At 70.6% G+C, this 109,956-nt stretch carries 113 protein-coding genes, 1 tRNA gene and 1 pseudogene (2 of these 115 cut by a window edge); 67 read left to right on the forward strand and 48 right to left on the reverse strand.

Going from position 1 to position 109,956, the window contains the following annotated elements:
* A protein-coding gene (locus ASF44_RS04080; protein WP_056897846.1) for an L-threonylcarbamoyladenylate synthase crosses the window boundary here: on the forward strand, positions 1–102 show its final stretch. The gene continues 924 nt to the left of window position 1, outside the view; only the last 102 of its 1,026 coding nucleotides appear in the window; its start codon lies beyond the left edge, outside the window; the stop codon is at positions 100–102.
* Between the two features lie 109 nt (positions 103–211).
* Positions 212–1,114 carry an SGNH/GDSL hydrolase family protein gene (locus ASF44_RS04085; RefSeq protein ID WP_235579116.1) on the forward strand — a complete coding sequence of 301 codons (903 nt, stop codon included), beginning with the start codon at positions 212–214 and terminating at the stop codon, positions 1,112–1,114.
* A 67-nt stretch (positions 1,115–1,181) separates the two neighbouring features.
* Here the strand turns inward: ASF44_RS04085 and ASF44_RS04090 are convergent, their stop codons facing one another.
* Together ASF44_RS04090 and dacB are read right to left on the reverse strand one after the other, a co-directional pair.
* Positions 1,182–2,291 carry an SGNH/GDSL hydrolase family protein gene (locus ASF44_RS04090; protein ID WP_056897848.1) on the reverse strand — a complete coding sequence of 370 codons (1,110 nt, stop codon included), beginning with the start codon at positions 2,289–2,291 and terminating at the stop codon, positions 1,182–1,184.
* A 200-nt stretch (positions 2,292–2,491) separates the two neighbouring features.
* The gene (dacB, locus tag ASF44_RS04095; protein ID WP_156374339.1) at positions 2,492–3,934 is read right to left on the reverse strand and encodes a D-alanyl-D-alanine carboxypeptidase/D-alanyl-D-alanine-endopeptidase; all 1,443 of its coding nucleotides are present in this window, start codon (positions 3,932–3,934) and stop codon (positions 2,492–2,494) included.
* A 41-nt stretch (positions 3,935–3,975) separates the two neighbouring features.
* Between dacB and tsaB the strand changes: the two genes are divergently transcribed.
* The 3 genes from tsaB to ASF44_RS04110 are packed head-to-tail and all read left to right on the forward strand — an operon-like array spanning position 3,976 to position 6,081.
* Complete coding sequence (tsaB, locus tag ASF44_RS04100) at positions 3,976–4,695, forward strand: tRNA (adenosine(37)-N6)-threonylcarbamoyltransferase complex dimerization subunit type 1 TsaB (RefSeq protein ID WP_056897850.1); 720 nt, start codon at positions 3,976–3,978, stop codon at positions 4,693–4,695.
* Positions 4,692–5,162 (forward strand): ribosomal protein S18-alanine N-acetyltransferase, encoded by a 471-nt coding sequence (rimI, locus tag ASF44_RS04105; protein ID WP_056897851.1) that lies wholly within the window; start codon positions 4,692–4,694, stop codon positions 5,160–5,162. Before tsaB ends, rimI begins: the two co-directional genes overlap by 4 nt.
* Before the next feature lie 13 nt (positions 5,163–5,175).
* Positions 5,176–6,081: a uracil-DNA glycosylase family protein gene (locus tag ASF44_RS04110; protein ID WP_056897852.1), complete on the forward strand. Its 906-nt coding sequence runs from the start codon at positions 5,176–5,178 to the stop codon at positions 6,079–6,081.
* On the opposite strand, the gene ASF44_RS04115 is transcribed toward ASF44_RS04110, so the two are convergent.
* Positions 6,059–6,961: a DMT family transporter gene (locus tag ASF44_RS04115; RefSeq protein WP_056897853.1), complete on the reverse strand. Its 903-nt coding sequence runs from the start codon at positions 6,959–6,961 to the stop codon at positions 6,059–6,061. The two genes, ASF44_RS04110 and ASF44_RS04115, sit on opposite strands and share 23 nt — an antisense overlap.
* 51 nt (positions 6,962–7,012) lie before the next feature.
* On the opposite strand from ASF44_RS04115, the gene pyrF reads away from it, so the two are divergent.
* Entirely contained in the window at positions 7,013–7,855 is an 843-nt protein-coding gene (gene pyrF / locus ASF44_RS04120) for an orotidine-5'-phosphate decarboxylase (RefSeq protein ID WP_082524500.1), read from the forward strand.
* A gap of 24 nt (positions 7,856–7,879) precedes the next feature.
* On the opposite strand, the gene ASF44_RS04125 is transcribed toward pyrF, so the two are convergent.
* From ASF44_RS04125 to ASF44_RS04140, 4 genes are all read right to left on the reverse strand, one after another.
* On the reverse strand, positions 7,880–8,605 hold the full coding sequence (locus tag ASF44_RS04125; protein ID WP_056897855.1) for an LrgB family protein: 726 nt from the start codon (positions 8,603–8,605) through the stop codon (positions 7,880–7,882).
* Positions 8,606–8,612: 7 nt separating this feature from the next.
* Positions 8,613–8,960: a CidA/LrgA family protein gene (locus ASF44_RS04130; RefSeq protein WP_056897856.1), complete on the reverse strand. Its 348-nt coding sequence runs from the start codon at positions 8,958–8,960 to the stop codon at positions 8,613–8,615.
* A 182-nt stretch (positions 8,961–9,142) separates the two neighbouring features.
* Positions 9,143–10,624: an FAD-linked oxidase C-terminal domain-containing protein gene (locus ASF44_RS04135; RefSeq protein WP_056897857.1), complete on the reverse strand. Its 1,482-nt coding sequence runs from the start codon at positions 10,622–10,624 to the stop codon at positions 9,143–9,145.
* Positions 10,625–10,707: 83 nt separating this feature from the next.
* The gene (locus ASF44_RS04140) at positions 10,708–11,601 is read right to left on the reverse strand and encodes a LysR substrate-binding domain-containing protein (RefSeq protein WP_056897858.1); all 894 of its coding nucleotides are present in this window, start codon (positions 11,599–11,601) and stop codon (positions 10,708–10,710) included.
* Positions 11,602–11,688: 87 nt separating this feature from the next.
* On the opposite strand from ASF44_RS04140, the gene asd reads away from it, so the two are divergent.
* Positions 11,689–12,561, forward strand: a complete 873-nt coding sequence (gene asd / locus ASF44_RS04145) for an archaetidylserine decarboxylase (protein WP_056897859.1) — start codon at positions 11,689–11,691, stop codon at positions 12,559–12,561.
* Here asd and purU read toward each other — a convergent pair.
* The 4 genes from purU to ASF44_RS04165 form a co-directional block, all read right to left on the reverse strand.
* Entirely contained in the window at positions 12,554–13,408 is an 855-nt protein-coding gene (gene purU / locus ASF44_RS04150) for a formyltetrahydrofolate deformylase (RefSeq protein ID WP_056897860.1), read from the reverse strand. The genes asd and purU overlap by 8 nt on opposite strands.
* Before the next feature lie 28 nt (positions 13,409–13,436).
* The gene (locus ASF44_RS04155; protein WP_056897861.1) at positions 13,437–14,240 is read right to left on the reverse strand and encodes a ChaN family lipoprotein; all 804 of its coding nucleotides are present in this window, start codon (positions 14,238–14,240) and stop codon (positions 13,437–13,439) included.
* Between the two features lie 47 nt (positions 14,241–14,287).
* Positions 14,288–14,614: a DUF3567 domain-containing protein gene (locus ASF44_RS04160; RefSeq protein WP_056897862.1), complete on the reverse strand. Its 327-nt coding sequence runs from the start codon at positions 14,612–14,614 to the stop codon at positions 14,288–14,290.
* Positions 14,615–14,723: 109 nt separating this feature from the next.
* A complete protein-coding gene (locus ASF44_RS04165; protein ID WP_235579117.1) occupies positions 14,724–15,860 on the reverse strand; it encodes a DUF3108 domain-containing protein in 1,137 nt (378 codons plus the stop codon).
* A gap of 55 nt (positions 15,861–15,915) precedes the next feature.
* Between ASF44_RS04165 and ASF44_RS04170 the strand changes: the two genes are divergently transcribed.
* The 5 genes and pseudogenes from ASF44_RS04170 to ASF44_RS33225 all read left to right on the forward strand — a co-directional run bounded on the left by ASF44_RS04170 (position 15,916) and on the right by ASF44_RS33225 (position 20,944).
* Positions 15,916–16,911, forward strand: coding sequence for a fumarylacetoacetate hydrolase family protein (locus ASF44_RS04170; RefSeq protein WP_056897864.1), 996 nt, complete (start codon positions 15,916–15,918; stop codon positions 16,909–16,911).
* Positions 16,912–16,953: 42 nt separating this feature from the next.
* Complete coding sequence (locus ASF44_RS04175) at positions 16,954–17,628, forward strand: PhaM family polyhydroxyalkanoate granule multifunctional regulatory protein (protein WP_056897865.1); 675 nt, start codon at positions 16,954–16,956, stop codon at positions 17,626–17,628.
* A 63-nt stretch (positions 17,629–17,691) separates the two neighbouring features.
* Complete coding sequence (locus ASF44_RS04180; protein WP_056897866.1) at positions 17,692–18,960, forward strand: FIST N-terminal domain-containing protein; 1,269 nt, start codon at positions 17,692–17,694, stop codon at positions 18,958–18,960.
* Between the two features lie 52 nt (positions 18,961–19,012).
* A pseudogene (locus tag ASF44_RS33220) lies at positions 19,013–20,026 on the forward strand (MFS transporter); the annotation flags it as partial.
* Positions 20,027–20,185: 159 nt separating this feature from the next.
* Positions 20,186–20,944, forward strand: a complete 759-nt coding sequence (locus ASF44_RS33225; protein WP_369820901.1) for a 1-acyl-sn-glycerol-3-phosphate acyltransferase — start codon at positions 20,186–20,188, stop codon at positions 20,942–20,944.
* Between the two features lie 61 nt (positions 20,945–21,005).
* Here ASF44_RS33225 and ASF44_RS04190 read toward each other — a convergent pair whose 3' ends face one another.
* The 3 genes from ASF44_RS04190 to ASF44_RS04200 all read right to left on the reverse strand — a co-directional run bounded on the left by ASF44_RS04190 (position 21,006) and on the right by ASF44_RS04200 (position 24,392).
* Positions 21,006–22,133 carry an AI-2E family transporter gene (locus ASF44_RS04190; RefSeq protein ID WP_056897868.1) on the reverse strand — a complete coding sequence of 376 codons (1,128 nt, stop codon included), beginning with the start codon at positions 22,131–22,133 and terminating at the stop codon, positions 21,006–21,008.
* Positions 22,134–22,260: 127 nt separating this feature from the next.
* Positions 22,261–23,250, reverse strand: coding sequence for a tripartite tricarboxylate transporter substrate binding protein (locus ASF44_RS04195; RefSeq protein ID WP_056897869.1), 990 nt, complete (start codon positions 23,248–23,250; stop codon positions 22,261–22,263).
* A gap of 26 nt (positions 23,251–23,276) precedes the next feature.
* Positions 23,277–24,392, reverse strand: coding sequence for an aryl-sulfate sulfotransferase (locus ASF44_RS04200; protein ID WP_056897870.1), 1,116 nt, complete (start codon positions 24,390–24,392; stop codon positions 23,277–23,279).
* Positions 24,393–24,510: 118 nt separating this feature from the next.
* Here ASF44_RS04200 and ASF44_RS04205 point away from each other — a divergent pair, with 118 nt between their 5' ends.
* Entirely contained in the window at positions 24,511–25,461 is a 951-nt protein-coding gene (locus ASF44_RS04205) for a LysR family transcriptional regulator (RefSeq protein ID WP_056897871.1), read from the forward strand.
* Between the two features lie 3 nt (positions 25,462–25,464).
* On the opposite strand, the gene tgt is transcribed toward ASF44_RS04205, so the two are convergent.
* From tgt to queA, 5 genes are all read right to left on the reverse strand, one after another.
* Complete coding sequence (gene tgt / locus ASF44_RS04210) at positions 25,465–26,637, reverse strand: tRNA guanosine(34) transglycosylase Tgt (RefSeq protein ID WP_056897872.1); 1,173 nt, start codon at positions 26,635–26,637, stop codon at positions 25,465–25,467.
* Between the two features lie 64 nt (positions 26,638–26,701).
* On the reverse strand, positions 26,702–28,729 hold the full coding sequence (locus ASF44_RS04215; RefSeq protein WP_056897873.1) for an acetoacetate--CoA ligase: 2,028 nt from the start codon (positions 28,727–28,729) through the stop codon (positions 26,702–26,704).
* Between the two features lie 7 nt (positions 28,730–28,736).
* Positions 28,737–29,723, reverse strand: coding sequence for a Bug family tripartite tricarboxylate transporter substrate binding protein (locus tag ASF44_RS04220; RefSeq protein WP_056897874.1), 987 nt, complete (start codon positions 29,721–29,723; stop codon positions 28,737–28,739).
* 152 nt (positions 29,724–29,875) lie between these two features.
* The gene (locus ASF44_RS04225; protein WP_056897875.1) at positions 29,876–30,796 is read right to left on the reverse strand and encodes a helix-turn-helix domain-containing protein; all 921 of its coding nucleotides are present in this window, start codon (positions 30,794–30,796) and stop codon (positions 29,876–29,878) included.
* A 57-nt stretch (positions 30,797–30,853) separates the two neighbouring features.
* Complete coding sequence (queA, locus tag ASF44_RS04230) at positions 30,854–31,978, reverse strand: tRNA preQ1(34) S-adenosylmethionine ribosyltransferase-isomerase QueA (protein ID WP_082524501.1); 1,125 nt, start codon at positions 31,976–31,978, stop codon at positions 30,854–30,856.
* A gap of 82 nt (positions 31,979–32,060) precedes the next feature.
* On the opposite strand from queA, the gene ASF44_RS32740 reads away from it, so the two are divergent.
* The 5 genes from ASF44_RS32740 (at position 32,061) to ubiA (ending at position 37,587) form a co-directional block, all read left to right on the forward strand.
* A complete protein-coding gene (locus ASF44_RS32740) occupies positions 32,061–33,002 on the forward strand; it encodes a TIGR01777 family oxidoreductase (protein WP_162243780.1) in 942 nt (313 codons plus the stop codon).
* Between the two features lie 2 nt (positions 33,003–33,004).
* Positions 33,005–35,059, forward strand: a complete 2,055-nt coding sequence (recG, locus tag ASF44_RS04240) for an ATP-dependent DNA helicase RecG (RefSeq protein ID WP_369820890.1) — start codon at positions 33,005–33,007, stop codon at positions 35,057–35,059.
* Between the two features lie 22 nt (positions 35,060–35,081).
* On the forward strand, positions 35,082–36,038 hold the full coding sequence (locus ASF44_RS04245; protein WP_056897876.1) for a hydrogen peroxide-inducible genes activator: 957 nt from the start codon (positions 35,082–35,084) through the stop codon (positions 36,036–36,038).
* A 73-nt stretch (positions 36,039–36,111) separates the two neighbouring features.
* Positions 36,112–36,642, forward strand: coding sequence for a Dps family protein (locus ASF44_RS04250; RefSeq protein WP_056897877.1), 531 nt, complete (start codon positions 36,112–36,114; stop codon positions 36,640–36,642).
* Positions 36,643–37,587, forward strand: coding sequence for a 4-hydroxybenzoate octaprenyltransferase (gene ubiA, locus ASF44_RS04255; protein ID WP_235579118.1), 945 nt, complete (start codon positions 36,643–36,645; stop codon positions 37,585–37,587).
* On the opposite strand, the gene proC is transcribed toward ubiA, so the two are convergent.
* A complete protein-coding gene (gene proC / locus ASF44_RS04260; RefSeq protein ID WP_056897878.1) occupies positions 37,588–38,415 on the reverse strand; it encodes a pyrroline-5-carboxylate reductase in 828 nt (275 codons plus the stop codon).
* On the reverse strand, positions 38,415–39,560 hold the full coding sequence (locus ASF44_RS04265; protein WP_056897879.1) for an esterase-like activity of phytase family protein: 1,146 nt from the start codon (positions 39,558–39,560) through the stop codon (positions 38,415–38,417). Before ASF44_RS04265 ends, proC begins: the two co-directional genes overlap by 1 nt.
* A 132-nt stretch (positions 39,561–39,692) precedes the next feature.
* Here ASF44_RS04265 and ASF44_RS04270 point away from each other — a divergent pair, with 132 nt between their 5' ends.
* Positions 39,693–40,307 (forward strand): DUF2239 family protein, encoded by a 615-nt coding sequence (locus ASF44_RS04270; RefSeq protein ID WP_056897880.1) that lies wholly within the window; start codon positions 39,693–39,695, stop codon positions 40,305–40,307.
* Positions 40,304–41,671: an MATE family efflux transporter gene (locus tag ASF44_RS04275; RefSeq protein WP_235579119.1), complete on the forward strand. Its 1,368-nt coding sequence runs from the start codon at positions 40,304–40,306 to the stop codon at positions 41,669–41,671. Before ASF44_RS04270 ends, ASF44_RS04275 begins: the two co-directional genes overlap by 4 nt.
* A gap of 42 nt (positions 41,672–41,713) precedes the next feature.
* Here the strand turns inward: ASF44_RS04275 and glpK are convergent, their stop codons facing one another.
* Both glpK and ASF44_RS04285 read right to left on the reverse strand, forming a co-directional pair.
* Complete coding sequence (glpK, locus tag ASF44_RS04280; RefSeq protein ID WP_056897881.1) at positions 41,714–43,207, reverse strand: glycerol kinase GlpK; 1,494 nt, start codon at positions 43,205–43,207, stop codon at positions 41,714–41,716.
* 13 nt (positions 43,208–43,220) lie between these two features.
* Positions 43,221–43,985 carry a DeoR/GlpR family DNA-binding transcription regulator gene (locus ASF44_RS04285; RefSeq protein ID WP_056897882.1) on the reverse strand — a complete coding sequence of 255 codons (765 nt, stop codon included), beginning with the start codon at positions 43,983–43,985 and terminating at the stop codon, positions 43,221–43,223.
* A gap of 123 nt (positions 43,986–44,108) precedes the next feature.
* Here ASF44_RS04285 and ASF44_RS04290 point away from each other — a divergent pair, with 123 nt between their 5' ends.
* The 25 genes from ASF44_RS04290 (at position 44,109) to ASF44_RS04405 (ending at position 61,021) form a co-directional block, all read left to right on the forward strand.
* Positions 44,109–45,191, forward strand: coding sequence for an ABC transporter ATP-binding protein (locus ASF44_RS04290; protein ID WP_056897883.1), 1,083 nt, complete (start codon positions 44,109–44,111; stop codon positions 45,189–45,191).
* 10 nt (positions 45,192–45,201) lie between these two features.
* Positions 45,202–46,275 (forward strand): ABC transporter ATP-binding protein, encoded by a 1,074-nt coding sequence (locus ASF44_RS04295; RefSeq protein ID WP_056897884.1) that lies wholly within the window; start codon positions 45,202–45,204, stop codon positions 46,273–46,275.
* Positions 46,272–47,165 (forward strand): carbohydrate ABC transporter permease, encoded by an 894-nt coding sequence (locus ASF44_RS04300; protein ID WP_056897885.1) that lies wholly within the window; start codon positions 46,272–46,274, stop codon positions 47,163–47,165. Before ASF44_RS04295 ends, ASF44_RS04300 begins: the two co-directional genes overlap by 4 nt.
* The gene (locus tag ASF44_RS04305) at positions 47,158–47,967 is read left to right on the forward strand and encodes a carbohydrate ABC transporter permease (protein WP_056897886.1); all 810 of its coding nucleotides are present in this window, start codon (positions 47,158–47,160) and stop codon (positions 47,965–47,967) included. Before ASF44_RS04300 ends, ASF44_RS04305 begins: the two co-directional genes overlap by 8 nt.
* 127 nt (positions 47,968–48,094) lie before the next feature.
* The gene (locus ASF44_RS04310) at positions 48,095–48,403 is read left to right on the forward strand and encodes a DUF2160 domain-containing protein (RefSeq protein ID WP_056897887.1); all 309 of its coding nucleotides are present in this window, start codon (positions 48,095–48,097) and stop codon (positions 48,401–48,403) included.
* Positions 48,404–48,496: 93 nt separating this feature from the next.
* Positions 48,497–50,230 (forward strand): ABC transporter substrate-binding protein, encoded by a 1,734-nt coding sequence (locus ASF44_RS04315; RefSeq protein WP_056897888.1) that lies wholly within the window; start codon positions 48,497–48,499, stop codon positions 50,228–50,230.
* Positions 50,231–50,306: 76 nt separating this feature from the next.
* Positions 50,307–51,911, forward strand: a complete 1,605-nt coding sequence (locus ASF44_RS04320) for a glycerol-3-phosphate dehydrogenase/oxidase (protein WP_056897889.1) — start codon at positions 50,307–50,309, stop codon at positions 51,909–51,911.
* A gap of 203 nt (positions 51,912–52,114) precedes the next feature.
* Positions 52,115–52,483: a 50S ribosomal protein L14 gene (gene rplN, locus ASF44_RS04325; RefSeq protein WP_056897890.1), complete on the forward strand. Its 369-nt coding sequence runs from the start codon at positions 52,115–52,117 to the stop codon at positions 52,481–52,483.
* A gap of 9 nt (positions 52,484–52,492) precedes the next feature.
* Complete coding sequence (gene rplX / locus ASF44_RS04330) at positions 52,493–52,816, forward strand: 50S ribosomal protein L24 (protein ID WP_056671735.1); 324 nt, start codon at positions 52,493–52,495, stop codon at positions 52,814–52,816.
* Between the two features lie 2 nt (positions 52,817–52,818).
* Positions 52,819–53,358 carry a 50S ribosomal protein L5 gene (rplE, locus tag ASF44_RS04335; protein ID WP_056898209.1) on the forward strand — a complete coding sequence of 180 codons (540 nt, stop codon included), beginning with the start codon at positions 52,819–52,821 and terminating at the stop codon, positions 53,356–53,358.
* A 10-nt stretch (positions 53,359–53,368) separates the two neighbouring features.
* Positions 53,369–53,674, forward strand: a complete 306-nt coding sequence (gene rpsN, locus ASF44_RS04340) for a 30S ribosomal protein S14 (protein WP_056897891.1) — start codon at positions 53,369–53,371, stop codon at positions 53,672–53,674.
* An 18-nt stretch (positions 53,675–53,692) separates the two neighbouring features.
* Complete coding sequence (gene rpsH, locus ASF44_RS04345) at positions 53,693–54,088, forward strand: 30S ribosomal protein S8 (RefSeq protein WP_056897892.1); 396 nt, start codon at positions 53,693–53,695, stop codon at positions 54,086–54,088.
* A 24-nt stretch (positions 54,089–54,112) separates the two neighbouring features.
* A complete protein-coding gene (gene rplF / locus ASF44_RS04350; RefSeq protein ID WP_056671746.1) occupies positions 54,113–54,646 on the forward strand; it encodes a 50S ribosomal protein L6 in 534 nt (177 codons plus the stop codon).
* 11 nt (positions 54,647–54,657) lie between these two features.
* Positions 54,658–55,023: a 50S ribosomal protein L18 gene (rplR, locus tag ASF44_RS04355; RefSeq protein WP_056897893.1), complete on the forward strand. Its 366-nt coding sequence runs from the start codon at positions 54,658–54,660 to the stop codon at positions 55,021–55,023.
* A gap of 17 nt (positions 55,024–55,040) precedes the next feature.
* Positions 55,041–55,565, forward strand: coding sequence for a 30S ribosomal protein S5 (gene rpsE / locus ASF44_RS04360; protein ID WP_056897894.1), 525 nt, complete (start codon positions 55,041–55,043; stop codon positions 55,563–55,565).
* 14 nt (positions 55,566–55,579) lie between these two features.
* On the forward strand, positions 55,580–55,762 hold the full coding sequence (gene rpmD, locus ASF44_RS04365; RefSeq protein ID WP_056671752.1) for a 50S ribosomal protein L30: 183 nt from the start codon (positions 55,580–55,582) through the stop codon (positions 55,760–55,762).
* Between the two features lie 11 nt (positions 55,763–55,773).
* Positions 55,774–56,205 carry a 50S ribosomal protein L15 gene (rplO, locus tag ASF44_RS04370; RefSeq protein ID WP_056897895.1) on the forward strand — a complete coding sequence of 144 codons (432 nt, stop codon included), beginning with the start codon at positions 55,774–55,776 and terminating at the stop codon, positions 56,203–56,205.
* A gap of 29 nt (positions 56,206–56,234) precedes the next feature.
* Positions 56,235–57,554 (forward strand): preprotein translocase subunit SecY, encoded by a 1,320-nt coding sequence (secY, locus tag ASF44_RS04375; RefSeq protein WP_056897896.1) that lies wholly within the window; start codon positions 56,235–56,237, stop codon positions 57,552–57,554.
* Between the two features lie 154 nt (positions 57,555–57,708).
* Positions 57,709–57,822: a 50S ribosomal protein L36 gene (gene rpmJ, locus ASF44_RS30810; protein WP_006297867.1), complete on the forward strand. Its 114-nt coding sequence runs from the start codon at positions 57,709–57,711 to the stop codon at positions 57,820–57,822.
* Between the two features lie 20 nt (positions 57,823–57,842).
* Entirely contained in the window at positions 57,843–58,208 is a 366-nt protein-coding gene (gene rpsM / locus ASF44_RS04380) for a 30S ribosomal protein S13 (protein WP_056897897.1), read from the forward strand.
* Between the two features lie 18 nt (positions 58,209–58,226).
* Positions 58,227–58,631, forward strand: coding sequence for a 30S ribosomal protein S11 (gene rpsK / locus ASF44_RS04385; protein WP_056671764.1), 405 nt, complete (start codon positions 58,227–58,229; stop codon positions 58,629–58,631).
* Positions 58,632–58,728: 97 nt separating this feature from the next.
* A complete protein-coding gene (rpsD, locus tag ASF44_RS04390) occupies positions 58,729–59,352 on the forward strand; it encodes a 30S ribosomal protein S4 (RefSeq protein ID WP_056897898.1) in 624 nt (207 codons plus the stop codon).
* Between the two features lie 108 nt (positions 59,353–59,460).
* Positions 59,461–60,450, forward strand: coding sequence for a DNA-directed RNA polymerase subunit alpha (rpoA, locus tag ASF44_RS04395; protein ID WP_056897899.1), 990 nt, complete (start codon positions 59,461–59,463; stop codon positions 60,448–60,450).
* A gap of 66 nt (positions 60,451–60,516) precedes the next feature.
* Complete coding sequence (gene rplQ / locus ASF44_RS04400; RefSeq protein WP_056897900.1) at positions 60,517–60,918, forward strand: 50S ribosomal protein L17; 402 nt, start codon at positions 60,517–60,519, stop codon at positions 60,916–60,918.
* A 26-nt stretch (positions 60,919–60,944) separates the two neighbouring features.
* Positions 60,945–61,021, forward strand: a tRNA-Met gene (locus tag ASF44_RS04405).
* A 179-nt stretch (positions 61,022–61,200) separates the two neighbouring features.
* Here the strand turns inward: ASF44_RS04405 and ASF44_RS04410 are convergent.
* The 7 genes from ASF44_RS04410 to ASF44_RS32750 all read right to left on the reverse strand — a co-directional run bounded on the left by ASF44_RS04410 (position 61,201) and on the right by ASF44_RS32750 (position 68,124).
* Positions 61,201–61,902 carry an ABC transporter ATP-binding protein gene (locus ASF44_RS04410; protein WP_056897901.1) on the reverse strand — a complete coding sequence of 234 codons (702 nt, stop codon included), beginning with the start codon at positions 61,900–61,902 and terminating at the stop codon, positions 61,201–61,203.
* Positions 61,899–62,651, reverse strand: coding sequence for an ABC transporter ATP-binding protein (locus tag ASF44_RS04415; RefSeq protein WP_056897902.1), 753 nt, complete (start codon positions 62,649–62,651; stop codon positions 61,899–61,901). The genes ASF44_RS04410 and ASF44_RS04415 overlap by 4 nt, the downstream gene beginning before the upstream one ends.
* On the reverse strand, positions 62,648–63,613 hold the full coding sequence (locus ASF44_RS04420; protein ID WP_056898210.1) for a branched-chain amino acid ABC transporter permease: 966 nt from the start codon (positions 63,611–63,613) through the stop codon (positions 62,648–62,650). Before ASF44_RS04420 ends, ASF44_RS04415 begins: the two co-directional genes overlap by 4 nt.
* 17 nt (positions 63,614–63,630) lie before the next feature.
* On the reverse strand, positions 63,631–64,503 hold the full coding sequence (locus tag ASF44_RS04425; protein ID WP_056898211.1) for a branched-chain amino acid ABC transporter permease: 873 nt from the start codon (positions 64,501–64,503) through the stop codon (positions 63,631–63,633).
* A 65-nt stretch (positions 64,504–64,568) separates the two neighbouring features.
* Complete coding sequence (locus ASF44_RS04430) at positions 64,569–65,762, reverse strand: ABC transporter substrate-binding protein (protein ID WP_056897903.1); 1,194 nt, start codon at positions 65,760–65,762, stop codon at positions 64,569–64,571.
* Positions 65,759–66,559 (reverse strand): alpha/beta fold hydrolase, encoded by an 801-nt coding sequence (locus ASF44_RS32745; RefSeq protein ID WP_056897904.1) that lies wholly within the window; start codon positions 66,557–66,559, stop codon positions 65,759–65,761. The genes ASF44_RS04430 and ASF44_RS32745 overlap by 4 nt, the downstream gene beginning before the upstream one ends.
* Positions 66,556–68,124 carry a benzoate-CoA ligase family protein gene (locus tag ASF44_RS32750; protein ID WP_056897905.1) on the reverse strand — a complete coding sequence of 523 codons (1,569 nt, stop codon included), beginning with the start codon at positions 68,122–68,124 and terminating at the stop codon, positions 66,556–66,558. The genes ASF44_RS32745 and ASF44_RS32750 overlap by 4 nt, the downstream gene beginning before the upstream one ends.
* A 231-nt stretch (positions 68,125–68,355) precedes the next feature.
* On the opposite strand from ASF44_RS32750, the gene ASF44_RS04445 reads away from it, so the two are divergent.
* The 7 genes from ASF44_RS04445 (at position 68,356) to ASF44_RS04475 (ending at position 75,367) form a co-directional block, all read left to right on the forward strand.
* A complete protein-coding gene (locus ASF44_RS04445; RefSeq protein WP_056897906.1) occupies positions 68,356–69,282 on the forward strand; it encodes a helix-turn-helix transcriptional regulator in 927 nt (308 codons plus the stop codon).
* A gap of 144 nt (positions 69,283–69,426) precedes the next feature.
* Entirely contained in the window at positions 69,427–71,103 is a 1,677-nt protein-coding gene (gene boxC, locus ASF44_RS04450) for a 2,3-epoxybenzoyl-CoA dihydrolase (protein ID WP_056897907.1), read from the forward strand.
* 28 nt (positions 71,104–71,131) lie between these two features.
* Positions 71,132–72,559, forward strand: a complete 1,428-nt coding sequence (gene boxB / locus ASF44_RS04455) for a benzoyl-CoA 2,3-epoxidase subunit BoxB (RefSeq protein WP_056897908.1) — start codon at positions 71,132–71,134, stop codon at positions 72,557–72,559.
* A 4-nt stretch (positions 72,560–72,563) separates the two neighbouring features.
* Positions 72,564–73,841: a benzoyl-CoA 2,3-epoxidase subunit BoxA gene (gene boxA / locus ASF44_RS04460; protein ID WP_056897909.1), complete on the forward strand. Its 1,278-nt coding sequence runs from the start codon at positions 72,564–72,566 to the stop codon at positions 73,839–73,841.
* 265 nt (positions 73,842–74,106) lie between these two features.
* Positions 74,107–74,859 carry a Crp/Fnr family transcriptional regulator gene (locus ASF44_RS04465; RefSeq protein ID WP_056897910.1) on the forward strand — a complete coding sequence of 251 codons (753 nt, stop codon included), beginning with the start codon at positions 74,107–74,109 and terminating at the stop codon, positions 74,857–74,859.
* Entirely contained in the window at positions 74,852–75,079 is a 228-nt protein-coding gene (locus ASF44_RS04470) for a hypothetical protein (RefSeq protein ID WP_056897911.1), read from the forward strand. The genes ASF44_RS04465 and ASF44_RS04470 overlap by 8 nt, the downstream gene beginning before the upstream one ends.
* Before the next feature lie 18 nt (positions 75,080–75,097).
* A complete protein-coding gene (locus tag ASF44_RS04475) occupies positions 75,098–75,367 on the forward strand; it encodes a hypothetical protein (protein ID WP_056897912.1) in 270 nt (89 codons plus the stop codon).
* Positions 75,368–75,378: 11 nt separating this feature from the next.
* Here the strand turns inward: ASF44_RS04475 and glgX are convergent, their stop codons facing one another.
* Together glgX and ASF44_RS04485 are read right to left on the reverse strand one after the other, a co-directional pair.
* Positions 75,379–77,493: a glycogen debranching protein GlgX gene (gene glgX / locus ASF44_RS04480; RefSeq protein ID WP_056897913.1), complete on the reverse strand. Its 2,115-nt coding sequence runs from the start codon at positions 77,491–77,493 to the stop codon at positions 75,379–75,381.
* Between the two features lie 177 nt (positions 77,494–77,670).
* On the reverse strand, positions 77,671–78,072 hold the full coding sequence (locus tag ASF44_RS04485) for a hypothetical protein (RefSeq protein ID WP_056897914.1): 402 nt from the start codon (positions 78,070–78,072) through the stop codon (positions 77,671–77,673).
* Between the two features lie 259 nt (positions 78,073–78,331).
* Here ASF44_RS04485 and ASF44_RS04490 point away from each other — a divergent pair, with 259 nt between their 5' ends.
* Positions 78,332–78,892, forward strand: a complete 561-nt coding sequence (locus ASF44_RS04490) for a PA2169 family four-helix-bundle protein (RefSeq protein WP_082524504.1) — start codon at positions 78,332–78,334, stop codon at positions 78,890–78,892.
* A 98-nt stretch (positions 78,893–78,990) separates the two neighbouring features.
* On the opposite strand, the gene ASF44_RS04495 is transcribed toward ASF44_RS04490, so the two are convergent.
* The 3 genes from ASF44_RS04495 to msuE form a co-directional block, all read right to left on the reverse strand.
* Positions 78,991–79,440: a GAF domain-containing protein gene (locus ASF44_RS04495; RefSeq protein ID WP_156374340.1), complete on the reverse strand. Its 450-nt coding sequence runs from the start codon at positions 79,438–79,440 to the stop codon at positions 78,991–78,993.
* 53 nt (positions 79,441–79,493) lie between these two features.
* Positions 79,494–79,859, reverse strand: coding sequence for a response regulator (locus ASF44_RS04500; protein ID WP_056897916.1), 366 nt, complete (start codon positions 79,857–79,859; stop codon positions 79,494–79,496).
* Positions 79,860–80,141: 282 nt separating this feature from the next.
* Entirely contained in the window at positions 80,142–80,708 is a 567-nt protein-coding gene (msuE, locus tag ASF44_RS04505) for an FMN reductase (RefSeq protein ID WP_056897917.1), read from the reverse strand.
* Between the two features lie 275 nt (positions 80,709–80,983).
* Here msuE and ASF44_RS04510 point away from each other — a divergent pair, with 275 nt between their 5' ends.
* Genes ASF44_RS04510 through ASF44_RS04520 form a run of 3 tightly spaced genes read left to right on the forward strand, consistent with a single transcriptional unit; the run spans position 80,984 to position 83,129 of the window.
* The gene (locus tag ASF44_RS04510) at positions 80,984–81,835 is read left to right on the forward strand and encodes a methionine ABC transporter ATP-binding protein (protein WP_056898213.1); all 852 of its coding nucleotides are present in this window, start codon (positions 80,984–80,986) and stop codon (positions 81,833–81,835) included.
* Positions 81,828–82,490, forward strand: a complete 663-nt coding sequence (locus ASF44_RS04515) for a methionine ABC transporter permease (RefSeq protein ID WP_056897918.1) — start codon at positions 81,828–81,830, stop codon at positions 82,488–82,490. Before ASF44_RS04510 ends, ASF44_RS04515 begins: the two co-directional genes overlap by 8 nt.
* A 36-nt stretch (positions 82,491–82,526) precedes the next feature.
* Complete coding sequence (locus ASF44_RS04520) at positions 82,527–83,129, forward strand: hypothetical protein (protein ID WP_056897919.1); 603 nt, start codon at positions 82,527–82,529, stop codon at positions 83,127–83,129.
* A 51-nt stretch (positions 83,130–83,180) separates the two neighbouring features.
* Here ASF44_RS04520 and ASF44_RS32755 read toward each other — a convergent pair whose 3' ends face one another.
* A complete protein-coding gene (locus ASF44_RS32755) occupies positions 83,181–83,888 on the reverse strand; it encodes a CsbD family protein (protein WP_235579120.1) in 708 nt (235 codons plus the stop codon).
* 95 nt (positions 83,889–83,983) lie between these two features.
* On the opposite strand from ASF44_RS32755, the gene ASF44_RS31505 reads away from it, so the two are divergent.
* Both ASF44_RS31505 and ASF44_RS04530 read left to right on the forward strand, forming a co-directional pair.
* The gene (locus ASF44_RS31505) at positions 83,984–84,202 is read left to right on the forward strand and encodes a hypothetical protein (RefSeq protein WP_156374341.1); all 219 of its coding nucleotides are present in this window, start codon (positions 83,984–83,986) and stop codon (positions 84,200–84,202) included.
* Positions 84,187–84,555, forward strand: a complete 369-nt coding sequence (locus ASF44_RS04530) for a c-type cytochrome (RefSeq protein WP_369820891.1) — start codon at positions 84,187–84,189, stop codon at positions 84,553–84,555. Before ASF44_RS31505 ends, ASF44_RS04530 begins: the two co-directional genes overlap by 16 nt.
* A gap of 32 nt (positions 84,556–84,587) precedes the next feature.
* Here ASF44_RS04530 and ASF44_RS04535 read toward each other — a convergent pair whose 3' ends face one another.
* From ASF44_RS04535 to ASF44_RS04580, 10 genes are all read right to left on the reverse strand, one after another.
* Positions 84,588–86,702, reverse strand: coding sequence for a PAS domain-containing protein (locus ASF44_RS04535; RefSeq protein ID WP_156374342.1), 2,115 nt, complete (start codon positions 86,700–86,702; stop codon positions 84,588–84,590).
* 180 nt (positions 86,703–86,882) lie between these two features.
* Positions 86,883–88,226, reverse strand: coding sequence for an LLM class flavin-dependent oxidoreductase (locus ASF44_RS04540; RefSeq protein ID WP_056897921.1), 1,344 nt, complete (start codon positions 88,224–88,226; stop codon positions 86,883–86,885).
* A gap of 1 nt (position 88,227) precedes the next feature.
* Positions 88,228–89,052, reverse strand: a complete 825-nt coding sequence (locus ASF44_RS04545; protein ID WP_056897922.1) for a MetQ/NlpA family ABC transporter substrate-binding protein — start codon at positions 89,050–89,052, stop codon at positions 88,228–88,230.
* A 165-nt stretch (positions 89,053–89,217) separates the two neighbouring features.
* The gene (locus tag ASF44_RS04550; protein ID WP_056897923.1) at positions 89,218–90,447 is read right to left on the reverse strand and encodes an HD-GYP domain-containing protein; all 1,230 of its coding nucleotides are present in this window, start codon (positions 90,445–90,447) and stop codon (positions 89,218–89,220) included.
* A gap of 131 nt (positions 90,448–90,578) precedes the next feature.
* Positions 90,579–91,832, reverse strand: a complete 1,254-nt coding sequence (locus ASF44_RS04555; RefSeq protein ID WP_082524505.1) for an acyl-CoA dehydrogenase family protein — start codon at positions 91,830–91,832, stop codon at positions 90,579–90,581.
* A gap of 44 nt (positions 91,833–91,876) precedes the next feature.
* Positions 91,877–93,100, reverse strand: a complete 1,224-nt coding sequence (locus ASF44_RS04560) for an acyl-CoA dehydrogenase family protein (protein ID WP_056897924.1) — start codon at positions 93,098–93,100, stop codon at positions 91,877–91,879.
* Positions 93,101–93,206: 106 nt separating this feature from the next.
* Positions 93,207–94,427, reverse strand: a complete 1,221-nt coding sequence (locus ASF44_RS04565; RefSeq protein WP_056897925.1) for an acyl-CoA dehydrogenase family protein — start codon at positions 94,425–94,427, stop codon at positions 93,207–93,209.
* A complete protein-coding gene (locus ASF44_RS04570; RefSeq protein WP_056897926.1) occupies positions 94,424–95,287 on the reverse strand; it encodes a nitroreductase family protein in 864 nt (287 codons plus the stop codon). Before ASF44_RS04570 ends, ASF44_RS04565 begins: the two co-directional genes overlap by 4 nt.
* 99 nt (positions 95,288–95,386) lie before the next feature.
* Complete coding sequence (locus tag ASF44_RS04575) at positions 95,387–96,466, reverse strand: sigma-54-dependent Fis family transcriptional regulator (protein ID WP_056897927.1); 1,080 nt, start codon at positions 96,464–96,466, stop codon at positions 95,387–95,389.
* A complete protein-coding gene (locus tag ASF44_RS04580) occupies positions 96,463–97,686 on the reverse strand; it encodes an acyl-CoA dehydrogenase family protein (protein WP_056897928.1) in 1,224 nt (407 codons plus the stop codon). Before ASF44_RS04580 ends, ASF44_RS04575 begins: the two co-directional genes overlap by 4 nt.
* A gap of 292 nt (positions 97,687–97,978) precedes the next feature.
* On the opposite strand from ASF44_RS04580, the gene ASF44_RS04585 reads away from it, so the two are divergent.
* From ASF44_RS04585 to ASF44_RS33060, 9 genes are all read left to right on the forward strand, one after another.
* Positions 97,979–99,742: an ABC transporter ATP-binding protein gene (locus tag ASF44_RS04585; protein ID WP_082524506.1), complete on the forward strand. Its 1,764-nt coding sequence runs from the start codon at positions 97,979–97,981 to the stop codon at positions 99,740–99,742.
* A gap of 10 nt (positions 99,743–99,752) precedes the next feature.
* Positions 99,753–101,411, forward strand: coding sequence for an ABC transporter substrate-binding protein (locus tag ASF44_RS04590; protein ID WP_056897929.1), 1,659 nt, complete (start codon positions 99,753–99,755; stop codon positions 101,409–101,411).
* Positions 101,408–102,403: an ABC transporter permease gene (locus ASF44_RS04595; RefSeq protein ID WP_056897930.1), complete on the forward strand. Its 996-nt coding sequence runs from the start codon at positions 101,408–101,410 to the stop codon at positions 102,401–102,403. The genes ASF44_RS04590 and ASF44_RS04595 overlap by 4 nt, the downstream gene beginning before the upstream one ends.
* Positions 102,400–103,236, forward strand: coding sequence for an ABC transporter permease (locus ASF44_RS04600; RefSeq protein WP_056897931.1), 837 nt, complete (start codon positions 102,400–102,402; stop codon positions 103,234–103,236). The genes ASF44_RS04595 and ASF44_RS04600 overlap by 4 nt, the downstream gene beginning before the upstream one ends.
* Positions 103,237–103,249: 13 nt before the next feature.
* Entirely contained in the window at positions 103,250–104,398 is a 1,149-nt protein-coding gene (locus ASF44_RS04605; RefSeq protein WP_056897932.1) for an acyl-CoA dehydrogenase family protein, read from the forward strand.
* A gap of 2 nt (positions 104,399–104,400) precedes the next feature.
* Entirely contained in the window at positions 104,401–105,618 is a 1,218-nt protein-coding gene (locus ASF44_RS04610) for an SfnB family sulfur acquisition oxidoreductase (RefSeq protein WP_082524508.1), read from the forward strand.
* 36 nt (positions 105,619–105,654) lie between these two features.
* Entirely contained in the window at positions 105,655–106,506 is an 852-nt protein-coding gene (locus ASF44_RS04615) for a MetQ/NlpA family ABC transporter substrate-binding protein (protein ID WP_056897933.1), read from the forward strand.
* On the forward strand, positions 106,506–107,879 hold the full coding sequence (locus ASF44_RS04620; protein WP_056897934.1) for an LLM class flavin-dependent oxidoreductase: 1,374 nt from the start codon (positions 106,506–106,508) through the stop codon (positions 107,877–107,879). Before ASF44_RS04615 ends, ASF44_RS04620 begins: the two co-directional genes overlap by 1 nt.
* A 225-nt stretch (positions 107,880–108,104) precedes the next feature.
* Entirely contained in the window at positions 108,105–108,230 is a 126-nt protein-coding gene (locus ASF44_RS33060; RefSeq protein WP_255358187.1) for a hypothetical protein, read from the forward strand.
* A gap of 10 nt (positions 108,231–108,240) precedes the next feature.
* Here ASF44_RS33060 and ASF44_RS04625 read toward each other — a convergent pair whose 3' ends face one another.
* A complete protein-coding gene (locus ASF44_RS04625) occupies positions 108,241–109,350 on the reverse strand; it encodes a cytochrome-c peroxidase (RefSeq protein ID WP_056897935.1) in 1,110 nt (369 codons plus the stop codon).
* 16 nt (positions 109,351–109,366) lie between these two features.
* On the reverse strand, positions 109,367–109,956 hold the 3' portion of the coding sequence (locus tag ASF44_RS04630; protein ID WP_162243781.1) for a transporter substrate-binding domain-containing protein. Its footprint extends 241 nt past the window's final position; the window shows 590 of its 831 coding nt (coding positions 242–831); its start codon lies beyond the right edge, outside the window; its stop codon occupies positions 109,367–109,369.

Raw genomic sequence — 109,956 nt, forward strand, 5'->3', positions numbered from 1 at the left:
CTCGACACGGTGGGCGTGCGCCTGATCTGGGTGGAAACACCGCCGCACGGTGACGCGTGGGCGGGTATACGTGACCGTTTGCAACGCGCCGCCGCCGCATGAGCCCGGGGCTGCCTGCGCCGTACACTCCCCGCAACTTTTTCTGGAGAGACCGATGAGTCGAATTTCCTGGCGGCGTGCTTTGGCCGCCGTGGCCCTTGGTGCTTCGGCTGTGTTGCTGACGGCCTGCGGGTCGAGCACCACCGAGTCGGCGCTGAAGCCTGCGCGCCTGATCGTCTTCGGCGATGCCTTCTCCGACGTGGGGCAGGCGGGCGTGCGCTACACCGTCAATGACGGAACCACCAACAACTGGCTGCAGCAGGTGGCGGCGGAGTATGGGGTCCCCATCACTGCGTCGGACAGCGGCGGCTTCGGCTATGCCAGGAACGGCGCCCGCATCAAGGAGAAGCCGAACCTGCTCGGCAGTGCGGATGCGCAGACCGTCACCGAACAGGCCGCCGCCTTCCTGTCCGCCGGCAATGTGTATGGGAGCAACGACCTGGTCTTCGTCAACGGCGGCATGTCCGACGTGATCGTGCAGGCTAAGGCGTTCCTGGCGGGCAGCCAGACCCAGGACCAGATGGTGGCCAACGCGCGGCAGGCCGGTACCGATCTCGGCGCGGTGGTCCGCAGCGTGGTGGCTTCGGGTGCGAAGTACGTGGCCGTCGCTGGCACGATCAACGTGGGCATCACCCCGTGGGCCCAGGCGACGGGGCAGGCCTCGGCGATCGAGGAAGCCAGCCTGGCCTTCGTCACCGCGCTGAAGATCTCGGTGGTCGACCTCGGCAGCAACGTGCTGATCCTGGAGGCGGACTACTACTTCAACCAGGCGCAAAGAGAGCCGAGAAACTTCTCCATGAACAATTCGGCCCAGGTGGCCTGCACCTCGACCGATGCCGGCGTCGGCATCGGCATCGGTGCCGGCGAGGTCAATTCGGCGCTCTGCACGACCAGCACCATCGCATCCGGTGTCACCTACAACAGCTACATGTTCGCGGACAAGCTGTACACCACGCCCAACCTGCAGCGCTTGTTCGGCACCTACATCTACGGCAAGCTGACCAACCGGTGGTGAGCACCGCACTGGCTGCCAACGACGAAGAGCCCCGCGGGGCTCTTTGTTTTTGGAGGCGCTGAAACGGTCAGAGCCAGTTCTTGGCTTTCAACGCATCGAGCGCCATGTCGCGCATCAGGCTGTGGCCGTAGGGCGTGGGATGCACGGAGTCGGCGAACAGGAAGCGCGAGGAGTTCGGCAGCGTCGTTGCGGTGGTGCAGGTCAGCGAAGGGGCCAGGAAGTCGTCCGCGCCATTGAACTTGTTGGTGCACGCTGGAGTGCTCGTGTCCGTGAGTCCGAACGCGGCGGGCGTGACCGAGTGCTGGGAGTTCTGCGCATAGAAGTCGACCTGCAGCACCTCCGCCGTTCCGTCGAGCCCCGCCTTGAGCGCGGCATTGAACGTCGTTGTCATCAGATCGACCAGTTGCTGCGAGCCCGGCAGCGCTTTTTCCGCTTCCAACGTCGCAGGCGTCTTGCTGATGTTGGGCAGGTTCATGACCACGACGCGCTTGGCACCGTTGGCGACGATCTGCGTCTTGACCAGTGCCGCGAGCTCGGCACCTGCCAGGCCCAGTGTCGGGATGATCGTGGCGGCCGCGTTCTGTACGGCGGCCTGGGTGGCCGCCGCGATCTGTCCGGGTGTCGCACCGCCCGCCGCGGCGGCTTGCGCAGCTGCCATTCCAATGGCCGCGAGTTCGTCTGTCTTGACGAAGACATCGTTGGCGCCTGCCAGCACGGTCACGAGTTCGCGGTCCGTGAAGCGGCCTCCCGACACCTTCAGATGCTTGTCGATCTGCTGTTGGACGGGCACGGTCAGCTGGCCGAGTTGTGCCTGTTCCTCGATGGGCGAGTTCTTGTTCCACGGTCCGACCGGATCGCTCACACGCGATCCACCCTGGCCATAGGCCGTGCAGTCTGGATGGTCGGTGGGTGTCGCCGCGAGGGCGGCAAAGGCGCCGCTGGCTTCCAGCCCGGTCTGCGCCGCGCAGGGCGCCGCCAGCCCCAGCTGGACCGACAACTGCTCGATCCAGATCTCGTTGCCCCCGCCGTTGACCGTGTACTTCCCGCCGCCCAGGGCCGCGATGCCCGGCGTCTTGTAGCTGCCGACGTCCGACAGGCTGTCGCCGAACGACACCAGCCGGCTGTAGGTCGGGTCGTCACCGCCGCCGCAGGCGGCCAGCGCCACGGCCGCGAGCACGGCGAGACAAGTTTTCTTCAGTTGCATGGAGTACCTTTCATCGGCTCGAATCACAAGAGAACGGGTCTGGCAAGGTGCTTGCTCACAAAATTTACAGCCAGACACGCGCAAGCGGCCGATTTTTGAACGAAACCCTGCGCTATTCGACGAAAGAAGGTGTGCAAATTCCCTTGTCATCGGGCGTTTGCATGCAGTAGTCCTCAGCGATCGTCGTCTGCCGCCCAATCGAGCAGCGCGTCCAGCGCCGGCCGCGCTGCCGGCGCATTGGCGTGGTTGAGGATGCCGACCACCACGTACCGCTGCCCGCTGCGGCCGCGCACGTAGCCGGCCACCGAGGCCACGTCGCGCAGCGAGCCGGTCTTGAGCCAGGCGTTGCCGACCACGTTGGCCAGCCCGCGTTCGCGCATGCGCTCGGTCGTGCCATCGACGCCGGCCAGCGACAGCGACTGCAGGTAGGTCGCAGCATCGGCATGGCGGCTGGCGCGCACCAGCATGCGCGCCAGCGCGCTGGCGGTGATGCGCTCGTCGCGGCTCAGGCCGGCGCCGTTCTCCAGCACCGGGGCCGGCGTGGCGCTGCCGACGAAGCGGCGCCACCAGGCGGCGATGGCTTCGCGCCCGTCCTCCATGCGCGCCGGCAGCCGACGCTGGGCCGCCAGCGTCAGCAGCAGCTGCTGGGCCATCACGTTGTTGCTGCGCTTGTTGACGTCGGCGATCACCTCGGCCAGCGGCAGCGAGGGCGCCTCCAGCAGCAGCCGCGCCTGGCTTGGCCGGCGGCCCTGCCGGGCGCTGCCGTCCACCTGGCCACCGGTGGCGCGGAACAAGGCCAGCAGCGCACGCTGCGCATAGCTGGCCGGCTCCACGTAGGCCACGGCCCAGTCGCGCTCGCCGCAGCGGGCGGGGTACTGGCCGAGCAGGCGCACGGCGTTGGGGTCGGAGAAGTCGGCCTGCAGCGTGGTGCGCCAGTCGCCGCAGGCCTGGCCGCGGGCCAGCGGCACCTGGTCCGGCACGGCCACGCCGGTCAGCGGCGGTTCGCTCGTCACCAGCGCCGTGCCGTCGGCCTGCGGCGCGAAGCGCAGGATCAGCGCCTTGAAGTTGACCAGCAGCCCGTCGGGTGCGACGTTGTAGGGCCGCAGGGGCTCGTTGTCGAAGGCGGCCGGGTCGTGCGCGGGCACCTCGAAGATGCTGTTGTCCAGCACCATGTCGCCCCGCACCTGGCGCACGCCGGCGGCCTGCAGCGCACGGAAGGCGCCGTCCACGCGTTCGAGCACGAGCTTGGGGTCGCCGCCGCCTTCGATGTACAGGTTGCCGTGCAGCACGCCATCGGCGACCGGGCCGTCGGCGTAGAAGCGTGTCTTCCAGGTGAAATTCGGGCCGAGCTGGTCCAGCGCGGCCAGCGTGGTCACCATCTTCATGACCGAGGCCGGGTTCATGGCTGCGTCCACGCGGTGGGCCAGCCGCGGCGCGGTGTCGTCCAGCGGCTGCACCAGGAAGGCGGCGGCATCGCGCGGCACCTTGGCCTGGGCCAGCGCCGTCGCCACGGCGGGCGGCAGCGGGCGTTCGGTGCCGGGCGGGGCGGCCCCGCTGGACAGGCTCAACATCCACCCCGCCAGCAGCGGGACCAGCCGGGAGAAGGGCGACCACATGGCGCGCGAGTCTACCGGCGGCCCATCGGATAATCCCGGCCATGCAACCCGTTTCCTCCCCAGCGCGCCTGCTGGCGTTCGACACCAGCACCGAAAGCCTGTCGGTGGCGGTGTGCATCGGTGCGCGCGTGTGGGAGTGCAGCGGCCCTGGCGGCGCGCAGGCGTCCACCACGCTGCTGCCCATGGTGCTGGACCTGCTGCACCAGGCCGGGCTGGCGCTGGCGCAGCTCGATGCCATCGCTTTCGGCTGTGGGCCGGGCTCGTTCACGGGCCTGCGCACGGCGTGCTCGGTGGCCCAGGGGCTGGCGTTCGGCACCCGTGCGCAGCACCCCGAAGGCGTGCCGCTGCTGCCGGTCGACACGCTGCTGGCCGTGGCCGAGCAGGCACGGCACGTGGCCGGGGCCACCGAGGTCGTGGCCGCGCTGGATGCGCGCATGGACGAGGTGTATGCGGGCCGCTACCGTTTCGAGCACGGCCGCTGGCTGCAGGACGGCGACTTCGACCTGCTGGCGCCCGAGGCGCTGGCCGTGCCGCAAGGCTGGACGCTGGCCGGCAATGCGGCTGCGGCCTACGGCCCGCGGCTGGCCGGCGCACCGGGCGTGGCCGTGCTGCCGCTGGCCACCGCCATGCTGCGGCTGGCCCCGCAGTTGCTGGACGCCGGCCTTGCCGTGCCTGCCGAGCAGGCGCTGCCCCGCTATGTGCGCAACAAGGTCGCCAAGACCACGGCAGAGCGCATGGCAGAGAAGGCAGCGGCCCCGTGAGCGCGCTGCCGGAACTGACGGGCGAGGCCCGTTTCGAGCCCATGACCGAGGCGTGGCTGTCGGCGGTCGTCGCCATCGAGCAGCAGGCCTACACCCATCCGTGGACGCGCCGCAATTTCCAGGACGCACTGGCGTCCGGCTACCAGGCGCAGGTGCTGCTGGGCGACACCGAGGTGCTGGGCTACTTCATCGCGATGAAGGGGGTGGACGAGGTGCACCTGCTCAACATCACGGTGGCCCCCAGCCACCAGCGCCGCGGCTGGGCCCGCGTGATGCTCGACGCGCTGTGCCTGTGGTCGCGCGGCCAGCGCGCCCAATGGCTGTGGCTGGAGGTGCGCGTGAGCAACCTGCGCGCGTTCCAGATCTACGCGGCCTATGGCTTTCGGCGCGTGGGCCAGCGCAAGGGCTACTACCCCGAGTCGGCCTTCAAGCGCGAAGATGCCATCGTCATGAGTCTGCAACTGTGAGCGCGCGCTGCTGATGGCCCTGGAACTCGATGCGCGCCAGCGCGCGATGCTGGAGGAGATGCATGTGCGCGTGTGGTGGCCGCAGGCACCGGCCGCGGTGGAGCAGCCCACGCCCCAGGCCGTGCCTGCCGCTGCAGCGATCTCGGAGCCCATCTCTGCGCCGATCCCCGCTCCGGTCCCTGCGCCGGCCGTCGTGGCGCGGGCCACCCCCGCCGTGGCGCCACCCGCACCTGCGCCCCAGCCCGCCCGGCCCGCCGTGGCGCCGGCCGACGATGGCCGTGCCGCCGCCATTGCCGCCATGGACTGGCCTGCACTGCAGCAGTCGGTGGCCGGGTGCGAGGCCTGCAAGCTCTGCGGTACGCGCAAGAACACCGTGTTCGGCGTGGGCCCCACCGCGCCGCAGGCCGATGCGCCGCCGCGCGTGGACTGGCTCATCGTCGGCGAGGCGCCCGGCGAGCAGGAAGACCTGCGCGGCGAGCCCTTCGTCGGCCAGGCCGGCAAGCTGCTGGACAACATGCTGCGCGCCGTCGGCGTCAGCCGGCATGGCGAGGTGCGCGGCGCGCAGGCCGCCTTCATCGTGAACGTGCTCAAGTGCCGCCCGCCCGGCAACCGCAACCCCGCGCTCGACGAGGTCGCGCAGTGCGAGCCCTTCCTCAAGCGCCAGATCGCGCTGCTGCAGCCCAGGATCATCCTGGCCGTGGGCCGTTTCGCCGTGCAGTCGCTGCTGGCCGGCAGCGTGCCCGACGTGCAGACCCAGCCGCTGGGCCGGCTGCGCGGCAAGGTCTACCGCTACGAGGGCGTGCCCGTGGTCGTGAGCTACCACCCGGCCTATCTGCTGCGCAGCCTGCCCGAGAAGGCCAAGGCCTGGGCCGACCTGTGCCTGGCCATGGAAACGGTCAAGGCGGTCGAGTCGCCGTGACGGCACGCCGCTCGGGCCACAGCACCGAGGCGATCGCCAGCACCATGAGGCCCATCGCGGCCCAGTCCTGCCAGTGCAGCGATTCGCCCAGCCACCAGGCGCCGCTGAACACGCCGAGGATGGGGATCAGCATCACGCCCAGCGTGGAGGCCACCGGCGGCAGCGCCCGCGCCAGCGAGAACCAGACCACCTGCGCCAGCGCGAAGATCAGCACGCCGTTGTAGAGCACGGCGCCCCAGACGGCCGGCGTCGGTGCCGTCCATCGTTCGCGCTCGAACAGCCAGGACAGCACGGTCATGATGACCATGCTCATGGCCGTCATCCAGAACACCAGCGCGGGCGTGGACACGGGGATGGTGTGGCGCCGCATCTTCTGCGTGCCGACGGCCCAGGTGGCCGCGCCCACCAGGGCCAGCAGCACGCCCAGCGGCCGGCCGGCCATGTTCGACAACTCGTGCCACAGCAGCAGCAACACGCCCAGCGCGGCCGCGGCCACGCCGGCCCAGGCGCGTGCACGCAGCCGCTCGCCGAAGAACAGCGCGCCGAACACGGCAGAGAAGATCGGCATCGAATAGCCCAGGATGGCCGCGCGCCCGCTGGACAGCGCCTGCACCGCCAGCACCATCAGCGCGTGCCAGATGAACATGTTGGTCACGCCCAGCCAGAACAGTTCGCCCCAGTGGCGGCGCGGCACGGCCAGCGGCTGGCGCAGCACCAGCAGGCCCAGGCCCAGCAGCGGCGCGCCGATCCACAGCGAGAGGACGCGGAAGGTGATCGCCGGGTAGCCCGTCACGCCGATCTTCATGACCGGCCAGTTCAGTCCCCAGACGAGGGTGAGCGCCACCAGCATGGCGGCTTGTCTCGTGCTCAGTGCCTGCATAGGCGGGCGATGGTAGCGGGGCCGGTGGTTGGCGGTTCGTAAAATCGGGGCATGACCTTTCTCGACATGCTGCGCGGTGCCGAGCAGCGCAATGCCTCGCTGCTCTGCGTGGGCCTGGACCCCGACCCGGCCCGCTTTCCTGCCGCGCTGCGTGGCGACGCCAGCCGCATCCACGACTTCTGTGCCGCCATCGTGGACGCCACGGCCGACCTGGCCATTGCCTTCAAGCCGCAGATCGCCTACTTCGCCGCGCACCGCGCCGAGCACCAGCTCGAACGCCTGATCGCCCACATCCGCCGCGCCGCCCCGCACGTGCCCGTGATCCTGGACGCCAAGCGCGGCGACATCGGCTCCACCGCCGAGCAGTACGCGATCGAGGCCTTCGAGCGCTACGGCGCCGATGCGGTCACGCTGTCGCCGTTCATGGGCTTCGATTCGGTCGAGCCCTATCTGCGCTACCAGGGCAAGGGCGCATTCCTGCTGTGCCGCACCTCCAACCCTGGTGGCGACGACCTGCAGAACCAGCGCCTGGCCGGCGTCGATGGCCAGCCCCTGCTGTACGAGCACATCGCACGGCTGGCGCAGGGGCCATGGAACCGCAATGGGCAGCTGGGCCTGGTGGTGGGCGCGACCTACCCGTCCGAACTGGAGCGCGTGCGCGCGTTGGCGCCCACGGTGCCGCTGCTGATTCCAGGCGTCGGGGCGCAGGGCGGCGACGCCGCGGCCACGGTGCGTGCGGCCTGGCGCGGCGACAACGCGCAGACCACGGGGCCGGTGGTGGTCAGTTCTTCGCGGGCGATCCTGTACGCGTCGTCGGGCGATGACTTCGCCGCCGCGGCGCGGCAGGAAGCGCTGCGCACGCGCGACGTGCTGCACGCGGCCCGCGCGGCCTGAACCTCTGAACGAGCGGCCCGGGCCTCAGATCCAGCGGAACACCAGCGGGATCAGCAGCGAGGCCAGCACCACCTGCAGGCCCAGCGCCAGCCCGGCGTAGGCGCCCGCGTCGGCATCGACCTGCAGCGCACGGGCCGCGCCGATGCCATGGGCCGCGGTGCCGAGCGCAAAGCCGCGCGCACGCCAGCCGGCCGGGTCGCGCGCGATGCGCAGCCCGTCGAACAAGTACTTGCCGCTCAGCGCGCCGACCAGCCCGGTCAGCACCGCGAACACCGCCGCCAGCGCCGGGATGCCGCCGATGGCCTGCGCCACACCCATGGCCACGGGCGCGGTGACCGACTTGGGCGCCATCGACAGCACCACATCGGCCGGCAGGTCGAGCGCGCGGCCCAGCACCACGGCCGTGGCACTGGCAGCGCCGCCGCCGGCCAGCGCGGCCAGCAGCAGCCGGCCCCAGCGCTGGCGCAGTTCGGCGCGCCGCTGCCACAAAGGCCAGCCCAGCGCCACCACGGCAGGCCCCAGCAGGAAGTGGATGAACTGCGCGCCCGCAAAGTAGGTGGGATAGGGCAGGCGGGTGGCCAGCAGCACGGCACCGATGCTGAGCACGCTCCACAGCACCGGGTTGGCCCACGGCGCGTGGCCCAGCCGGGCGTACGCAGCCTGCGCCAGCACGTAGACGGCCAGCGTCGCCGTCAGCCCGAACAGCGGCGTGGCGGAAAGGTAGACCCAGAGTTCGACGAATTGCGCCATGGCCTGTTCACTGCGGCGGAGGGCGCCGGCCCACGTACAGCACCAGCGCCGTGACGGCCAGGCCCACCCAGGTGGACACCACCAGCACCACCAGCATGCGGCCACCGTACTGCGCCAGCAGCGGCAGGTGCACGATCACGCCCACGCCGACGGGCACGAACAGCAGCGACAGGTGCGCCAGCAGGAAGTCGGCACAGGCCGCGACCGGCGTGCGCACCGGTTCCCAGCGCAAGGCCACGAGCAGCAGCACCATGCCGATCACAGGGCCGGGAAAGGGCAGGTGCAGCCCGCGTGCGAGCAGCTCGCCCAGCGATTGCAGGGCCAGCAGCCAGGCGAGGCCGCGCAGTGGGATCATGGTGTGGTGAACCAGTGGTGGAGGTCGAGGGCGCCGGTGCCGCCGATCGGCGGCCCGGCCTTGGGAAGCCCGCGCAAAATGCGTCGGGACCGACACGTTGCCGCGCTGCCGGCCGCTCTCGGCCTGGTCATCTGGAAATCACGCAAGGGGCTGGGTCCGTTTGCTCAGCGCATCGGGCAACGTCAGAAACGCGGCAGGTCCGGGTGTGCGATCTTGCCGCCGCGCACCAGCATCTTTCCGTACTCGGCGCAGCGGTTCAGCGTGGGGATCACCTTGCCCGGGTTCAGCAGGCCCTTGGTGTCGAACGCGTGCTTGATGCCCAGCATCTGGGCGTTCTCCTCGGCCGAGAACTGCACGCACATGCTGTTGAGCTTCTCCACGCCCACGCCGTGCTCGCCGGTCACGGTGCCGCCCATGGCCACGCTGGTCTCCAGGATGTCGGCACCGAACAGCTCGCAGCGGTGCAGCTGGTCGGGGTCGTTGGCATCGAACAGGATCAGCGGGTGCAGGTTGCCGTCGCCCGCGTGGAACACGTTGGCGCAGCGCAGGCCGTACTTCTTCTCCATCGCGGCGATCGCCAGCAGGATGTCGGCCAGGCGCTTGCGCGGAATGGTCGAGTCCATGCACATGTAGTCGGGGCTGATGCGGCCCGAGGCCGGGAAGGCGTTCTTGCGGCCGCTCCAGAAGCGCAGTCGCTCGGCCTCGTTCTGGCTCACGGTGATGGCGGTGGCGCCGCACCCGCGCAGCACGGCGCTCATGCGGCCGATCTCTTCCTCGACCTCCTCGGGCGTGCCATCGCTCTCGCACAGCAGGATGGCTTCGGCCGTGAGGTCGTAGCCCGCGCGCACGAAGTCCTCCACCGCGGCGGTCATGGGCTTGTCCATCATCTCCAGGCCGGCCGGGATGATGCCGGCGGCGATCACGGCGGCCACTGCATCGCCGGCTTTGCGCATGTCGTCGAAGCTGGCCATGATGCAGCGCGCCAGCAGCGGCTTGGGCACCAGCTTGACGGTGACCTCGGTGGCCACGGCGAGCATGCCCTCGGAGCCGATGGCCAGCGCCAGCAGGTCCAGGCCCGGCGTGTCCAGCGCCGCGCTGCCGAAGGTGACGGGCTCGCCCTCGGCCGTGAAGCCGGTGATCTGCAGCACGTTGTGCACGGTCAGGCCGTACTTGAGGCAGTGCACGCCGCCCGAGTTTTCGGCCACGTTGCCGCCGATGGTGCAGGCGATCTGGCTGGAGGGGTCGGGGGCGTAGTACAGGCCATGCGGGGCCGCGGCCTCGCTGATGGCGAGGTTGCGCACGCCGCACTGCACGACGGCCGTGCGGCCCACCGGGTCCATGTGGAGGATCTTGTTGAACTTGGCCATGGACAGTGTCACGCCCTGCGCGTGCGGCATGGCCCCGCCCGACAGGCCGGTGCCGGCGCCGCGCGCGACCACCGGCACGCCCAGCGCATGGCAGGTCTTGAGCACGGCCTGCACTTGCGCGTAGGTCTCGGGCAGCGCCACGGCCATGGGGCGCTGGCGGTAGGCCGTGAGCCCGTCGCATTCGTAGGGCGTGGTGTCTTCGGGCTGCGACAGCAGCGCGTGCGCTGGCAGCACGCGGCGCAGCGCGGCCAGGGTCTCGGCAGGGGGCGGAGCAGTCGGTGCGGCAAGTGCGGCCATGGTCTCTTTCGTGGGGCCGGCAGACTTTAAGCCAGCCGCCCGCAGCGCGGCTGAGGAATGTTCAAGCGCCGCATGAAGCGGCTTCAGGCCAGCGCCTGGCGCAGCCAGTCGGAAAAGGCCGCGCACTCCCAGCGGTCCATGGTGCCGGTGCGCCAGCACAGATAGTGCGCGTGCGGGCTGGGCACGCTCTGGGTGAAGGCCGGCGTGGTGCCGACACGCACGAGCGCGCCGCTGTCCAGCCAGGGGGCCGCCAGCTTCAAGCGCACCAGCGCGATGCCCATGCCGGCCGCCGCGGCGTCGCACATCAGGCCGACGTCGTTGAACTGCGAGCCGTCGCCGGGCTCGGGCCAGTCCAGCTTGTGGGCGGCGAACCAGGTGCGCCAGGGGTCCAGCGCCGAGCGCAGCAGCCGCTGGCCTTCCAGGTCCTCGGCCTGCGTGAAGGGGCCGCCGGCTTCGCGCAGGTAGCTGGGCGCGGCCAGCGGCGTGACCTCGTCGCGCGCCAGCAGCAGGTGCTCCACGTCGGCGTAGCGGCCGGCGCCGAAGCGCACCATGAGGTCGGCGTCCTCGGCCACCACGTCCAGCAGCGGGATGCTGACCTGCAGCAGCAGGTCGATCTCGGGGTAGGCCTCGGTGAACTGGCGCAGCCGCGGGATCAGGATGGCGCGCGCGAAGGTCGGCGTCACGGCCAGCCGCAGCTTGCGCTTGCCCGGCGTTGGCTGGGCGCCCGGAAAGCGGCCCAGCATCGCCAGGCCCTCGCGCACATGGGCCAGGTACTCGCTGCCCTCGGTGGTCAGCGAGAAATCGGCGCGGCCGAACAGCTTGGTGCCGATGCTCTGCTCCAGCTGGCGCACGCGGTGGCTCACGGCGCTGGGCGTGACGCACAACTCGTCGGCGGCCAGCGTCACGCTGCGCAGCCGCGCCAGCGCCTCGAAGGTCAGCAGGCACTGGATCGGCGGGATGCGGGCGGTGGCGGCCATCGTCCGATTGTCGTTGCAGCCGCCGGCCTACGTACCGTCCAGGGGCGACGGCTACACTTCGAGACCCTTCCAGAAGAGAGTGCCCACTTGTCCGATCGCCTTGCCGTCCTGCCGCAGTACCTGCTGCCCAAGCACCGTCTGACGCGGTTCGCAGGAAGGGTGGCCTCCGCCCGACGCGGCGCGCGCACCACGGCGCTGATCCGCTGGTTCGTCAACAAGTACGGGGTGGACATGGCCGAGGCGGCCGATCCCGACATCGCCGCCTACCCGAGCTTCAACGAGTTCTTCACGCGTGCTCTCAAGGAAGGCGCACGGCCACTGGCGCAGGCCGACCTGGTGTGCCCGGTGGACGGCGCCATCAGCCAGTTCGGCCGCATCGAGGACGACCAGATCTTCCAGGCCAAAGGCCACGCCTATTCCACGCGCGCGCTGGTCGGCGGCGACGCGGCACTGGCCGCGCATTTCCGCCACGGCAGCTTTGCCACGCTGTACCTGAGCCCGCGCGACTACCACCGCATCCACATGCCCTGCGACGGGCGGCTGACACGCATGGTCTATGTGCCGGGCGAGCTGTTCTCGGTCAACCCGACCACGGCACGCGGCGTGCCGGGCCTGTTCGCACGCAACGAGCGCGTGGTCTGCGTGTTCGAGACCGCGCACGGCCCGCTCGTGCTGACGCTGGTGGGTGCCACCATCGTCGGCAGCATGGCGACCGTGTGGCATGGCGTGGTGAACCCGCCGCGCCTGGGCGAGCTGCGCGAATGGCGCTACGGAGATGGGCAGGCGGGTGACGCGGTGACGCTGCGCCGCGGCGAGGAGATGGGCCGCTTCCTGCTCGGCTCCACCGTGGTGATGCTGTTCCCCCAGGGCCCGCTGGCCTTCAACCCCGACTGGGCGCCGGCCCGCGCGATCCGCCTGGGCGAGCGCATGGCCGACTGGGGTTCCTCCCCGGCTACTTGAAGATCACGGTCTTGTGGCCGTTCAGCAGCACGCGGTGCTCGCTGTGCCACTTGACCGCACGCGCCAGCACCTGGCTCTCGGTGTCGCGGCCCATGGCGGTCAGGTCTTCCACGGTCTTGCTGTGGTCGGCGCGGGCCACGTCCTGCTCGATGATGGGGCCTTCGTCCAGGTCGGCCGTCACGTAGTGCGCCGTGGCGCCGATCAGCTTCACGCCGCGGTCGTGCGCCTGGTAGTAGGGCTTGGCGCCCTTGAAGCTCGGCAGGAACGAGTGGTGGATGTTGATCGCCCGGCCGGCCAGCTTGCGGCACAGGTCGTCCGACAGGATCTGCATGTAGCGCGCCAGCACGACCAGCTCGGCGTTCTCGCCTTCGATGACCTCGTGGGCCCGCGCCTCGGCCTGGGCCTTGCTGGCGCCCGTCACCGGGATGTGGTGGAACGGCACGTTGTAGCTGGCCGCCAGCTGGTAGAAGTCGCGGTGGTTGGAGACGATGGCGCGGATGTCCACCGGCAGCAGCCCGCTCTTCCAGCGGAACAGCAGGTCGTTCAGGCAATGGCCTTCCTTGCTGACCATGATGACGGTGCGCATGGGTTCGGCCGTGGCGTGCAGGCTCCAGCGCATCTGGAAGCCCTCGGCGAACGGGGTCAGCTGGGCCTGCAGCGCGGCGTGGTTGTCGCCGCTGGCAAAGCGCACGCGCATGAAGAACAGGCCGGTGGCGTGGTCGTTGTACTGGGCCGCTTCTTCGATGTTGGCGCCGCGCTCGAACAGGAAGCCGGAGACGGCGTGGACGATGCCGGTGCGGTCGGGGCAGGACAGGGTCAGGATGTAGGAGGCGCTGGTCGTCGTCATAGGGGCGCGATTGTCGCAGCCGCACGCATCAGCCGCCCATGCGCTGGCGCAGCGCCGCGCAGTGGTCGTTGGCCGGCACCGCGGGTGTGCTCCACACGGCGTCGAACGCGGGCGAAGGCGCGACCGGGCCGCCGGCCTGCAGGCGCACGGCGCGCACCTGGAAGCCAGGCGGCAGATGCCGTGGCACGCCGAGTTCCCGGTCGACATGCGCGCTGCCGGCCAGCAGCACCGCCACTTGGCCCGGCCGGGCGGCGGCCTGCACGGTGCGGGCCATGGACTGGTCGCGCGCGATCTGGATGCGGGCCATGGGGGCCAGCTGCGTCGCCGGCAGCAGGTCGCAGTGGCCCAGCCGGATGGCTTCCTGCTGCGCGGCCAGGGCCGGCGGTGGCAGCAGCGCGTCGAGCCCGGTGTCCTGCATGACTGGCCCGAAGCGTGCGCGCGGCAGGTTGCCGCCCAGCACCGGAACACCCGCGCGCACGGCGGCCATCACCGCCGGGCCGTAGGCGGCCCAGGGCCAGGCCTTGTCGTTCCACTGCAGCGCTTGGCGCACGGCGGCCTCATCCGCCTGGGGCGGCAGGCCGGCGGTGGTCTGGCCGGCGTCGGCCATCTCGACGACCAGGGCGGACAACTGGCCGCGGCTGGCAAGCGTGCGTACGACGCGCGCGTGGGCCTGCTGGTGTTCGGTGGCATCGTGCTGTTCGCCCAGCAGCACGGCATCGGCGGGCAACAGCGCCGATACCTCGTCCGCGGGATGCAGGCCGGCGCAGCCGCCCAGCAAAAAGGCCACCAGGACGGTGGCCACGACGGTGGAAAAGCGCGGGGCCAGGTGCATGCCCCGATGATGCACCGGGCCTGCCAATGGCCGGCCCGGCGGCAGGGTCAATGCATCACGACAGGGTTCTGCGCCAGTTCGGCGTAGCGGTCCAGCGTGTCCTCGACCTCTTCCTGGGTGGGAGTGTGGGCGCGCCAGGCGGCGATCTGCTGCTGGAACAGCTCGGCCCAGGAGCCGTCGAGGTAGACCTCCTTGCCGGAACGCTTGTCCACGATCTCGAAGCCGTGGCGCTCCAGGGCCGGATGGGGGGCGGGTGCGGTGTCCTTGGCGCGCGCGACCAGGCCCACGCCGTCCTGCATCTGCACATCGATGTCGCCAGCGTGCGGCTCCATGTGGACCACCACAAAGGAGTCGGAGTCGTACAGCATGTTCATGTCGGTGCCCTTTCCGTTACCGCTATCTTGCGCTTCAGATTGCAACTTTCGGGCCGGTTTCAAGGCCGGACCGTGGTAGTCCTGCGACTACTTGGCAGAAAAAAAGCGTTCAGGGGCTGTCCACGCTGCGCAACAGTTGGTCGACGAAGTCGCCGTTGGGCTGGGTGATCCGCACGCGCACGGGCATGTAGGCCAGGCTGGGCGCCAGCCAGGCCTCGACCTTCTGGTCGAATTCCTTGCGCGGGTTGCGCGTGAGCTTCACGGCCTGCAGGTTGTCGTAGGGCAGGTAGGCCAGTTCCTCGCCCTGGATGGTGAAGGTCCAGACATCGGCGTCGCGCGGGCCGACCACGGGCAGCGTGACGCTGCTGCCGGCGCCGTAGCGGGCCGGATCGCCCGCCACCATGGCGGAGAGCTGCAGCAGCACGCTGAGCTGGTCCTGCGCGTCGGGCAGCAGCGGGGCGCTGGGCGTGTTGGCACTGAAGCTGACGATGCCCTTGTCGCGCTCGAAGTGCGCCGCCAGGTCGCGCTTGCGCCATTTGTCGGAGAAGCGTGCCGGCTCCAGCCCGCGTTCGCTGAGCTTGCCGCTGCTGGTGCGCACGCGCGAGCCGATCAGGAAGGCGCTGTACTCCAGCTGCGCGTCGTAGGTCTTGCCATCCTGCAGCCACAGCAGTTCGCCCATCGCGTGGTAGGTCTGCTGCTTGGCCTCGCCCGTCAGCGTGTACTTGAGCCGCACCGAGCCTGGAATACCCAATGCCAGCGCGTTGGCCGACGCTGTCGCCGAGGCGGGGGGCGCGGCCGGTGCAGCTTCCGGTGCAGAGGCCGCCTGCGCCGCCGGAGCGGGCTGGGAAGCGGCCTCTTGCGGGGCAGCAGCCACGGCAGGCTCTGGCGATGGCTCGGCCGCGGGCGGCTCCGGCGCCGCCATGGCAACTGGCGCCTCGGCGGCCGGCGCGGGTGGGGCGTCCGCCATTGGTGCAGGGCGCGGTTTTCTGCGGGGCGGCGGGGGTGGCGGCGGCGGTGCGGGTTCCGGCGCCACGGCGACAGGCGCGGGTGGCGGCTGCACGACGATGCTGCGCGTGGTGAAGGTGCGCGTCTGCGCCAGGTCGGGCGGCGCCAGCACGGCTGGCAGCTGCTGCAAGGCCACCAGGTGGGCCAGGACCACGCCCAGCCCCAGCACCAGCAGCGGGCGGCTGCTGTGCGAATTGCTTGTATCCTGCGCCCCACCGGCCGCCACGCGATCTGCTTGCACACCCGGATTGTCTGCCGGGCGCCTGCCCGCCGCCAATGAGCTCCACCATCACCCCATGAAACTTGCCACCTACAAGGACGGCTCGCGCGACGGCCAGCTGGTCGTCGTCTCGCGCGACCTGGCCAGTGCGCACTACGCCACCCACGCCGCCCACCGCCTGCAGCAGGCCCTGGACGACTGGAACTTCATCGCCCCGCAACTGCAGGACCTCTACGACGCGCTGAACGCCGAGCGTGCGCGGCACGCCTTTCCCTTCGATCCGCGCCAGTGCATGGCGCCGCTGCCACGCGCCAGCCACTGGGCCGTGGCCCAGGCCTGGGAACACGGGCTGGAACCCGCCGAGGCGGCCGATCCGGGCTTTCGCCAGGCGGCCGGCGACAGCCTTTCAGGCCCCTGCGATCCCCTGGTGCTGGCCGCCGAACCGCTGCAGATGGACTTCGGCGCCGGCCTGGCCGTGGTCACCGGCGACCTGCCGCAACGGGCCAGCCCGGCACAGGCGCTCGATGGCGTGCGGCTGCTGTTGTTGGCCAATGCCGTGCAGCTGCAGGCGAGCGGCCTGTCCGCGGTGCAGCGCCTGGCCGCCACGGCCTTCGGCCCGGTGGCCGTGACGCCGGACGAACTCGGCGAGGCCTGGGCGCAGGGCCGCGTGGGCCTGGCGCTGCAGACCAGCTGGAACGGCCGGCGCGTGGGCATCGCCGATGCCGACCAAGACATGCGCTGGCCCTTCGGCGAACTCATCGCCCACCTGTGCGCCACGCGCGGGCTGCACTCCGGCAGCATCGTCGGCGCCGGCACCGTGCGGCAGCGCGGCGTGGAGGCCGGCAAGCGGCGCGACTGGCCCAAGGGCTACCACGCCATCGCCGACAAGCGCGCCTTCGAGCAGGCGCAGGACGGCGAGGCCCGCACCGCCTTCCTGCGGCTGGGCGACACGGTGCGCATCGAGATGAAGGGCAGTGACGGGCACAGCCTGTTCGGCGCGATCGAGCAGGAAGTGGTGGCGCCAGGCGGCGCAGACGCGAAACCTTCCGGCGGCTTTGCGCCGGTGCAGTAAGCTGCACGCGCACCCAGCACCCCCACCCCAGGAGGAGACCCCATGAGCAACGACACACCCGGCGGCGGCTTCGGCAAGTTCGTCCCCGGCTTCGATTTCCTGCAGAGCCTGGCCAAGGGCGCGGCGCAGAGCATGCCGCAGATGCCTGGGCTGGGCGGCTGGGTCGCTCCCACGCTGAGCGTGGAAGACCTGGACAAGCGCATCACCGAACTCAAGGCCGTGCAGTTCTGGCTGGACCAGAACGCCATGGCACTGAAAGCCACGATCCAGGCGCTGGAGGTGCAGAAGATGACACTGGCCACGCTCAAGGGCATGAACGTGAGCATGGCCGAGGTGGCCAAGGCGTTCACCGCCCAGCCGACGGAGTCTGCGCAGGCACGGTCGCCTGCGCCGCCGCCCGCCCCCAGGCCCGCACCCGAACCCGCGCCGCAGGCGGCAGCCGCCCCGGATGCCGCCGCCGATGCCGAAGAGGCCGCCGACGGCGAAGCCGCACGGCCCGGCGTGATCGACGCCATGCAGTGGTGGGGTGCGCTGACGCAGCAGTTCCAGCAGATCGCCGCGACGGCCATGCAGGAAGCCGCTGCCCGCGCCACGCCCGAGCCGGCCGCGGCGCCCGCACCGGCGCGCGCGCGCGCCGCCACCGGCAAGGCCGCGGCACCCGCCAAAAAAGCCGCCACCCCCGCCAGGAAGGCTGCGCCGCGCAAGCGTGCCGGCTGACGCGCCCATGCGTGCGCTGGGGCCAAGCGCGGCGGCCCGCGCGCGCCGTGGCAGGATGGGTCTATGAAACTTTTCCCCTACGCCCACGCCACCCATCCGCAGTGGCGCATGGCGGCCGGCCTGGTGCTGGCACAGCTGCGCGCGCAACTGGCCCTGCCGGACTACGCCAGCGCGCCCACGCTGGCGCTGCTCTACATCACCGACCACTACGCCAGCGCGGCCGAAGACATCCTGGACCACCTGGGCGCGGAGCTGCCCGAGGTGACGGACTGGTCCGGCACGGTGGGCGTGGGCATCGCCGCCAACAACGTCGAGTACTTCGACGAACCCGCCATGGCCGTGATGCTGCTGGGCCTGCCCGCGCACCAGTACCGCGTGTTCTCCGGCGTGGCGCCGTTGGGCATGGCCTTCGAGGCGCACACGGCCCTGGTCCATGCCGACGGCAGCACCCAGGACCTGTCCGAACTCGTGGCCGAGATGGCCGGCCGCACGGACACGGGCTACCTGTTCGGCGGCCTGGCTTCCAGCCGTGCCACCACGGTGCAGTTCGCCACCGGCGGCAACGGCAACATCAAGGGCCACGGCGGTGCGCGCGGCGTGTTCCATGGCGGCCTGTCGGGCGTGGCCTTCACGCAGGACGTGGCGCTGAGCTCGCGCGTCACCCAGGGTTGCCAGCCCGTGGCGCCCGAGCGCAGCGTGACGGCCTGCGAAGGCAACGTGGTCACGGCGCTGGACGGCGAGCCCGCGCTGCAGGTGCTGCTCGGCGACCTCGGCGTCTCGCTGGACGAACCGCGCGAGGCGCTGGGGCGCGTGCGTGCCACGCTGGCCGGCCTGCGTTCGGCGCCCGGCGCCGAAGGCCGCGACGACGTGCGCCGCCCCGGCAGCTTCGGGCCCGACGTGCGCGTGCGCCACATCATCGGGCTGGACCCGGCGCGCCACGGCGTGGCCATCGCCGAGCCGCTGGAAGTCGGCATGCGGTTGACGTTCTGCCAGCGCAACGCGCAGGCTGCGCGCGCCGACCTCGTGCGCGTCTGCGCCGAGATCCGCGAGGAGCTGGAGCCCGAGGAAATGCCGGCCGAAGCCGCCCTGGCGTTGGCGGGCAACCCGGCGGCCTCCGCGCCGCACCCGGCCCGGCGCATGGCCGGCGCCATCTACGTGAGCTGCGCGAGCCGCGGCGGCGCGCATTTCGGCGGCCCGAGCGCGGAACTGCAGATCGTGCGCCATGCCTTGGGCGACGTGCCGCTGGTCGGCTTCTTCGCCGGCGGCGAGATCGCACGCCACCACCTGTACGGCTACACCGGCGTGTTGACGGTGTTCACCGCAACCACCTGAAGCGCCCCGGCGCGGCGGCGCCCTGGCGGCGGCATCGACAATCGCCGCTGCCATGACCGACGACAACGCCCACCCCAACCAGTTCGCCCTGCTGCGCCAGCGCCGCTTCGCCCCGTTCTTCTGGACGCAGTTCTCCGGCGCGGCCAACGACAACCTGTTCAAGTTCGCCTTCACGGTGATGGTGACCTACCAGCTCAGCGTGTCGTGGCTGCCGCCGACCAGGGCGGGACTGGTGATCGGGGCGCTGTTCATCCTGCCGTTCCTGCTGTTCTCGGCCACCAGCGGGCAGCTGACCGACAAGCTGCCCAAGACCCAGGTGATCCGCTTCGTCAAGAACCTGGAGATCGCCATCATGGCGCTGGCGGCGCTGGGCTTCCTCTCGGGCAACGTGGCCCTGCAGGTGCCGCTGCTGCTGGCCTGCACCTTCCTGATGGGCCTGCACTCCACGCTGTTCGGGCCGGTCAAGTTCGCCTACCTGCCGCAGGTGCTGCACGAGCGCGAGCTGACGGGCGGCAACGGCATGGTGGAGATGGGCACCTTCGTGGCCATCCTGCTGGGCAACGTCGTGGGCGGGCTGCTGATCGCGGTGCCGGGCGTGGGCCGCACCTATGTCGCCATCGGCTGCGTGGCACTGGCGCTGCTGGGCCGGCTCGCGGCGCAGGGCATTCCGCGGCTGCCGGCCACCGACCCGCAGTTGCGCATCAACTGGAACCCGGTCAGCGAGACCTGGCGCAACCTCAAGCTCGCGCACGGCAACACCGTGGTGTTCCGCTCGCTGCTGGGCATCAGCTGGATGTGGTTCTTCGGCGCGGTGTTCCTGAGCCAGTTTCCCAGCCTGGCCAAGGAGGTGCTGCATGGCGACGAGCATGTGGCCTCGCTGCTGCTGGTGGTGTTCTCCATCGGCATCGCCATCGGCTCGCTGCTCTGCGAGGTGCTGAGCCGGCGGCAGGTGGAAATCGGCCTGGTGCCGCTGGGCGCGATCGGCATGAGCGTGTTTGGCGTGGACCTGTATTTCGCCCTGCGCGGCCTGCCCGCCTCCAGCCTCATGGGCTTCTCGGAGTTCCTGGCCCGCCCCGCGCACTGGCGCGTGATGGCCGACCTGGGGCTGCTGGCGCTGTCGGCCGGCCTGTACAGCGTGCCGATGTACGCGCTGATCCAGCTGCGCAGCCCGGCCACGCACCGCGCGCGCGTCATCGCGGCCAACAACATCCTCAACGCGCTGTTCATGATCGCCAGCAGCCTGATCGCAGGCAGCCTGCTGGGCGCAGGCTTCACGGTGCCGCAGGTGTTCCTGTTCACGGCGCTGGCCAATGCCGTCGTGGGCCTGTACATCTTCCTGCTGGTGCCGGAGTACCTGCTGCGCTTCATCGCCTGGGTGCTCTCGCACTTCATCTACCGCTTCCGCGTGCGCGGCGATGCCCACATCCCGCTGGCCGGGCCGGCCGTGCTGGCCTGCAACCATGTGAGCTTCGTCGACGCCATCCTGCTCATGGCCGCGAGCCCGCGGCCGATCCGCTTCGTGATGGACCACCGCATCTTCCGCGTGCCGGTGCTGGGCTGGCTGTTCCGGCTGGCCAAGGCGATCCCGATCGCGCCGCAGAAGGAAGATCCGGCCGCCTACGCGGCGGCCATGGCGGCGGCGGCCCAGGTGCTGCGCGAGGGTGACCTGCTGGGCATCTTCCCCGAAGGCGCCATCACGCGCGATGGCCAGCTGCAGCCGTTCAAGGGCGGCGTGGCCAAGATCCTGGCCCAGGCCCGCGCCGACGGGCTGGCCGTGCCCGTGGTGCCGATGGCGCTGACCAACCTGTGGGGTTCGTACTTCAGCCGCATCGAGGCCGGCGGCGCCATGGTGCGGCCGTTCCGGCGCGGTGCCTTCAGCCGCGTGGGCCTGAACGTGGGGCCGGCGCTGGCGGCCGATGCCGCGACACCCGAGGCGCTGCACGAGGCGGTGGCCGCCTTGCTCGCGCTGCCACCGGCAGAGTGAGCGCCGTGGCCGATGCGCTGCGGCTGTCGGAAAAGTGCGGCTGGACGGCGTGCCAGGCGCGTCAGTGCGCGTCCTCGAGGTTCTGCGATGCGTGCGGCACGTCGGCCGCGCGCGCGGCCGCTGGCGGCTGAGCCTGCTCGGCCCGGATGCTGAGCACCCATTCGCGCCAGATGGCCACCAGCAGCGCCATCAGCACCGGGCCGACGAACAGGCCGACGAAGCCCATGGTCTTGACGCCGCCCACCAGGCCGAAGAAGGTTGGCAGGAAGGGCAGCTTGACGGGCCCGCCCACGAGGTGCGGGCGCAGCGTCTTGTCGACGATGAACAGCTCGATCGAGCCCCACAGGAACAGGCCGACACCCGCTGCGAGGTGCCCGGCCCCCACCAGGTACAGCGAGACCAGCGTGAACGACAGCGGCGCGCCGCCCGGGATCAGCGCCATGAAGCCCGTGACCACGCCCAGCAGCACGGGCGAGGGCACGCCCGCGACCCAGTAGGCCACGCCCAGCACCAGGCCTTCGCCCAGCGCGATCAGGCCCATGCCCGTGACGGTGGAGCTGACCGTGGCCGGCACCACGCGCGAGAAGCGCTGCCAGCGCCGCGGCAGCGTGCGCTCGCCCACCACGTCGAGCTGGGCCGCGAAGCGCGTGCCGTCCTTGTAGAGGAAGAACAGCGTGATCAGCATGAACAGCAGCGTCAGCGCCAGCTGCAGCAGGTTGCCGGTGGTGGCCAGCGCCAGCCGGTAGATGTTGCCCAGGTGCTGGCCGCTCAGCAGCTCCACCCATTCGCCGAGCGCGCCCGGCGCGCCCAGGTGCTCCGCCCACCACTGCGCCATGCGCTCGCCGACCATCGGGAAGTCCTGCACCCAGCGCGGCACCGCGGCACCCAGGCGGTTGGCCTTGAGCAGCCATTGGACGAAGGTGGCGGCCTCCTGCAGGGCGTAGTGCAGCGCCAGCGAGAGCGGCACTACCAGCCCGATGACGACCACCAGGGTCGCCAGGCTGGCCGCCAGTGCCGTGCGGCCGCCGCAGCGCTGCACCAGCCGTGCGTACAGCGGCCAGCTGGCGAAGCCGATGATCAGCGCCGCGAGCACCGGCACCAGGAACCCGCGGAAGAAGTAGACGCCGGCGGCCAGCACCAGCAGCAGCAGCACGCGGGCGATCAGGGTGGCTTGCAGGACCGGGGGCATGGGCGGGTGTCTCGTGGCGAGCGGCGCGCCCGGTCAGCGCACGCGGTCTCGGAATACGGAGAAGCCGAAAAGTATAGACACCGACCGTGGCACAACGCGGGTGCCCTTGCGCCACCGACGGCCATGCTCAATCCACGCTGATGTGCGCGGCCGCGATGGTGGCCGCCAGGTCCTTCTTCTCGCGCGCCAGGTAGTCGGTGAACTGGGCCTGCGTCATCTGCATCGGCGCGAAGCCCGCCTCCAGCAGGCGGCGCTGCGTCTCGGGCTCGGCCAGCACGGCGGCGGTCTCGCGCGCCAGCCGGGCGGCGATGGCGGCGTCGGTGCCCGCGGGCAGCAGCAGGCCTTGCCAGGCCAGCACGTCCAGGCCGGCGAACTCGGCCGTCTCCGACAGGCTGGGCGTGTCCGGCAGCGTGGCGGCGCGCTGGCGCGAGGTCACGCCGAAGCCCTTGACCTTGCCCTCGCGCACCATGCCCTGGGCCAGCGCCACGGGCAGCACGGCCAGGTCGATCTGGCCGCCGGCCAGTTCGGTCAGCACCTGCGGGCCGGACTTGTAGGGCACGTGCACCATGTCCAGGCCGGCCTTCTGCTTGAGCATCTCGGCCGTCACGTGCAGGCTGGTGCCCACGCCGTCGGTGCCGAAGTTCAGCTTGCCGGGCTGGCTGCGCACGAGCTTGACGAGTTCGGCCGCGCTGGCCGCCGGCAGGTCGGGCCGGCCGACCAGCACGAAGGCCGAGGCCGCGACCGGCACCACGGGCAGCAGCTCCTTGAGCCCGTCGTACTTGAAGCGGCCGGGCGAGACCAGCGGCGCCACCGTGACCGGGCTGGCCACGCCGAACAGCAGCGTGTGGCCGTCGGCCCGGGCCTTGATCACGCGCTGCACGGCGATGGTGCCGGAGGCGCCCACGGTGTTCTCGACCACCACGGGCTGGCCGAGGCGTTCGGCCAGCCTGGGCATGAGCAGCCGGGCGGCCACGTCCACGCTGCCGCCGGCCGAGAACGGCACGACGGCGGTGATGGGCTGGCTGGGCCAGGCGCCGGGTTGGGCCTGCGCCAGGAGCGGAGACGACAAGGGCAGGACGAGCATCAGGGCCGATGCGAGGCGGCGGGTGACGGGCATGGTGTTGAACCTCTTGGAAGCAGAAATCAGGCCTTGAGCCAGGGCAGGGCGCTGGCCGGATAGCGGAAGGTCTGGAACACGCTGTTGAGCCGGCCCGGGCCGGTCTTGCGCGCGGCCGCGTCGGGGTACTCGGCGAACCAGGGCAGGATGAATTCCCAGACCACCTCGCCTTGCGGATTGACCTCGAACAGCCGGCCCGTGGCCGATTCGGTGATGTGGGTGTTGCCGTTCCACAGCCGCTGGGCGTTGCCCATGAAGGCCGTGAAGAAGGCGTTGACCATCTCGTCCTGGTAGGCCCAGACGACTTCGTTGGTCTTCGGATCCACCTCGACCACGCGGGAGAAGGCCACGTGCGCGCCATGCCGGAAGTTGCCGTTGTCGAAGGCCAGCACGTTGCCGTTGGCCAGCGGCACCGGCGCGTGCTGGTGCGACACCACCGACGGCGGGATGTGCAGCTGCACGGCGCCGGTGGCCTTGTCCACGCCGATGATGCCGGCCGTGGTGCGCAGGCTCATGAGCACGGTGCCGTCGGCCATGACGCCCAGGCCGTTGACCAGCGGCCAGTGGTAGCGGCCGAAGCCGGGGTGGATCGGGAAGTCCTCGGGCTTCAGGTGCTCCCAGGCCTTCCACTCCCAGACGAGCTTGCCGGATCGGTCCACCTCGCGGATCACGTCGCCGTACATGGCCTCGTTCTCGCCATGGGCCGTGCCGCCCGGCACGCGCGCGGCGAAGCCCTCGGGCACGGGCGCGCAGGCCGCATAGAGCAGGTTGCCGTTGGGCAGCCACTGCGCGTCGTGGTGGTGGGCCGGGTCCTGGTAGCGCCAGACGGTCTCGCCCTCGGGCGTGACCTCGTAGAAATCGCCGCCGTGCCACATCGACCAGGGTGCGTAGCGGTCGGGCGAATCGGCGTGGCTGCCGTTGTAGCCCAGGTTGCCGTTCGCGAGGATCACCGCATGGCGGCCCGCGCGCACCGGCATCTGCCATGCGTGCGCCACCCGGCCTTCCATGTCGATCAGGTAGACCTTGCCGCCGGCCGTCTGCGGCGCGATCAGCGTGTAGCCGCCCGCGCTGGCCGCCGGGTCGTGGGCGATGAGGCCGACGCCGCGGCGTCGCTGGGTGATCTGGTCGACGGTGGTGGCCATGGGTTGCTCCTGCAAGGTGTTGAAAAGCTGCGATGGCGCGAACTCTAGGGACCGGCGAGCGTCTGGAATAGCGGAACGTTTTTGCAGGGGTGTAAAGAAATTTCTTACACTGCGCCGCATGCCCGCCATCTCACAGGCCTTCCGCTGCTTCGACGAGGTGGCGCGCCGCGGCTCGGTGCGCAAGGCGGCCGAGACGCTGCACCTGACCGCCGCCGCCGTGAACCAGCAGGTGCTGAACCTGGAGGCCCAGGTGGGCGTGCCGCTGTTCGACCGGCTGCCGCGCGGCATGCAGCTGACCACCGCCGGCGAAATCATGATCGCGGCCGTGCGCCGCAGCCAGCGCGACTTCGACAACGCGCTGTCGCAGGTGGAAGACCTGCGCCAGGTGCGGCGCGGCCATGTCAACGTGGGCGTGCCCTACGCCACGGCCGAGCACCTGTTGCCGCAGGTGATCGAGAACGTGCAGCAGAGCCACCCCGACATCACGTTCAGTGTGCGCTCGGGCCATGGCGAGGCGCTGCAGCGCTGGGTCGCCAACGGTGAGATCGACGTGGCCTTCTGCCTGCGCCGCAAGCCGCCGCCGGGCGTGGAGGAGGTGCGCGCCTACGCCCAGCCGCTGGGCGTGGTCACGGCGCCCGGCCACCCGTTGACGGCCGCGCCGCGCCTGCTGCGGCTGCGCGACTGCCTGGACCATCCGCTGATCCTGCTGTCACCCGAGATGGAGCTGCGCAGCCTGCTGGAGCGCGTGGACCCGCGGCTCACGCGGCTGGGGCGGCCGCTGGTGGAGACGAGTTCGGTGCCGATGGTCCGCCGCCTCGTGTCCGGCAGCCAGGCGGTGAGCTTCCTGGTGCCCGACAACGTGGCCGAGGACGTGGAGGCCGGCCGGCTGGTCTGGGTGGCGCTGGAAGACCAGGGCGCCGCGTTGTACAGCTGCATCTACCAGCGCTCGGGCTACTCCACAGCCGTGGCGATGGGCCTGTTCCTGGAAGCGCTGGACGTGGAGATCAACACGATCCGCGGACGCTTCGACACGCGGCACGCGCTGCGCTTGCAGGCGTTCGCGACCTGAGGCTCACACGCCGCGCGCCCGGTCCTGCGCGAACTGCGCGCGGAACTGCGTGAACCTGCCCGCGTCCAGCGCAGCGCGGATCTCGGTCATCAGGTTCAGGTAGTAGTGCAGGTTGTGGATGGTGGTCAGCATCGGCCCCAGCATCTCGCCGCAGCGGTCCAGGTGGTGCAGGTAGGCGCGCGAGAAGCCGCCGGTGCCGCCCGCACCGCTGGCCACGCCGCTGGTGCCGGCGCAGGCGTGGCAGGTGCAGGTTTCGTCCAGCGGGCGCTCGTCGCTGCGGTGCTTGGCGTTGCGGATCTTGAGGTCGCCGTAGCGCGTGAAGATCGTGCCGTTGCGCGCATTGCGCGTGGGCATCACGCAGTCGAACATGTCCACGCCCTGGGCCACGCCCTCGACCAGGTCTTCCGGCGTGCCCACGCCCATCAGGTAGCGCGGCTTGTGCGCCGGCAGGCGGTGCGGCGTGTGCGCCATGATGCGCAGCATCTCGGGCTTGGGCTCGCCCACGCTGACGCCGCCGATGGCGTAGCCCGGGAAGTCCATCTCCACCAGTGCGTTCAGCGACTCCTCGCGCAGGTGCTCGAACATGCCGCCCTGCACGATGCCGAACAGCGCATTCGGGTTCTGCAGCCGCGCGAATTCGGCCTGGCAGCGTTTGGCCCAGCGCACGCTGAGCTCCATCGACGTGCGCGCCTCGGCCTCGGTCGTGATGTGGCCCTTGGTGTCGTAGGGCGTGCACTCGTCGAACTGCATCACGATGTCGCTGTTCAGCACGGTCTGCACCTGCATGCTGACCTCGGGCGTGAGGAACAGCTTGTCGCCATTGACGGGCGAGGCGAACTTGACGCCCTCCTCGCTGATCTTGCGCATGGCGCCCAGGCTCCAGACCTGGAAGCCACCCGAGTCCGTCAGGATGGGCTTGTTCCAGGCCTCGAAGCGGTGCAGGCCGCCGAACTGGCGCACCACGTCCAGGCCGGGCCGCATCCACAGGTGGAAGGTGTTGCCCAGGATGATCTGCGCGCCCATCTCTTCGAGCGATCGCGGCATCACGCCCTTGACGGTGCCGTAGGTGCCCACGGGCATGAAGATCGGTGTCTGCACCACGCCGTGGTTGAGCGTGAGCGTGCCGCGGCGGGCGTGGCTGGCGGGGTCGGTGGCGAGCAGTTGGAAGTCGAGCATGGCAGCGATTGTCTCAGCGCCTATCTTCGCACTCGTTCCCGCGCCGCCCGGCCCCGCCCGGGGCTCAGGCCGGCTGCGGCCGTGCCAGGTAGTCGCGTGCGAACTGCACGAACCAGTCGATGCTTTCAGGTTGGGCCAGGCCGTCGCGCTTGACCACCTGCTCGGGCGCGTGGCCCAGCAGCAGCTTCTTGACCGGCAGCTCCAGCTTCTTGCCGGTGATGGTCTTGGGGACCAGCGCGACCTGGTGGATCTCGTCGGGCACATGGCGCACCGACAGGCCGCTGCGCAGCGCCTGCCGGATGCGCTGGCGCAGCGGCTCGTCCAGCGTGGCACCGGGGCGCAGCTGCACGAACAGCGCCATGCAGGACGGGCGTCCCAGGTACTCCAGGTCCACCACCAGGCTGTCCTGCACCGCGTCCAGCCCCTCGACCACGCGGTACAGCTCGGCCGTGCCCATGCGCACGCCCTGGCGGTTGATGGTGGCGTCCGAGCGGCCGTAGATGATGCCGCCCACCGCGTCGGGCCGCGGCACCAGGCGCAGCCAGTCGCCCTGGCGCCAGACCGGGTGGCCGTCCGCGTCCTGGAAGGTGTCGAAGTAGCTCTCGCGCAGCCGCGTGCCGTCGGCATCGCCCCACAGGTACAGCGGCATGGAGGGGATGGGCTGCGTGCACACCAGTTCGCCCACGGCGTCCAGCACCGGCTGGCCGGCATCGTTCCAGGCCTGCACGCGCGCGCCCAGCGTGCGGCACTGCATCTCGCCCACGTGCACGGGCAGCGTGGGCAGGCCGACCAGGAAGCCGCCGGTGATGTCCGTGCCGCCGGCCACCACGTTCAGCCACAGGTCGTCCCGGGCCTGGGTGTAGAGCCACTGGTAGGCCTCGGGCGAGAGCGGCGAGCCGGTGGAGCACACGGTGTGCAGCGCCGACAGGTCGGCCACCGCACGCGGCACGACGCCGGCCTTCATGCACGCATGGTGGATGGCCGCGCCCACGCCGAAGGTGTTCACGCCCAGGCGCCCCACCAGCCGCCACAGGTGCGCCCAGTCCGGCTCCGGCCCCGCGCCGGTGACGCTGCCGTCCACCAGCACGATGCAGGCGCCGCCCAGCAGGCCCATCACGTGGGCGTTCCAGACCATCCAGGAGGTGTTGACGGCCCACAGGATGCGGTCGCCCGGGTGCACGTCGTTGTGCAGCACCATGTTCACGAGGCAGTTGGCCACCACGCCGCCGTGGCCGTGCACGATGGCCTTGGGCAGACCCGTGGTGCCGGAGGAGTACAGCGTCCACAGCGGGTGGTCCGGCGGCAGGGCCAGCGGCTGCAGCGGCGCGTCGCCGGCCGTGGCGTCGGCCCAGTGCACGAGGTGGCGGCGCATGGCCTGGGCCGGCGGCGCGGCGTCCGCGTCCAGGTGCGGCACCCAGACCACGTGGCGCACCGAGGGCAGGGCGGCCAGCATGTCGTCCAGCGCGGCGCGCCGGTCGAAGGGCTTGCCCGCGAAGCGGTAGCCGTCCACCGCCACCAGCACCGTGGGCGCCGTCTGCTGCCAGCGGTCTGTCACGCTGACCGGGCCCATGTCGGGCGCGCACAGGGCCCACACGGCGCCCAGGCTGGCCGCGGCCAGGAAAGCCACCACCGCCTGCGGGATGTTGGGCAGGTAGCCGGCGACGCGGTCGCCCGGCCGCACGCCCAGGCCGCGCAGCGTGTGGGCCAGCGCACCGACCTGGCGGCGCAGCGCGGGCCAGCCGATCTCGCCCTGGCCGGCGGCCTCGCTGTCGTAGACGATGGCTGGCGTGGCCAGCCCTTCGTGGCGGAACATCTGGTCCACCAGGTTCAGCCGCGCGCCCTCGAACCAGCGGGTGGCGGGCATGGGGTCGGCCGAGCGCATGCGCTGCGGCGGGGTGGCCATGGGCACGTCGAAGAAGTCCAGCACTGCGCGCCAGAAGGCCTCGGGCTCGTCCACCGACCAGCGCCACAGCGCCTCGTAGCCGTCGAAGTGCAGGCCGTGCTCCCGGGCCAGGCGGGCCTGGAAGGCGGTGATGAGGGCGCGTTCGCGGCGCGCGGCGCCGGGGCGCCAGATGGGCGAAGCCGAATCCAAGGGCGGCTCAGGAGTCGGCCGTGAAGCCGATGCTCTTCACGTGCATGCGCCACTGCGCGTTCTCGGTGCGCAGGCGCTCGGCTAGCTCTTGGGCGGTCGAGGTCCGGGCGGTCATGCCGAAATCGGCCAGGCCGCGCGCAAAGTCGGGCTGGGCCACGGCCGCGCGCACCGCATCGCCGGCCCGCTGCACGATGGCGGCGGGCGTGCGGGCGGGCACGAACACGCCGAACCACTCGGTCATGTCCAGCGCCGGGTAGCCCTGCTCGCGGTAGGTGGGCAGCTGGGGCGCGAAGCTGCTGCGCTCGGTGCCCGAGACGGCCAGCAGCCGCAGCCGGCCCGACTGCAGGTGCGGCAGGTAGCTGCCCAGCACGGTGGAGTACGCGGCGATCTGGCCGCCCATCAGGTCCTGCAGGCCGGGCGCGTCGCCCTTGTAGGGCACGTGCGTGAACTCGAAGCCGGCGACCTTGCCCAGCAGGCTGCCCACCAGGTGGGGCGTGGAGCCCGCGGCCGGCGAGCCGAAGGCGGCCTTGCCCGGGTTGGCCTTGGCCCAGGCCACGAAATCCGGCAGGTTGTGCACGCTGTCGGGCACGGCCGGCCCGACGGCCAGCGCGAAGGGGAAGGTGCAGACCATGCCCACGGGCGCCACGTCCTCGTTGGCATAGGGCAGCTTGCGGTAGGTGTAGGGGTAGACGGTGAACGGTGCCGGCGGCGAGAGCAGCAGCGTGGCACCGTCGGGCGCGGCGTCCTTGAGCGCGTTGACGGCGATCTGCGTGCCCGCGCCGGGCTTGTTCTCGACGATCACGTTGGGCGCATAGACGCCGCGGAGCTTGTCGGCCAGGCGCCGCGCCACGTTGTCGGTGCTGCCTCCTGGCGGGAAACCCACCAGCAGGCGGGCCAGGTCGGCGGGCTGGGCCTGGGCGCCCCGGCCCCAGGCGGTGGCGCCCAGGGCGGCCAGGCTGCCCAGCTGGATGGTGAACTGGCGGCGTGTGCGCATGTCTGCTGTCTCCTCGGGTCGTGGCGCCGGCCGTGCCAGGCCGGTGGGTGGGCCGCCACTGTGCCGCAGCGCGCGCGCAGGCCGTTGCGGTTTCCTGCTGCCGCTGTCGCGAAGCTGCGCGATCGAGGGAAAACCTGGGGCGCCGGCGCGGGTCAGCCCGTGCGCCGGTAGGCCGAGGGCGTCATCCCCCAATGCCGGCGGAAGGCGTGGCTGAAGTGCGCGGCCGACGGATGGCCCGTCTGCACGGCGATCTCCTCCAGCGGCTGGCGCGAGCCGCGCACCAGCCGGGCCGCCAGCTCCATGCGCTGCAGCTGCACCCAGGCGTGCGGCGTGGTGCCGAAGGAGGCCTTGAAGGCGCGCGCGAAGTGGAAGGGGCTCAACGCGGCCAGGGCCGCCAGGCGCGCCACCGGCCAGCGTTCGTGCAGGCTGCCTTGCACGGCCTCGGTCAGCTGCCGCATCTGGCGCATCGACAGGCTGCCTTGCGCGCGCGGCAGGCCGTGCGGTTGGGCGTAGCGCTCGACCAGGTGGATGGCGATGCCCATGGCGATGTGCTCGCCGAAGGCCGGGTTCAGCGACGCGCCGTTGTCCAGCGAGGCCAGCAGCAGCTCGGCGAAGGCGGCCAGCACCGGATCGCTGCGGCCGAAGCAGTTGCCCAGCACGACGTCGGTTCCGGCCGCCCGCTGCAGCCAGGCCGGCGACAGGTCGATATGGATGTTGTCGCGTGCCGTGGTGCTGCGCCAGAAGCTGGGCGTGTCGGTGGGCAGGACCACGGCGTCGCCGCGCTGCCAGTGGGCCTGGCCCACCTGGTTGCCGTGGCGCTGCAGCAGGCGCGTCGGCGGGCCGTTGCGCAGCAGGATGGCGTGGTTGCCCTGCGGGGGCACGTACAGGTCGCCGAGCGGCCCCACCTGGTGCCAGACGGCCAACCCCTGCCAGGGGCGGCCCGCGCTGGAGCGGCGCACGTGGTCGGGCAGGCTCTGCCAGGGCTGCTCCATCCGCACGCCGTCGAGCGCATGCCAGCGCGAGGCATCGAAGCCGTCGATGGGCAGGTCGTGGGCGGTGGCGCGGGGCGGCATGGGGGCGGTCGGGTGCGGGTCTCCGGCGCGCACTATGGTCCGCCGGCCGGCGCCGCGTCAAGCCGCGGGCAGGCGCTCCAGCAGCATCGCATCCCCATAGCTGAAGAAGCGGTAGCCCTGGTCGATGGCGTGGCGGTACAGGCCCATGATGTGTTCGTAGCCCGCGAAGGCCGAGACCAGCATCATCAACGTGGACTTGGGCAGGTGGAAGTTGGTCAGCAGCAGGTCGACCACCTGGAAGCGGTGGCCGGGGCGGATGAAGATGTTCGTCTCGCCCTCGGTCCGGCCGGTCTGCGCCCACGACTCCAGCGTGCGCACGGTCGTCGTGCCCACGGCGAGGATGCGGCCCCCCTGGGCGCGCGTGCGCTCGAGCGCGGCCAGCGTGGCGGGCGGGATCGCATACCACTCGCTGTGCATGCGGTGCGCGTCCAGGTCCTCGGTCTTGACGGGCTGGAAGGTGCCGGCGCCCACGTGCAGCGTGACGCTGGCGCGGCCCACGCCGCGCGCCTCCAGGGCCGCCAGCACGCCTTCGTCGAAGTGCAGCGCGGCCGTGGGCGCGGCCACGGCGCCGGGCGCGCGCGCGAACACGGTCTGGTAGCGCTGGGCGTCCTCGGCCGAGTCGCTGTGCGTGATGTAGGGCGGCAGCGGCACGTGGCCGTGCGCGGCCATGAGCGCGTGTGGCGTCTCGCCGGCCGGGCCCGTGAAGGCCAGGCGGAACAGCGCGCCATCCTCGTCCGGCCAGCGGCCCAGCAGCCGGGCCGTGAAGCCGCCGGCCATGCGCAGCAGCGTGCCCACAGGCGGCTTCTTGCTGACCTTCATGTGGGCCACGACCTCACCATGCCCCCAGGTCCGTCCTGCGGCCGGCCCGCCCCCCGAGGGGGGCAACAAAGCTTGGGGCGGCCCGGCGCTTTGTTGGCCGGTGAGCACGCGCTCGACCAGCAGTTCGAGCTTGCCGCCGCTGGGCTTCTCGCCGAACAGCCGGGCCTTGACGACCTGGGTGTCGTTGAAGACCAGCAGGTCGCCCGGGTTCAGCAGTGCGGGCAGCGTGCGGAAGATGCGGTCGGTGGGGGAGGGGCCGCGCCCGTCGAGCAGGCGCGAGGCGCTGCGCTCCGCGGCCGGGTGCTGCGCCACCAGTTCGGGCGGCAGCGTGAAATCGAAATCGGAAAGGGTGTAGGAGCGCATGGGCTTGAGGGCCGGACGGGCCCGTTCCAAGAAGGGGCGGGATTCTCCCATGGGCCCGCGGGCGGCGGGCACAATGCCCGCCATGACCCTTGCCAGCGAACCGATCCGCTTCGGCGCCGCCCCGCAGCACGTGCTGGTCACGGGCGGGACCGGCTTCATCGGCCGGCTGCTGGTGCAGGCGCTGCAGCGCGACGGGCACCGCGTGAGCGTGTGGACGCGCGATCCGGCCGCGGCGGCCGGCCGCTTCGGGCCCGGTGTGTCCTGCGTGGACGCACTGGACCGTCTTGCGCCCTGCGACGTGGTGGTCAACCTGGCCGGCGCGCGCATCCTGGGCTGGCCGTGGACGGCGTCCCGCCGCGCCACCTTGCTGGCCAGCCGTGAAGGGCTCACGCAGCGCCTGGTCGGCTGGATGGCCACGCAGCCGCGCAAGCCCGCGCTGCTGCTGTCGGCCTCGGCCATCGGCTACTACGGCGTGCAGCCGCAGGGCGACGATGCCCCGCGGACCGAGAGTGCGCCGCCGCAGCCCATCTTCATGTCGCAGCTGTGCCAGCGCTGGGAACAGGCGGCCCTGCGCGCCGCCGACCTGGGCGTGGCCGTGGTGCGCCTGCGGCTGGGCGTGGTGCTGGGGCGCGAGGGTGCCCTGCCGCAGATGCTGCTGCCGATCCGCCTGGGCCTGGGCGGCCCCCTGGCCGGCGGCAGGCAGTGGTTCAGCTGGGTGCATGTGCACGACGTGCTGCGCGCCATCGGCCACACCTGGACGCTTGCGCACGCCGCCGGTGCCACGCCGGTCTACAACGTCACCGCGCCCGGCGCGCTGCGCCAGGCCGAGTTCAGCCGCACCGCGGCGCGCCAGCTGGGCCGGCCCAGCTGGCTGCCCACGCCGGGGCTGCCGCTGCGCCTGGCCCTGGGCGAGCAGGCGGAGCTGCTGACCGAAGGCCAGCGCGTGCTGCCGCAGCAGCTGCTGGCCAGCGGCTTCGCGTTCCGCTTCCCGGACGCCGAGTCCGCGCTCGAGGACCTCTGCTGAGCGTGCCTGCCGACCGACCGCGCGAGAGCCCGGCGCAGCGTGCGCTGAGGAAGCTGGGGCTCGACCGGCCCATCGACCTGGCCCTGCACCTGCCGCTGCGCTACGAGGACGAGACCCGCATCGTGCCGCTCGCCGACGCGCACGACGGCGCCGTGGTGCAGATCGCCGCCACCGTGGTCGGCAGCGAGATCCGCCCCGGCCCGCGGCGCCAGCTGCTCGTGACCGTGGACGACGGCACCGACCGCTGCCTGCTGCGCTTCTTCAGCTTCTACCCCTCGCACCAGAAGGCGCTGGCGCCGGGCGCGCGCATCCGCGTGCGCGGCGAGGTGCGCGGCGGCTTCGCGGGGCGGCAGATGCTGCACCCGCAGTTCCGCCCCGACACGGGCGAGCTGCCGACCGCGCTCACGCCCGTCTACCCCACGACGGCAGGGCTGCCGCAGAGCTACCTGCGCAAGGCCGTGCTGGCCGGGCTGGCGCGGGCCGACCTGTCGGAGACGCTGCCGCCCGCGGCCGCCGGCGGCCAGTGGAGCCTGCGCGCGGCGCTGGACTTCCTGCACCACCCCACGCCCGAGGTGTCGCTGGCCGCGCTGGAAGACCGCAGCCACCCGGCCTGGCAGCGGCTCAAGGCCGAGGAACTGCTGGCGCAGCAGCTGTCGCAGCTGACGGCCAAGCGCGAGCGCGACAAGCTGCGCGCACCGCGGCTGGCCGCCATCGCGGGCGGCGTGCGCGACGGCCTGATGGCGGCGCTGCCCTTCGCGCTGACCGGCGCACAGCAGCGCGTGGTGGCCGAGATCGCGGCCGACCTCGCGCGGCCCCAGCCCATGCACCGGCTGCTGCAGGGCGACGTGGGCTCGGGCAAGACCGTGGTCGCCGCGCTGGCCGCGGCGGTCTGCATGGACGCCGGCTGGCAGTGCGCGCTGATGGCGCCCACCGAGATCCTGGCCGAGCAGCATTTCCGCAAGCTGGCCGACTGGCTGGCGCCGCTGCTGGCCGCGCGCGGCCGTTCCATCGCGTGGCTGGGCGGGGGCCAGAAGAAGAAGGAGCGCAAGACCCAGCTGGCGCGCATCGCCAGCGGCGAGGCCGCGCTGGTGGTCGGCACCCACGCGGTGATCCAGGACAAGGTGCAGTTCCAGCGCCTGGCGCTGGGCGTGATCGACGAGCAGCACCGCTTCGGCGTGGCGCAGCGCCTGGCGCTGCGGGCCAAGCTCGCGCACGGCGGCCAGGAGCCGCACCTGCTGATGATGAGCGCCACGCCCATCCCGCGCACGCTGGCCATGAGCTACTACGCCGACTTGGACGTCTCCACCATCGACGAGCTGCCGCCCGGCCGCACGCCCATCGTCACGCGCGTGGTGCACGAGGGCCGGCGCGACGAGGTGGTGGCGCGCATCGCCGAGCAGCTGGCCGAGGGCCGGCAGGTCTACTGGGTCTGCCCGCTGATCGAGGAGAGCGAGGCCGTCGACCTGGTCAACGCCACGGCCACGCACGCCGAGCTGTCCGACGCGCTGCCCGGCGTGCTGGTCGGCCTGCTGCACGCGCGCATGGCGGGCGCCGAGAAGAAGGCCGTCATGCAACTGTTCACCGAAGGCCTCATGGGCGTGCTGGTCAGCACCACCGTGATCGAGGTCGGCGTGGACGTGCCCAACGCCTCGCTGATGGTGATCGAGCATGCGGAGCGCTTCGGCCTGTCGCAATTGCACCAGCTGCGCGGGCGCGTGGGCCGTGGCGCAGCAGCTTCGGCCTGCGTGCTGCTTTACTCGACGGGCGATGCGCCGCGCCTGGGCGAGACGGCGCGTGCGCGCCTGAAGGCCATGGCCGAGACCACCGACGGCTTCGAGATCGCGCGGCGCGACCTGGAGATCCGCGGACCGGGCGAGTTCCTGGGCGAGCGCCAGTCCGGTGCGCCGCTGCTGCGCTTCGCCGACCTGGAGGAAGACGCCGGCCTGCTGGCTTGGGCGCGCGAACTGGCGCCGCAGATGCTGGACGGCAGCCCGGCGCTGGCCGAGCGCCATGTGCACAGATGGCTGGGCGGAAAAGCGGAATTCCTCAAGGCTTGATGGCGCAGGCGAAAATGCCTTCATGACACTGACCGAGTTGAAGTACATCGTCGCCGTTGCCCGCGAGAAGCACTTCGGCAAGGCTGCCGAAGCCTGCTTCGTCTCGCAGCCCACGCTGTCGGTGGCCATCAAGAAGCTCGAAGAGGAGCTGGACCTCAAGCTGTTCGAGCGCAGCGCCAACGAGGTCACGGTCACGCCGCTGGGCGAGGAGATCGTGCGCCAGGCGCAGAGCGTGCTGGAGCAGGCGGCCAACATCAAGGAGATCGCCAAGCGCGGCAAGGACCCGCTGGCCGGCCCGCTCAAGCTCGGCGTGATCTACACCATCGCCCCCTACCTGCTGCCCGACCTGGTGCGCCAGGCCATCGCGCGCACGCCGCAGATGCCATTGATGCTGCAGGAGAACTTCACGGTCAAGCTGCTCGAATCGGTGCGCACCGGCGAGCTCGATTGCGCCATCATGGCCGAGCCCTTCCCCGATGCCGGCCTGGCCATCGCGCCGCTGTACGACGAGCCCTTCGTGGCCGTGGTGCCCACCAGCCACCCGCTGGCCGCGCAGGACCACATCACGGCCGCGCAACTCAAGGCCGAGACCATGCTGCTGCTGGGCAACGGCCATTGCTTCCGCGACCACGTGCTGGAGGTCTGCCCCGAGTTCGCGCGCTTCTCCAGCGACGCCGAGGGCATCCGCCGCAGCTTCGAAGGCTCCTCGCTGGAGACCATCAAGCACATGGTGGCCGCCGGCATGGGCGTGACGCTGGTGCCGCGCCTGGGTGTGCCGAGCGAGGCGCTGGACCGCAGCAAGGGCAAGCGCAAGCGGGCCGACGAGCCCTATGTGAAGTACCTGCCCTTCGACGGCGACCCGCCCACGCGCCGCGTGGTGCTGGCCTGGCGCCGCAGCTTCACGCGCTACGAGGCCATCGCCGCGCTGCGCAACGCGATCTATGCCTGCGAGCTGCCGGGCGTGAAGCGCCTGTCCTGATCCGGCGCAAGCCCGGCAGGCGCCTATCGCCCGCATGTTAAAAAACCACCCTTTGTCTCAACAGGAGCACGACATGGCCAAGAAGAAGTCCAGCACCGGCAAGCTCATCGCGCTGCCCACCGGCGGCGCGCCCGCCATCAACATCGGCATCAGCGAGAAGGACCGCGAGGCCATCGCCAAGGGCCTGTCGCGCCTGCTGGCCGACACCTACACGCTGTACCTGACCACGCACAACTTCCACTGGAACGTGACCGGTCCCATGTTCAACACGCTGCACGCGATGTTCATGGCGCAGTACACCGAGCTGTGGAATGCGGTGGACCCGGTGGCCGAGCGCATCCGCTCGCTGGGCCACAAGGCACCGGGCTCCTACGCCCAGTTCGGCGCGCTGACCAGCCTGGCCGATGCACCGACCGAGCCGCCGGCCGCGCTGGAGATGGTGCGCATCCTGGTCAAGGGCCACGAGGCCGTGGCCCGCACCGCGCGCGAGCTGTTCCCCATCGCCGACAAGGCCAGCGACGAGCCCACGGCCGACCTGCTGACCCAGCGCCTGACCGTGCACGAGCAGACCGCCTGGATGCTGCGCTCGCTGCTCGAGGAGTAATTGGCCGCGACCCTGCCGGCGCCGCCCGCCCCCGGGCGGCTGGCGCTGTACCTGGACCTGATCCGCTGGAACCGCCCGGCCGGTTGGCTGCTGCTGCTGTGGCCCTCGCTGGGCGCGCTGTGGATCGCGGCCGGCGGCTTTCCGGGCTGGCACCTGCTGGTGGTGTTCACGCTGGGCACCATCCTCATGCGCAGCGCGGGCTGCTGCGTCAACGACGTGGCCGACCGCGACTTCGACCGCCACGTCAAGCGCACGGCCCAGCGGCCCGTGACCAGCGGGCGCATCACGCCGCGCGAGGCGCTGCTCTTCGGTGCGGTGCTGGCACTGGCCGCCTTCGGCCTGGTGCTGACGACCAACCTGGCGACCATCGCCTGGTCATTCGTGGCGCTGGCCGTCACGCTCGTCTACCCGTTTGCCAAGCGCTACGTGTCCATGCCGCAGGCCGTGCTGGGCGTGGCCTTCAGTTTCGGCATCCCGATGGCGTTCTCGGCCGTGCGCGGCGGGCCGCCGTGGGAGCTGTTCGCGGGCGGCGGTGCCTTCAGCCTGCAGGATGCGTGGAACAGCGTGCCCCCGCTGGCCTGGCTGCTGCTGCTGGGCAACCTGTTCTGGGTGATCGCCTACGACACCGAGTACGCCATGGTCGACCGCGACGACGACCTCAGGATCGGCATGAAGACCTCGGCCATCACGCTGGGCCGTTTCGACGTGGTGGGCGTGCTGACGAGCTACGCGCTGTTCCTGGCGATCTGGACGCTGGCGCTGCGGTCGCTGGTGCCGGGCTGGCTGTTCTACGTGGGCATCGTGGCCGCGGCGGCGCAGGTGCTGTGGCATGCCACGCTGATCAAGGGCCGCACGCGCGAAGGCTGCTTCCAGGCCTTCCGGCTCAACCACTGGCTGGGTTTCGCCGTGTTCGCCGGCATCGTGGCCGGCTACACGTTCGCCTGATCAGGCCTTGCCGAACTCGTCGCCCAGTTCCCTGGCGCGTTGTTCGGCGGCCTGCATCGCGCGCTCGAAGGCCGGGCCGACGCCGGCTTCCTGCATGGACGTGATGGCCGCGTAGGTGGTGCCGCCCTTGGAGGTGACGCGCTGGCGCAGCGTGGCCAGCGGCTCGTCCGAACGGCGCGCCAGTTCGGCCGCGCCGGCGAAGGTGCCGATGGCCAGTTGCTGCGCCTGGGCCGCCGGCAGGCCCATGCTTGTTCCGGCCTGCACCATGGCTTCGAGGAAATAGAACACATAGGCCGGGCCCGAGCCCGACAGCGCGGTCACGGCGTCGAGCTGCGCCTCCTGCGCCACCCACAGCGCCGCACCCGTGGTGGCGATGACCTGCTCGACCTGGGCGCGGTCCGCCGCGCTGACCGCGTCGCGCGCGTAGAGGCCCGTCATGCCCAGGCCGACCAGCGCCGGCGTGTTGGGCATGGCGCGCACGATGCGCTCTGTGCCCAGCCAGCGCGCGATGCTGTCGCTGCGGATGCCGGCTGCCACGCTCAGGTGCAGCGCATCGGCGGCATGGGCCCGCACGGGCACGGCGGCCTCGGCGAACACCTGGGGCTTGACGGCCCAGACCACGAGGCCGGCATCGGCCAGCGCGGGGCCGGCCTGCTCCAGTGCCTGCACGCCGTGGTCGGCCAGCAGCTTGGCGCGCGTTTCGGCGAAGGGCTCGACCACGCGCACGCGCGTGGCCGGCAGGCCCTGGCGCACCAGGCCGCCGATGATGGCGCTGGCCATGTTGCCGCCGCCGATGAAGGCGATCGTGGTGTCGAGAGGGGTGGGCATCACAAGGGTTCCGTGAGGGCGAAGGCCACGAACTGGGTGACCTGCGCGGGGTTGAAGTTGTCGTCGCTGAGCAGCACCAGCGTGCGCTGCGCGGGCCGGCCATCGGCCGCCGGCAGGGTCGGTCCCCAGGCCATGCACTCGGTGTTGTCGAGCTTGGCGAGGCCGGGGCCGAGGTAGGCCGCGAGGTCGGCCACCAGCGTCTTGCGCAACGGCGTGAACCGGCCCGCCTCCAGCGCGGGCAGGGCCAGCGTGTCGCTGCCGCTGGCCAGGTCCACGCGGTACAGGCGCAGCGCATTGCCGACGCCGGCCATGTAGGCGCGCTCCAGCACCAGCATGCGTTGCGCGTCCAGCATCAGGATCTCGCTGACGCCGTTGTCGGCATAGGTCAGCGGGCTGCGCGGCGCCTGCGGAATGGCCTCGGGCACGTAGGCGCGCTGGCCGATGGCCTGGCCGCTCGCCAGGTCGAACAGCGTGAAGCGGCACGGGCCGCCGACGGCGCCGACGCGGGGGATGGGGCCGTCCTGGTGCAGCGCGTTCTCCATCGCCGCCCAGGCGCCGCGGCCGTCGGGCGTGAGGGCCAGGCCTTCGAAGCCCAGGTTGTCGCGCGGCCCGCTGTGGCCTGCGGGATCGACCGCGAAATGCGGCGGCAGCACGAAGCTGCGCAGCGTGCGCCCATCCGTGGACGATTCGCGCAGCGTAGGTGGCTGGCCGCGCGCCACGTCGCCTTCGCCGGACCACAGCAGCGTGCCGGTGGCTGCGTTCCAGCGGATGGACTCCGGGTCGGGCCGGTCGTTGGGCAACAGCCGCTGCACGCCCAGCAGCTCGGCCGGGCCCACGCGGTCGGCCGTCACGGGCAGGCGCAGCGTGTAGAAGCGCGGCGCCGTGCGCTCGTCGCTGACGGCATACCAGAGGTCGCGCGCGGGGTCGTAGTCCAGGCCCGACAGGCCGCCGACCGTGGTGTCCTGGAAGCGCATGCGGTGCGGCAGCCGGGTTTCGCCGATGAGGCGCAACGCGGGGTTGCGGGCCGCGGGCGCAGCAGCCGGGGCGGCCGGTCCGGCGCTGCAGCCGGCCAGTGCGGCGCCGAGGCTTGTTGCGGCCAGCAAGCGGCGGCGTGAGAGGCGCAAGGGCGTGTGCGGGGTCGGCATGGGGCCCGCAAGTCTAAGCGGCGGGGGCGTGCCCCATGGCGCGTGTGCGGGCCGTCGACCGCGGTTCGATCGCTCGAATGATTTTACCCGGGTGTTATTGATCTCTCTGTTTTACCCGGGTAATATCTGTGCATGACGACCGCCTCTTCTCCTCCCGTCGGGCCGGCCAGCCTGACGGCATTCCTCGGCCACCAGCGCATCGCCGAGGGCAGCCGTGCGGCTGTCACGCGCGCCCTGCGGCGCGAAGTCCAGCGCGGATTGGCGGCCGACACCGATGCGCCGCCGCTGCTGGTGTTCGACGACGCCAGCGGTGCGCCCGTCGAGCTCGACCTGCGCAGCGGCATGGACGCGCCGGCACCGGCGCCGGTGGCCGAAGCGGCACCGCCTGCGCCCGGCCGGCCCAAGCTGGGCGTGGTGGCGCGCGAGGTCACGCTGCTGCCCCAGCACTGGGAATGGCTCGCGCTGCAGCCCGGGGGCGCCTCGGTGGCGTTGCGCAAGCTCGTGCATGCGGCGCAGCGCGTGCAGCCGTCGCAGGACGGGCAGCGTGCCGCGCAGGAGCGCTGCTATCTGTTCCTGCGTGCCATCGCGGGCAACCTGCCCGGCTACGAGGAAGCCTTGCGTGCGCTGTTCCGCGGCGATGCGGCTGCGTTCGATGCGGCCGCGGCCGGCTGGCCGCCGGACATCCTGGCGCATGCGCGCCTGCTCTCGGCGGGCGCTTTCGTGGCCCCGGACGAGGCTCCGCGATGAAGCCCGGCGCCGCCATGCCCGACGCGCGTCCGCTGTGGCGCGTGTTCCTGGCCTTCCTCGGGCCGATGGTCGTGGGCAACGTGCTGCAAGGCCTGTCCGGCACGATCAACGGCATCTTCGTGGGGCAGATGCTCGGCACCCATGCGCTGGCCGCCACGGCGGGCATGTTCCCGATCGTGTTCTTCCTCGTGTCGCTGATCATCGGCGTGGGGGCTGGCGCCTCGATCCTGATCGGCCAGGCATGGGGCGCGCACGAGCCCCACAAGGTGCGCCAGATCGCCGGCACCGCGATCACGATGGGCCTGGCCGTGGGGCTGGCCGCGGCCGTGCTGGGCGGCGTCTTCGCCGATGCCCTGCTGCGGGCGCTGGGCACGCCGCCCGACGTGCTGGACGACGCCATCCTCTATGCGCGCACGATGATGCTCGCCATGCCCGGCCTGCTGCTGTTCGTGCTGTTTTCCCAGCTGCTGCGCGGCGTGGGCGACACGGTCACGCCGATGGTGGGCATGCTCTTGTCCACGGCAGTGTCGTGCCTGCTCACGCCCGCCCTGATCCGCGGCTGGGGCGGCCTGCCGCAGCTGGGCCTGCTGAGCGCGGCGTTGGCCACCGTGGCGTCCTTCGTCGTCGCGCTGGGCTGGCAGGCCTGGCACCTGCGCAGGCGCCGGCATGTGCTCGCCTTCGACCGGCAACTGTTCGGCCAGTTGCGCCTGCACCTGCCCACGCTGCGCCTGGTGGTGCGCATCGGCATGCCGGCGGGCGTGCAGATGGTCGTGGTGTCGCTGGCCGAGATCGTGCTGCTGGCGCTGGTGAACCGCCATGGGCCCGACGCCGTGGCGGCCTACGGCGCCGTGAACCAGGTCGTCAACTACGTGCAGTTCCCGGCCATGTCGATCGCCATCACGGCCTCGATCCTCGGTGCCCAGGCCATCGGCGCGGGCCGTGCCGAGCGCCTGGGCGCCATCACGCGCACCGGCCTGCAGATCAACCTGGCCGTCACCGGCGCGCTGGTGCTGCTGGGCTATGCCTTCTCGCGACCGCTGATGGGCTTGTTCATCACGAGTGCGCCCGTGGTGGAACTGGCGCAGTCGCTGCTGCACGTCATGCTCTGGAGCCTGCTGCTGTACGGCTGGGCCAGTGTGCTGGGCGGCGTGATGCGCGCGTCCGGCACGGTGCTGGTGCCCATGCTCCTGGCGGTCGGCTGCATCGCGCTGGTCGAGGTGCCGGCCGCCTACGGCTTGTCGCAGGCCTTCGGGCTGCGCGGTGTGTGGATGGCCTATCCCGTCACGTTCGCGGCCATGCTGGTGTTGAACGCGCTGTACTTCGGGCTGGTGTGGCGCAAGCGCCGCATCGAGCGGCTGGTGTGAGCCGGTGCGTGCGGCCGGTCGGCTTGGCCGCCACCAGGATGGCTACGCCGCCGTGGCCTGCCGCACCGCATGCTCCCAGGCCTGCATGCGCTCGCCCGCTTGCTCGCGCGACATGGTCGGCAAAAAGCGCCGCTCCACGCGCCACAGCCGCGACAGCTCGGCCCGGTCGCTGAACACGCCGGTCGCCAGGCCCGCCAGGTAGGCCGCTCCCAGCGCCGTGGTCTCGGTGACGGCCGGGCGCAGCACGGGGATGCCCAGCAGATCGGCCTGGAACTGCATCAACAGGTCGTTCACGCTGGCGCCGCCGTCCACGCGCAGCTCGGCCACGGGCGGCGCGCCGGCGGCCACGGCGTCGCGGCTCATGGCCGTCAGCAGGGCGGCGCTCTGGTAGGCGATGCTTTCCAGCGACGCGCGCGCGATGTGGGCCAGCGTGCTGCCGCGCGACAGGCCGGTGATGGTGCCGCGCGCGTCGGGCTTCCAGTAGGGCGCGCCCAGGCCCGTGAAGGCGGGCACCACCATCACGCCGCCGGCGTCGGGCACGGTCTGCGCCAGGGCCTGCACCTCGCCGCTGCTCTGGATGGCCCGCAGGCCGTCGCGCAGCCACTGCACGACGGCGCCGCCCACGAACACGCCGCCCTCCAGCGCGTACTCGGGCGTGGCATCGGTCTGCGCCGCGCTGGTGGTGATGAGGCCGTTGCGCGAATGCAGGAACGACGCCCCGGTGTTCATGAGCATGAAGCAGCCCGTGCCGTAGGTGTTCTTGGCCAGTCCGGGCGTGAAGCAGGCCTGGCCGAACAGGGCCGCCTGCTGGTCGCCGGCGATGCCGGCGATCGGCATGGCATGGCCCAGCAAGGCGGCGTCGGCCTCGCCGAACAACGCGCTGGACGGGCGCACCTCGGGCAGCAGCGCGGCGGGGATGTCCAGCAGCGCCAGCAGTTCCTCGTCCCAGGCATTGCGGTGCACGTTGAACAGCATGGTGCGCGCGGCATTGCTGACGTCGGTGGCGTGCACCCGGCCGCCGGTCAGCTGCCAGACCAGCCAGCTGTCCACGGTGCCGAAGGCCAGTTCGCCGGCCTCGGCCTGGGCCCGCACGCCGGGCACATTGTCGAGCAGCCAGCGCAGCTTGGTGGCCGAGAAGTAGGCGTCGATGAGCAGGCCGGTGCGCTCGCGCACGAATTCGGCCTGGCCCTGGGCGCGCAGGTCGGCGCACAGCGGTTCGCTGCGCCGGTCCTGCCAGACGATGGCGTGGTGCACGGACTGGCCGGTCTTGCGGTTCCACAGCACCGTGGTCTCGCGCTGGTTGGTGATGCCCAGCGCACGCACCTCGCGCGCCGCCAGGCCCGCCTTGGCCAGCGCCTCGCGGGCCGTAGCCAGTTGCGTGCGCCAGATCAGCAGCGGGTCGTGCTCGACCCAGCCGGGTTGCGGGTAGATCTGCGGCAGCTCCTGCTGCGCGCTGGCCACGACCTGGCCGCGCGCGTCGAACACGATGCTGCGCGAGCTGGAGGTGCCCTGGTCCAGGGCGAGCAGGTAGGTCATGGATGGTTTCCTTTCAGGCCGCGACGTGGCAGCGTACCTGCGCGTTGTCCAGCAGGGCCGGGAACGGCTCGGGCACCGGCGCGTCGGTGAACAGCCGGTCGATGCCCGACAGCCGCGCCACCTCGACCATGGCCGGCCGGTTGAACTTGCTGTGGTCGGCCGCCAGCCAGACCTCGCGCGCATGGGCCATGATGGCCTGCGAGACCTTGACCTCGCGGTAGTCGTAGTCGCGCAGCGTGCCGTCGGCCTCGATGCCCGAGATGCCCACCAGCGCGATGTCGACCTTGAACTGGCGGATGAAGTCGATGGCTGCCTCGCCCACCACGCCGCGGTCGCGCCCGCGCAGCACGCCGCCGGCCACGATCACCTCGCACTGCGGGTTGGCCGACAGGATCAGCGCCACGTTGAGGTTGTTGGTGATCACGCGCAAGCCGGTGTGGCGCAGCAGGGACTGGGCGATGGCCTCGGTGGTGGTGCCGATGTTGAGGATCAGCGAGCAGTCGTTGGGCACCTCGCGCGCCACGGCCCGCGCGATGCGCGCCTTGCCGTCCGCGTGCAGCGTCTGGCGCTGGCCATGGGCGATGTTCTCCACCGTGGAGCCGGCCACGCGCACGCCGCCGTGGAAGCGCGCCAGCTGGCCGTCGTCGGCCAGGCGCTGCACGTCGCGGCGCACCGTCTGCAGGCTCACGCCGAGCTTGGCCGAGAGATCGTCCAGCATCACCGAGCCCTGGCTTCGCACGGCGTGCAGCAGCGCCACCTGGCGCGGGTTGGGGGTCATGCTCACGGTGCTGGACTTTAAGGCGAAAGAAAAGGAAAGGCGTCAAGGGTAAATCAGGAGAAATTCAGCCCAGGATCGATCAAGAATGCTCAAAACCGAACAAGATCGGGAGACAAGCTGGCCATGCAGTTATCGCTGGAGCAGATGGGCAAGAGCGTTGGCGCCGAGACGTGGCTGCACCCGCTCGATCTGGCGCTGCACAGCGGCGCGGTGACGGTGCTGCTGGGCGCCACGCAGGCTGGCAAGACGAGCCTCATGCGCATCATGGCCGGGCTGGACCGGCCCAGCACGGGCCGCGTGCGGGTCGATGGCCAGGACGTGACGGGCATGCCCGTGCGCGAGCGCCAGGTGGCCATGGTCTACCAGCAGTTCATCAACTACCCCTCGATGACGGTGGCCGAGAACATCGCCTCGCCGCTCAAGCTGCAGGGCAGGCTCGACCGCGCGGCCATCTCCCAGCGCGTGCAGGCGCTGGCCGAGCGGCTGCACATCGCGCCCTTCCTGCAGCGCCTGCCGGCCGAGCTCTCGGGCGGGCAGCAGCAGCGCGTGGCGATGGCGCGCGCGCTGGCCAAGGGTGCGCCGCTGCTGCTGCTGGACGAGCCGCTCGTGAACCTGGACTACAAGCTGCGCGAGGAGTTGCGCGAGGAGCTCGTCGGCCTGTTCGCCAGCGGCGACTCCACCGTGGTCTACGCCACGACCGAGCCGACCGAGGCGCTGCTGCTGGGCGGCTACACGGCGGTGCTCGATGCCGGCGAGCTGCTGCAGTACGGGCCCACGGCCGAAGTGTTCCACCGGCCCGCCTCGATCCGCGTGGCGCGCGCGTTCAGCGATCCGCCCATGAACCTGCTGGCCGGCCGCGTGGAGGCCGATGGCGTGGCCCTGCCCGGTGGCGTGCGGCTGGCGCTGCCTTGTACTCTCCCGCTGCAGGCGGGTGCGGCCGTGACCATCGGCATCCGCGCCTCGGCGCTGCGTGTGCAGGCCCGGCCCGGCGACCTGGTGCTGCCCGGCCAGGTGGAGCTGGCCGAGATCTCGGGCTCCGACAGCTTCGTGCACGTGGCCACCGCGGCCGGCGAACTCGTCGCGCAGCTGACCGGCGTGCACGACTTCGCGCTCGGCAGCCATGTGGCGTTGCACCTCGCGCCCGCGCAGGCCTACGCGTTCGATGCGCAGGGCGCGCTGCTCGTCGCGCCCCGGCACACGGCCTGAGGAACACGCCATGGCCCGCATCGAACTCGACCTCGCGCACGCCTACCGGCCGAACCCGCAGCAGGACAGCGACTACGCGCTGCTGCCCCTGAAGATGGTGTTCGAGGACGGCGGCGCCTACGCCTTGCTGGGCCCATCGGGCTGCGGCAAGACCACCTTGCTCAACATCGTCTCGGGCCTGGTGCAGCCCTCGCAGGGCAAGGTGCTGTTCGACGGGCGCGACGTGACCGCGGCATCGCCGCAGCAACGCAACATCGCCCAGGTGTTCCAGTTCCCGGTGATCTACGACACCATGACGGTGGGCGAGAACCTGGCCTTTCCCCTGCGCAACCGCGGCGTGCCGCCGGCACGCATCAAGGAGCGCGTGGGGCGCATCGCCGAGATGCTGGAGCTTTCGGGCCAGCTGGGCCAGCGCGCGGCGGGGCTGGCGGCCGATGCCAAGCAGAAGATCTCGCTGGGCCGCGGATTGGTGCGTGAGGACGTCAGCGCCGTGCTGTTCGACGAGCCGCTGACCGTGATCGACCCGCACCTCAAGTGGCAGCTGCGCCGCAAGCTCAAGCAGATCCACCACGAGCTCAAGCTCACGCTGGTCTACGTCACGCACGACCAGGTGGAGGCGCTGACCTTCGCCGAGAAGGTGGTGGTCATGACGCGCGGGCGTGCCGTGCAGGTGGGCAGTGCGTCCGACCTGTTCGAGCGGCCGCGGCACACCTTCGTCGGCCACTTCATCGGCTCGCCCGGCATGAACTTCGTGGCGGCGCAGTGCCGCGCGGGTGTGCTGGAGGCAGGGGGGCGCGTGCTGGGCGCGGCACCGGCCGGCCTGGCCGATGGCGAACTGCGGCTGGGCGTGCGGCCCGAGTACCTGGCGCTGGCCGCGGCCGAGGCCCCGGGCGCGTTGCCGGCGCTGGTGCAGCGGCTGCAGGACGTGGGCACCTACCAGCTGCTGACCGTGCGCATCGGCGAGCAGGTGCTGAAGGCGCGGCTGGCGCCCGGCCAGCCTGCGCCGGCCGTGGGCGCCATGGCCTGGCTGCAGCTGCTGGGCCCGCACACCTGCCTGTACCGCAACGAGGAGCTCGTGGCATGACGACACCCAAACCCCTGAACCAGAAGGCCTGGCTGCTGGTGCTGCCGGTGTTCATCTGCGTGGCCTTCAGCGCCATCCTGCCGCTCATGACAGTGGTGAACTACTCGGTGCAGGACATCATCAGCCCCGAGCGGCGCGTGTTCGTGGGCACCGAGTGGTTCGCCAACGTGCTGCGCGACGAGGACCTGCACGGCGCGCTGCTGCGCCAGGTCGGCTTCTCGCTGGCGGTGCTGGCGGTGGAGATTCCGCTGGGCATCTTGCTGGCGCTGTCGATGCCGGCGCAGGGCTGGAAGGCCAGCGCGGTGCTGGTGCTGGTGGCGCTGTCGCTGCTGATCCCGTGGAACGTGGTGGGCACCATCTGGCAGATCTATGGCCGGGCCGACATCGGCCTGCTGGGCCACACGCTGCAGCAGCTGGGCTTCGACTACAGCTACACCGGCAACGCCACGCACGCCTGGCTCACGGTGCTGGTGATGGACGTGTGGCACTGGACACCGCTGGTGGCGCTGCTGTGCTACGCCGGCCTGCGCAGCATTCCCGATGCCTACTACCAGGCCGCGCGCATCGACGGCGCCAGCAAGCTTGCGGTGTTCCGCTACATCCAGCTGCCCAAGATGCGCGGCGTGCTCATGATCGCGGTGCTGCTGCGCTTCATGGACAGCTTCATGATCTACACCGAGCCCTTCGTGCTGACGGGTGGCGGCCCCGGCAACGCGACGACCTTCCTGAGCCAGTACCTCACGCAGAAGGCCGTGGGCCAGTTCGACCTGGGGCCGGCGGCGGCGTTCTCGCTGGTGTACTTCCTGATCATCCTGCTGCTGTGCTTCATGCTCTACAACTGGATGCAGCGCGTGGGCACTGCCGACAAGGAGGGCGCTGGCCATGCATGAGCTGTCCAAGAAGCGCGGGCTGTTCCTGGTTGCCTACCTGGTGTTCGCCATCCTGCCCATCTACTGGATGGTGACGATGTCGTTCAAGACCAACCAGGAGATCCTGTCGAGCTTCAGCCTGTGGCCGCAGCACTTCACCTGGGACAACTACCGCACCATCTTCACCGACCCGTCGTGGTACTCGGGCTACATCAACAGCCTGATCTACGTGGCGATCAACACGCTGATCTCGGTCACGGTGGCGCTGCCAGCGGCTTACGCCTTCAGCCGCTACAGCTTCCTGGGCGACAAGCATGTGTTCTTCTGGCTGCTGACCAACCGCATGACGCCGCCCGCGGTGTTCCTGCTGCCGTTCTTCCAGCTCTACACGACGGTGGGGCTCATGGACACGCACCTGGCCGTGGCGCTGGCGCACCTGGTCTTCAACGTGCCGCTGGCGGTGTGGATCCTGGAAGGCTTCATGAGCGGCATCCCGCGCGAGATCGACGAGACGGCCTACATCGACGGCTACAGCTTTCCACGCTTCTTCCTGACCATCTTCCTGCCACTGATCAAGGCCGGCGTGGGCGTGGCGGCGTTCTTCTGCTTCATGTTCAGCTGGGTCGAACTGCTGCTGGCGCGCACGCTGACCAGCGTGAACGCCAAGCCCATCGTGGCGACGATGACGCGCACGGTCAGTGCCTCGGGCATGGACTGGGCGACGCTGGCCGCGGCGGGCGTGCTGACCATCGTGCCGGGCGCCATCGTCATCTGGTTCGTGCGGCACTACATCGCGAAAGGATTCGCGATGGGGCGGGTATGAAGCGAAGGGCGAGGGGCCCCGTCAGGGGATCGACCAGCGCAATGCCCGCGTGCAGCCGAGGGGCTCGATGCCCGTCGGCTGCGCTGCCAGGGGCGGCGAGAGCCACCGACCGTATGAGGAGCAACTGATGTTCGACTGGATGGTCTGGACCACCCCGGTGGCCGTCTTCTTCATCTGCATCGTGCTGATGCTGGCCGGCATGACGGCCTGGGAGATCAGGTCGGCCACCGTGCTGCGCAAGGGCTGGCTGCCGATCGCCACCACGCGCGGCGACCGCTTGTTCATCGGCCTGCTGATGGCGGCCTACATCAATCTGGCCTTCGTCGGCCTGGGCGATCGCATCGCGGCCTGGCTGTCGCTGTCGGGCGAGCCCAGTGTCTGGATCAGCTTCGTCGTGTCCATGGCCGTGCTGGCGCTGGTGATGCGCAAGGGCTGAGCGAGCTTCCAAGGGAGTCCGGCCCGCTGCTTCCCCAGGGCCGTGACCACCCGTACTGCAGGCGAGGGGAGGCACCTTGAGGAGACAAACACCATGAAACTGCCGTTGAACGCGATTGCACTGGCCGCAGCCCTGGCCGTGGCCGGACTGCCGGCCTGGGCCGGCGAGGCCGAGGCCCAGAAATGGGTGGACAGCGAATTCCAGCCCTCCACGTTGGCCAAGGAGCAGCAGCTGGCCGAGATGAAGTGGTTCATCGAAGCGGCCAAGAAGCTGCAGGCCAAGGGCGTCAAGGAGATCTCGGTCGTGTCCGAGACGCTCACCACGCACGAGTACGAGAGCAAGACGCTGGCCAAGGCCTTCGAGGAGATCACCGGCATCAAGGTCAAGCACGACCTGATCCAGGAAGGCGACGTGGTCGAGAAGCTGCAGACCTCGATGCAGTCGGGCAAGAGCATCTACGACGGATGGATCAGCGACTCGGACCTGATCGGCACGCACTACCGCTACGGCAAGATCATGAACCTCACCGACTACATGGCCGGGGCGGGCAAGGAATACACCAACCCCGGGCTGGACATCAAGGACTTCATCGGCACCAAGTTCACGACGGCGCCCGACGGCAAGCTCTACCAGCTGCCCGACCAGCAGTTCGCCAACCTGTATTGGTTCCGCGCCGACCTGTTCGCGCGGCCCGACATCAAGGACAAGTTCAAGGCCAAGTACGGCTACGACCTGGGCGTGCCACTGAACTGGAGCGCCTACGAGGACATCGCCGAGTTCTTCACCAACGACGTCAAGCAGGTCGATGGCAAGGCCATCTACGGCCACATGGACTACGGCAAGAAGGACCCCTCGCTGGGCTGGCGCTTCACCGATGCCTGGCTGTCCATGGCCGGCGCGGCCGATATCGGCGCGCCCAACGGCCTGCCCATCGACGAGTGGGGCATCCGCGTGGCCGACGACAAGTGCACGCCCGTGGGTGCCAGCGTGGAGCGCGGTGGCGCCACCAACTCGCCGGCGGCCGTCTACGCGCTGACCAAGTACGTGGACTGGATGAAGAAGTACGCGCCCAAGGAGGCCACCGGCATGACCTTCGGCGAGGCCGGCCCCGTGCCTGCGCAAGGACAGATCGCGCAACAGATCTTCTGGTACACGGCCTTCACGGCCGACATGACCAAGCCCGGCCTGCCGGTGGTCAACGCCGACGGCACGCCCAAGTGGCGCATGGCGCCGGGCCCGAACGGCCCGTACTGGAAGCAGGGCATGCAGAACGGCTACCAGGACGTGGGCTCGTGGACCTTCTTCCAGGGCCACAACGCCGACAAGACCGCGGCCGCCTGGCTCTATGCGCAGTTCGTCACCGCCAAGACCGTGAGCCTGAAGAAGACCATCGTCGGGCTGACACCCATCCGCGAGAGCGACATCCAGAGCAAGGCCATGACCGACATGGCGCCCAAGCTCGGCGGCCTGGTCGAGTTCTACCGCAGCCCGGCGCGCGTGGCCTGGAGCCCCACCGGCACCAACGTGCCCGACTACCCCAAGCTGGCCCAGCTGTGGTGGAAGAACGTGGCCCAGGCCGTGACCGGCGAGAAGACGCCGCAGGCCGCCATGGACAACCTGGCCAAGGAGATGGACGACGTGATGGCGCGGCTGGAGCGCGCCGGCATGGCCCGCTGCGCGCCCAAGCTCAACAAGCGCGAGGACCCGAAGAAGTGGCTGTCGGACAAGCAGGCGCCCTGGGCCAAGCTGGCCAACGAGAAGCCGAAGGGCGAGACCATCGCCTACGACACGCTGCTGAACGCGTGGAAGGCGGGCAAGGCTCGATAATCGGCCGCGCGCCGGACGGCTGGCGCGCACCAGGGCCGCGCGGCGCCACAAGCGTGCGGCGCGGCCCCTCCATCCGATGAGCACCTCCCCTTCTTCCCCCCTGGCCACCGAACGCGCCGCGCTGTTGGCGGCGCTCGCGGCGGTGCAGGACTTCGACATCGCCATCGTCGGCGGTGGCGCCACGGGCCTGGGCGTGGCCGTGGACGCGGCCTCGCGCGGGCTGCGCACGCTGCTGGTGGAGTCGCACGACTTCGCCAAGGGCACGTCGTCGCGCGCGACCAAGCTCGTGCATGGCGGTGTGCGCTACCTGGCCCAGGGCAACGTGGGCCTGGTGCGCGAGGCACTGCACGAGCGCACCACGCTGCTGCACAACGCGCCGCACCTGGCCCAGCCGCTGGCCTTCGTGATGCCCTGCTACGCACTGTGGGAGGGGCCGTTCTACGGCGCCGGCCTCAAGGCTTACGACCTGCTGGCCGGCGATGCCGGGCTGGGGTCCACGCGCTTCCTGTCGCGCGCGGGCGTGCAGTCGGCGCTGCCCAACATCCGGCCGCAGGGCCTCAAGGGCGGCGTGCTGTACTGGGACGGCCAGTTCGACGATGCGCGGCTGGCGCTGGCGCTGGCGCGCACGGCCGCCAAGCATGGCGCGCTGGTGCTCAACTACTGCGCCGCCACCGGGCTCGTGCACGAAGGCGGCAAGGTGGTCGGGCTGACGCTGCAAGACCGCGAGAACGGCGCCGTGCACACCGTGCGGGCTGGCTGCGTGGTCAACGCCACGGGTGTGTGGGTCGACCAGTTGCGCGCGCAGGATGCGCAGGCGCTGGCCCGGCCGGTCTCGCCCATCGTGGCGCCCAGCCAGGGCGTGCATGCCGTGGTCGACCGCAGCTTCATGCCGACCGACCACGCGCTGCTGGTGCCCAAGACCGCCGACGGCCGCGTGCTGTTCGCCGTGCCCTGGCTCGGCAAGCTGATCCTGGGCACCACCGACACGCCGCGCCAGGACCTGCCCTACGAGCCGCGGCCGTTCGCCGAGGAGCTGGACTTCATCCTGCGCGAATCGGCGCGCTACCTCGCGCGGCCGCCTGCGCGCAGCGACATCCTGAGCTGCTGGGTCGGGCTGCGCCCGCTGGTCAAGCCGTCGGGCGACGAGGCTGGCGCCACCAAGAAGATCAGCCGCGAGCATACCGTGCAGGTCAGCGCCAGCGGCCTGGTCACCGTGACGGGCGGCAAATGGACCACTTACCGGGCCATGGCCGAGGATGTGTTGCAGCAATGCTACGGTCGGCAGCTGCTGCCGGGCCAGGCGCCATGCCGTACGCAGCGGTTGCGCCTGGTCGGCGCCGACGATCTGCTGCCACGGGACCGGCCCGCCATGAGCGCACCCCAGGGCCGCCAGGGCTACGGCAGCGACTGGCCGGCAGTCGCCGCCACGGCAGGAAGTGAGCGCGTGCTCGGCTCCGGAGTCAGCGAGGCCATGGTGCGCTTCGCCGCGCGCCACGAATACGCGCGCACGGTGGAGGATGTGCTGGCCCGGCGCGTGCGGCTGTTGTTCCTGGACGCGCGCCAGGCTGCAGCCCTGGCGCAACCGGTCGCCGAGATCCTGCGCGAGGAGGGCTGTCCGGCACCCGACGCCGAAGCCTTCGTGGCGCTCGCGCAGTCCTATTTGCCGGGCACGCCGGCCTGAGCGATCCACCCGCTTGACACGCCTGCTCACCCCGCACATAATCGCGGGCTTCGCCCTTAAAAGCGATGAAGTTTCTGCCCAAACGTGAGCGCTCCGAGTGGTTCGGGGTGTGAGCGACGGGCCCAAGACTGACCAGGCGGGTTGCAGGTTTCGGGGTTGTCCCGGCGCCGCGGCCCTCCCGGTACAAGTTGGGAATAAGCTAAATGATCCAAACTGAATCCCGGCTGGACGTGGCCGACAACACGGGTGCGAAGTCCGTCCTGTGCATCAAGGTGCTCGGCGGCTCCAAGCGCCGTTACGCCAGTGTCGGCGACATCATCAAGGTGAGCATCAAGGAAGCCGCTCCCCGCGGTCGCGTCAAGAAGGGCGAGATCTACAGCGCCGTCGTGGTGCGCACCGCCAAGGGCATCCGCCGCGGCGATGGCTCGCTCGTGAAGTTCGACGGCAATGCCGCCGTGCTGCTCAACAACAAGCTGGAGCCCATCGGCACCCGCATCTTCGGACCCGTGACGCGCGAACTGCGCACCGAGAAGTTCATGAAGATCGTGTCCCTGGCCCCTGAAGTTCTGTAAGAGGACGCCATGAACAAGATTCGCAAGGGCGACGAAGTGATCGTGCTGACCGGGCGCGACAAGGGCAAGCGCGGCAAGGTGCTGCTGCGTTCGGACGATTCGCATGTGCTGGTCGAGGGCATCAACCTCGTCAAGAAGCATGTCAAGCCGAACCCCATGAAGGGCACCACCGGCGGCATCGTGGAAAAGGGCATGCCCATCCACCAATCCAACGTGGCGATCTTCAACGCCGCAACCGGCAAGGCCGACCGCGTGGGCATCAAGCTGTCCGCAGATGGCAAGACGCGCACCCGCGTGTTCAAGTCCAGCGGCGAAGAAATCAAGGTGGCATGACCATGGCACGACTGCAAGAACACTACCGCGACAAGGTCGCTCCCGAGCTGATCACCAAGTTCGGCTACAAGTCGCCGATGCAGGTTCCGCGCCTGACCAAGATCACGCTGAACATGGGCGTGAGCGAGGCCGTCGCCGACAAGAAGATCATGGACAACGCCGTTGGCGACCTGACCAAGATCGCCGGTCAGAAGCCCGTCGTGACCAAGGCCAAGAAGGCCATCGCCGGCTTCAAGATCCGCGAAGGCCAGGCCATCGGTGCGATGGTCACGCTGCGCGGCGTGAAGATGTACGAGTTCCTGGACCGCTTCGTCACCGTGGCCCTGCCGCGTGTGCGTGACTTCCGTGGTATCAGCGGCCGCGCCTTCGATGGCCGCGGCAACTACAACATCGGCGTCAAAGAACAGATCATCTTCCCCGAGATCGAGTACGACAAGGTCGACGCACTGCGCGGCCTGAACATCAGCATCACCACGACGGCCAAGACCGACGAAGAGTGCAAGGCACTGCTCGCCGGCTTCAAATTCCCGTTCAAGAACTGAGGACAGATCCATGGCCAAAAAAGCTTTGATCGAACGCGAACTGAAGCGGGACCGTCTGGTTGCCAAGTACGCAGCCAAGCATGCCGAGCTGAAGGGCATCGCCAACAGCGCCAAGCACAGCGAAGAAGAGCGCGATGCCGCGCGTCAAGCGCTGCACAAGCTGCCGCGCAACGCCAATCCCACGCGCCAGCGCAACCGCTGCGAAATCACGGGTCGCCCGCGTGGCACCTTCCGTCAATTCGGCCTGGCGCGCGCCAAGATCCGCGAACTGGCGTTCGCGGGCGACATCCCTGGCGTGACCAAGGCCAGCTGGTAAGCAGGCAGGAGATTCGAAATGAGCATGAGTGATCCGATCGCCGATCTGCTGACCCGCATCCGCAACGCGCAGATGGTGTCCAAGACCACGGTGACGCTGCCTTCTTCCAAAGTGAAGATCGCCATTGCCCAGGTGCTGAAGGACGAGGGCTACATCGATGGCTTCCGCGTCGTTCAGGACGGCAACAAGTCCGAACTGGAAATCGCGCTGAAGTACTACGCCGGTCGCCCGGTGATCGAGCGCATCGAGCGCGTGAGCCGCCCCGGCCTGCGCGTCTACAAGGGCCGCGACGCCATTCCCCAGGTCCAGAACGGCCTGGGCGTGGCCATCGTGACGACGCCCAAGGGCGTCATGACCGACCGCAAGGCGCGCGCATCCGGTGTGGGTGGCGAAGTTCTTTGCTACGTCGCCTAAACCGGCAGCCAGGAGAAAGAGCAAATGTCTCGAGTAGGTAAAGCGCCGGTGTCCATTCCCGCGGGTGTGGATGTGGCGGTCAAAGACGACCAGATCAGCGTCAAGGGTTCCGGTGGCCAGCTGTCGCTGACCCAGAACCGCCTGGTCACGGTGAAGAGCGAAGGCGGCAAGCTGAGCTTCACGCCGATCGACGAATCGCGCGAAGCCAACGCCATGAGCGGCACCATGCGTCAGCTGGTGAACAACATGGTGGTCGGCGTCAGCAAGGGCTTCGAGAAGAAGCTGACCCTGATCGGAGTGGGCTACAAGGCCCAGGCCCAGGGCGCCAAGCTGAACCTGGCCGTTGGCTATTCGCACCCCGTCAATGTGGACATGCCCGCCGGTATCACGGTGGCCACGCCCGCTCCCACGGAAATCGTGATCAAGGGTGCCGACCGCCAGCGCGTCGGCCAGATCGCCGCCGAGATTCGTGCCATCCGTCCGCCCGAGCCCTACAAGGGCAAGGGCATCCGCTACGCGGACGAGAAGGTCACGATCAAGGAAACGAAGAAGAAGTAAGGGGCAGCATCATGTTGACCAAGAAAGAACAACGTCTGCGCCGCGCGCGTCAGACCCGTATCCGGATCGCCACGCAAGGTGTTGCACGCCTGACCGTGAACCGTACCAACCTGCACATCTACGCCAGCGTCATCTCCGGCGACGGTGCCAAGGTGCTGGCCTCTGCCTCCACTCAGGAAGCCGATGTGCGCAAGGAACTGGGCGCCTCGGGCAAGGGTGGCAATGCCGCCGCTGCCTCGGTGATCGGCAAGCGCATCGCCGAGAAGGCCAAGGCCGCTGGCGTCGAGAAGGTCGCGTTCGACCGTTCGGGCTTCGCCTACCACGGCCGCGTCAAGGCTCTGGCCGACGCTGCCCGTGAAGCCGGCCTGCAGTTCTAACGAGATCGGAATCCATCATGGCAAGAATGCAAGGGAAGATGCAGGGCAAGGCTGAAGGGCCTGAGGACGGCCTGCGCGAGAAGATGATCGCGGTCAACCGCGTGACCAAGGTGGTGAAGGGCGGCCGTATCCTCGGTTTCGCCGCACTGACCGTTGTCGGCGACGGTGACGGCCGCGTCGGCATGGGCAAGGGCAAGTCCAAGGAAGTGCCCGCAGCCGTGCAAAAGGCGATGGAAGAAGCCCGTCGCAACATGGTCAAGGTCACGCTGAAGAACGGCACCGTGTTCCACACGGTGCACGGCCACCATGGCGCCTCGCGCGTCATGATGAGCCCGGCTCCCAAGGGTACCGGCATCATCGCCGGCGGCCCGATGCGCGCCGTGTTCGAAGTCATGGGCATCACCGATGTCGTGGCCAAGAGCCATGGCTCGTCCAACCCGTACAACATGGTGCGTGCAACGCTGGACGCGCTGCGCAATTCCACCACGCCAGGCGAGATTGCCGCCAAGCGTGGCAAGACGGTCGAAGAGATCTTCGGCTGAGCGAGGGACTGAACATGTCTACCGAACAAACCGTCAAGGTGCAGCTGGTGCGTAGCCCCATCGGCACCAAGGAATCGCACCGCGCCACCGTGCGCGGCCTGGGTCTGCGCAAGCTCAACAGCGTGAGCGAACTGAAGGACTCCCCCGAGGTGCGCGGCATGATCAACAAGATCGCCTACCTGGTGAAGGTCCTGTAAGAGGAACGACGATGGAACTCAACAGCATCCAACCCGCCGCAGGCGCCAAGCATGCCAAGCGCCGTGTCGGCCGCGGCATCGGCTCCGGCCTGGGCAAGACCGCAGGCCGCGGTCACAAGGGCCAGAAGTCGCGCTCCGGTGGCTACCACAAGGTCGGCTTCGAGGGCGGTCAGATGCCCATGCAGCGCCGCCTGCCCAAGCGTGGCTTCAAGTCGCAACTGCTCAAGTTCAACGCCGAGGTCACCCTGGGCGCGCTGGACAAGCTGGGCGCGGCCGAAGTCGACGTGCTGTCGCTCAAGCAAGCTGGCCTGATCGGCGAGCTGGCCAAGGTGGTCAAGGTCATCAACACCGGCAAGCTGACGCGCGCCGTGAAGTTGACGGGCATCGGCGCCACGGCGTCCGCCAAGGCCGCCATCGAAGCGGCCGGCGGCAGCCTGGCCTGATCCGCAGGTCGTGAACGAGGATTCGCCTGGTGGCCACTAGTACGGCAAACATCGCAAAGACGGGCAAGTTCGGCGACCTGCGTCGCCGGCTGGTCTTCTTGCTGCTGGCGCTGGTCGTCTACCGCATCGGGGCGCACATCCCAGTGCCGGGCATCAACCCCGATCAACTGCGCCAGTTGTTCAGCGGCCAGCAGGGCGGCATCCTGAACCTGTTCAACATGTTCTCGGGCGGAGCGCTGTCGCGCTTCACCGTGTTCGCGTTGGGCATCATGCCGTACATCTCGGCATCGATCATCATGCAGCTGGCGACCTACGTCGTGCCGACCTTCGAGCAATTGAAGAAGGAAGGCGAGGCCGGTCGTCGCAAGATCACGCAGTTCACGCGCTACGGCACGTTGGCGCTCGCGCTATTCCAGTCGCTGTCGATCGCGGTGGCGCTGGAAAGCTCGGCCGGCCTGGTGATCTCGCCCGGCTTCGGTTTCCGGATGACGGCCGTCGTGAGCCTGACGGCAGGCACGATGTTCCTGATGTGGCTGGGTGAGCAGATCACCGAGCGTGGCCTGGGCAACGGCATCTCGATCCTGATCTTCGCCGGTATCGCCGCCGGTCTGCCGAGTTCCATCGGCGGGCTGCTGGAGCTGGTGCGCACGGGTGCGATGAGCATCATCGTGGCGCTGATCATCGTGGTGGTCGTGGCACTGGTGACCTACTTCGTGGTGTTCGTGGAACGCGGCCAGCGCAAGATCCTCGTGAACTATGCGCGGCGCCAGGTCGGCAACAAGGTCTACGGCGGGCAATCGTCCCACCTGCCCCTGAAGCTGAACATGGCCGGTGTGATTCCGCCGATCTTCGCGTCGTCCATCATCCTGCTGCCGGCGACGGTGGTGGGCTGGATGAGCTCTGGTGGCGAAGGCTGGTTCTCGCGCCTGCTGCGCGATGCCGCCGCGACGCTGAGCCCCGGCCAGCCCATCTACGTGATGTTCTATGCCGCGGCGATCGTGTTCTTCTGCTTCTTCTACACGGCGTTGGTGTTCAACAGCCGCGAGACGGCGGACAACCTGAAGAAGAGCGGCGCGTTCATTCCGGGCATCCGTCCGGGCGAACAGACCGCGCGCTACATCGACAAGATCCTGCTGCGACTGACGTTGGCTGGTGCCATCTACATCACCTTCGTCTGCCTGCTGCCGGAGTTCCTGATCCTGAAGTACAACGTTCCGTTCTACTTCGGAGGCACGTCGCTGCTGATCATCGTGGTGGTCACCATGGACTTCATGGCCCAGGTGCAGAACTACATGATGTCGCAGCAGTACGAGTCGTTGCTCAAGAAGGCGAACTTCAAGGGCGGTTAGACAAGGATTTCACCGGGAAGGGCTGGATGCATGGCATCCGTCCCGACCGCGGTGGCACGGTGACGGTCGAATTGACGCCTTACGACCTGTCGCGAGCGTGGAAGAGGTTCCACGCCAATGGGTTGGCAAGGGCAAACAGTTTTAGGAGAGAGTTATGAGAGTTTCGGCTTCGGTCAAGAAAATCTGCCGCAACTGCAAGATCATCCGTCGCAACGGCGTGGTCCGCGTGATCTGCACCGATCCGCGTCACAAGCAGCGCCAAGGCTGATCAGGATTTAAGAGGACGTTATGGCACGTATTGCTGGTATCAACATTCCGCCGCATCAGCACGCCGAGATCGGCCTGACCGCGATTTATGGCATTGGCCGCACCCGCGCTCGCAAGATCTGCGAAGCCTGTGGCATTGCCTACTCCAAGAAGATCAAGGAGCTGACGGACGCTGATCTGGAAAAGATCCGCGACCAGATCGCCGCATTCACGATCGAGGGTGACCTGCGCCGTGAGACGACGATGAACATCAAGCGCCTGATGGACATCGGCTGCTACCGCGGCTTCCGCCATCGCCGTGGCCTGCCCATGCGCGGCCAGCGTACGCGCACCAACGCCCGCACCCGCAAGGGTCCGCGCAAGGCCGCCCAGGCCCTGAAGAAGTAAAGAGATTGAGAGATCACCATGGCTAAGCAACCGTCGAACAACGCCGCCCAGCGCGTGCGCAAGAAGGTCCGCAAGAACGTCTCCGACGGTGTTGCGCACGTGCACGCTTCCTTCAACAACACCATCATCACGATCACCGACCGCCAGGGCAACGCCCTGTCGTGGGCATCGTCGGGTGGACAGGGCTTCAAGGGCTCGCGCAAGTCCACGCCGTTCGCCGCCCAGGTGGCGTCCGAGGTGGCTGGCCGTGCGGCCATGGAGCAGGGCATCAAGAACCTGGACGTTGAGATCAAGGGCCCCGGCCCTGGCCGCGAGTCCTCGGTTCGTGCACTCGGTGCGCTGGGCATCCGCATCACGTCGATCTCCGACGTGACGCCGGTCCCGCACAACGGCTGCCGCCCGCAAAAACGCCGCCGCATCTGAGCGTTTTTCGGTCTTCTCATAAGCCCACCGCCGTCGGCAACTGACCGGCGGCTCCTGCGGCGTTTCGCCGCAGCAGTTGATTCAAAGGACACACCAAGTGGCACGCTATCTCGGCCCCAAGGCCAAACTTTCCCGCCGCGAAGGCACCGACCTGTTCCTGAAGAGCGCCCGCCGCTCGATCAGCGACAAGGCCAAGTTCGACTCCAAGCCCGGCCAGCACGGCCGCACCTCGGGCGCCCGCACCAGCGACTACGGCCTGCAACTGCGCGAGAAGCAGAAGGTCAAGCGCATGTACGGCGTGCTGGAGAAGCAGTTCCGCCGCTACTTCGAAGAAGCCGACCGTCGCCGTGGCAACACGGGTGCCAACCTGCTGTCGCTGCTGGAATCGCGCCTGGACAACGTCGTCTACCGCATGGGCTTCGGTTCCACGCGCGCCGAGGCACGCCAACTGGTCGCGCACAAGGCCATCACCGTGAATGGCAAGAGCGTGAACATCGCTTCGTACTCGGTCAAGGTCGGTGACGTGGTCGCCGTGCGCGAGAAGTCGAAGAAGCAGAACCGCATCGTCGAAGCGCTGCAGCTGGCCCAGCAAGTCGGCATTCCGGCCTGGGTGGAAGTCAGCCTGGACAAGGCCGAAGGCACCTTCAAGAAGACGCCGGACCGCGATGAGTTCGGTGCCGACATCAACGAATCGCTGATCGTCGAACTGTATTCGCGCTGATCGGCGCAACGCCTCGCGCGTTTTTTTCCTGGGCCCGCACGCACGCGGGCCTAGGCACTTCACCAGCCTTACCGGTGTAACGAGCTGGGGGTATTGAGAGGAAGCTGCATGCAAACCAATCTGCTGAAACCCAAAGCCATCAATGTGGAGCAACTTGGCCCGAACCGGGCCAAAGTTGCTTTGGAGCCGTTCGAGCGCGGCTACGGTCACACGCTGGGCAACGCGCTGCGCCGAGTCCTGCTGTCCTCGATGGTGGGCTATTCGGCAACCGAAGTCACCATCGCCGGTGTGTTGCACGAGTACTCGTCCATCGACGGTGTCCAGGAGGATGTGGTCAACATCCTGCTGAACCTCAAGGGCGTGGTGTTCAAGCTGCACAACCGCGACGAGGTCACGCTGAGCCTGCGCAAGGACGGCGATGGCGTCGTCACCGCCGCCGACATCCAGACGCCGCACGACGTCGAGATCATCAACCCTGACCATGTCATCGCCACGCTGTCGCAAGGCGGCAAGCTGGACATGCAGATCAAGGTTGAAAAGGGCCGTGGCTACGTGCCGGGCAGCATGCGCCGCCATGGCGACGAGCAGACCAAGTCGATCGGCCGCATCGTGCTGGACGCTTCGTTCTCGCCCGTCAAGCGCGTGAGCTACACGGTCGAAAGCGCCCGTGTGGAACAGCGTACCGACCTGGACAAGCTGGTCGTCGAGATCGAGACCAATGGTGCAATCACGGCCGAAGACGCCGTGCGCGCCTCGGCCAAGATCCTGGTCGAGCAACTGGCCGTGTTCGCACAGCTGGAAGGCAGCGAGCTGGCTGCGTTCGACGCACCCGCACCGCGCGGCAACGCGCAGTTCGACCCGATCCTGCTGCGCCCTGTCGACGAACTCGAGCTGACGGTGCGTTCGGCCAACTGCCTGAAGGCCGAAAACATCTACTACATCGGCGATCTGATCCAGCGCACCGAAAATGAGCTGCTGAAGACGCCGAACCTGGGCCGCAAGTCCTTGAACGAAATCAAGGAAGTGCTCGCCTCGCGTGGCCTGACCCTGGGCATGAAGCTGGAAAGCTGGCCGCCCGCAGGCCTGGACAAACGTTAATTTCAACCTGGTGAACGGGCGAGTACCTGACACGGCCGCCCTGATCGATAAAGAAAGGAAATCACCATGCGCCACGGACACGGACTCCGCAAACTCAACCGCACCAGCTCGCACCGCCTGGCGATGCTGCGCAACATGATGAACTCGCTCATCGAGCACGAAGTCATCAAGACCACGGTCCCCAAGGCCAAGGAACTGCGCCGCGTCGTCGAGCCGATGATCACGCTGGCCAAGGAAGCCACGGTGGCGAACCGCCGCCTGGCGTTCGACCGCCTGCGCAGCCGCGACAGCGTCGTCAAGCTGTTCGACGAACTGGGCCCGCGCTTCAAGGCACGTCCCGGTGGCTACACGCGCATCTTGAAGATGGGCTTCCGCGTCGGCGACAACGCGCCCATGGCGCTGGTCGAGCTGGTGGACCGTCCTGAAGTTTCTGAAGAAGTTTCTTCCACCGAAGAGGCCAAGGCGTAAAAAGTACGCTATACTTGCTGTCTTGCCGCGCGATGGAGCAGTCTGGTAGCTCGTTGGGCTCATAACCCAAAGGTCGGAGGTTCAAATCCTTCTCGCGCAACCAAAGATACGGTGCCCAAAAGCACCGACAAAGCCCGCCCAGTGCGGGCTTTGTTGTTTCTGGCTGGAGCAGCCCGAGCCGCAGTCCATCGGCCGTCTGCAGGCGGATGAGTCACGGGGGCGTTTGGGAGCGTATTGGCCGCCCTTTGGCCCCGCTAGCACCGCTGGCCCCCTGCGCAAGGTTTACACGCCGAGCCGTTCGCCCAGTGCCTGCGGGTTCAACAGCAGCGCCGCAGACGCACCGCGCAACACGACCTGTCCCTTTTCCATCACCAGCGCCCGGTCGGTGTGCGCCAGCACCTTGCGCCAATCGCGGTCGACAATCAGCGTGGCGATGCCGGTGCTGCGGATCTGCGCGATCACGCGCCAGATCTCGGCCACGACCAGTGGCGCCAGGCCCTCGGTGGCCTCGTCCAGGATCAGCAGGCGCGGATTGGTCATGAGCGCGCGGCCGATCGACAGCATCTGCTGCTCGCCGCCCGACAGCTGGTTGCCGCCGTTGCCCAGGCGTTCGGCCAGGCGCGGGAAGGTGGCCAGCACGCGCTCGTGCGTCCACTCCCGCTTGCCGTCGATGCCCGGCCGCGCCGCCATGAGCAGGTTCTCGCGCACCGAAAGATTGGGGAAGATGCCGCGGCCCTCGGGCACGTAGCCTATGCCCAGCCGGGCCATCTTCTCGGGTGGCAGGCCGCCCACGTCACGGCCATCGCACTGCACGCGGCCGCGGGCCGGGCGCACGTAGCCCATCAGCGTGCGGATCAGCGTGGTCTTGCCCATGCCGTTGCGGCCCAGCAGGCCAACCGCAGTGGCGGTCGGGATCTCGGCCGAGACGCCGTGCAGGATGTGGCTGTCGCCATAGTAGGTGTGCAGGTCGTCGAAGCGGATCATGCGTGCTGCTCCTCGCCGAGGTAGGCCGTGCGGACCTGCGGGTCGTTGCGGATGGTGTCCGGCGTGCCGCTGGCGATCACCGCGCCGTTGACCATGACCGTGATGCGCTCGGCGATGCGGAACACCGCATCCATGTCGTGCTCCACGAGCAGGATGGCGTGCGCGGGCTTGAGACGCTCCAGCAGCGCCAGCATGCGCTCGGTCTCCTCGGCGCCCATGCCGGCCAGCGGCTCGTCGAGCAGCAGCACGCGCGGTCGGGTGGCCAGGCACATCGCCACTTCCAGCTGGCGCTTTGCGCCGTGGCTCAGCGTGCCGGCGGTGCGCGTGGCCAGCGCCACGAGGCCCGTGGCTTCCAGCGCCTTGTCGGCCGCGCCGCTGCTGCTGGCGCAGCCGCGGGCCGACTGCCACAGCGCCCAGGGCCGTGGCGTGGCGGCCTGCGCCGCCAGGCGGCAGTTCTCGTGCACCGTGAACTCCGGGAAGATCGTGGTGCGCTGGTAGCTGCGGCCCACGCCCGACAGCGCGCGGCGCGCCTGTGGCTTGGCGGTGATGTCTTCGCCGTCCAGTGTGATGCGGCCCTCGGAGGCGGCGATCTCGCCCGACAGCATGTTGATCAGCGTGGACTTGCCCGCGCCATTGGTGCCGATCACTGCATGCACCTCGCCCACGTGCAGGTCCAGCGTGACGGCGTTCACGGCCACCAGTCCGCCGAAGCGGCGCGTGAGGCCTTCGACCTGCATCAGCGCGTTCATGGCTTGCGTCCTTTCACGAGGCCGACCAACCCCTTGGGCAGCAGCGCCACAAAGCCGATGATGGCCAGCCCCAGCGTCAGCTGCCAGTGGTCGGCCAGCGGCCCCACCAGCGCCTGCGTGCCCAGCAGTTCCTTGAGCAGCGTGAAGGCCACCGCCCCCAGCACCGCGCCGCGCAGGTGGCCGATGCCGCCCAGGATCACCATGAGCAGCACCTCGCCCGAGATGTGCCAGGACAGCATCTCCGGGTTGACCACGCCGTCGCGCGCTGCCACCAGGAAGCCTGCCAGCCCTGCCAGCGCGCCGGCCAGCACGAAGGCCGCGAGCTTGTAGCCGTAGGTCGGAAAGCCCGCCGCACGCATGCGCTGCTCGTTCACGCGGATGCCGGCCAGCGCAGCGCCGAAGCGCGAGCGGCGGACCACGGCCAGCAGGCCGTAGGTGAACACCAGCGCCGCCAGCACCACGTAGAACAGCACGGTGCGGTTCTCCATGTCGAGCGCGCCCGCGGCGGGCCGCACGTAGAGGTAGATGCCGTCGCTGCCGCCGCCGATGGGCGTGTCGTGGAACACGAAGTACGCCATCTGCGCGAAGGCCAGCGTCACCATGATGAAGTACACGCCGCGCGTGCGCAGGCTCAAGAGGCCGACCGCCAGCGCATACAGCGCCGCGCCACCCATCGCGAGGAACAGCAGCCAGAACAGGTTGCCGCCCCCATCGCCCGAGCCCAGCACGGTGGCATAGGCGCCGATGCCGTAGTAGGCCGCGTGGCCCAGGCTGACCAGGCCGGTCATGCCGACCAGCAACTGCAGGCTCAGCGCGAAGATCGCCAGCACCATGACCTTGACCATGAGGTCGGCCAGGTAGCCGCCCAGCAGCGGCCCGGCGATGCCCAGCGCGACCGCCACGGCCAGCGGCAGCCACAGGCCGTCGAAGGGGCGCGGGGTGGAGGATGGCGTGGTCGGCATGGCAAGCGTGGTCGTGTTCATGCGCGCCGCCCCATCAGCCCCTCGGGCCGCCAGATGAGCACGATGGCCATCAGCACGTAGATGCCGATGCCCGCGAGTTCGGCGAACAAGACCTTGCCGAAGGTGTCGACGAAGCCCACCAGCAGCGAGGCCACGAGTGCGCCCGTGATCGATCCGATGCCGCCGATCACCACCACCACGAAGCACACGATCAGCACGCTGGCGCCCATGTTGGGATAGACCGACGCCATGGGCGCGGCGATCATGCCGGCCAGTGCCGCCAGCGCCACGCCGGCCGCGAACACGGTGCGGTACAGCCGCCGGATGTCGATGCCCAGGCCGCGCACCATGTCGCGGTCGCTCGCGCCGGCGCGCACCATCATGCCCAGCCGCGTGCGGTTGACCACGAAGTACAGCCCGACCGCCAGCACGATGCACGCGGCCGATGCGAACAGCCGGTACCACGGATACTGCATGATGCCGCCCAGGCCGAAGCTGCCGGCCAGCCAGTCGGGCACCGGCACGCCATGCACGTCGTTGCCCACCAGCATGGAACGCAACTCCTCGAACACGAGGATCAGGCCGTAGGTCATCAGCACCTGCTGCAGGTGCTCGCGCTGGTACAGGTAGCTGAAGAACACCCACTCCAGCACGTAGCCGAAGATCGCGGCCAGCACCATGCCGCACACCAGCATCGGCAGGAAGTGGCCGCCGAACAGCGGCGACAGCGCGAACGCCATGTAGGCGCCGATCATGTAGAAGCTGCCATGCGCCAGGTTGATCACGCCCATGATCCCGAAGATCAGCGTGAGCCCCGACGCCAGCAGGAACAGCAGCAGCCCGTATTGCACGGCATTGAGGCACTGCACGAGAAAGGTGGCAAGGTCCACGGCGGTCATCCCCGGCTAGACGGAAAGGGGCAGGGCGCGCGCAGCGCTCTGCACGGAGCGTGCGTTCAGTTCTTGCAGCCGCGCGCGGGATCGGACAGCGCCTTGGACGCGACCCCCACCACCTTGTTCTCCTTGCCGTCCACCTTGCGCAGGTAGATGTCCTGCACCGGGTTGTGCGACTTGGACATCGTGAACACGCCGCGCGGGCTGTCGAACTTCGCCTTCTCCACGGCGGCGGCGAACTCCGGCTTCTTGCCGACGTCGCCCTTCACGGCGTCCAGGCCCACGCGCAGGATCTGTGCGGCGTCGTAGCCCTGCACGCCGTACACGTCGGGCTGCAGCTTGAAGGCCTTGGCATATGCGGTGCGGAAGGCCTTGTCGCGCGGCGTGTCCAGCCCGTCTGCGTAGTGCAGCGTGGTCAGCAGGCCCTGGGCGGCGTCGCCCTGCGCGTCCAGCGTGCCGTCGGTCAGGAAGCCCGAGCCGTACAACGGCACCGTCTTGTGGAGTCCGGCGCCGGCGTAGTCCTTGACGAACTTCACGGCGCCCCCGCCGGCGAAGAAGGCGAACACCGCATCGGGCTTGGCCGCCGCGATCTCGGTCAGCAGCGCCTGGAACTCCACGTTCGGGAACGGCAGCGTGAGCTGCTTGGTCACCTTGCCGCCTTCCTTCTCGAAGCCTTCCTTGAAGGCATTGGTCATCTCGTCGCCGGCCGCGTACTTCCAGCTGATGGTGATCGCGGTCTTCTTCTTTTCCTGCCTGGCCGCCACCAGGCCCATGCCGTAGGACGACTGCCAGTTGGAGAACGAACTGCGGAAGATGTTGGGCGCGCACATCGGCCCCGTCACCGCGTCGGAGCCCGCATTGGGCACGATCAGCAGCGTGTTGCTCTCCTTGGCCGCGCGCGCCATGGCCATGGCCACGCCCGAGTGCACGGTGCCCACGATCACGTCGACCTTGTCGCGCTTGATGAGCTTGTTGACGTTCTCGGTGGCCTTGGCCGGATCGGATTCGTCGTCCACCTTGAAGTACTCGATCTCGCGGCCGGCGATCTTGCCGCCCTGCTCGTCCACGTAAAGCCTGAAGCCGTTCTCGATCGCCACGCCCAGCGCGGTGAAGGTGCCGCTGTAGGGCAGCATCAGGCCGACCTTGAGCTTCTCGCCGGTCTGCGCGTGCGCGCCGCCGGCCAGGGCCAGGGTGGCGGCCAGCGCCCAGGTGCTGCCGCGGCGGATGCCGGTCGTGCGGGTCGTGGAAGAGGTCATGCTTGTCTCCGGTTGTGAATGAATGCGCGCGCCGCCGCGATGACCTGCTCGGGCTGGTCGCGGTGCGGGGAATGGCCGCAATGCGGCAGCTCCAGCAGTTCGGTGCCCGGCACGCCCTCGGCGATGCCGCGGATCTGGGCCAGGGTGCCGTAGACGTCGTCCAGCCCCTGGATGGCCAGCACCTGGCAGCGGATGCCGGCCAGTGCGTCGGTGATGTTCCAGCGCCGAAAGCGCGGGTGCAGCCACGCGGCGTTCCAGCCGTGGAAGGCCGAATCCGGGTCGTCGTGGTAGCGCGCCAGGCGCGCGCGCAGGTCGGTGTCGCGGTAGGCCACGCGGGCCTGCTCGATGCTGGCGATGCTCAGGTCCTCGACGAAGATGTGGGGCGCCAGCAGCACCAGGCCGGCCACGCGCACCGGCTGGTGCGCCGCGTGCAGCAGCGCGATGGAGCCGCCATCGCTGTGGCCGACCAGCCAGCACGGCCGGGTGATGTCCAGCGCGTCCAGCAAGGCGGGCAGCACCTCGTGCGCCTGGCGGTGCATGAAGTCCGGCTCCCAGTGCTCGCCGCGGGCGCGCGGCGTGGAGCGGCCGTAGCCCGGGCGCGAGAACACCAGGCCGCGTGCGCCCACGGCGGCGCACAGCCGCGCGGGGAAGTCCTTCCACATCGCCACCGAGCCCAGACCCTCGTGCAGGAACACGAGCAGCGGGGCCTTGCGCGCGTCGAGCGCGTCTGCGCCCAGCCACTGGTATTCGATGGACACGCGGCGCGCGCCCCATTCCAGGTCGGCGAAGGCGCTCACGCCTGGCCTTCGCGTTCGCGCAGGCGAAAGCGCTGGATCTTGCCGGTGGCGGTCTTGGGCAACTCGCCGATGAACTCGATCTGGCGCGGGTACTTGTAGGCGGCCAGCTTCTGCTTGACGAAGGCCTTCAGCGCCGCCTCGTCGGCCTGCTGGCCTTCCTTGAGCACCACGAAGGCCTTGGTCTTGGTCAGGCCCTCGGCATCCGGCGTGCCGATCACGGCGGCCTCCAGCACGGCGGGGTGCTGCATCAGCGTGGCCTCGACCTCGAACGGCGAGACGTAGATGCCGCTGACCTTGAGCATGTCGTCGCTGCGGCCTGCGTAGGTGTAGTAGCCCTCGGCATCGCGCACGTACTTGTCGCCGCTCTTGGTCCAGCCGCCCTGGAAGGTCTCGCGCGTCTTGTCGCGGTTGCCCCAGTACATCAGCGCGGCGCTCGGCCCGCGGATGTAGAGCTCGCCGACCTCGCCGTCGGCCACCGGCCCGCCATCCTCGCCGCGCAGCGCGATCTCGTAGCCTTCCACGGGCTTGCCGGTGCTGCCGTAGCGCACGTCGTCGGGCCGGTTGGACAGGAACACGTGCAGCATCTCGGTCGAGCCGATGCCGTCCACGATGTCGCAGCCGAAGTGCGCCTTGAAGCGCTGCGCGATCTCCGCCGGCAGCGCCTCCCCGGCCGACGAGCACATGCGCAGCGCCACGTCCGCGCGCGCGGGCAGCCGGGGCGAGGCCAGCATGCCCGCGAAGCCCGTGGGCGCGCCGAAGAACACCGTGGGCTTGCATTGCAGCTGCGTCCAGCGCTGGAACACCGCGTCGGGCGTGGGCCGCTCGGCCATCAGCACCACGCAGGCACCGACCGACAGCGGAAACGTCAGTGCATTGCCCAGGCCATAGGCGAAGTACAGCTTGGCGGCGGAAAAACAGACATCGCGCTCGGTCAGCGCCAGCACCGCCTTGCCGTAGAGCTCGGCCGTCCACCACAGGCTGCGCTGCGTGTGCACCGTGCCCTTGGGCTTGCCCGTGGAGCCCGAGGAGTACAGCCAGAAGCCGGGCTCGTCGCCGGTGGTGGGGGCCGGTGCCGCTGCCGGCGTGGCGGCCGCCAGCGCCGCCTCGAAGTCCAGCGCACCGGCGGGCAAGGGCCCCGTGGGCTGCGAGACGATCGTGCTGCGCACCTCGTGCGCGCAGTCCTTGCACCCGGCCATCGCGGCCTGCACCGTGGGCAGCAGCGCGCCCGAGACCAGCACGGCCTGCGCGCGGCTGTGGGTGAGCATGTAGGCGTAGTCGGCCACGGTCAGCAGCGTGTTCACCGCCACCGGCACGATGCCCGCGTACAGGCAGCCCAGGAAGCTCACCGGCCAATCGTGCGAGTCCAGCATCAGCAGCAGCACGCGCTCTTCGCGGCGCACGCCGGCCGCCAGCAGCGCCCCTGCGAGGCGCCGGGCGCGCTGCTCCAGCGCGCCATAGCTCAGCGGGCCGCGGTCGTCGATATAGGCCGTGCGGTCGGCGCGCTGGCGGTGCAGCGCGAACAGGTGTCCGGCGAAGTTGAACGGGCCGTCGGGGGATGTGGGCATGCGCGTCTCCGTCTGTTCTGTGCGGCCCGGATGCCGGCGCGTGCGGCGCCGCGGCTTCCCGGCCCATCGTGGGGGTCCCGTGTGGTGCACTTGCCTGCCGCACATGACATGCAATATCGTGCTTGTGGCGGCACGATAGGTTTGCAGGTGATGCGTGTCAAGCAATATAGTGCACGTTTGGTGTTTACCCTAGGAACGACAATGCCTGGCAGTCACGAAAGGGCGAAGGCCATGAACAAGCGGGAGGGGCGCGGCGTGGAGGCGGATGCGCCGGCGCAGGTGCAGGAACAGGGCGACGAGCCGCGCGATGCCTTGCTGGCCGCGCTGGGCGACCGTGTGCGCAGCCTGCGCGCGCGGCGCGGCCTCACGCGCAAGGCCGTGGCGCAGGCAGCCGAGGTGTCCGAGCGGCATCTGGCCAACCTGGAATACGGCATCGGCAATGCGTCCATCCTGGTGCTGCAGCAGGTGGCCGGTGCATTGCAGTGCTCGCTGGCCGAGATGCTGGGCGACGTGACGACCAGCTCGCCCGAATGGCTGCTGATCCGCGAGCTGCTGGAGAACCGCTCCGAGGCCGACCTGCGCCGCGTGCGCCTGGCCGTTGGCGAGCTGCTGGGCACGGGCGCCACCGACCCGGGCCGCGGCCGGCGCATCGCGCTGATCGGCCTGCGCGGGGCGGGCAAGTCCACGCTGGGCCGCATGCTGGCCGATGCGCTGGACCTGCCCTTCATCGAGTTGAGCCGCGAGATCGAGAAGGTCGCCGGCTGCAGCGTGCGCGAGATCCACGACCTGTACGGCACCAACGCCTACCGCCGCTACGAGCGCCGCGCGCTCGAAGAGGCGGTGCAGATCTACAGCGAGGCCGTGATCGCCACGCCCGGCGGCATCGTCTCCGATCCGGCCACCTTCAACGAACTGCTGGCGCACTGCACCACCGTGTGGCTGCAGGCATCGCCCGAGGAGCACATGGGCCGCGTGGCGGCGCAGGGCGACCTGCGGCCGATGGCGGCCAGCAAGGAAGCGATGGAGGACCTGCGCCGCATCCTGGACGGCCGGGCGGCCTTCTACTCCAAGGCCGACCTGCGGGTGGACACCAGCGCCAAGACCCTGCAGCAGGCCTTCGACCTGCTGCGTGCCAGCGTGCAGGCCGCGTTGGCCTGAGCGTCCTGCCGTCCTCCAGGGCGGCGATCCTGCTTGCACAAAAAAACATGTCCAAGCCTTGACGCGTGCAGTGACATGCATAATGATGCATGTACTGATGTTTGATGGATGCAGTATTTTGCATTCACCTCCCTTGGAGACAGCATGGCCGACACCGCCCCCCCGACCTCCGCGCCGCGCGTGGACTACCGCACCGAACCGAGCCAGTACCGCCACTGGACCCTGCGCACCGACGGCGCCATCGCCCGCCTGTCGCTGGACATCGCGGAGGAGGGCGGCATCCGCCCCGGCTACAAGCTCAAGCTCAACAGCTACGACCTGGGCGTGGACATCGAGCTGCACGACGCGCTCAACCGCCTGCGCTTCGAGCACCCCGGCGTGCAGTCCGTCATCGTCACCAGCGGCAAGGACCGCATCTTCTGCTCGGGCGCCAACATCTTCATGCTGGGCCTGTCCAGCCACGCGTGGAAGGTGAACTTCTGCAAGTTCACGAACGAGACGCGCAATGGCATCGAGGACTCGTCCCGGCACGAGGGGCTGAAATTCCTCGCGGCCGTGAACGGGGCCTGCGCCGGCGGCGGCTACGAGCTGGCCCTGGCCTGCGACGAGATCGTGCTGGTCGATGACCGTTCCTCTTCCGTCTCGCTGCCCGAGGTGCCGCTCCTGGGCGTGCTGCCCGGCACCGGCGGCCTGACGCGCGTGACCGACAAGCGCAAGGTGCGCCACGACCTGGCCGACATCTTCTGCACCAGCGTGGAAGGCGTGCGCGGCCAGCGCGCGGTGGACTGGCGGCTCGTCGATGCCGTGGCCAAGCCCGCGCAGTTCGGCGCCGTGGTGCAGGAGCGGGCCGCCAGGCTGGGCCAGGTCGGTGGCCGCGCCACCGCCGCCCAGGGCATCGCGCTGCCGCGCATCGCGCGCACGGACAGCGCCGACGGCATGGCCTACGAGCACGTCACCGTCGCCATCGACCGCGCCCGCCGCACCGCCACGCTGACCGTCAAGGCGCCCACCGGCGTCCAGCCCGGCGACATCGCCGCCATCGAGGCCGCGGGTCCCGCCTGGTGGCCGCTGGCCATGGGCCGCCAGCTCGACGACGCGATCCTGAACCTGCGCACCAACGAGCTGGACATCGGCACCTGGCTGCTCAAGACCGAGGGCGACGCCGGTGCCGTGCTGGCCGCCGATGCGCTGATCGTGGCGCACCAGGACCACTGGCTGGTGCGCCAGACCCTGGGCCTGCTGCGCCGCACCTTCGCGCGGCTCGACGTTTCCTCGCGCACGCTGTTCGCGCTCATCGACACCGGCTCGTGCTTCGCCGGCATGCTGGCCGAACTGGCCTTCGCCGCCGACCGCGCCTACATGCTGGCGCTGCCCGACGATGCCGACAAGGCGCCCCGGCTCACGCTGGACGAACTGAACTTCGGCCTGCTGCCGCTGGTGACGGAGCAAAGCCGCCTGCAGCGCCGCTTCTACGAAGAAAGCGCCCCGCTGGAGGCCGCCCGCGCGGCAGCGGCCAGGCCGCTGGACGCCGACGCCGCGTTGGCGCTGGGCCTGGTCACCGCCGCGCCCGACGACATCGACTGGGATGACGAAATCCGCATCGCGCTGGAAGAGCGCGCCGCCATGTCGCCCGACGCGCTGACCGGCCTGGAGGCCAACCTGCGCTTCGCCAGCAAGGAGAACATGGTCACGCGCGTGTTCGGGCGCCTGTCGGCCTGGCAGAACTGGATCTTCCAGCGGCCCAATGCCGTGGGCGAGAAGGGTGCGCTCAAGCTGTACGGCAAGGGCGAGAAGGTCGGCTTCGATTTCAACCGCGTCTGAGCGTCAAAGCAGCGCCAAGGAGACCCCCATGAGCACGATCAACTACAGCGAGAAGATCCCCAACAACGTCAACCTGGGCGAAGACCGCACGCTGCAGCGCGCGCTGGAAGGCTGGCAGCCCAACTTCATCAACTGGTGGGACGACGTGGGCCCGGACGGCTCCACCAACTACGACGTCTACCTGCGCACCGCGGTCAGCGTGGACCCGCAGGGCTGGGCGCAGTTCGGCCACGTGAAGATGCGCGACTACCGCTGGGGCATCTTCCTGAACCCCGGCGATGCCGAGCGCAAGATCCACTTCGGCGACAGCCTGGGCGAGAAGGCCTGGCAGGACGTGCCCGGCGAGCACCGCGCCAACCTGCGCCGCATCATCGTCACGCAGGGCGACACCGAGCCCGCGAGCGTGGAGCAGCAGCGCCACCTGGGCCTCACCGCGCCCAGCATGTACGACCTGCGCAACCTGTTCCAGATCAACGTGGAAGAGGGACGCCACCTGTGGGCCATGGTCTACCTGCTGCACAAGCACTTCGGCCGCGACGGGCGCGAGGAGGCCGAAGCGCTGCTGCAGCGCACTTCGGGCGACGTGGACAACCCGCGCATCCTGGGCGCGTTCAACGAGAAGACGCCGGACTGGCTGGCCTTCTTCATGTTCACCTACTTCACCGACCGCGACGGCAAGTTCCAGCTGTCGGCGCTGGCCGAGAGCGCCTTCGATCCGCTGGCGCGCACCACCAAGTTCATGCTGACCGAGGAAGCCCACCACATGTTCGTGGGCGAGAGCGGCGTCTCGCGCGTGCTGTCGCGCACCGCGGCCGTCATGAACGAACTGAAGACCGACGACGCGGCCACGATCCGCGCGGCCGGTGCCATCGACCTGGGCACCATCCAGCGCTACCTGAACTTCCACTACAGCGTGACCATCGACCTGTTCGGTGCCGACCAGTCGAGCAACGCGGCGATCTTCTACAGCTCGGGCCTCAAGGGCCGCTACGAGGAAGGCAAGCGCACCGACGACCACCAACTCAAGGGCCAGACCTACAAGGTGCTGGAGGTGCAGAACGGCCAGCTCGTCGAGAAGGAGGTGCCGATGCTGAACGCGCTCAACGAAGTGCTGCGCGATGACTTCATCAAGGACTCGGTCGCCGGTGTCGGCCGCTGGAACAAGGTGCTGGAGAAGGCCGGCATCCCCACGCGCCTGGTGGTGCCGCACAAGGCCTTCAACCGCCAGATCGGCGCGCTGGCCGGCATCAGGATGTCGCCCGACGGCCGCGTGGTCAGCGACAACGAATGGAACGCGAAGAAGGACGAATGGCTGCCCACGCCGGAAGACTTCGCGTTCGTCGCTTCGCTGATGGGCCGCGTGGTCGACCCCGGCAAATTCGCGGGCTGGATCGCGCCGCCGGTGATGGGCATCAACCGCCAGCCCGTCGATTTCGAGTACGTCAGGTTTGGATGAGGCCATGGACATGGCCGTTGACGCTGCCGTCATCCAGCAGCACCTGATCGACCCCGAGATCTGCATCCGCTGCAACACCTGCGAGGCCACCTGCCCGGTCGGCGCGATCACGCACGACGACCGCAACTACGTGGTCAAGGCGGACGTCTGCAACGGCTGCATGGCCTGCATCTCGCCATGCCCCACGGGCTCGATCGACAACTGGCGCACCATGCCCAGGGTGCAGGCCTACCCGATCGAGGAGCAGCTGACCTGGGACGAACTGCCGCCCGAGCTCACGCCCGAGCAACTGGCTGCCGCGGGTGTGAACGGTGCCGCGGCCGCCGCGCCGGGGCAGAGCGGCCCGGAGCCCGCGGCCGACCCGGAACCCGGCAGCGTGCCCTTCAACTCCGCGCAGTACGGCGCCAGCATGCCCCCCTGGTCGGCCGCGCACGCCTACACCAACCTCTACAGCCCGAAGACGCCCACCACCGCCACGGTGGCGGGCAACTTCAACTGCACCGAGGCTGGCTTCGACAGCGAGACCCACCACGTGGTGCTGGACTTCGGCGCCATGCCCTTCCCGCTGCTGGAGGGCCAGTCCGTCGGCATCGTGCCGCCCGGCCAGGACGCGCTGGGCCGGCCGCACCAGCCCCGCCAGTATTCGGTCGCAAGCCCGCGCAACGGCGAGCGGCCGGGCTACAACAACCTCTCGCTGACCGTCAAGCGCGTGACCGAGGACCACCAGGGCAACCCGGTGCGCGGCATCTGTTCCAACTACGTCTGCGACCTCAAGGTGGGCGACACGGTGCAGGTGGTGGGCCCGTTCGGCAGCAGCTTCCTGATGCCCAACCACCCGAGGTCGCACATCGTGATGGTCTGCACCGGCACGGGCAGCGCGCCCATGCGCGCGATGACCGAATGGCGGCGCAGGCTGCGCAACAGCGGCAAGTTCGAGGGCGGCAAGCTCATGCTGTTCTTCGGCGCGCGCACGCAGCAGGAACTGCCGTACTTCGGCCCGCTGCAGAACCTGCCCAAGGACTTCATCGACATCCACCTGGCCTTCTCGCGCACGCCCGGCCAGCCCAAGAAGTATGTGCAGGACCTGATGCGCGAGCGCGCCGCCGACCTGGCCGCGCTGCTGCAGGATGGCGCCAGCCACTTCTACGTGTGCGGCCTCAAGAGCATGGAGCAGGGCGTGGTGCTGGCGCTGCGCGACATCGCCACCGGCGCAGGGCAGGACTGGGAGGGCATCGCCGCAACCCTCAAGCGCGAGGGGCGGCTGCACCTGGAGACTTACTGAGAGGCGCCGGTCACGGCGCGAGCGCGTCCCGGACCAGCCGGGACGTGGCCGGCGCGATGCGCGCGGCGAAGGCGCGCGGAGGCCGGTCGCCCGCTGGCGGCTCGTGCGCGAGGAACTGGACGCCCTGGAGACGGTGGGCCTCGCCGCGGGCGCGGTGCGCCAGGCCGGCCGCTGAGAGCCGTGCGCGAAGAATGCCGCCCGTTTAACCTGGGTTAATGCGCGGCGGCGGATGATGGGGAACCATCGACGCGCCAAGGTTTGACCCATGCTGACCGAGAACGTACTTCGCAACCGCGCCAACGAGCTGTCCGACGAGGAGCGCCGCATCCTCGAGGCGGCCGTGTCCTCCACCCGCACCTACCGCCCCGGCGAGGTCGTGGTGCGCCAGGGCGTGGCGGTCGACATCAGCACGCTGCTGGTGAGCGGGCTGATGACGCGCCACGTCGATGCCGCCGATGGCCGGCGGCATCTCGTGGCGGTCCACGTGCCCGGCGACTTCGTGGACCTGCATGCCTATGCGCTGAAGCGGCTGGACCACGACGTGGGCGCGCTCACCGACATCACGGTGGCCGTCGTGCCGCATGCCGCGCTCGAGGAGATCCAGGTCCAGCACCCGCCCCTCACGCGGCGGCTGTGGTTCATGACCTTGCTCGATGCCGCCATGCACCGGCACTGGGTGCTGCGGCTGGCCAGCCTCAACGCGCTGCAGCGCGTCGCGCATTTCCTGTGCGAGATGAACGCCCGCCTCACCGCCATCGGCCTGTCCGACGGCAACCGGTTCGCCCTGAACATGACGCAAGCGGACATCGGCGAGGTGTGCGGGCTCACCAATGTCCACGTGAACCGCGTGCTGCGCCAGCTGCGCGAGATGGGGCTGTGCAGCCTGCGCGCCGCGCAGCTCGTGGTCCACGATCCGCGCGGGCTCGCAGCGGCGGGCCTGTTCGAAGCCGATTACCTCTACCTCAACGACCAGACCGCGCTGCGCGCGGCTGGCCAATCCGGAGCTGGCCATGGCTGACCGACGGCATATCCTCAAACCCTGCGAAGAGGCCGGCGAAGCCACGGCCGAGAACGGCGTCGTCATCCTCGACGGGCCGGACGGCGTGGCCGTCACGATGACGGCCGATGCGGCCGACCGCACGGCCGACAGCCTGCACGCGGCCGCGCGCCAGGCCCGCAGTGCGCCGGCAGGCGCTGGCTCGGCCCGTGGCGGCAAGGACGCCGCCTGGGATGAATGACCGCACGATGACAACCGCATGCAGCAGGCGATCGTGATCGCCGTCGCCCCGCAACGCTCGGCGTTCGCGGTGGAAACCAGCAGCGGCCTGTGCGCCGTGTTCTGCCAGCACAGCGGCCCGCCCGTGCGTGCCGGCGACGTGCTGCAGGGCGAAGTGCTGGCCCGCGGCGCACGGCGCCTGTCGCACGAGGATGGCACCGTGGGCGCCGTCGGAGACAGCGGCCCGGTGTCGCGCGCGGTGGCGTTGGCGCTGCTCGAAGAGGCCGGCGCCAGCGGCAACGGGCGCTGACGCCCGGGGCTTCAGCCCTGCACCAGCACCAGCACCGACCGGCCCGAGGCGGTGTACTGCCCGCCGGAAGGCACGTCCGCCACCTCCTGCTGCGCCAGCGCCGTGTCCACCACGCGCTGCCAGGTGCCGCCGCCTGGGCACTGCGGCAGCTGGAACTCCACGCCCTCGTGCCATCCGTTGACGACGATGAAGACGGTCTTGTCGTGCGCGGCCGACTGCACCGACGAGGCCGGCACCTGGCCGTTGAGCAGCATGCCGAAGCTGCGCGTGTGCGCATCCTCCCAATCCGCGGCCTGCAGCTCCTCGCCGCTTGCACTGCGCCACTCCACGTCCTTGGCTTGGGCCAGCTCGCTCCAGCCGCCGGTCAGGAAACGCGTGCGCCGCAGCACGGGATGGTCGCGCCGCAACTGCAGCAGCTGCTGCGTGAACGCTTGCAGCGCCTGGCCGCGTGCGTCGATCCCGTCCCAGTCGACCCAGGAGATCGGCCCGTCCTGGCAGTAGGCGTTGTTGTTGCCGTCCTGCGAGCGGCCGAACTCGTCGCCGGCCAGCAGCATCGGCGTGCCCTGCGACAGCAGCAGCGTGGCCAGCAGGTTGCGCTGCTGCTGCGCACGCAGTGCCAGCACCCCGGCGTCGTCGGTCGGGCCTTCGGCGCCGCAATTCCACGAGCGGTTGTCCGAATGGCCGTCGCGGTTGTCCTCGCCGTTGGCGTCGTTGTGCTTGTCGTTGTAGCTGACGAGGTCGGCCAGCGTGAAGCCGTCGTGCGCGGTGATGAAGTTGACGCTGGCCCAGGGCCGGCGCCCACGCCGGTTGAACTTGTCGCCGCTGGCGGTCAGGCACTGCGCCAGGGCCGAGGCCGTGCCATCGCCCTTCCAGAACGCGCGCGACGTGTCGCGGAACCGGTCGTTCCATTCGGCCCAGCCCGGCGGGAAGCCGCCGACCTGGTAGCCGCCGGGCCCGCAGTCCCAGGGCTCGGCGATCAGCTTGACCGACGAGAGCACCGGGTCCTGCCGGCACGAGTCGAGGAAGCCGCCGCCTTCGTCGAAGCCATGGTCCTCGCGCGCCAGGATGGTCGCCAGGTCGAAGCGGAAGCCGTCCACGTGCATCTCGGTGACCCAGTAGCGCAGGCTGTCGGTCACCATCTGCAGCACGCGCGGATGGCTCAGGTTGAGCGTGTTGCCGGTGCCCGTGTCGTTGATGTAGTAGCGCCGGCCCGGGCCGTCCGCCGGCATGAGGCGGTAGTAGCTCGCGTTGTCGATGCCCTTGAACGACAGGGTCGGGCCCAGCTCGTTGCCTTCGGGCGTGTGGTTGTAGACCACGTCCATGATCACTTCCAGGCCGGCCTCGTGGTATTTGTCGACCATGGCCTTGAACTCGTCGACGCTGGCCGAGGCCAGGTAGCGCTGGTCGAGCGCGAAGAAGCCGATGGTGTCGTAGCCCCAGAAGTTGGTGAGCCCCTTGTCGGACAGGAAGGGCTGGTTCAGGAACATCTGGATGGGCAGCAGCTCCACGCTGGTCACGCCCAGGTCACGGATGTGCGCGACCACGTCGTCGTGCGCCAGCCCGGCAAAGGTGCCGCGTTCGGTCTCGGGCACCGAAGGGTGCTGCTTGGTGAACCCGCGCACATGGGTTTCGTAGAACACGGTCTCGCCCCAGGGCACACGCGTGGCCGAACGCGGCTTCCAGACGAAGTGCGAATCGACCACCACGCACTTGGGCACGAAGGGCGCGCTGTCGCGCTCGTCGAAGCTGAGGTCGCCGTCCGGATGGCCCACGGTGTAGCCGAAGATCTCCGGGCCCCAACGCAGCTCGCCCACATGCGCCCGCGCATACGGGTCCATGAGCAGCTTGTTGGGATTGAAGCGGTGGCCGTTCTCCGGCTCGTAGGGGCCATGCACGCGGTAGCCGTAGCGCGCCCCGGGCTTCAGGCCGGGCACGAAGCCATGCCAGACCTCGTCGGTGTACTCCGGCAGCACGAAGCGCTGGATCTCCTGCTGGCCGCTCTCGTCGTAGATGCAGAGCTCGACCTTGGTGGCATGGGCCGAGAACAGCGCGAAGTTCACGCCTTCGCCGGTGAAGCTGGCGCCCCGGGGGAACGGGTTGCCTTCAAGAATGGTGGTGGTGGACATGTTGGGCGGTGGAGGAGGGTGGCCGGACTATGCCGGCCCCCTGCGGCGCCGCCCCTTGTGCCGCCGCCCGTCCGGTAGTAGTCCGCAGGCTGCAGTGCCTGTGAGACAACATCCGGCCCCGGCGCGGCCGGCTGCAGGCAGCGCTGCTGCGGGGGCGCAGCAGGCGCCGGCCCGGGCTCAGTTCTTCATCTTGGCGATGGATTCCTTGGCGCGTGCGTGCTGGGCCTCAGCCTCCTTCTTGCACACGTCCTCGGCGTTGCCCTTCTGGTCGTCGCAGCGCTCCTTGGCCACTTCGTAGGTCATCTTGGCCTTCTCTTCGGCCACCTTGCGCGCGTGGCTGTTGGACGGCTTGTACTGCTGCTCCAGTTCCGCCTTGGCGACGTTCTCCGTGCCATCGGCCTGCTTCTCGCAGACATCCTTGGCGTTGCCGTTCATGGTGTCGCACTTGGCCTTGGCCACGCGGTGGTCGGCGCTGATCTTCTCCTTGGCCACGTCGTACTGGTCCTTCGTCATCGACTGCGCGAACGCGGTGGACATCAGGGTGGCGAGGATGGCGATGGGGATGAGTTTGGTGTTCATGGTGTCCTCCGGAAGGTGGTTGGCAGATGCCGGGACGCAGGGTATCGAGGAGAGCCGCGCGGGCGCGTCGGAAAACACGCCGCAGTGAAGCGGGTGGCCTTCGCCTTGGCACCCCCACGCCTGCCACCGTGCCGGCAACCTCGGCTCCGGGTAGCGCATCGCCTACTCCGAACGAGAGCCTTGGACTACCGCGCCGCCTTGGCCGGGGCCGCACAGTGCTGGTTCTGCCTCGCCGAGGCAACCCAACCTGGAACATCCCATGGCAACTCCCAACGATCCCACCCTGGCCGGCACGCTGGCGCAAACCACCAGCGTCAACCTTCCGACCGGCGAAAGCACCGGCACCACCATCGTCAGCGGCGATGCGCACGACAACGGCGAGGTCGTCGATGTCCTGAACGACCTGCTGGAAAACGCGCGCGACGGCGAGTACGGCTTCAAGACCTGTGCAGAACAGGTCGAGACGGCCAACGCCAAGCAGCTGTTCGCCGCCCGCGCCGAAGGCTGCCGCCAGGCCGGTGAAGAACTGGTCCAGCTGATCCGCCAGTACGGCGGCGAGCCGGCATCCGGCGGCACCGTCTCCGGCGCCATGCACCGTGGCTGGGTGGCCGTGAAGGGCGCCGTGGGCGCCGACAGCGAGCTGTCCATCCTCGAGTCGTGCGAGCGCGGCGAAGACACGGCCATCGCACGCTACCGCAAGGCCCTCAAGAGCAACCTGCCGGCGGACGTGCTGGCGGTGGTCCAGCGTCAGGCCGATGGGGCACAGCGCAACCACGACCAGATCCGCGACCTGCGCAACGCAGCCCGCGCCAGCGAATAAGCCGATCGGTACCGCGCCCGCGGTGCCAGGCGTGGCCTGGCACCGCGGGCGTTGTCCGTCAGCGTTGGCCGCGGCCACGCCGCGGCGCGTGGGTCGCGTCAGCGGCGCGGCAGGTAGCGCGGCAGCTCCCGCGCGGCGCGCTGCATGAAGTCGAGTTCGCCCTCCGGCAGCCCGTGGCTCACCACATCGAAGTGGCACAGGGTCCCGAACAGCTCGCCGCGGTTGTCCAGCAGCGGCACCCCGTGGTAGGCCATCATCACGCCCTGGTACTTGTGGCCGTCGAGGCGCTGGTCACCGCCCGAATGGGACGTGGCAAACACACCATCGCGCAGCACGAACTGGCAGAAGCTGTCCTGGAACGGCACGGCCTGCAGGAACTCGGGCACCACCTCGCCGCGCTTGTCGTACAGGTAGAGGTTGCGCAGCGTGCCACCGGCCAATTCGTAGATGGCCGTGTAGCGGTGCGGCACGCGGCCGTTCAGATAGTCCAGGCCCGCGGGCCCCCTGGCCTGCAGGCAGGCGCGGTAGTCGCCAATGTGCTCGGTCATGTCGATATCGGTCGAGACGTTGTGGAGCTGCTGCTGCGGACCGGCTGCACGGCTCAATGCCCCGTGCCTCCCAGGGCCTCCACCAGCCGGTCCAGTTCGGTGGATTTGTCGAAGATGGCGTCGACCCGCAGATGCGAGCAGCGCTCGCGGATGTCGGGCGTCGCGTAGTTCGTGGCCACGAAGAGCCTCTGCGCGGCGGGCCGGTCGGCGAAGGCGCGCGCGACCCCGATGCCGCTGCCGCTGGCCAGGAACAGGTCCACCACGGCCACGTCCCAGGCCATGCTGCGCATGGCGGCGATGGCCTGCAGTTCCGTTTCGGCCCAGCCAACGACCTTGGCGTCGACGAGCTCCTCCATCATCTCCACCATGGACGAGCGGATGAGGGGGTTGTCTTCGACGAGGAATACGCGTTGGATCATGGGGCGAGCAGGCCTGCAGACCGGAAAGGTCCGCGTTCTTGATCCTAGGGACGCGAATGGGCCGCGCCTGTAGGCCATGCGCTTGTGCTGCGTCGGCCGCTGGCTGATGCACGCAGCGCTGCCGGCCGCCCGGGCGCTTTCGGGCCGGGCGGCCGGACGGATCGAGGGTGCTGGAGCGGGACGGACCCGCTGCCTTGCAAGGAGCAAGACGGGACGTCGCCCCGGGGATCGGCGCGCGACCTGCGGGGGATCGCCGCGGGCTCGCCCTCTGCGGGCGGCCGCTCAGGCGGCGCGGCGCAGCTGGGGGCGCTGGTGTGCGGCGAACAGCGGCAGCGCGCGGTCCACGGCCAGCTTGACGCGCGCCTTCAGCGCGGGATGCGTGACCTGGTAGTTCTCGAACTCGGCGTTGGAACCGTAGACGCCGATGGGCAGCGTCAAGGCCTGGAAGAAGCTGAACAGCGGGCGCAGCTGGTGGTCCAGCACCAGGGCATGGCGGTCGCTGCCGCCGGTGGCCGCCAGCAGCACGGGCTTGTCGATCAGCGCGTCCTGGCCGACCAGGTCGAACAGGTGCTTGAAGTGGCCCGTGAACGAGCCGCGGTAGACCGGCGTGGCCGCGATGAGCAGGTCGGCCGTCTCGATGGCGCGCAGGTGGTCCTCGACCTCGGCCGGCAGCTCCTCGCGCGACAGGGCCTGGCCGAGCAGCCGTGCGAAGTCGCCCAGTTGCACCACGCGCACACGCGCCAGCAGGTGCTGTTCCAGCGTCTCGGCCAGCGCGTCGACGAGGGCCCGGGTGCGCGAGGGTTGGGTGGTGCTGCCGACGACCGCGACGATGTCAATAGGAGTGGACATGGAGATGCCTGGATGGGAAATGGGGGAGCGGCCCGCTGGGGTGCAAGGGCGCTGCGAGTGCACGAATCTAGAGACGGTCTGCCCGCCGGCCAACGAACGAAATCCGATATGCATAGAAGAAATCCGATGCAGCTGCCCGCGCCGCAAGCGCAGGGAATGCCGCGAGCGCAGGCTCAGTCGGAAACCGCATAAGCAGCGTCTGAATGCTTCGTTCGCAGGGCATGCAGGCCTTTCCATACTGGCGCTTCGCCCTCCGTGCGTTTGCCCATCCCGCCATGCCCCCAACCCATTCGCCCGACGCGCCGCCCCTGATCCGCCTCGAAGGCGTGCGCAAGACCTTCCGCCTGCCCAACGGCGAGGCCTTCGACGCCGTGCGGCCGCTCACGCTGCAGATCCACGAGGGCGACGTGTTCGGCCTGGTCGGCAAGAGCGGCGCCGGCAAGTCCACCTTGCTGCGCCTGGTCAACCTGCTCGAGCGTCCCGACGCCGGGCGCGTGCTGGTGGCCGGCCGCGACCTGACCCAGCTCTCGCGGGCCGAGCTGCGCGCCGCGCGCCAGCAGATCGGCATGATCTTCCAGCAGTTCAACCTGATCCAGAACGCCACCGTGTTCGACAACGTGGCCTTTCCGCTGCGCATCCATGCCGGCCATCCGCGCGCCGAGATCGATGCGCGCGTGCGCGAATGCCTGGCGCTCGTGGGCCTGGCCGAGAAGACCGACAGCTACCCGGCCCAGCTGTCGGGCGGGCAGAAGCAGCGCGTGGCCATTGCGCGCGCGCTGGCGCCCCGGCCCCGTGTGCTGCTGTGCGACGAGCCGACCTCCGCGCTGGACAGCGAGACCACGCGCGCGCTGCTGCAGACGCTGCGCGAGATCAACCAGAAGATCGGCGTGACCATCGTCATCGTCACGTACGAGCTGCCGGTGGTCGAGATGCTGTGCCGCCAGGTCGCCATCCTGGAGAAGGGCCAGCTGGTGGAGCAGTTCGCCGTCGACGGCCAGGCCGGTGAGCGCAGCACGGTGCTGGGCCGCGAGATCGACGAACTGGTGCGGCGGCGTGCGCGGGAGGCCGCGCCCAGGCCGCCCGGCCAGTCTGCGCGTGCCGTGCCGCAGGGGGTGGCGTATGCCTGAGAACATCGCCGCCATCCTGCCCGAGCTGTGGCTGGCCACGGGCCAGACCTTCTTGATGCTGGCCATCGGCCTGTCGGCCGCGATCCTGGTCGGCGGGCCGCTGGGCATCGTGCTGTTCCTGCTCGGCCCCGGCCAGTCGCTGGAGAACCGGCCGCTGTTCCTGGCGCTGAACTGGTTCGTCAACACCGTGCGTTCGTTCCCGTTCATCATCCTGCTGGTGGCGCTGGTGCCGTTCACGCGCGTGATCGCCGGCACCTCCATCGGCCCGCTGGCCGCCGCGGTGCCGCTGTCGTTCGCGGCCATCCCGTACTTCGCGCGGCTGGTCGACCAGTGCCTGCGCGAGGTGCCGCGCGGCGTCATCGAGGCCGCCCACGCCATGGGTGCCAGCGAACTGCAGATCGTGCTGCGCGTGCTGCTGGTCGAGGCCCGCTCGGGCCTGGTGCTGGCGCTGACGGTGCTGGCCGTGAGCTTCCTCTCGTATTCGGCCGTGGCCGGCGTGGTGGGCGGCGGCGGCATCGGCGACCTGGCCATCCGCTACGGCTACTACCGCTTCCAGACCGATGTCATGGTCCTGACCGTGGCGCTGCTCGTGGTGCTGGTGCAGATCCTGCAGTTCGCCGGCAACGGCATCGCAGGCAGGCTGGACAAGCGCTGAAGCCGCCCACCTGCAACCAACCAACGGAGGGCCGCCATGGTCGCGCTGGCACGCTTCGACGCCGAAGGGCAATGGGACGCAACCTGGGTCTGCGACGGGCTGGTGCGCCAGAACCTCGCGTCGATCGGCGTGCGGTTCGGGCGCTGGCCGCTGCGGCCGCTGGACCTGCGGGCCGGCCACGGCCGCGCGGTGGTGCAGGCCGTGCAAGCCGTGTATGGGGAGGAGTTGAAGGCGCTGGGGCCCGACCTGTTTCCCCTGGACCATCCGGCCGTCGAGCGCCTGGCGTTTGAACCCGGCGACGTGCGCTGGCCGGCACGGCGCGCGCAGCTGCTGCGCGAGCATCGGCAGCGTAGCGCTGAGGTCTGCTTCGTGCTGTCGGGCAATGGTTTGTTCTACCTGCGCAGCGGCACGGGCTTCCTCGCGCTGCTGTGCGAGGCCGGCGAGTGGGTGGCGCTGCCGGCCGGCCTTGCGCGCCGCTTCGACGCGGGCGATGTTGCGCAGTTCGAGGCGCTGCGCCTGTTCGGCCAACCGCAAGGCGACGTAGCTGAACCGACGGACGCCATCCTGCCGGCCTTGCCGCTGTACGACGAGTTCGTCGCGCGGTTGCTGGAGCAGGTGGGGGAAGAGCTCAGCGAATGACGAACGCGGCGCGGGCGTGAAAGGCAGCCGCCTCGGCTGCCCCGCGCGCGCTCAGCGCCGGCTGGCCAGCAGGCCCACCACCAGGCCGACGCCGGCCGCGATGGCGATGGTGCCCAGCGGGTTCTTGACGGCCGACGCGCGCACATGGTCCAGCGCCTCGCCGTAGACCTGCTGGACCTTGCCAGCGGCCTCGCGGGCTTCGCCTTCCAGTTGGGTCGAGGTGTCGTCGGTGGCGCGTCCGAAGGCGCCTTGCACCTTGCCAGCGATCTCGTTGACGGTGCCTTGTGCTTGTTCCAGCATGAAATGTCCTTTGGGTTGGGGCCGTCGCAGGATGCGACAGGCGGGTGATCGCCGAAAAGCCTGCCATGCATTCTCCGCACGGCGCACGGTCGGTCTGTCAGGCATTGCCGCGACCGGGCGCCAGCGCAGCGCACCCCACGACAGCCGCGCGCGCGGCGGCGCGGGCACATCGACGACGGCCGCCGCCACGTGCCGGGCGCGCCAGGCCTTGCGCACGGCCACGCCGCCCAGATGGGTCAGCACGGCGCCAGCGAGCGCGGCCAGCGCCGCGGCGGCCACGGGGCGTTCGGCAATCGCCACGCGCAGCCGGCGGTCGGCCTCCTGCAGGCGCTGCTGCCAGGAGGCGGGTGCAGAGGCCGGCACGGGTGCCGGCGCGGCTTCGCCACCCGGCGCAATGGCGGGCGCAATCGCGGGCGGGGTGGAAGGCGGGGTGGGATCTGGGAAGGGTTCTTGGCGCATCGTGCCCGCAGCATAGAAAGCATTCCCTCCGGATGGGGTCGGACACCGCCGCGCATGGGTGACGGCGCCGGGCAGCAGCCCGGCACAATGGCGCCATGGTGAGTGAACTTAGCGACGCAGAGCTGCACGACATGGCAGCCATGTGGCGGGCAGAGGCCCTGCGGGGCTCGAAGGAAGCGCGCGGCCACGCGCACATGCTGGAAGTGGAACAGCGCAGGCGCCAGGGGGTGCCCGGCCTGCGCGACAACGCCGACCTGGACCTGCGTCCGCTCGCCGAGCGGCAGGAGCGGCGCAGCTGGTGGCAGCGCCGCTAGCCCTGCCTGCACGGCGCGCTGGGCGGTCCGGCGCGTGGCCCGGCGCGCTGGTGCTGGCCGCCGCGCTGGCCGGGTGTGGCGGGCCTTCCACGCCCCTGCAGGCGCTCGGCGAGCAGCGCGGCTGCATGCGCTGCCATGGCATGGTCCGCAAGTTCGTGGGGCCGGGCTTCGCCGAGATCGCGGCACGCTACCGCACGGATGCGGCGGCGCCCGAGCGGCTGGCCGGCAAGATCCGCGCGGGCAGCGTCGGCACCTGGGGCGCGGTGATCATGCCGCGGCAGCCGCAGGTCAGCGAGGCCGAGGCGCAGGCGCTGGCGGCGTGGATCCTCTCGCAGCCGGCCGGCCCGCCCTGAGCGGCACGCCGGGCGGCCCTGGCGCAGGCGGTTCAGGTGGCCCGGCGGTCCAGCATCTCGCGCACGCGCGCCACCAGTGCGGCGATGTCGAAGGGCTTGGTCATCACCTCCATGCCGGCTTCCATGAAGCCGTTGCCCACGGTGGACGCCTCGGCGTAGCCGGTGATGAACAGCACCTGCAGCCCGGGGCGCAGCAGCCGCCCGGCGTCGGCCACCTGGCGGCCGTTCATGCCGCCGGGCAGGCCCACGTCGGTGACCAGCAGGTCGATCGCCCCGCCGGCCTGCAGCTGGCGCAGGCCGGCCGGTCCGTCCGCGGCCTCCAGCACGCGGTAGCCGGCGTCCTGCAGCACCTCGGCCAGCAGTGCGCGCACGATGTCCTCGTCCTCGATCAGCAGCACGGTCTCGCCGGTGCCGCCGTCGGGCAGCGAGGGCGCGTGGTCGGCGTCGTCGGCCTCGACCGCGCCCAGGTGGCGCGGCAGCAGCAGCGTCATGGTGGTGCCGCGGCCGGGTTCCGAATCCACGTGCACATGCCCGCCGGACTGGCGCACGAAGCCATAGACCATGGACAGCCCCAGGCCCGTGCCCTGGCCCAGCGGCTTGGTGGTGAAGAAGGGGTCGAACACGCGCTGCACCACGTCCTGTGCCATGCCGGTGCCGGTGTCGGTCACGCGCAGGCACACGTAGTCGCCGGCCGGCAGGCCGTGGCCGGCGGCCTCGCGTTCGGCCAGCGCCAGGTTGTCCGTGGCCAGCACCAGCCGGCCGCCATCGGGCATGGCGTCGCGCGCGTTGATGCACAGGTTCAGCAGCGCGTTCTCGAGCTGCGGGCCGTCCACGCGCGTCGACCAGGGCGAAGGCGTGGCCTCCACCGCGAGCTGCACCGCCGGCCCCACGGTGCGCGCGATCATCTCCGCCATGCCCTGCACGAGCCGGCTCACATCGGTGGGCCGGGGGTCCAGCGTCTGGCGGCGAGAGAAGGCCAGCAGCCGCTGGGTGAGCGAGGCAGCGCGGCGCACCGAACGCTCGCCCATGTCCAGGTAGGCCTGCAGGCCCTCGGTCTGGCCCTGGCGCATCCGCATGCGCATGAGCTGCATCGCACCGCTCATGGAGGCCAGCAGGTTGTTGAAGTCGTGCGCGATGCCGCCCGTGAGCTGGCCCACGGCCTCCATCTTCTGCGCGTGGCGCAGCGCGTCCTGGGTCTCGGCCAGGGCCTCCCAGGCCCGCTCGCGCGCCAGCGTGCGCTCGGCCACGCGCTGCTCCAGCGTGGCGTTCAGCTGGCGCAACTCGGTCTCGGCCTGCACGCGCTCGGTCACATCGTAGCCGCCGGCGAAGATGCCGCGCACCTGGCCTTGCGCATCGTGGATGGGCGCGTAGAGCAGGTCGACGAAGCGCTCGCCGGGCGCGTGGTCGAAGTGCACCGGCGCCGCGTGCGCGCGGACCGGCTCGCCCGTGGCGTACACCTGGTCCAGCATCTCGAAGAAGCCCTGGCCCTGCAGCTCGGGGAAGGCCGCGCGCACCGGCAGGCCCACCAGCGGCCGCGGGCCGGCGAGCTGGATGTGCGCGTCGTTGACGTAGTCGAACACATGCTCGGGCCCGCGCAGCACGGCCACGAAGCCCGGCATCTGCTGCAGCAGGCGCTGCTGGTGCTCGCGTTCCTCGCGCGAGCGGCGCTCGGCCAGCACCTTGGAGGTGGTCTCCATCACGGTGTCCAGCATCGCGATGACCGTGCCGTGCTCGTCGAAGACGGGGCCGTAGTTGAAGGTGAACCAGGCATCCTCCATGCGGCCGTTGCGGTCGATGTGGATCAGGTAGTCCTCGATGAAGGTGGACTCGCCGGCCAGCGCACGCTCGGCAATGGGCTGCAGCTGGGGCCAGACTTCCTGCCAGGTCTCGCGCATGGGCCGCCCCAGCGCCTGCGCCTTGGTGGCCAGGATGGACTGGTAGCCATCGTTGTAGATCGCGATGAACTCCGGGCCGCAGAACAGGCAGGCCGGGAATTTGGAGGCGAGGATCTGGTCGACCGTGACGCGCAAGGCCACCGACCAGCCCGCGACCGGGCCGAGCGGCGTGCGCGCCCAGTCGAAGGCGCGGACCTGGGCGCCCATGTCGCCACCGCCGGATTGGAATGCGGAGGGGCCTGGGATCGTCATGGGCCGCGATCTTACGAACCGCACGCGTGCAGGCGCGGCAGCGCCGTGGCGTGCGCGGCGGATTGCGCGCGCTGCCGACGCGTGGGGGCGGCGCCGGCCTACAAGCCGTAGAACTCCGCGCGCGGCCCCGCCGCGCCGCGCACGCAGGCCGCCTGTCGAGCGGCCGGTGGATCCGGCCTTTTACGCAGCCTTGCGCGCGGCCGCGCGGCCGGCGGGGAAGGGCAGGCCCAGGTGCTCGCGCAGGGTGCGCCCGCTGTACTCGGTGCGGAAGATGCCGCGGCGCTGCAACAGCGGCACCACGCCGTCCACGAAGTCCGTGAGGCCGTCAGGCAGGGCATCGGGCATCAGGTTGAAGCCGTCGGCCGCGCCGGCCTCGAACCACAGCGCGATGTCGTCGGCGATCTGCTCGGGCGTGCCGACGATGATGCGGTGCCCGCCGCCGCCGCCCAGTTCGCGGATCAGCTGGCGCACCGTCAGGTTCTTGCGCCGCGCCAGCGCGATGGTCGCGGCGAAGAAGGTGTGGTTGCCGTTGCCGCCCGCCGGCACCGAGAGGTTCTCGGGCAGCGGCTGGTCCAGCTGCAGCCGGTCGGGCGTCGTGCCCAGCGTGCCGGCCAGGCGCGTCAGGCTGTAGTCCCAGGGGATCGCGTCGATGAAGTCGTCGCGGCGGCGGATGGCCTCCACCTCCGTCGCGCCGATGAAGGTGGTGAGGCCGGCCAGCACCTTGACGGCATGCGGCCCGCGGCCGAGTGCCGCGGCGCGGCTGTTGAGCGCCTGGCGGTAGGCCATCGATTCCTCCAGCGACTGCGAGGCCGAGAACACCGCCTCGGCATGGCGCGAGGCCAGTTCGCGCCCGTCGGCCGAGGCGCCGGCCTGCACCAGCACCGGCCGGCCCTGCGGCGAGCGCGGCAGCGTCAGCGCGCCCTGCACGTCGAAGAACTCGCCGCGGTGTGCGATCGGGTGCACCTTGGCCGGGTCGATGAAGCGGCCGGCGGCCTTGTCGCCGATGAAGGCGTCATCCTCCCAGCTGTCCCACAGCGCCTTGACGACGTCGGTGAACTCCGAGGCGCGGGCGTAGCGCCGGCCGTGGTCGGGCACGGCGTCCAGCCCGAAGTTGCGGGCCGAGGCCACGTCGGCCGTGGTCACCACGTTCCAGCCGGCGCGCCCGCCGCTCACATGGTCCAGAGAGGCGAAGCGGCGCGCGATGTTGTAGGGCTCGTTGTAGCTGGTCGAGGCCGTGCCGATCACGCCGATGTGCGTGGTGGCCGCTGCCACGCTGGCCAGCAGCACGGTGGGCTCCAGCGCCGTGATCGGGCGGAAGTGGATCTGGTCGATGATGGCCGCGTTGTCGGCCAGGAACACGGCGTCGAGCTTGCCGCGCTCGGCGATCTGCGCCACGCGGATGTAGTGCTGCACGTCGATGAAGGCGCGCGGGTCGGCCTCGCGCGTGCGCCAGGCCGAGGGCACGAAGCCCGAGTGCAGGATGTTGACGTTCAGGTGCAGCTGGCGCGGGGGAAGGCTGGCCATTTCAGTCCTTGCGGAAGTAGTCGGGCAGCCGGTAGCCGGCCCAGGCCGGGTTGGCCTGGAACACCTTCTGGAAGTCGGGCGAGCGGTAGGCCGCCACGATGTCCTGCGCGAACCTGGCGTTGGCATTGCCGCGCTTGACGGCCACCACGTTGACGTAGGGCAGCGTCATGTCTTCCAGCTTCAGGGCTTCGGTGAGCTTCAGGCCCGAGGCCACGGCGAAGTTGCCCTGCACGGCGGCGATGTCGGCGTCGGCCAGCGAGCGCGGCGCCTGGGCCGCGTCCAGCGGCACCAGCTTGAGCTTCTTGGGGTTGGCCACGATGTCGCGCTCGGACACCGAGATCGGGTCCACGCCCGGCTTGACCTGCACCCAGCCCACGGCGGCCAGGATGTTCAGCGCGCGCGCCGCGTTCACCGGGTCGGCCGGCAGCGTGACGGTGGCGCCATCGGGCACGCTGGCCAGCGTCCTGTGCTTGTGCGAGTACAGGCCCATGGGCGGCGTGGGCACGTGCACCACGGGCACCAGGTCGAAGCCCTGGCGCTTGTTGGTGGCCTCCAGGTACAGGCTGTGCTGGAAGATGTTGGCCTGGATCTGGCCGCGCTCCACCGCGTCGTTGGGCTGCACGCCCTGGCTGAACTCCACGTACCTGATCACGTAGCCCTGTTTCTCGAGCTGGGGTGCGATGCCCTTGGCGAAGGCGTCGCGGTAGGGGCCTGGCATGAAGCCGACGGACAGTTCGGTGGCGCCGGCGGCGCTGGCGAGAAGGGCGCCGGCCAGGCCGGCCAGCAAGAGGCTGCGGCGCGCGGCGCCGCGGAAGTGGGAAAGCATGCGGACTCCTTGGGGTGCGGGCACTCTAGGGTCGGCGCGTGCCCGGGCCAACGAAGATTTGCGTGCTTGGTTATCTGCGCTGCGATGAAGCGCCGGCCCCGGCCACCCGCCCAGGCCATGCGTGGGCAGGCCGCGCCGCCGGCGGCAGGCCCGCTGCGCAGCGGTTCAGGCCGCGGGCTTCTTCAACCCGCAGAGTTCGTCCAGGTCCCTGAACGGCCAGTCCGACGGCGACTCGTAGCAGACGATCGCGTCGCCCGCCGCAGACTCGGCCAGGTCGATCTCGCGTGGAAACACCCGCACATCGGACGCCAGGTCGTAGAACGCCTTCACGCGCGGCGCGAGCAGGTTGGCGGTGTTCTGCGCCGTGACGACGGCCAGGCGCCGGGACTGCAGGCGCACCAGCGAGCCCGTGGGGTAGATGCCGACGGTGCGCACGAACGCCTGGAACACCTTCTGGTCGAAGTGGCCCTTCCACTGCACCATCTGGCGCAGCGACTCCGCCGGGCTCCAGCCCCGCTTGTACGGCCGGTCGGAGGTGATGGCGTCGTACACGTCGCAGATGGCGCCCATCTTGGCCACCGTGCTGATCTGGTCGCCGGCCAGCCGGTGCGGGTAGCCGGAGCCGTCGACCTTCTCGTGGTGGTGCAGGCACACGTCCAGCACCACCGGGCCGGCGCCGCCACCCTCGACCAGCAACTCGTGGCCGCGCAGCGGGTGGTTGCGCATCACGGCGAACTCGAGGTCCGACAGCTTGCCGGGCCGGTTCAGGATCTCCAGCGGCATGAGCGCCTTGCCCACGTCGTGCAGCATGCCGGCCAGGCCCACCTTCTTGAGCAGGCGTTCGTTCAGCCCCAGGTTGCGGCCCAGCGCGATCATCAGGGCGCAGACGGCCACCGAATGCATGTAGGTGTACTCGTCGTGGCGTTTCAGGCGCGCCACGCTGATGAGGGCGTCCGGCTTGGCGATCACCGACTGGCAGATGTCGTCGACCATGCTCTCGCAGCCCGGCAGGTCGAGCGCCTTGCCGAGGCGGGCGTCCGAGAACATCGAGGCGATCCGGGGCAGGGAGCGGTGGATCAGCTCGACGGCCTTGTCCACCGCGTTGTCGGCATCCCCGAACGGCGCCAGCAGCGGCGCCGGCATCGTGGCGTAGCGTTCGAGCTCCTGTTCGGCCGTGGCCCTGGCCTCGGCTTGCGACAACCCGGCGTCGACGTCCAGGCCCTTGGCGGTGTCGATCCACAGTTCCGGGATCCCCGATTCGCGCACCTTCCTCAGCTGGGCATCGGTGGCGACGAGGAACTTGGCGCGCCAGAAGGGGTGGTCGATCCACGAGCCGCAGAACTCGTGGACGAACATGCCCAGGCCCAGCTGGGCCGTCGTGATCTTCTTCAGCATGGCTGCACGCGCATTTGGCAGGTTGAAAGGTTCACCTGCGGATTCTCCACGCCCGGCGGCCCGGAGCGTTGCGCGACTGTGAAACCGGGCCTGCCGCCAGCCCGCTGGCACCGGGGTGCGGCGCAGAAGCGTCAGAACGCGCCGGTGGTCGGCGGCGGCTCGCCCTTGAGGTGCCAGGCGCCGGCCGCCGCGGCCTTCCACTGGCGCGGGTTGTGGTTGGCCACGGTGCGCGCGTTGCGCCAGTGGCGGTCCAGGTTGTGACGCCGGTCGGTGGCCGAGGCGCCGCCCACGTCGAACGCGAGTTCCGAGGCCTGCAGCGCCGCGGCCACCGCGAAGTGCTGGGCCTGGGCGATCTCCACCGAGGCCCGGGTCAGCGCTTCCTCGCTGAGCTGCTCGGCCCAGGCGGCGTCCAGCGCCGATGCGGCGCGCAGCACCGTGGCCTCGGCCGCATAGGCCTGGGCGGCGATCTGGCCCACGGCCTCGCGCACATAGGGGTCGTCCACCGAGGCCTGGGCGCTGCTGTGGCGGATCGGGCGCGCGTGCTTCTGCGCGAAGTGCACGGCGTCGGCCAGCGCGTTGCGCGCGATGCCGGCCTCCACCGCCGCCAGGATCAGCTGGTACAGCGGCGTGACGGGGTTGCGCTTCTCGCGCGAGAAGTGGCCCGAGCGCACCTCGCCGGCCAGCACCTGCGTGTCGGTGAAGCGCGTGGTGCCGCTGGCCGTCAGGCGCTGGCCCGCGGTGTCGAAGTCGTCCACCAGCGCCACGCCGGCACGGCCGCGCGGCACGAAGAAGGCGGTTTCCTTGCCGTCCGCGTCGAGCGCGAGCGAGGTGATCCAGTCGGCGTACAGCGCGCCGGTGCTGTAGTACTTGGTGCCGTTCACGCGGTAGTGGTCGCCGTCGCGCAGGATGCGCGCGGCCGTGGAACCGTGCGCGCCGCCGCGCTCCAGCCCGCCGTTGCCCAGGATGTGGCCCGCCAGGAGCCGGCCGAACCACAGCTGGCGCGCGGCCTCGTCGTTGCCGGCCAGCAGGCTCTCGATGAAGCCGTAGTTGGGCCGCAGCGCCTGCGCGATGTTGGAGTCCACCGCCGCCAGGTCGACCAGGAAGCGGACCACGTCGTGGATGGAGCCGCCCGGCCCGCCGTAGGCCTGGGGGATGCGGAAGGTCAGGAGGCCGGCCTCGGCGATCTGCCGCACCAGCGCATAGGGCAGCGCGCGTGCGCTCTCGCGCGCGGCCGCGCCTTCGGCCACCTGCGGCAGCAGGGCCTGCGCACGTGCGAACAGCACGGCGGCGTCGGCGGCCGGCGGCAGGGCCTGGCCCAGCGGCGCGGGGTGGGGATTGGCGGTGTCTGCGAGCAGGGGGCTGGCGGGTTCTGCGAGGGAGCTCATGCGGGAGGGGCCGGAGGAAGGGAAGGGGATGGGGGAGGGATGCGTCAGGCCGTGCCGACGCGGTAGAAGGTCGGCGGCGGCGTGCCGTTGACGGCGTAGTCGCCCGCCTGGCGCTCGCGGTAGACGCGCGGGTTGTGCGATGCGATGGTGCGCGCGTTGCGCCAGTAGCGGTCCAGCCCGGCGGGGCGCAGCGCGGCCGAGGCGCCCAGTGCGTCGAACAACTGGGTGCTGGCGTCCAGCACGAGCTGCGTGACCACGGGCACGGCCTGGTCCACCTCCACGTGGGCCAGCACGTTGGCCTGCTCGCGCGTGGCGGCCTCCAGCGTGCGGGCCTGCCAGGCGTGTTCCAGCGCGCGGGCGGCCTGCTGCACGATGGCGTTGGCGCCGTAGGCCGCGCCATGCACGAGGCCCACGACCTGCAGCACCTGCGGGTCCTGCGCGCTGCGCCCGGCATTGGCGTGGCTGTAGGTGCGCGTGCGTTCGCGCACGCGCTGCGCCAGGTCTTCGGACAGCGCCCGCGCGATGCCGGCCAGCGATGCCAGGTGCACCAGCTGGTAGTAGGCCGACGAGTAGGGAAAGCGCGCCTTGGACGGGTTGACCCAGGCCGGCTCGATGGCCACCTGGTCGAAGTGCGCCGTGCCGCTGGCCGTGAGGGCCTGGCCGAAGCCGTCCCAGTCGTCGTCGACCTGCACGCCGGGGGCCTTGCGCGGCACCAGCAGCAGCGTGGGCTGGCCGTGCTCGTCGTCGGCGGCGGTGTTGATCCAGTCCGCGAACAGCGAGCCCGTGGTGTAGAACTTGCGGCCCGACAGGCGCAGCTGGCCCTGGGCATCGCGCGTGAGTGTGGTGGCGAAGCTGCCGACCTTGGCGTCGCCCGATTCGGAGAAGCCCGAGCCGATGGTCTGCCCCTCGGCGATCCTGCCCAGCCAGTGCGCGCGGAACTCGGCGAAGTCGGAGTGCAGCACGTCCTCGGTGAAGCCGAAGTGCGCGCGCAGCGCATTGACGACGTTGGTGTCGGCCGCGCCGAGCTCGACCAGCAGGCCGAAGAACTCCGTCAGCGTGGCGCCCGCGCCGCCCTGCTCGACCGGCAGGCGCAGCCTGGCGAAGCCTTCGGCGCGCAGCCAGTGCAGTTCCTCGTGCGGCAGGCGGTGCTGCAGGTCGCGCTCCACCGCGGTGTCGCGGATGCGCTGGAACACGGGCCGAAAGCGCTGGGCCAGGCCCTCGTAGCGGGGGCTCGGGGCGGCGCCCCAGGCAAGGTGGTGTTGGGTCATGGTGGTGGTGCGCGCAAGGCCGTGGACCGGGCAGTGTGCCGGTGCCTGCGGCGCGCCGGTAGAAGCGTTTCGCGCTTGCTCAGACGCGGTGCGCATATCGCAGCGCCTACGCGGCCTCGCGCGTGCCCACGGCCCAGTAGAAGGTCGGCCGCGTGCCGTTGAGCGCGTGGTCGCCCAGCACGCGGGCCTTGTAGATCACGGGGTTGTGCGAGGCCAGCGCGCGCGCATTGCGCCAGTGCCGGTCCAGCCGCCGGTCTTCCTGCAGGGCCGATGCGCCGCCCACGTCGAACAGCCGCGTGGCCGCGCCCAGCACCGCATCGGTCACGTGCACCTGGGCGCGCGAGGCGCGCAGTTCCACGTCGATGAGCAGCGCGTCCGCGATCGGCTCGCCCGCCAGGCGCAGCCGGTCCACGGTGTCCAGGCCGGCGGCCACGTCGCGCACGGCGAGCTGGGCCGCATAGGCCGTGGCGCCCAGCTGGCCGATCACCTGCTGGATCAGCGGGTCCTCGCGCGGCACCGCGCCGCTGCCGTGGCTGAACACGCGCCGGCGCGGCTGCACGAAGCGCACGGCATCGCGTTCCACGGCACGCGCGATGCCGGCCAGCGTGGCGATGTGGAACAGCTGGAACAGGGCCGTGAGCGGCGTGGCGATGTTGCGTGCCACGTCGACCACGGCGTCGGCGTCCACCTGCACGCCGCGCAGCCGCGTCGTGCCCGAGGCCGTCAGCCGCTGGCCGAAGCCGCGCCAGTCGTCCACGCACTCCACGCCGGGCGCGTCGGTGCGCACCAGTGCCAGGCTGCGCTGGATGTGGGGGTCGGCGCCGTCGCGCTGGGCCGTCACCTGCACCCAGTCGGCGTACAGCGTGCCGGTGCTGTAGTACTTGTCGCCGTCCAGCACGTAGCCCGTGCCCTGGGCGGTGAGCGTCGTCTGCAGGCTGCCCACGGCACCCTCGCCGAGCTCGGTTGTCGCGTTGCCGAAGATGGCGCCCTCGGCCACGCGGCGCAGCCAGGGCGCGCGGCGTTCGGCGGGAAACTCGATCAGCACGCGCTCGACGAAGCCGAAGTGCGCGCGCAGCGCCTGCGGCAGGTTGGAGTCGGCCTCGGCCAGTTCCACCAGCAGCGCGAACAGTTGCGAGGGCGTGGCGCCCAGCCCGCCGTATTCCACGGGCACGCGCAGCGCGCCGAAGCCGGCCTCGCGCAGCCAGCCGATGGCATCGTGGGCGAGTTCGCGGCCGTGCTCGCGCTCGGCGGCGCGTTCGGCGATGCGCGCGAAGATGGGGCGAAAGCGCGCGGCGAAGGCGGCGTCCTGGTCGGTGGCGAAGGTCATGCGGTGGTGTCTTGGTGCTTGGAGAGGGATGCGGTGACGTCGTCGAAGCGCAGGCCGGCGCCGAGCAGGGCCTCGAACAGCCGGTGCCGGCCCTTGAGCGCGGCCGGGTCGCGCAGGCGGTCGACCACCTGCTGGCTCCAGTCGGCCAGGGGCATGCCCTCGGCCGCCTGGAAGCGGCGCAGCTCGGCGTCGTAGTCGCCGGTCTCGGCCTGCGCGTTGGCCGGCGCGCGGTAGCGCTCCAGGTGCAGCACCGAGGCCTGCGGCAGCCGCGGCTTGACGGCGGCGGGCCGCGCCGGGTCGGGCCAGCCCACCACGAGGCCGAACACCGGGAACACGTGGGCCGGCGTGCCCAGCAGTTCGGCCACGGGCTCGGGCTGGTTGCGCAGCGCGCCCAGGTAGACCGTGCCCAGGCCCAGCGACTGCGCGGCCAGTACTGCGTTCTGCGCGGCCAGCGCGGCGTCGATCACGGCCATGAGGAAGGTGTCCAGGTAGCCCAGGCCACCGGCCTCGCGGCCACTGCGCCCGGCGATGCGCGCGATGCGCGACAGGTCGGCCAGGAAGGCCAGCACCAGCGGCGCGGTGCGCAGGTGGTTCTGCGGCCCGGTCAGTTCGGCCAGGCGGTCGCGGCCGGCCTGCGACTGCACGGCGACCACGCTCCAGGTCTGCAGGTTGGACGAGCTCGGCGCCGACTGGGCCGCCGCGACGAGCCGCTCCAGCGCGTGCGGCGGCAGCGCATCGGGCACGAAGTGGCGCACCGAGCGCTGCGTGAGCAGCGCGTCGAGCACGGGGTTCAGTGCCAGCGGGATGGCAGGGGCGGCGGCACCGTAGCGGGCCTTCAGGATGTGGTGGATGTCAGGCATGAAGTCCTTTGGCTGCCAAAAAGTGATCGGGCCGCTGGCGGCGCCCCTGGAGGGAGGATGGGATGTCTACACGCAGTGAGACATCCAAGCGGTGTGGGCTCATCGCAGCGCGTCGATCGCGCCGATGCGGATCAGGCGGGCGCGCATCACGTTGCGGCTGATGCCGAGCAGGCGCGCGGCCTGCACCTGGTTGTGGTGGCAGAACTGGAAGGCGGTGCGCACGATGGCCTCCTCGATGGCCTCCATGCGCGCGCCGCCGGGCTGCTGCAGCAGCGCGTGCACGGCATGCTCCAGCGCCTGCATGGGGGCGGGGCCGGGATCGGCCGGCGGTGGGGCGGGCTCGTCGCGCAGCGCCAGGTGCAGGTCGTCGGCCGCGATGCGGCCGGCGCGGTGCACCAGCAGCGCATGGTGGATCACGTTCTCGAGCTCGCGGATGTTGCCCGGCCAGGCGTGGCCGGCCAGCTTGGCCTCGGCGGCGGGCTCCAGCCGCACGGGCGCGTAGCCCAGGCGCTGGCAGTACAGGTCGATGAAGTGGCGTGCCAGCGGCAGGATGTCGCCGGGCCGCTCGCGCAGCGTGGGCACCGCCAGGTGCACCACGTTGAGCCGGTAGAACAGGTCTTCGCGGAACTGCCCCGCCGCCACGGCCTGCTGCAGCCGCACGTTGGTGGCGGCCACCACGCGCACGTCGATCGGGATGCTGCGGCGCGCGCCCAGGCGCACCACCTCGCGCTCCTGCAGCACGCGCAGCAGCTTGACCTGGATGGCCAGCGGCAGGTCGCCGATCTCGTCCAGGAACAGCGTGCCGCCGTTGGCCGCCTCGAACCAGCCGGCCTTGGCCGAGAAGGCGCCCGTGAACGCGCCCTTCTCGTGGCCGAACAGTTCGCTTTCGACCAGCTGCTCGGAAAAAGCGCCGCAGTTGACGGCCACGAACGGCGCGCGCTGGCGCGCGCTCAGCGCATGCACATGGCGCGCGATGAGTTCCTTGCCCGTGCCGGTCTCGCCGATGATGAGCACGTTGGCCTCGCTCGGCGCGACCAGGCGGATGCGCTCGCGCAGGGCCAGCGAGCGCGGGTCGACGAAGACCTGCGGCACGGCGCGCGCCGCCAGCGCCTGGGCCCGTGCCGGCGGTTGCCAGGGCAGGACGGGCGCCTCGGCCTCGGCTTCTGCGGGAAGGTTCATGTGTAGAAGCTCGCGTGGGGATGCTGCCGCTTGAGGGCCCATTCGCCGAGTTCGCGCAGCTTGTAGTCGGCCGGGTCGTGCAGCGATTGCGTGCGCAGGTTGCGCCAGTGCCGGTCCAGCCGCAGCCCGCCATGGGTGGCGCGCGCGCCGGCCACGTCGAACATGCGCGTGCACAGGTCCAGGCCCACGCGCGTGGCGGCGACTTTGGCCGCCGCGATGGCCACGGCCGCCTCGCCGCGGGTGGCGGCGTCCAGCTGCTCGCCGCGGCGCCACGCCGTGTCGAGCCGTTCGGCGGCACGTTCGGCCAGTGCACGCACGCCTTCCAGGCCGACCCAGAACTCGCCGTAGTGGGCCAGCACGTAGGGATCGTCGCCGGCCTGCGCGGCGGGCGAGGCGGGCCATGGCCGCGCTTCATGCAGCGTGTAGCGGCGGGCGTCCTCGAACGCGTTCTCGGCGATGCCCAGGTACACGTTGGCCAGCACCAGCTGCGCCACCAGCGGGCGCAGGCAGGCGAACGGCGTGGACAGCGGGCCGGGGTCGGTCAGCAGCTCGGCCGCTTCCACGCGCACCTTCTCGAAGGTCACGCTGCCGCTGTCGGTCTGGCGCTGGCCCATGTTGTCCCAGTCGGGCGCGGCGTGGATGCCGCTGCGCGCCGTGGGCACGGCCGCCACCAGCAGCTGGCGCGTGTCCGCGTGCAGGGCCGAGGCCACCAGCATCTGCGAATCGAGCGCGCCCGAGCAGAAGCTCTTCTGGCCCGTGAAGGCGTGCCAGCCGTCCTGCGGCGTGGCAACGGTGCGCTCGTCCAGCGGGTTCAGCGCATTGCCCCAGAACCAGGCATGCCGCGCGGTCTGCGCGAACCATGGCTCCCACTGCGCGCGCTGGCCGAACAGGCGGACCGTCGCCAGCATCAGGTGGTGGAAGCCGAACACGTGGGCCAGCGAGCTGTCGGCCGCGGCCAGCACGCGCACCACGCGCAGCGTCAGCTGCCAGTCGGCGCCATGGCCGCCGTAGGCGCGCGGGATCGACAGCGCCAGCAGGCCGCTGTCGCGCAGCGCGTCGCGCTCGGCCTTGGGCGTGCCGCCGCGGCGGTCGCGCTCGGCCGCCGTGGCGGCGAAACGCGTGGCCAGCGCCTGCGCGCGCTGCAGCGCCGCGGCCGGGTCGCGCGCGTCCGCCGGGGCTGCGGCGGGCGCGGGGGCGCTGGCGAGGGCGGTGCTGCTCATCCAGCAGATTGTGGGAAGAGGCGCGTGCCCGCGGGCGAAGCTTTCCGCATATCGATGGTCGAAATGCTTCTGAGGCAGCAGGCCGCCGCGGCCGCGGCATGCGCTGGCCGCATATCGATCCTCGCCCCGCCGCCGGTCTGCTGCTGCAGCAGCAGGGGTGCAGCAGGCTTGCTGTGCGCGGGGCAGCAAAACGCCTGGAAAGCCCCGCAAACCCCCCGGAAGCAGGCGTTTTCGCATGGCATGGCGCCTGCAATGCCGTGTGCATCGACCACCACCCCGACCGCAGCCCCGCATGTCCGCATCCCTGAGCCTTCGCACCGCGTTGCCACTGCCGCCGGGCCCCGCCGTGGCGCCGCGCGACGGGGCTGCGCAGGCGTCCACCGGCGCGTTGCTGGAGATCCGCGGCCTGGACGTGCGCTTCGGCGACCACCACGCCGTGCGCGGCCTGGACCTGCAGGTGCGGCCCGGCGAGGCCGTGGCGCTGGTCGGCGAGTCGGGCTGCGGCAAGTCGACCACCGCGCTGGCGCTGATGCGGCTGCTGCCCGCGCATGCGCGGCTGGCCGGCAGCGTGCGCTTCGCCGGCCGCGAACTGCTGGCGCTGCGCGAGCGCGAGATGGCGGCGCTGCGCGGCAGCGCGCTGTCCATGGTGTTCCAGGAGCCCATGAGCTCGCTGAACCCGGTGCTCAGCATCGGCGCGCAGGTGGCCGAGGCCCTGCGCCTGCACACGCCGCTGTCGTCCGCCGCGGCCCGCGCACGCGCCATCGAACTGCTGGACCTGGTGCGCCTGCCCGAGCCCGCGCGCCGCTACGGCGACCACCCCCACCAGCTGTCGGGCGGCCAGCGCCAGCGCGTGATGATCGCCATGGCCGTGGCCTGCCAGCCGCGCCTGCTGGTGGCCGACGAGCCGACCACCGCGCTGGACGTGACCATCCAGGCGCAGATCCTTGCGCTGCTCGACGATCTGCGCCGCGCGCTGGGCATGGCCGTGCTGCTGGTCACGCACGACCTGGGCGTGGTGGCGCAATGGGCCGACCGCGTGGCCGTGATGCACGGCGGGCGCAAGCTGGAGGAAGGGCCGGTGGCGCGCGTGTTCGCCGCGCCGCGGCACGCCTACACGCAGGGGCTGCTGGGCGCTTCGTTGCACCTGGCGCCAAGCGGCCTGCACCACCGCCGGGCGCGCCTGCCCGAGGTGCGCCACGACGGCGGCGAGCGCTTCACGCTGGCCACGCCGCAGCCGCGCGCCGAGGCTGCGGCCACGCCTGCCGCACCGCTGCTGCTGCAGGTGCGCGACCTGCGCGTGCGCTACCACGGCGCACCGGCCGACCGGCCGGCGGTCGACGGCGTCTCGCTGCAGATCGCGCGCGGCGAGAGCGTGGGCCTGGTCGGCGAATCGGGCTGCGGCAAATCCAGCCTGTCGCGCGCCATCGTGCGGCTGGTAACGGCCACGGGGCAGGTGCTGCTGGACGGCCAGGACCTGCTGCCGCTGGCGCCGCGCGCGCTGCTGGCCCAGCGCCGGCGCGTGCAGATGGTCTTCCAGGACCCCTACGGCTCGCTCAACCCGCGCCACCGCGTGGAAGACATCCTGGGCCATGCGCTGGCGATCCACGGCGTGCGCGCGCGTGACGAGCGCGCCCAGCGCATCGCCCGGGTGCTGGACGACGTGGGCCTGGGCCAGGCCGCCCGCGCGCGCTACCCGCACGAGTTCTCGGGCGGCCAGCGCCAGCGCATCGCGATCGCGCGGGCGCTCGTGCTGCGGCCCGAACTCGTGGTCTGCGACGAGCCGGTGTCGGCGCTGGACGTGTCGATCCAGGCGCAGATCCTGAACCTGCTGGCAGACCTGCGCGCGGCCTACGGCCTGTCGTACCTGTTCATCTCGCACGACCTCTCGGTGGTGCGCTACATCGCCGACCGCGTGCTGGTCATGCACGGCGGCCGCATCGTCGAGGAGGGGACGCGCGAGCAGGTGCTGACCCATCCCCGCCACGACTACACGCGTGCGCTGCTGGCCGCCGTGCCGCAGCCACGCACCCATGCCACACCCGCGCCATTCCATTGAGGAGGATTCCATGCAAGAACACGACGACACCACCGCCCCGGCCGACCTGCAACGCCGCCACCTGCTGGGCCTGGCCGGCGCCCTGCTGTTCGGCGGCCTCGCCGCGCAGGACGCGCTGGCGCTCACACAGGCCCTGCCCGACACCGAGCAGGGCGCGCAGCGCGGCGGCGCCATCAGCGCGCTGGTGCACCCCGAGCCGCCCACGCTGGCCTTCTTCGTCAACACCGCCACGCCCACGCGGCTGGTGGCCTCCAAGATCTTCGACGGCCTGCTCGACTACGGCCCCGACCTCAAGCCGCGCGCGCAGCTGGCCGAGCGCTGGGAACTCTCGGCCGACGGCCTGCAGCTGCGCCTGTGGCTGCGCAAGAACGCCTTCTGGCACGACGGCAAGCCGCTCACCGCGGCCGACGTGAAGTTCTCGGCCGAGGAAGTCTGGAAGAAGCACGCGCCCACCGGCCGCCGCGTGTTCCAGAACCTCGTGCGCGTGGAGACGCCCGACGCGCATGCCGTGGTGCTGCACCTGTCCAAGCCCGCGCCCGTGGTGCTCAACGCGCTGGACGTGGTGTCCGCCCCCGTGCTGCCGCGCCATCTCTACGAGGGCACGGACATCCCGAACAACCCCCACAACAACAAGCCCGTGGGCTCGGGCCCCTTCGTGTTCAAGGAGTGGTCGCGCGGCAGCCACATCGCGCTGGAGCGCTTCGACAAGTACTGGGCCCCCGGCCTGCCCTACCTGGACAAGCTGACCTTCCGCGTGATCCCCGACGTGGCCGGCCGCGCCGCGGCGCTGGAGACCGGCACCGTGCAGTACGGCGAGCGCAACCCGGTCACCTTCGCCGATGCCGACCGCCTGGCCCGGAGCGACAAGCTGGTCGTCAGCACGGCCGGCTACAACGGCTTTGCGGCCACGCTGTGGCTGATCCCCAACCTGCGCGACCCCATCCTGGGCAAGCTCGAGGTGCGCCAGGCCCTGCTGCACGCGATCAACCGCGACGTCCTGGTCAAGACCGTGTGGGGCGGCTACGCGGCGCCGGCCACGGGGCCGGTGTCCTCGCAGCTCAAGAGCTTCTACACGCCCGACACGCAGCAGTACCCGTTCGACCGCGCCAAGGCCGAGAAGCTGCTCGACGCGGCGGGCTTTCCGAAGAAGGCCGACGGTTTCCGCTTCAAGCTCACGCACGCCTTCATCCCGTTCGGCGACGATTACCGGCGCACGGGCGAGTTCGTGCGCCAGTCGCTGCGCGCGGTCGGCATCGACCTGGAACTGAAGGCGCAGGACCTGGCCAGCTGGACCCGAGACGTGTTCGCCGACTACAACTACCAGCTGGTCAGCTCCTGGGGTGTGAACTGGGCCGACCCGCAGCTGGGGCTGGAGCAGCACTACTGGTCCAAGGCCGAGAGCAAGGGCACGCCCTGGCAGAACGCCTCCGGCTACGCCAGCGCCGAGACCGACCGCGTGCTCGAAGCCGCCCAGGTCGAGCGCGACCCGGCGCGCCGCGTGCAGCTCTACAACGAGCTGCAAAGGCTCGTGCAGAAGGACCTGCCGCTGCTGCACCTGTTCGAGTACCGCTGGTTCGGCGTCTGGGACAAGCGGCTGCGCAACGTGACCGACACCTACAACAACAGCCAGAGCAACTTCGCGCGCGTCTGGCTGGACGGCGGCGCATGAAGGCCCTGGTCCGCCGGCTGGCCCAGCTGGCCGGTGTCGTGCTCGCCACCGCCGTGCTGAACTTCGCCTTGCTCAAGGCGCTGCCCGGCGACCTCGTCGACGTGATCGCCAGCGAGAGCGGCAGCGTCACGGCCGGGTACGTGGCCGAGCTGCGCCAGGCCTACGGGCTGGACCGCGGCACGGGCGAGCAGCTGGTGGCCTACCTGGGCCGCATGGTGCGCGGCGATGTGGGCTACTCGTTCCGCTTCAACGAGCCCGTGCTGGGGCTGGTGCTGGACCGGCTCGGCCCCACGCTGGCGCTGGTGGGCGCGGCGCTGGCGCTGTCGGTGGTGGTGGGCGTGCTGGTCGGCGTGGCCGCGGCACGCCGGCCGCACGGCCTGCTGGACACGGTGCTGTCGGCGCTGGCCACGCTGGGCTACTCCGCGCCCATGTTCTGGACCGCGCTGATGCTGATCGTGCTGTTCGGCGTGCAGCTGCAATGGCTGCCCATCGGCGGGCTGCGCAACATCGAGGCCGCGCACCAGGGCCTGCGGCTGTGGGGCGACTACCTGCAGCACCTGGTGCTGCCCGTGCTCACGCTGGCCATCTACTACGTGGCCATCTATGCGCGGCTCGCGCGCGCGGCCATGGTCGAGACGCTGGCCGAGGACTACATCCGCACGGCCCGCGCCAAGGGCGCGCGCGAAGGCCGCGTGCTGTTCGGCCATGCGCTGCGCAACGCCGTGCTGCCGGTGCTGACCATGCTGGGCCTGCAGAGCAGCGCGCTGCTGGGCGGCTCCATCGTCGTGGAGACCGTGTTCGCCTGGCCCGGCCTGGGCCAGCTGTCGTTCGAGGCCATCAAGAGCCGCGACATCCCGGTGCTGCTGGCCGTGCTGCTGGCCAGCGGCGTGCTCGTGGTGCTGGGCAACGCGCTGGTCGACCTGCTGCAGGCGCGGCTGGACCCGCGCGTGCGCGCCGTGCCGGACCGGGCGCCGGCGGGGGCACTGCCATGACACGCTGGTACCTGCAGCCGTCCATCCTGCTCGGCGGCGGCCTCGTGCTGGCGGTGCTGGCCGGCGCGCTCGCGGCCGGCTGGCTGTACCCGGGCGACCCGCTGGACATGGTGGGCGCGCCCTTCACCTGGCCGGGCCAGGACGCCACGCTGCCGCTGGGCACCGACCTCATGGGCCGCGACCTGGCGGCCGGCCTGCTGCACGGCGCGCGCGTGTCGCTGCTGGTCGGCCTGTCGGCGGCGGCCATCGCGCTCGTGATCGGCATCGCCGTGGGCGCGGCGGCGGGCTTCTACCGTGGCTGGGTCGACGCGGTGCTCACGCGAACGACCGAGTTCTTCCAGACCATCCCGGCCTTCCTGCTGGCCATCATCCTCGTGGCGGTGCTCAAGCCCACGGTGGGCACCATCGTGTTCGCGCTGGGCGTGACCTCGTGGACCAGCGTGGCGCGGCTGGTGCGTGCCGAGTTCATCACGCTGCGCGAGCGCGAGTTCGTGCGCGCCAGCGTGGCGCTGGGCGCGGGCGATGCCCACCTGATCCTGCGCGAGATCCTGCCCAACGCCTGGACGCCCGTGGTCGTGTCCACGGGGCTGCTCGTGGCCAACGCCATCCTGTCGGAGGCCGGGCTGTCTTTCCTGGGGCTGGGCGATCCCAACCGCGTGAGCTGGGGCTCCATGGTGGGCCTGGGCCGCGACGCGCTGCGCACCGCCTGGTACATGACGGCCATCCCGGGGCTGGCCATCGTGCTCACGGTGCTGGGCCTGAACCTGCTCAGCGACGCGCTGCACGCCGCGCTGAACCCGCGCCTGCGCCGCCAGCGGCGGGGCACCGCCTGAAGGAGACCACCGAATGACCGCCCCCCTGTGGCCGCGCGCGCCGCGCCTGGCCGACGAACGACAGGCGCTGGACGCCGCACGCCGCCTGGCCGATGCCGCCCGGGCGGGCGCTGCCGAACGCGACCAGACCCGCACCGCGCCGCATGCCGAACGCCGCCTGTGGGCGCAGAGCGGCCTGGCCGGGCTCAGCGTGCCGGCCGCGCAGGGCGGTGCCGACCTGCCGCTCGGCGTGCTGGCCGAGGTGTTCGTGCTGCTGGGCGTGGCCGATCCCGCGCTGGCCACGCTGCTGTGCGGCCACTACGCGCTGGTGGCCGAACTGCGCGCCGCCGGCGCGCACGCGGCCGCCACGCGCCAGCTGGCCCTGGCGGCCGATGGCGTGCTGCTGGCCGGCGCCGAGGAGACCGCCCAGCGCACGCCATCGCCGCCCGTGCAGCGCCTGGGCGGGCGCCTGCGCGCCGCGCCCGGTGCGCTGCTGGCCGACCGCCTGCGCGTGCCGGCCCGCGATGCCCAGGGCCAGCTGCTGCACGCCTGGATCGCGCACGGCGCGGCCGGCCTGCGCGTGGACGATGCGGCCGCGCTGTTCGGCCTGCGCGGCGCGCCGGGCGGCGTGCTCGTGCTGGACCAGGTCGCCGTGGCCGGGACCGACCTCTACCCCGCGCCCGACGCCGGCCCCGCGGCCCGCGTCACGCGGCTGCTGGACGCCGCCATCGACGTGGGCCTGGCCCAGGCCGCCACCGAGGACGCCGCCAGCTTCGTGCGCGAACGCGCGCGCCCCTGGATGGACGCAGGCGTCGCGCGCGCGGCCGACGACCCGCTGCTCGTGCACGACTTCGGCCAGCTGCGCATCGCGCTGCATGCCGCGCAGGCCCTGCTGCACGAAGCTGCGCAGGCCAGTTCGGATGCGGCCGATGCAGCAGACGCCGCCGACGCAGCAGACGCCGCCGTGGATGCCGCGGGTGCGCAGGCCGCGCGCACGGCCCTGCTGGCCGGCGAGAAGCTGCTGGAGCTGGCCGGCTCGTCCGCCACGCGTGCCGCGCACCGGCTCGACCGCCACTGGCGCAACGCGCGCGTGCACCAGCTGCGGGCCCTCCCCGCCCATGCGCTGCAACGCCTGGGCCAGCGCCTGCTGGGTGCGGCCCGGCCAACCCCCTCCGGAACCTGACGATGAACCTGTCGCTCTCTCCCGCACCGCCCTGCGGCGCCACGCCGCGCGCGCAGCCGCCTGCCCACGTGCCCGGGCGGCTGGCCGACGACGCCGCGGCCGTGGCGGCTGCGCACCGCCTGGCCGCGCTGTTCGCCCCCGAGGCCGCGCTGCGCGACCGCACACGCCGCCTGCCCTGGGCCGAACTCGATGCCTTCGTGGCGAGCGGCCTGTGGGCCATCTCGGTGCCGCGTGCCTTCGGCGGCACGGGCGTGTCCAGCGCCACGCTGGCCGAAGTGGTCGCCGCGGTCTCGGCGGCCGACGGCTCGCTGGGCCAGATCCCGCAGAACCACTTCTTCGCGCTGGAGGTGCTGCGCCGCCATGGCAGCGCCGCGCAGCAAGGCCTGCTGTTCGGCCGCGTGCTGGCGGGCGAACGCCTGGGCAACGCGCTGGCCGAGATCGGCCACAAGGACTTCCAGCGCCGCACGCAACTCGTGCCCGCGGGCGACGGCTGGCGGCTGGACGGCCGCAAGTTCTACTGCACCGGCGCGCTGTACGCGCACTGGATTCCCACGCTGGCGCTGCGCACCGGGCACGGGCAGCCGGGCCAGGTGCTCGTGTTCGTGCCGCGCGATGCGCAGGGCGTCACCGTCACCGACGACTGGGACGGCTTCGGCCAGCGCGTGACGGGCAGCGGCTCTGTAGCGTTCGACGGCGTGCATGTGCGGGACGAATGGGTCGTGCCCTACGCGCCCAGCGCCGAGGAACCGACCACCGCCGGCCCGCTGGCGCAGCTGCTGCACGCGGCCATCGACCTGGGCCTGGGGCAGGGGGCGCTCGCGGCTGCGCTGGAACTGCTGCGCCAGAACACATCGCCCGACCGGGCGCTGGCGCGGCAGGTCGGCGAGCTCGACCTGCAGCTGCGTGCCGCCCGGGCGCTCGTGCGCCGCGCGGGCGGGACCGTCGATGCCTCGCGCGCTGCGCCCGATGGGGCCAGCGTGGCCGCCGCATCGGCGGCCGTGGCCGAAGCGCGCGCGCTGACCACCACGGCCGCGCTGGCGGCGTCCGGCCAGCTGTTCGAACTGGCCGGCCCCGGCAGCGCGCAGGAGCACCTGGGCCTGGACCGCTTCTGGCGCAACGTGCGCACGCACACGCTGCACGACCCGCTGCGCTGGCGCGTGCATGCCGTGGGCGACTACCACCTCAATGGCAAGGCGCCGCCGCGGCACGGCGCCATCTGACCGTTTTCTCCTCTCGCCTTCACCGGAATCCAAGAAATGAACGAGCACTTTCCATCGCGCCGCCAGGTCCTGCAACTCGCCGGCGGCGCCAGCCTGCTGGCCGGCCTGCCCGTGCCGTCTGCGCTGGCAGCCCTCAAGGAGCAGCCCGGCACCACCAAGGTTCTCAAGGTCGGCGTGACCACGGGCCCGCACGAACAGGTGTTCGAGCAGGTGCGCCGGATCGCCGAGCGCGACTACGGGCTGAAGATCCAGCTCGTGCCCTTCACCGACTACAGCCGGCCCAATGCCGCGCTGGACGCGGGCGACCTGGACGCCAACAGCTTCCAGCACCGGCCCTTCCTCGCGGCCCAGATCCGCGCGCGCGGCTACAGGATCGTGGGCTTCGGCCGCACCTGGATCGGGCCCATCGCGATCTACTCCAAGAAGTTCAAGGGCTTCGCCGACCTGCCCGAGGGCGCGCGCATCGCCATCCCCAACGATCCGGCCAACGAGAGCCGCGTGCTGCTGCTGTTGCAGAAGGCCGGCGCCATCACGCTCAAGACCGGCATCGACCCTGTGGCCGGCGTCAACGCCACGCCGCGCGACATCGTGGAGAACCCGAGGAAGTTCCGCTTCGTCGAGATCGAGGCCGCCCAGCTGCCGCGCACGCTGGACGACACCGACGCCTCGGCCATCAACGCCGACTACGCCAACAAGGCCGGCCTGAACCCGGCCAAGGACGCGATCCTGCTGGAGGACAAGGACGGCCCCTACGCCTGCCTGGTGGCGGTGCGCGAGCAGGACAAGGACCAGCCCTGGGTGCAGCAGCTGGTCAAGGCCTACCAGACCGACGAGGTGCGCGAGTACATCGTGAAGACCTTCGCCGGCGGCGTCATTCCAGCGTTCTGATGAGCACGCCGAAGAAGATCCTGCTCAACGCGTTCAACATGAACTGCGTGGGCCACATCAACCACGGACTGTGGACGCACCCGCGCGACCGCTCGGCCGACTACAACACGCTGGAACACTGGACCGGCATCGCGCGCACGCTGGAGCGGGGCCTGTTCGACGGGCTGTTCATCGCCGACATCGTGGGCGTGTACGACATCTACCAGGGTGGCGTGGACCTCACGCTGCGCGAGTCCATCCAGCTGCCCGTGAACGACCCGCTGCTGCTGGTGCCGGCCATGGCCGCGGCCACGAAGCACCTGGGCTTCGGCGTCACGGTCAACCTGGGCTACGAGGAGCCCTACCTGCTGGCGCGGCGCTTCTCCACGCTGGACCACCTCACGCGCGGGCGCATCGGCTGGAACATCGTGACGGGCTACCTGGACAGCGCGGCGCGCGCCATGGGCCGCGCCACCCAGCTGGCGCACGACGAGCGCTACGACCGCGCCGACGAGTACCTCGACGTGCTCTACCAGCTCTGGGAAGGCAGTTGGGAAGAGGGCGCCGTGCTGCGCGACAAGGCTGGCCGGCGCTTCGCCGATCCGGCCAAGGTGCACCCGGTGCGCCACCACGGCAAGTACTACCAGGTCCAGGGCTACCACCTGGCCGAGCCCTCGCCGCAGCGCACTCCGGTGCTCTACCAGGCCGGCAGCTCGGGCCGGGGCCAGCGCTTCGCGGCGCGGCATGCGGAGTGCGTGTTCATCGCACCGCCGAACCAGGAGGTGGCGCGCACCGGCGTGCGCGCGCTGCGCGAGCAACTCGTGCAGGCCGGCCGCCGGGGCGACGACATCAAGGTCTTCGCAGGCATCAACGTGGTGGTGGGCCGCACCGAACGCGAGGCGCGCGAGAAGCACGCCGAGTACCTGCGCCATGCGAGCCCCGAATCGGGCCTGGCGCACTTCGCGGCTGGCACCGGCATCGACTTCGCGCGCTACGGGCTGGACGAGCCCATCCCCTACGGCAGCACCAACGGCATCGAGTCGGCCGCGCGCACGGCCGAGCAGCAGGGCTGGACACGGCGGCGCATGCTCGATCTGTTCGCGCTCGGCGGACGCTTTCCGACCCTCGTGGGCGACCCGGGCCAGGTGGCCGACGCGCTGCAGGACTGGGTGGACGCCACGGGCATCGACGGCTTCAACCTCGCGCGCACCGTGGTGCCCGAGAGCTACGAGGACTTCGTCGACCTGGTCGTGCCGGAACTGCAGAGCCGCGGGCTCTACAAGACCGCCTACGAGGAGGGCACGCTGCGTTCGCGCCTGTTCGGCCAAGGCCACCACCTGCCGGCGCGGCATGCGGCCCACGCCTTTCGCCGCACCGTGCAAGCCACGGCCTGAACCCTCCAGAGGTGGCGGCGCGCCGCGCCCGGCGGTCCTGGCGCGGCCGAACCGGCCTGTCGGCCGGGGATCACGCCCGTCGGGACACGCTGGCCCGCGCGGCACGCATTGGATGGCCTGCAGGCTGCATGAAGGCCTACGCGGGCGCCGAGTGCCGCGGCGCATCGTGGCCTGGCAAGCCAGCCCTGCCGTGCAGACGCTGGACTTTCCGATGAAGGAGATGCCATGCCAGACCTCGAAACCCTCGCCGTGCAGATGCGCCAGGCCTTCGCGTCCGGGATCCCGGTGCGGATGCCGTTGATGCGCTTTCGGGACTTGGAAGTCCTGTTCGACCTGCTGCAGGACGATTGAGCGCACAGCCTCACAGCGTGCGCAGGAATGCCACCAGCGCGGCCTGCTCGTCGTCGCTGAGATCCAGCGGCCGGATGAGGGGCGACAGCCGCGCCGCATGCGGGTAGAGCGGTTGCGCCGCCTCGGCCGCGTTGCGCGCCCAGACCTCGCCGCCGCCGCGCATGTACAGGCGCACCACGCCCTCCAGGCTGGCGACCAGGCCGTTGTGCAGGTAGGGCGGCGACTGCGCTACGCGGCGCAGGCTGGGCGTGCGGAAGGCGCCCGTGTCCTCGGGCCGGCCGGAGACGCGCTGGCGCCCGCGGTCCTCTGCCGGCTCGCCGAAGGAGGACAGGCGCAGGTTGTGGAACAGCCCGTCGCTGAGCCAGGGGCCATGGTGGCACTGGACGCAGCGCGCCTTGGTGCGGAACAGGTGCAGGCCCCGCAGCTCCTGCGGGCCGAGGGCCGTGCGCTCGCCGCGCAGAAAGCGCTCGTAGCGCGTGGGCGAGGCGTCGGCGCCGGCCTGCAGCACATGGGCGGCCAGCGCGGCGCCCAGGGATGCGGGCGTGAGCCGGGCGGCGGGGCCGGGCAGGGCCTGCAGCCGCGCCAGCACCGCCTGCACGGACGCATTGCCCATCTCGTCGGGATCGGTCAGGGGCGCCAGCGATTGCGCGGCCAGCGTGCGGCCGCGGCCGTCCCAGCCCCAGCGTCCGTGCGGAACGTGGGCGCCGGCCTGGCGCAGGTCGGGCGGGTTGCGCCGGCCGCGGCGGCCATCGATGCCCAAGGCCACGGGCTGGTCGACGCTCCAGCCGCGGGCCGGGTCGTGGCAACTGGCGCAGGCGATGCGGCCCGAGGCCGACAGCCGTGGGTCGGCGAACAGTGCGCGGCCCAGCGCGGCCTGGGCGCGTTGCCGCGGCGTGGCGCGCGGGGTGTCCGGCAGTGGGGCCAGTTCGACGAAGGCCACGCCGGGGTCGATCTGCGCGGCGGGCCAGCCTGACGGCGGGCCCCTGTAGGCGGCCAGGGCCGCATCGTCGTCGGCCTGCGCGTGCGGGGCGGCCAGCAGCAGTGCGCACAGGGCCGCTGCCGCGCGGTGCCACGACCCGCGGGTCGGTCGAGGCGTCCATCCAGGTCCGGTCCGGTGCAATCCAGCTTCACCAGGCTCAATGGCAGTCCGGCCCGATCTGGTCGAAGTAGGCCTCGTAGGCCACGTTCGCCGCCCAGCGCCGGTTGCGCTCCTGCCAGGCCGGCGCGCGCCGCTCGGCGGCCACGGCCTGTTGCAGGGCCTGCAGTGCCTGCGGCCTGGCGGCGGAGGCCAGCAGCAGCAGCTCGGCCGGTGCGGCGGCCGGCAGCGTGGCCGAGAACTTGTGCCATTCCTTGCGCAGGAACAGCGCCTGCAGCTGGGCCTCGTCGTGCAGCGCGGCATCGCAGGCGCCCGTGCGCACCTGCACCAGGGCCTGGGCCGGCGCATCGACCAACTGGAGCCGCGCACCGGCGCGCTGCGCGAGGGCCTGCGCGCCCTGGTGCGCCCGGGAGACGCAGACGGTCTTGCCGCGCAGGTCGTCCCAGCGGCGCAGCGGCGTGTCCGAGCGCATCGCGGCGGCGGTGCCCGAGCGGTAGCCCGTGCGCAGCGCCTCGGTGCCGGCGCGGGCCGTGGCGGCCAGCGGCTCGCGCACGAGCACGGCGTCGACCCGGCCCTGGGCCAGTGCGTCGGCGAAGGCCTCGGGCGCCAGCGCAACGAACTGCGGCGCCA

The organism is Pseudorhodoferax sp. Leaf274 (assembly GCF_001422445.1).
Lineage (GTDB): Bacteria > Pseudomonadota > Gammaproteobacteria > Burkholderiales > Burkholderiaceae_C > Pseudorhodoferax.

Bases quoted from the DNA above. Each gene is read 5' to 3' on its own strand.
- rpsE (WP_056897894.1), top strand. From the start codon at position 55,041: ATGGCAAGAATGCAAGGGAAGATGCAGGGCAAGGCTGAAGGGCCTGAG.
- rplF (WP_056671746.1), top strand. From the start codon at position 54,113: ATGTCTCGAGTAGGTAAAGCGCCGGTGTCCATTCCCGCGGGTGTGGAT.
- ASF44_RS04465 (WP_056897910.1), top strand. From the start codon at position 74,107: ATGCTGACCGAGAACGTACTTCGCAACCGCGCCAACGAGCTGTCCGAC.
- ASF44_RS04250 (WP_056897877.1), top strand. From the start codon at position 36,112: ATGGCCAAGAAGAAGTCCAGCACCGGCAAGCTCATCGCGCTGCCCACC.
- ASF44_RS04575 (WP_056897927.1), bottom strand. From the start codon at position 96,466: ATGAACCTTCCCGCAGAAGCCGAGGCCGAGGCGCCCGTCCTGCCCTGG.
- ASF44_RS04610 (WP_082524508.1), top strand. From the start codon at position 104,401: ATGAACCTGTCGCTCTCTCCCGCACCGCCCTGCGGCGCCACGCCGCGC.
- ASF44_RS33225 (WP_369820901.1), top strand. From the start codon at position 20,186: ATGATCGCCAGCAGCCTGATCGCAGGCAGCCTGCTGGGCGCAGGCTTC.
- ASF44_RS04270 (WP_056897880.1), top strand. From the start codon at position 39,693: ATGACGACCGCCTCTTCTCCTCCCGTCGGGCCGGCCAGCCTGACGGCA.
- ASF44_RS04110 (WP_056897852.1), top strand. From the start codon at position 5,176: ATGGCCCTGGAACTCGATGCGCGCCAGCGCGCGATGCTGGAGGAGATG.
- ASF44_RS04415 (WP_056897902.1), bottom strand. From the start codon at position 62,651: ATGAACGCGCTGATGCAGGTCGAAGGCCTCACGCGCCGCTTCGGCGGA.
- ASF44_RS04615 (WP_056897933.1), top strand. From the start codon at position 105,655: ATGAACGAGCACTTTCCATCGCGCCGCCAGGTCCTGCAACTCGCCGGC.
- ASF44_RS04585 (WP_082524506.1), top strand. From the start codon at position 97,979: ATGTCCGCATCCCTGAGCCTTCGCACCGCGTTGCCACTGCCGCCGGGC.
- tgt (WP_056897872.1), bottom strand. From the start codon at position 26,637: ATGCTCGACTTCCAACTGCTCGCCACCGACCCCGCCAGCCACGCCCGC.
- ASF44_RS04550 (WP_056897923.1), bottom strand. From the start codon at position 90,447: ATGCTGAAGAAGATCACGACGGCCCAGCTGGGCCTGGGCATGTTCGTC.
- pyrF (WP_082524500.1), top strand. From the start codon at position 7,013: ATGACCTTTCTCGACATGCTGCGCGGTGCCGAGCAGCGCAATGCCTCG.
- ASF44_RS04195 (WP_056897869.1), bottom strand. From the start codon at position 23,250: ATGCCCGTCACCCGCCGCCTCGCATCGGCCCTGATGCTCGTCCTGCCC.
- rplN (WP_056897890.1), top strand. From the start codon at position 52,115: ATGATCCAAACTGAATCCCGGCTGGACGTGGCCGACAACACGGGTGCG.
- ASF44_RS04495 (WP_156374340.1), bottom strand. From the start codon at position 79,440: ATGACCGAGCACATTGGCGACTACCGCGCCTGCCTGCAGGCCAGGGGG.
- ASF44_RS04310 (WP_056897887.1), top strand. From the start codon at position 48,095: ATGTTCGACTGGATGGTCTGGACCACCCCGGTGGCCGTCTTCTTCATC.
- ASF44_RS04485 (WP_056897914.1), bottom strand. From the start codon at position 78,072: ATGAACACCAAACTCATCCCCATCGCCATCCTCGCCACCCTGATGTCC.
- ASF44_RS04605 (WP_056897932.1), top strand. From the start codon at position 103,250: ATGACCGCCCCCCTGTGGCCGCGCGCGCCGCGCCTGGCCGACGAACGA.
- ASF44_RS04535 (WP_156374342.1), bottom strand. From the start codon at position 86,702: ATGACGATCCCAGGCCCCTCCGCATTCCAATCCGGCGGTGGCGACATG.
- boxB (WP_056897908.1), top strand. From the start codon at position 71,132: ATGAGCACGATCAACTACAGCGAGAAGATCCCCAACAACGTCAACCTG.
- tsaB (WP_056897850.1), top strand. From the start codon at position 3,976: ATGCAACCCGTTTCCTCCCCAGCGCGCCTGCTGGCGTTCGACACCAGC.
- ASF44_RS04555 (WP_082524505.1), bottom strand. From the start codon at position 91,832: ATGAGCTCCCTCGCAGAACCCGCCAGCCCCCTGCTCGCAGACACCGCC.
- ASF44_RS33060 (WP_255358187.1), top strand. From the start codon at position 108,105: ATGCCAGACCTCGAAACCCTCGCCGTGCAGATGCGCCAGGCCTTCGCG.
- rpsK (WP_056671764.1), top strand. From the start codon at position 58,227: ATGGCTAAGCAACCGTCGAACAACGCCGCCCAGCGCGTGCGCAAGAAG.
- ASF44_RS04560 (WP_056897924.1), bottom strand. From the start codon at position 93,100: ATGACCCAACACCACCTTGCCTGGGGCGCCGCCCCGAGCCCCCGCTAC.
- ASF44_RS04135 (WP_056897857.1), bottom strand. From the start codon at position 10,624: ATGGCCGCACTTGCCGCACCGACTGCTCCGCCCCCTGCCGAGACCCTG.
- ASF44_RS04190 (WP_056897868.1), bottom strand. From the start codon at position 22,133: ATGCCCCCGGTCCTGCAAGCCACCCTGATCGCCCGCGTGCTGCTGCTG.
- rplX (WP_056671735.1), top strand. From the start codon at position 52,493: ATGAACAAGATTCGCAAGGGCGACGAAGTGATCGTGCTGACCGGGCGC.
- ASF44_RS04275 (WP_235579119.1), top strand. From the start codon at position 40,304: ATGAAGCCCGGCGCCGCCATGCCCGACGCGCGTCCGCTGTGGCGCGTG.
- rplR (WP_056897893.1), top strand. From the start codon at position 54,658: ATGTTGACCAAGAAAGAACAACGTCTGCGCCGCGCGCGTCAGACCCGT.
- ASF44_RS04470 (WP_056897911.1), top strand. From the start codon at position 74,852: ATGGCTGACCGACGGCATATCCTCAAACCCTGCGAAGAGGCCGGCGAA.
- rplQ (WP_056897900.1), top strand. From the start codon at position 60,517: ATGCGCCACGGACACGGACTCCGCAAACTCAACCGCACCAGCTCGCAC.
- queA (WP_082524501.1), bottom strand. From the start codon at position 31,978: ATGCGCTCCTACACCCTTTCCGATTTCGATTTCACGCTGCCGCCCGAA.
- rpsN (WP_056897891.1), top strand. From the start codon at position 53,369: ATGGCCAAAAAAGCTTTGATCGAACGCGAACTGAAGCGGGACCGTCTG.
- ASF44_RS04265 (WP_056897879.1), bottom strand. From the start codon at position 39,560: ATGCCGACCCCGCACACGCCCTTGCGCCTCTCACGCCGCCGCTTGCTG.
- purU (WP_056897860.1), bottom strand. From the start codon at position 13,408: ATGACGACGACCAGCGCCTCCTACATCCTGACCCTGTCCTGCCCCGAC.
- ASF44_RS04445 (WP_056897906.1), top strand. From the start codon at position 68,356: ATGAACAAGCGGGAGGGGCGCGGCGTGGAGGCGGATGCGCCGGCGCAG.
- ASF44_RS04595 (WP_056897930.1), top strand. From the start codon at position 101,408: ATGAAGGCCCTGGTCCGCCGGCTGGCCCAGCTGGCCGGTGTCGTGCTC.
- ASF44_RS04620 (WP_056897934.1), top strand. From the start codon at position 106,506: ATGAGCACGCCGAAGAAGATCCTGCTCAACGCGTTCAACATGAACTGC.
- ASF44_RS04140 (WP_056897858.1), bottom strand. From the start codon at position 11,601: ATGGCCGCCACCGCCCGCATCCCGCCGATCCAGTGCCTGCTGACCTTC.
- rpsM (WP_056897897.1), top strand. From the start codon at position 57,843: ATGGCACGTATTGCTGGTATCAACATTCCGCCGCATCAGCACGCCGAG.
- ASF44_RS04160 (WP_056897862.1), bottom strand. From the start codon at position 14,614: ATGAACATGCTGTACGACTCCGACTCCTTTGTGGTGGTCCACATGGAG.
- rpsH (WP_056897892.1), top strand. From the start codon at position 53,693: ATGAGCATGAGTGATCCGATCGCCGATCTGCTGACCCGCATCCGCAAC.
- msuE (WP_056897917.1), bottom strand. From the start codon at position 80,708: ATGTCCACTCCTATTGACATCGTCGCGGTCGTCGGCAGCACCACCCAA.
- ASF44_RS32740 (WP_162243780.1), top strand. From the start codon at position 32,061: ATGACCCTTGCCAGCGAACCGATCCGCTTCGGCGCCGCCCCGCAGCAC.
- ASF44_RS04315 (WP_056897888.1), top strand. From the start codon at position 48,497: ATGAAACTGCCGTTGAACGCGATTGCACTGGCCGCAGCCCTGGCCGTG.
- ASF44_RS04320 (WP_056897889.1), top strand. From the start codon at position 50,307: ATGAGCACCTCCCCTTCTTCCCCCCTGGCCACCGAACGCGCCGCGCTG.
- ASF44_RS04205 (WP_056897871.1), top strand. From the start codon at position 24,511: ATGCCCGCCATCTCACAGGCCTTCCGCTGCTTCGACGAGGTGGCGCGC.
- rplE (WP_056898209.1), top strand. From the start codon at position 52,819: ATGGCACGACTGCAAGAACACTACCGCGACAAGGTCGCTCCCGAGCTG.
- rpmJ (WP_006297867.1), top strand. From the start codon at position 57,709: ATGAGAGTTTCGGCTTCGGTCAAGAAAATCTGCCGCAACTGCAAGATC.
- ASF44_RS04600 (WP_056897931.1), top strand. From the start codon at position 102,400: ATGACACGCTGGTACCTGCAGCCGTCCATCCTGCTCGGCGGCGGCCTC.
- glpK (WP_056897881.1), bottom strand. From the start codon at position 43,207: ATGACCTACCTGCTCGCCCTGGACCAGGGCACCTCCAGCTCGCGCAGC.
- ASF44_RS04285 (WP_056897882.1), bottom strand. From the start codon at position 43,985: ATGACCCCCAACCCGCGCCAGGTGGCGCTGCTGCACGCCGTGCGAAGC.
- ASF44_RS04295 (WP_056897884.1), top strand. From the start codon at position 45,202: ATGGCCCGCATCGAACTCGACCTCGCGCACGCCTACCGGCCGAACCCG.
- ASF44_RS04180 (WP_056897866.1), top strand. From the start codon at position 17,692: ATGAAACTTTTCCCCTACGCCCACGCCACCCATCCGCAGTGGCGCATG.
- ASF44_RS31505 (WP_156374341.1), top strand. From the start codon at position 83,984: ATGGTGAGTGAACTTAGCGACGCAGAGCTGCACGACATGGCAGCCATG.
- ASF44_RS04170 (WP_056897864.1), top strand. From the start codon at position 15,916: ATGAAACTTGCCACCTACAAGGACGGCTCGCGCGACGGCCAGCTGGTC.
- ASF44_RS04520 (WP_056897919.1), top strand. From the start codon at position 82,527: ATGGTCGCGCTGGCACGCTTCGACGCCGAAGGGCAATGGGACGCAACC.
- ASF44_RS04410 (WP_056897901.1), bottom strand. From the start codon at position 61,902: ATGATCCGCTTCGACGACCTGCACACCTACTATGGCGACAGCCACATC.
- ASF44_RS04500 (WP_056897916.1), bottom strand. From the start codon at position 79,859: ATGATCCAACGCGTATTCCTCGTCGAAGACAACCCCCTCATCCGCTCG.
- ASF44_RS04115 (WP_056897853.1), bottom strand. From the start codon at position 6,961: ATGCAGGCACTGAGCACGAGACAAGCCGCCATGCTGGTGGCGCTCACC.
- rplO (WP_056897895.1), top strand. From the start codon at position 55,774: ATGGAACTCAACAGCATCCAACCCGCCGCAGGCGCCAAGCATGCCAAG.
- ASF44_RS04510 (WP_056898213.1), top strand. From the start codon at position 80,984: ATGCCCCCAACCCATTCGCCCGACGCGCCGCCCCTGATCCGCCTCGAA.
- ASF44_RS04580 (WP_056897928.1), bottom strand. From the start codon at position 97,686: ATGAGCAGCACCGCCCTCGCCAGCGCCCCCGCGCCCGCCGCAGCCCCG.
- ASF44_RS04245 (WP_056897876.1), top strand. From the start codon at position 35,082: ATGACACTGACCGAGTTGAAGTACATCGTCGCCGTTGCCCGCGAGAAG.
- ASF44_RS32755 (WP_235579120.1), bottom strand. From the start codon at position 83,888: ATGCGCCAAGAACCCTTCCCAGATCCCACCCCGCCTTCCACCCCGCCC.
- ASF44_RS04565 (WP_056897925.1), bottom strand. From the start codon at position 94,427: ATGACCTTCGCCACCGACCAGGACGCCGCCTTCGCCGCGCGCTTTCGC.
- boxC (WP_056897907.1), top strand. From the start codon at position 69,427: ATGGCCGACACCGCCCCCCCGACCTCCGCGCCGCGCGTGGACTACCGC.
- ASF44_RS04540 (WP_056897921.1), bottom strand. From the start codon at position 88,226: ATGGCCAGCCTTCCCCCGCGCCAGCTGCACCTGAACGTCAACATCCTG.
- ASF44_RS04225 (WP_056897875.1), bottom strand. From the start codon at position 30,796: ATGCCGCCCCGCGCCACCGCCCACGACCTGCCCATCGACGGCTTCGAT.
- ASF44_RS04200 (WP_056897870.1), bottom strand. From the start codon at position 24,392: ATGGCCACCACCGTCGACCAGATCACCCAGCGACGCCGCGGCGTCGGC.
- ASF44_RS04570 (WP_056897926.1), bottom strand. From the start codon at position 95,287: ATGCCTGACATCCACCACATCCTGAAGGCCCGCTACGGTGCCGCCGCC.
- ASF44_RS04305 (WP_056897886.1), top strand. From the start codon at position 47,158: ATGCATGAGCTGTCCAAGAAGCGCGGGCTGTTCCTGGTTGCCTACCTG.
- ASF44_RS04130 (WP_056897856.1), bottom strand. From the start codon at position 8,960: ATGATCCCACTGCGCGGCCTCGCCTGGCTGCTGGCCCTGCAATCGCTG.
- glgX (WP_056897913.1), bottom strand. From the start codon at position 77,493: ATGTCCACCACCACCATTCTTGAAGGCAACCCGTTCCCCCGGGGCGCC.
- ASF44_RS32750 (WP_056897905.1), bottom strand. From the start codon at position 68,124: ATGCCCACATCCCCCGACGGCCCGTTCAACTTCGCCGGACACCTGTTC.
- ASF44_RS04590 (WP_056897929.1), top strand. From the start codon at position 99,753: ATGCAAGAACACGACGACACCACCGCCCCGGCCGACCTGCAACGCCGC.
- ASF44_RS04515 (WP_056897918.1), top strand. From the start codon at position 81,828: ATGCCTGAGAACATCGCCGCCATCCTGCCCGAGCTGTGGCTGGCCACG.
- ASF44_RS04155 (WP_056897861.1), bottom strand. From the start codon at position 14,240: ATGCACCTGGCCCCGCGCTTTTCCACCGTCGTGGCCACCGTCCTGGTG.
- boxA (WP_056897909.1), top strand. From the start codon at position 72,564: ATGGACATGGCCGTTGACGCTGCCGTCATCCAGCAGCACCTGATCGAC.
- rpoA (WP_056897899.1), top strand. From the start codon at position 59,461: ATGCAAACCAATCTGCTGAAACCCAAAGCCATCAATGTGGAGCAACTT.
- ASF44_RS04125 (WP_056897855.1), bottom strand. From the start codon at position 8,605: ATGGCGCAATTCGTCGAACTCTGGGTCTACCTTTCCGCCACGCCGCTG.
- ASF44_RS04290 (WP_056897883.1), top strand. From the start codon at position 44,109: ATGCAGTTATCGCTGGAGCAGATGGGCAAGAGCGTTGGCGCCGAGACG.
- ASF44_RS04420 (WP_056898210.1), bottom strand. From the start codon at position 63,613: ATGCCGACCACGCCATCCTCCACCCCGCGCCCCTTCGACGGCCTGTGG.
- ASF44_RS04175 (WP_056897865.1), top strand. From the start codon at position 16,954: ATGAGCAACGACACACCCGGCGGCGGCTTCGGCAAGTTCGTCCCCGGC.
- rpmD (WP_056671752.1), top strand. From the start codon at position 55,580: ATGTCTACCGAACAAACCGTCAAGGTGCAGCTGGTGCGTAGCCCCATC.
- ASF44_RS04545 (WP_056897922.1), bottom strand. From the start codon at position 89,052: ATGCTTTCCCACTTCCGCGGCGCCGCGCGCCGCAGCCTCTTGCTGGCC.
- ASF44_RS04475 (WP_056897912.1), top strand. From the start codon at position 75,098: ATGCAGCAGGCGATCGTGATCGCCGTCGCCCCGCAACGCTCGGCGTTC.
- ASF44_RS04300 (WP_056897885.1), top strand. From the start codon at position 46,272: ATGACGACACCCAAACCCCTGAACCAGAAGGCCTGGCTGCTGGTGCTG.
- ASF44_RS04430 (WP_056897903.1), bottom strand. From the start codon at position 65,762: ATGACCTCTTCCACGACCCGCACGACCGGCATCCGCCGCGGCAGCACC.
- ASF44_RS04490 (WP_082524504.1), top strand. From the start codon at position 78,332: ATGGCAACTCCCAACGATCCCACCCTGGCCGGCACGCTGGCGCAAACC.
- dacB (WP_156374339.1), bottom strand. From the start codon at position 3,934: ATGTGGTCGCCCTTCTCCCGGCTGGTCCCGCTGCTGGCGGGGTGGATG.
- proC (WP_056897878.1), bottom strand. From the start codon at position 38,415: ATGCCCACCCCTCTCGACACCACGATCGCCTTCATCGGCGGCGGCAAC.
- ASF44_RS04220 (WP_056897874.1), bottom strand. From the start codon at position 29,723: ATGCGCACACGCCGCCAGTTCACCATCCAGCTGGGCAGCCTGGCCGCC.